The sequence below is a fragment of the Thalassospira profundimaris WP0211 genome, assembly GCF_000300275.1.
GTDB lineage: Bacteria > Pseudomonadota > Alphaproteobacteria > Rhodospirillales > Thalassospiraceae > Thalassospira > Thalassospira profundimaris.
Genome location: NZ_AMRN01000011.1, coordinates 57,672 through 162,892, shown reverse-complemented (window position 1 = coordinate 162,892; position 105,221 = coordinate 57,672). Strand labels below are relative to the sequence as shown.

The following is a 105,221-nucleotide window of genomic DNA, read 5'->3' as shown; positions in this document are numbered from 1 at the left end:
GGTCACCGCCGGGCCTTCCAAATACAGCAACTCATATTCCCTATAGTCACACGACTTTGAAAAACCCTCGACCTTAACCGGTCGGGGGTTTTGTCGTTTCAGGCTTTCAGAATTAGGGTGCGTGGCACCTCACAGTACTGTGAGGATATGTGTGGAATGTCTCACGCCTCTTTGACTTGGCGTGTGCGAATGGTGCAGTGACGAATTTGCCCTTCGCCCTTACGGTTAAATCATCACCTGGACTTGAGTGTCCGCATTTAACCGAAGGGAAACGAAGATGAAAAAAGCAATGGTTCTGGGTGCAGCATTGAGTGCTGCTGTTTCAATGGCTGCGATCAACCAGGCAGCGGCCGATGGTGCTAAGGAAAAATGTTTTGGGGTGTCGCTGGCGGGTCAGAATGACTGTGCTGCTGGTCCGGGCACGACCTGTGCCGGTACCTCGACTGTCGATTATCAGGGCAATGCCTGGAAACTGGTTCCGGCTGGTACCTGTGAAGATATGAGCTTCACCACGGCGGATGGCCGCGAAGTCATGGGCAGCCTCGAAGCGCTCGATCGCGATATTCCGCAGGGCTAAGTCCGGCAATCCCCAAACCTAACCCCAAGCCTAATCGCGTCCCAACGGACGGTCAGCACAGATCTGCATATGTCTCCCCCCTGTCCCGATGTGCTGGCCGTCCACCCGCGTAAATGGCGAAAAGACAAGGTTGCCCCGATATGACACCGCTGACACAGCTTCCTGAACGTGCAGGTGTTGGCTTCAAGGCCGAGCACGCCCAAGATATTTTTGGCGCAGCCCACGCTGTAGGCTGGTTTGAAATCCATCCGGAAAACTACATGGTTGCCGGTGGCCCGCGACTTGCCATGCTGGAAGAGCTTTGTGCGCACTATCCGGTCTCGACGCATGGGGTCGGCTTGTCACTTGGCGGCGGGGAGCCGTTAAACAAGAACCATCTGGCAGACCTTAAACGGCTGGTCGACCGGTTCAATCCCGCCATGGTGTCGGAACATATTGCATGGTCCGCCCATGAGGGGCTTTATATGGCTGATCTGCTGCCGACACCGATGACGAAGATGTCGCTTGCGCAGTTGGTGGATGCGATCAATCGTGTGCAGGACTTTATTGGTCGACGGATCCTGATCGAAAATCCGACGTCCTATGTCCCCTTGCCGCAAAACTCGATCCCCGAACTTGAATTTATAGCCGAGGCCGCCGCGCGCAGTGGCTGTGGATTGCTGATTGATGTAAACAATGTTTACATATCGGCGCATAATCTGGGCTTTGATGCCAATGCGTTTATTGATGCGGTGCCCGGTGATCTGGTCGGTGAAATTCATCTGGCCGGGCATGAGGAAGACACCAATCCCGACGACAATGTTCTGATCGATACCCATTCCCGGCCTGTGGCCGATCCTGTTTGGGATCTGTTTGACCGTCTGATCGCCCGGATCGGGAGCAAGCCGACCCTGATTGAATGGGATAATGATGTCCCAAGCTGGGATGTGCTGGCGCGTGAAGCAGCCCTTGCTGACCGTCATCTTGAATATGCCGCTGGCGCGCAGTTTAAGGCCGCGTCATGACGGAGCTTAAGGCATTTTATGACGGCTTTAGCGACGCGTTGCGTTCCCCAGAACCGGATGCGGTGCCAGCGGGTGTTGCGGACGGTTACGCGCACCGTTTCGCGATTTACCGCAACAATGTTCATCGTGGCCTGTATGACGCGTTGGGGGCTGCTTACCCGACGGTGCGCAAACTGGTCGGGGATGGTTTTTTTGATCAATTGGCGAAGGGTTTCGTTCAATCCGAAACCGTGCGTGCCGGATCGCTTGCCCTTTACGGGGCGGGCTTTGCCGAATTTCTGGCAAACCACCCGGTGCGCGATCGTTTGCCGTACCTGCCGGATGTCGCAAGGCTTGAACGTGCCCGGCTGGAGGTTAGCACGTCCGAAGACGCCAAGCCGCTTCTGGCCGAAGAGCTCGGCGGGCTTGAGGACCAGTTGGAGGCCATGACACTGCGTGCGCATCCGGCCTGTCAGGTCGTGGCGTCGGAGTATCCGATCTTTGCCATCTGGAATGCGCAAAACCCGGTCGATGGTGCCGAGATCGGTAAAACCAGCATCGTGCAATGCGCTGAAACCGTTCTGGTCACACGTCCTTATATGCAGGTTGAAATGCGCGTGATTACCCATGGTCAGGCGGCGTTTTTTGCTGCGCAAACGCGCGGGGGGGTGAGCCTTGGCGATGCGTGCGCCAAGGCCCTTGAGGTCGATGCGAATTTTGATGTGATGGCAAGCTTTGGCACGTTTTTAACAATCGGGGCATTTGATGCCCGCCTTACGATCCCGAGAGGAAACGGGCATGATGATGCATAATATAATTGGCGGCTATGCCCGTCTTGAGAGTAAAATGGACGCCCTAGGCCGGCGCGATGTTATTGGCATTGTCGGTCGGGGGCTTTTTGTTCTGTTGCTGCTGCCTTATTACCTTAACAGCGCGATGACCAAGATTGACGGCGTTGGCCTCAGTGCGGGCGCCTTCGCGCAGATCCTGCCGCCAATTGCAGAGCAGTATCTTTATGATACCTCCGCCATTCCGTTCTTCCCGTGGCACCTGATTGTCTGGGCCGGCACCCTTGGCGAATTTGTCTTGCCGATCCTGATTGTTGTCGGCCTGTTCACCCGCCTTGCAGCCCTTGGCATGATTGGCTTTGTCGTGGTTCAGACGGTCGTGGATGTTGTGTTTCACGGTGCCGCACTGGGCGGGCTTGCCAATGGATTGCCGACCGAGCTGATCGATCATCGCCTGCTTTGGATTTCGCTTCTGGTAGCACTGGTTCTTGCCGGTGGTGGCAGGCTTTCGGTGGATCGGTTCCTGTCGCGCCGACGCGCCTGATGGGTGTCAGATCGGCAGCAACATCGGCGCCATTGATGCGACCAAAAGCACGGCCATGATGATGTTAAAGATGCGGGTTCGGTTACCCTGACTGATAAAGGATCGCATGGCCGCGCCAAACAGCGCCCAGCTTGAAATAGATGGGATGTTGACCAATGCGAAGACGGCGATCATTACCAAAAGCCCCTTTATGCCAGCTGACGGCGCCGTGTAGGTGACTGTTACGATCAGGGCGACAGTCCATGCCTTCGGGTTCAGAAGTTGCAGCATTGCGGCCTGAACAAATCCGATCGGCTGTGCTGTCGTCTGATCTTTGGTCTCAAGCGATCTGATCTGCGATATCTTGTAGGCAAGCCAGAGAATATAGCCAAAGCAGATAACACGCAGGGCATCCTGTGCCATTGGAAAACGTTCCAAAATCTCGCCCAAACCTAATCCCACCACAAACACCATCGACAGAAAGCCACTGCTGATGCCAAGGATCAGCGGGATGGTGCGGGCAATGCCAAAATTGGCGCCAGAGGCAAGCAGCAGGAAATTGCCCGGACCGGGCGAAACGGACATGACAAAGGCAAAGCCGATCAGGGCTGTAAGGTTTTCTGGGCTCATGATTTGATCATCCATCTGGGTAAGTGGTCTGGTGATCATTGATCATTTCCGGGGGCGCGTCTTTGCGATAAGCTGCCAATAAATTATCAGATCGTTCCAAATCGCGATGATGGATAAAATGCAGCAAGATGTGCTCAGTGACGTTTGCGCCGGATTACGGTTGCGCAGTGATCTGTATTTCACGGCGGAGCTTGCCGGGGATTTCAGTGTGCATATCCCGGCGGACGGCGCACGTATCCGGTTTCATCTGGTTTTGGCAGGCGGGTGCAAGCTTTTGCTGTCTGAAAATGCACCACCAATTGATGTTTGCGCAGGTGATCTTGTGCTGGTGCCAAATGGCCGTGGGCACATTCTGTGTGATGCGCCGGGTACAAAGGCGGTTGCGCTGTCTGATGCGATGGTGGTCGGGTTTGACCCGGTTGCCGGGGTCTTGCGCAATCAGCCTGAAGGCTCCGGGGATGTGAGATTGCTGTGCGGGTTTTGCGCCTTTGATGACGATGAGCGTCATCCGAGTTTTGGTTTGATTGAGGATCACGTGATCCTGCGCGCAGATGATCCGACAGCACAGGCGCAATCCTCAATCGTGGCGATGATCAAGACCCTTGCGCAAGAAACACAGCCCGGTTGGCGCAGTGCCTTGGCGCGTCTGATGGAGGTCCTTGTGATCGCGCTTATGGCAGCACAAGTAAAGCGCGCCGATCTGCCGCAAGGTTTCCTTGCCGGATTGGCAGATAAGAAGATCGCACGCGCACTTTCAGCCATGCATGCCCAGCCGGAACGTGAGTGGACCGCGGAGCTTTTGGCCAAACAGGCCGGGATGTCGCGGACGCGTTTTGTTGTGCGGTTTGGCGACTGTGTCGGGATTGCGCCAATGCAATATCTGCAAAATTGGCGGATGCGCCGGGCCAAGGCGCTTTTGCGCGATACCAACTTGTCGATGGATGAGGTTGCCTTGCGCTGCGGCTATCTATCGATGCCGGCATTTTCGCGGCGGTTCAAGGCGCAATATGGTGAAGGGCCGGGGGCGTTCCGGCGGGGATTGCGGCAGCCGGTGGCGGGGCAATAGGCCCTGTTTCGAAGCCTATTTTGCCGCGAACCGGTCGTTCTGGGCGCTCGCATCGCGCAGGCTTGCGAGGTATTCCTGGCTGATCTCGTGGACCGCCATGATATGCCCGTAAAGCAAGTCTTCGGCGGCCTTGACGTCACCGCGCAGGATGGCATCGACAATGCCCTGATGTTCTTCGTGTGAGGAGGCAAGGCGCGACAGGCTTTGGAACTGCACTCGGCGGAACGGGGCGACGCGTCGACGCACCGAAAGCGTAACGTCGACCAGCACATCGTTATGCGTGCCGCGATACAGCGTATTGTGGAACGACCGGTTCAGCGTTTCGTAACCGTCGCTATCGCCCAGGCGCACCGTTTCGGCCAATTCATGGTGCAGGCGTTCAAGGTTGTGGCGCTCACCACTTGTCATGCGCTTGGCTGCAAGCCGCCCGCAGGTGCCTTCGAGTTCGGCCATGCTTTCAAACATCGCCGTCAAGCGCTCCGGGGTTGCAAGCGAGACATAAACACCGCGATTGGGAATCTTTTCAGCAAGTTCGGTTGCGGTCAAAAGCTGCAGGGCTTCGCGCACCGGTGTGCGTGAAACGCCAAACCGCTTGGCCAGAAGCGGTTCTTCCAAACGCTGCCCGGGGGGGAGCTTTCCTTTGACGATGTCATCTTCCAGCGCCTGACAAAGCTGTTGGGCGATGCCGACCTGTTCGGTCTGTTCGGACGGGGTGCTGAGCGCTTGGCGAAGCTCGATCATCTGAAGTCGTTACCCTTCTTGCGAGGTTTGGTTGGGCTCCTATTGATCAAATGTATACACCAATTTTCAAGGCAAGGCCAAGTTTCTCAAGGGTTGTAAAATCCGCACATTTTTTCGCGCCAGTTCCTGCATATTTATTGTGCAGCAAAAATGTGCATCGCAATATTTTGACTATTTAATTGGCATTTTGAGCATCAAAGAATAAGAGGAATTTTGTTAAGTCATTGAGAAATATGCAATGGCATGTGTGTTGCAAGATGTATACACAGTGCGGAATGCATTCCGTTGAGATCACGTTTCAGAGAAATAGCTATCTCTATCAGGGAGACATCAATGACAAACATTAAACGGCGCGATTTTCTGACCAAATCGGCAATCGGTGCGGCAGCAACCGGTGCAGGCGTTATCGCCGCACCAAGCATCGTTCGTGCGCAGGAAACCTTTAACTGGAAAATGACCAATGCCTATGGTCCGGGTTCACCTTTTTATGTGACCGGTCCGGGCAGCCCGGAAGATTTCTGCAAGCGCGTGACGGAAATGTCGAATGGTCGTCTGAACATTCAGCATTTCGCCGCAGGCGAGCTGATCCCGGCCCTTGAAGGTTTTGACGCGGTTCAGGCCGGTACGGTCGAAATGAATGCGGCCAATGCCTATTTCTGGGCGGGTAAAATCTTTGCTGCTCAGTATTTCACGACCGTTCCATTCGGTCTGAACTTCCAGGGTGTAAATGCCTGGTTGTATCATGGTGGCGGGCTTGAGCTTTGGCATGAAGTTTATCAGCCATATGGTCTGGTCGCCTTCCCGATGGGCAATACCGGCGTTCAAATGACCGGCTGGTTCCGCGAGCCGATTGAAAGCCTGGATGATTTCAACGGCCTTAAAATGCGTATCCCGGGTCTTGCCGGGAAGGTCTATCAGCAGATCGGTGTTGAAGTGAAGCTGCTTCCGGGCGGGGAAATCTTCCCGGCACTGGAACGTGGCGTGATTGATGCGGCCGAGTTTGTTGGCCCGTATCAGGACCGTCGTCTGGGCCTGCAGAAAGCCGCCAAATACTATTACACCACCGGCTGGCATGAGCCGTCCAACGTCACCGAACTTCTGATCAACCAGAAAGCCTGGGAAAGCCTTCCGGCGGATCTGCAGGCGATCGTCAAGAACGCCGCACAGGCGTGTAACCTTGATAGCCATTCCTGGTGTGAAGCCAACAACGCAGCCGCCCTGCGTGATCTGGTCGAGAACTTTGGCGTTACCGCGCAAACCCTGCCAGATGATGTTGTGACCAAGCTTAAGGACATCACCAAGGATACCCTTGAAGCCGAAGCCGCCAAAGACCCGATCACCAAAAAGGTCCATGACAGCTTCATGGCGTTCCGCGACACGCACCGTGAATGGGCCGCGATCAGTGAAAAGCCCTATCACGGGATCATTTCATCGAAAGGCGGGATGAGCTGATATGAAGTCGACCCGTACTGAGCCGCTACCGGACCGCGTTCTTGGTCTGGTTGTCGATATTGCCGGATGGGGGGCTGCGATCAGCGGTCTTGCCCTTGTTCTGGTGGTCGGTGGCAATGTGTTGCTGCGCTATCTGTTTAATTCCGGAAGTGTGGCGATGCAGGAACTTGAATGGCATCTGGTGTCGCCAATTGCCCTGATGGGGATGGCCTATGGCATGCGCCATGGCGGACATGTGCGGGTCGATTTCCTTTATGAACGTCTGGGCCCACGGGCCCAGGCGATCATCGACCTTTTCTCGGCCGTTTTGATGGTGGTGCTGGGCGCAGCACTGATCTGGTTTTCGATACCCTATGTCGCGCAATCCATCATGATGGGCGAAGGCTCCCCCGATCCGGGTGGCCTGCCATATCGCTTCTTGCTCAAGGCCTTTATTCCGATAGGGTTTGGTCTTTTGCTCATTCAGGCGATTGCCCAGGGCCTTATGAATTATCGTCAAATCGTTGCGGGTAACCGCGGCGAACCTGCCTTTGATGCACCTGATGTGGTCACGCAAACCGGTGCAGGAGACTAATCAGACATGACCGGAAATGAATGGCTGGCCATCGGCATGGTCGGGGGCTTCTTTGGCTTCCTCGTACTTGGTGTGCCAGTGGCGATCTCGCTTGCGATTTCGGGATTTGCCTTTGGAATTATGGGGTTTGGTACCGGTTTGTTTAACCTGTTGCCGGCACGCGTTTATGGGGTTGTGACCAACTATACGCTGCTTGCCTTGCCGCTTTTCATCTTCATGGGGGTGATGCTTGAAAAGTCCAAGCTGGCCGAAGAACTGATTGATGTGATCGGTCACGCCATGGGGCGGCTCAGAGGCGGCATGGGACTTGCCATCGTCATCGTTGGCGTTTTGATGGGCGCGTCTTCGGGCGTGGTCGGCGCGACCGTTGTGACGGTTGGTCTTTTATCCCTGCAGCCCCTGATCAATCGCGGCTATGACAAGGGGGTTGCCAGTGGTGTGATTTGCGCATCGGGCACCCTTGGACAGATCATCCCGCCCAGTCTGGTGTTGATCTTGCTTGCTGATATTCTTGGTGAGTCTGTCGGCACACTGTTTGCCGCCGCCATGGTGCCGGGCTTGATTCTGGCCGGGATGCTTGGGCTTTATCTTGTGTTGTTGGGGATTTTCAAACCCGACATGGTACCCGCCATCCCCAAGGATGAACGCGATGCCATGAGCACGCAGCAACTCCTGATCAAGATTGCCAAGGTGGTCGTGCCGCCTTTGGCGCTGGTCTTTGCCGTGCTGGGCTCCATCGTTGGCGGGATTGCCGCCCCGACAGAGGCCGCATCCATGGGCGCACTTGGTGCGTTGTTGCTCGCCCTGTTTTCCGGGCGTCTGAATTTCGGTGTGATGCGCGATGTCTTGCATGACACGCTGATCACAAGTGCGATGGTATTCTTCATTCTGATCTGTGCGCAGCCTTTTGGCCTGGCCTTTCGTGGTTTGGGTGGCGAGGGGCTTGTTCATGCGATGTTTGAATGGGTGCCGGGCGGGGATATGGGCAACCTTCTGTTCATGATGGCCGTGATCTTTGTGCTTGGCTTCTTCCTTGAATGGATCGAGATTTCCTATATCGCGCTTCCGATGTTCTTGCCGGTCTTTCTCAATAGCGGGATCGACATGGCATGGCTTGCCATTCTGGTGGCGATGAACCTTCAGACCAGCTTCCTGACGCCACCGTTTGGCTGGGCGTTGTTCTTCCTGAAGGGAGTGGCACCGCCATCGGTTTCGACGGTCGATATCTATCGCGGGGTGATACCGTTCATCGGTATTCAGGCGCTTGCCCTGATCCTGTTGTTTATCTTCCCGGAACTGACAAGCTGGTTGCCAAATCTGATCGGCTGGTAGGCCGGTTTGGAAAACAGGTATTCTACAATGTGAAAAGGCGCTGAACGGAAACGCAAAACAGCGCTATGAACAAACCGGGCATGTCGCAAACAACGCGGCATGCCCGCAAGCATAAGGCAGGGAGATCAGCTGATCATGTTACGTTCAAGAACCGCACTCGGTGGCATGGTCACCGCACCCCATCATCTGGCGTCTGAGGCCGGACGTGATATTCTGCGCGAAGGTGGCAACGCGGTCGAGGCGATGATTGCCGCCGCTGCGACCATTGCGGTTGTCTATCCGCATATGAACGCGATTGGTGGTGATGGTTTCTGGCTGATTGCCGAGCCCGGCAAGGATCCGGTTGCCATCCGGGCATGTGGCGGGGCTGCAAACCTTGCATCACCAGACTTTTACCGCGAACAGGGCAAGGCCGCGATCCCGGCCCGTGGTCCGCTTGCGGCCCTGACAGTCGCCGGTGCGATTGGCGGCTGGATCAAGGCGGCCGAGGTCGCGGCATCAATCGGCGGCAAAATCCCGCACAGTCGCCTGATGCGTGATGCGGTCCATCATGGCAAAACCGGGGTGCCGGTTACCAAGTCACAGGTTGCCCTGACCACGACCAAAATGGCAGAGCTTAAAGACTCACCGGGCTATGTTGATACCTATGCCGCAAACGGTATTCCGGCGATTGGCGATGTGCTGAAACAGCCGGCCCTTGCCGCAACGCTAGAGCATCTTGGTCGTGTTGGCTTTGATGATTTTTATCGCGGCGATATTGCGCGGACCAATGCCCGCGGGCTTGAGGCAGTCGGAAGTCCGCTTCGCCTGACCGATTTTGAAGCCTATCAGGCCAAAATCATGACGCCGCTTTCGGTCAAACTTTCGGCCGGGACCGTTTTCAATATGGTGCCGCCGACCCAGGGTGTAGCATCGCTGATGATCCTTGGCCTGTTTGATCGGCTGGGACTTTCCGGCGCGACACTGGACGGGTTTGACCATGTCCATGGATTGATTGAGGCGACCAAACGGGCCTTCCTGAAACGTGATGCCCATGTCGGGGATCCGGACCGGATGAGCATCGATCCGATGTCGTTGCTATCTAATGAAATGCTCGATCATGAAGCCGCCAAAATCGATATGAAAACAGCATTGCCCTGGCCGCATGTCGCCAAGCCGGGCGATACGATCTGGATGGGGGCGGTTGATGCCAATGGTGTTGCGGTCAGCTATATCCAAAGCATCTTCTGGGAATTCGGATCGGGTGTTGTGGTGCCCGAAACCGGCGTTCTGTGGCAAAACCGCGGGGCCAGCTTCACGCTCCATGATGGCCCCAATCAGTTGGGACCGGGCCGCCTGCCGTTCCATACGCTCAATCCTGCCTTGGCAAAGCTTAATGACGGATCGGTGCTGACCTACGGCACCATGGGCGGCGAGGGACAGCCACAAACCCAATCGGCTGTCTTTACCCGCAATGTGATGTATGGGCAGGACCTGCAGGAAGCCGTTAGCGCGCCGCGCTGGTTGCTGGGGAAAACATGGGGCGAAGACACGACAACGCTTAAACTCGAAAACCGCTTTGACCCGGCCCTGATCGAACAGCTGAGATCAGCCGGTCATACGGTCGAGGTTGTTGGTCCCTATGAGGACATGATGGGCCATGCGGGTGGCATTCGATTAAAGCCCAATGGCGTGATGGAAGGGGCCACAGATCCGCGTGCGGATGGTTCTGTTGCAGCACTTTAGGCCAAATCAAAGCCGCCAAATCAAAGCCCCGCAAATGCGGGGCTTTGTTGTTTAGGAAAATTCCCACTCAATCACATGGCGATACGTCTCGCCGGGTTTGAGCCACGGGCTTGGGAAGTCCGGATTGTTGGGGCTGTTGGGGTAGGTTTGCGGTTCAAGCGCAATGCCGCCTGATGTGTGAAGCGGCACGTCGTTTTCGGTTTTCATCGCATCATTGAAATGCTGCGCGAGATAGAATTGCAGACCGGCCTCGGTCGAAAACAGTTTGATCGACCGTTTTCTTGCTGGATCGGAAAGGGTGGCGATCTGGCGCAATTCGCCGCGGGGTCCGGTCAGGCAGAAATTGTGATCAAAGCCCTGCGAAGCATGGGCCAGCATATCGGAAATCCGCGCCGGGCTTCGGAAGTCATAGCCGGTCCCCATAACGTCGCGGATTTCGCCCGTCGGGATCAGTTTGTCATCAACTGGAAGCCATTGATTGGCGTTGATTTGCAGGACGTGATCGCCAGCGGTTTTATCAAACGTTCCCGTCAGGTTCCAATAGGCGTGGCTTGTCATGTTGACCGGGCAGGGCTGATCGCAGGTGGCGGTAATTTCAAGGCGCAGACGATTGTCCGCAACAAGTGAATAGATCGCAGACGTGCTCAAAGTGCCAGGATATCCCTGGTCGCCCGCGGGCGAGGTCAGCTTAAACGTAACACTGCGCTCTGTTTGATCGGAAATGGTCCAGAGCCGCCTGTCAAAGCCATCCGGTCCGCCATGCAGGTGGTGTTCGCCTTCGTTCGCGGCGAGCTCCACGATATCCCCGTTTTCATCCGGGTAGCGCGACTTTTCAATGCGATTGGCATAACGCCCGCACACCGCCCCGATATAGCTATCCTGATCAAGATAGGCGGCATCATCGATGAGATTAACCGCGATATTGGTTTCCGATCCGTCCTTCAGATCACGCAAATATACCCCGCAAAGGCGCGCGCCAAGCGCAGAAACCAATACGCGAATCTGAGAGCTCTCTAATGCAGCACGGGGGGCGTTTTCGCCCTTTTGAAGTGTGTTGGTGTGTGGTTTTGCCATGTCTGGTATCGCGATGGTTTGTGACATTCGATTCTTGCCAAGATATTGATTTTTATTGGTTTAGCCAAGTTTTAATGTCGCTTGGCGCGATCACTCTAAAGGATGATGCACTATATGGTTGAGGGCTTAGAAATCATATTGTAATACTATATGGCTTTTAAGCAATAAGCCACTCTTAGGGAGGAAATCGTGGTAAGTTTTAAGAAGATGGCAGTTTCTACTGCCGCAATGGGTGTTGCACTTGGTCTGTCGTTTGCTGCACATGCAGAAATGATGATCGGTTTCTCGCAGATCGGTTCGGAAAGTGGCTGGCGTACGTCTGAAACGGCGTCGATCAAAGCCGAAGCTGAACGTCGTGGAATTGATCTGAAATTCTCCGATGCACAGCAGAAACAGGAAAACCAGATCAAGGCAGTCCGTTCCTTCATCGCGCAGGGCGTGGATGGCATTCTTCTGGCTCCGGTCGTTGAAACCGGCTGGGATCAGGTTCTCAAAGAAGCAAAAGACGCCGGCATTCCGGTCGTCCTCGTTGACCGTGGTGTTGATGCAAGTGAAGACCTGTATCTGACCAAAGTGGCGTCGGACTTCGTGGTCGAAGGTGCACTGGCCGCTGCATGGCTGGCTGCTGAAACCAATGGCGTTTGCGACGTTGTCGAACTGCAGGGAACTGTTGGTTCGTCTGCCGCCAACGACCGTAAGGAAGGTTTTGAGTCGGTTGTTTCCAACTTCCCGGCCATCAACATCATCCGTTCGCAGTCCGGTGACTTCACCCGTTCCGGCGGCAAGGAAGTCATGGAAAGCTTCCTGAAAGCTGAAAACGGTGGTGCCAACATCTGTGCGGTTTATGCCCACAATGACGACATGGCACTGGGTGCCGTTCAGGCCATCAAGGAAGCCGGTCTGAACCCGGGTGAAGATATGCTCATCGTATCCATCGATGCGGTGCCAGATATCTTCAAGGCGATGGCCGATGGCGACACCAACGCCACCATCGAACTGAACCCGCATCTGGGCGGCCCGTCCTTTGACGCGATCAAGGCGGCAAAGGCTGGTGAAGAAGTTCCGAAATGGATCAAGGCAAATGGCCCGCTCTATCTGCCTGATACCGCTGCGGAAGAATACAAAATGCGTAGCAAATAACCTCTGACTTCCCCCATGGGTTCTGCCCATGGGGACAAGAGGAACGCTTCTCATTGCATCGGACGTGCTCCGGCGATTGCCGGGGTGCGTCCGGCTGTATCCGCAGCAAAAGACTTCAAAGACAGACTAGGGAGAGGGGCAGGATATGTCAGACACAGTGCTTTCAGTGCGCGGTGCGGGGAAGTTCTTTCCCGGCGTCAAGGCGCTGGAGGATGTGGATTTTGACCTTGAACGCGGCGAAATTCACGCCCTTCTGGGCGAAAACGGGGCCGGTAAATCGACCCTGATCAAGGTGATCACCGGGGTGCATCCGCGCGATGCCGGTACGGTGTCACTCGAAGGACAGGAAATCCATCCGCAGCATCCCGGTGATGCGCAGGAACTCGGCATTTCAACCGTTTATCAGGAAGTCAATCTGGTGCCGACACTGTCGGTGGCCGAAAACCTGATGTTGGAACGCCAGACCCGCAAATTCGGGTTGATTTCATGGAAAAAGACCGAGGCCGATGCCAAGACCGCCCTTGAGATTTTGGGGCTTGATATTGATGTCAATCGGCCGCTGGGCTCCTATTCGGTGGCGATCCAGCAATTGGTGGCAATCGCGCGCGCCGTCGCCCTTGATGCCAAGGTTCTTATTCTTGATGAACCGACCGCGTCACTTGACGGCGAAGAAATCAAAACACTGTTCCGGATCATGGGCGAGTTGCGCGACAAGGGGCTGGGGATTGTTTTTGTCACCCACTTCCTTGATCAGGTTTACGCGGTAACCGACCGTATTACCGTGCTGCGCAATGGCCGCCTGGTGGGCACGTTTGTCACCAAGGAACTGGCCCAGATTGATTTGATCAATCACATGCTCGGGCGTGAACTGGCCGAAGTCAGCGCGCATCGCCATCAGGACGAAGGCAGCTATGATGGCCCTGCGCGCCAGATCCAGATCAAGAATTTGGGCAAAAAGCGCGTGCTTGAGCCTGTGTCACTTGATCTGAAAGCTGGCGAGATTGTCGGTCTGGCCGGTCTTTTGGGATCCGGCAGGACGGAGCTTGCCGAACTGGTATTTGGCACCCAAAAAGCCGATAGCGGCCTTGTGTTTCTGGATGGGGAGCCGGTTATGCTGCGTTCCCCGCGTCATGCGATCCGGGCCGGTTTCGGGCTGTGCCCCGAAGACCGCAAACAGGACGGCATTGTTGCCGAACTGAGTGTGCGCGAAAATATCGTGCTTGCCCTTCAGGGGCGGCGTGGTTGGCTGCGCCCGATCCCGCGCGCCGAACAACAGAAATTTGCCGATGACATGATCAAGGCATTGGGTATCGCCACCCCCGACAGTGAAAAGCCCGTCGGGCAGCTCAGCGGTGGCAACCAGCAAAAAGTCATTCTGGCGCGCTGGCTGGTGTCCAAGCCGATCCTGTTGATCCTTGATGAACCGACACGCGGGATTGATGTGGGCGCCCATGCCGACATCATCAAACTGATCAAGGAGCTCTGTGACGAGGGGCTGGCATTGCTGGTCGCCTCATCCGAGCTTGAAGAAATCGTCGCCTTTGCTGACCGCGTGGCTGTGATGCGCGATCGTGAAAAGGTTTCTGAACTGGTGGGTGCGGAAATCACCCAGAACAGCATCATCGAGGCGATTGCACGATGACCAGTTTAAAAGACAAAAAGAAAATACGGGAAAGCAGCACCATGTCTGCATCTTCTTTGTTAAGTCGACCCTGGTTTGGTCCGGTTGCCGCACTGATCTTGATCGTGCTGGGGATCGGGATCATTTCACCGGATTTCTTCAACATCCGCATTGTTGACGGGCACCTTTACGGATCGCTTGTCGATGTTGTCCATCGCGGGGCGTCGACCGCCCTTGTTGCGGTGGGGATGGCGATTGTGATTGGCACGCGCGGCATTGATCTTTCGGTGGGCTCGATCATTGCCATTTCGGGGGCGGTGATGGCGGTTCTGATCCGCGATACCGATCTGCATCCGGCTGTCATTATCCTGGCCGCCCTTGGTGCCGGGATTTTGTGCGGTTTGTGGAACGGCATCCTTGTCGCCTTCCTTGATATTCAGCCGATCATTGCAACGCTGATCCTGATGGTGGCCGGGCGGGGCATTGCCCAGATGATCACCGGTGGTCAGATCGTGACCTTCCACGGCGAATTCTTTGAAGGGATCGGCAGTGGTTATCTGCTGGGTATTCCGTGGCGGGTGATTATTGCGGCCGCCGTGATTGCGGCGATCTATTTCATCATGCGCAAGACCGCCCTGGGTCTGTTTGTTGAATCGGTTGGCGGCAATGCGCGCGCCAGCCGGGTCGCGGGCATCGATGCACGCGGTATCAAGCTGATGGCCTACGCCGCATCTGGCCTGTGCTCGGCCTTTGCCGGGATCATCATTGCCGCGGACATTCGTGGGGCGGACGCCAACAATGCCGGGCTTTGGCTTGAACTGGATGCCATTCTGGCGGTTGTCATTGGCGGTGCATCGCTGATGGGCGGTCGGTTCTTTATTGCCATGACCGTGATTGGCGTTCTGATCATTCAGGCGCTGACCACCGGCATCTTGTTGTCGGGTCTTCCTTCGCAATACACGCTCATCGTCAAGGCGGCGGTGGTGATGGTCGTTTTGCTGGTGCAGGCGCCCAAATCCCGCGAACTTGTGGGGCAGGCAATGGAACGCATGAAGCGGGGGAAATCCGATGAAAATTAATGAACGGTTTTATCCGATCCTTGCCACGCTTGCGGTTCTGGTACTGCTGTATGGCTATGGCATTTTTGAACACCGCGCCTTTTCCGATACCTATGTTCTGGGCGCGCTTCTGACTGATAATGCCTTTTTGATCATTACCGCCGTTGGAATGACGTTTGTCATTCTATCGGGCGGGATTGATCTTTCGGTTGGGTCAATGATTGCCTTTATCGGTGTGCTGATGGCCGAACTTGTTACGGGCTTTGGCATGCATCCGGTGACGGCGGCCGTGATTGCGATGGTTGTCGGATCGGCATTCGGGGCGTTTATGGGTGTGATTATCGCCAAGTTCGATATTCAGCCCTTTATTATCACGCTTGCCGGGATGTTTTTCCTGCGCGGCATGTGCTTCCTGATCAATCTGGATTCCGTTCCGATTGATCATCCGTTTGTCTCGGCCTTTAGCGGGTTTAAAATCCAGCTGCCCGGTCGTGGCTGGTTGACGGCATCAGCGCTTCTGATGTTGGCGACCGTGATTGGCGGGGTGGTGATTGCCCACTTCACGCGGTTCGGACGCAATGTCTATGCGATTGGTGGGGACCGGCATTCGGCAGAATTGCTGGGTGTTCCGGTCCACAGCACCATCATCCGGGTTTACACCCTGTCGGGCTTTTTCAGCGCACTTTCGGGCGTGGTGTTTGCCTTCTATACCGCGTCGGCCTATCCACTGGCCGCGGTCGGGGTGGAGCTTGATGCCATTGCCGCCGTGGTGATTGGCGGAACGCTTCTGACCGGCGGGATGGGCTTTGTGCTCGGCACGTTCTTTGGCGGAATCATCATGGGGGTTATCCAGACCCTGATCGCCTTTGACGGATCGCTTAACAGCTGGTGGACCAAGATCATGATTGGCGCGCTTCTGTTTGGCTTTATCGTCCTGCAGCGCCTGATCACGCGTTCCTTCTCGGGCATGCGTGCCGGGGCGACATAAAGCGTCCGGCGATCAAAATACCTTCCTTCAAAACGCCCTGTTTGAATAAGCAGGGCGTTTTTTCTGTTGCTAGACAGGGTCGGTTTTGATCGTGTAATCAGGTGCCGGAACGGTGCCTGAGATTTGACGGAAAAAATGGTCAATCAGACGCATCATTCATTTTTGGTGAATAATGCGTGGTGTCTGCGCCAAACGCGTGATTGGGCGTCTTGGGGGTAAATTCAAATAGTATGAGGAATGGGGGCGGTGATCGTTTTGATCCGCCCCATCGGCATCGATTACAGGCCGATCTGATCCCAGTCATGTTCAACCGACATGCCGAGTTCCTTGCGCAGTTCGCGCATGGTCCGGCGCAGCAGGCCGTGCATTTTGCTGCGGGCCTCTTCGGGGTCGCGCTGGCTGATGGCGGCATAGACCGCGTGGTGATCGGGCAGCGACTTGACATGTGCCTTGGGCCCGCCAGACGACAGGCGGAAGGAGCCGATCAGGGCGGTTTCGATCAACATGCCAAACGATTTCATGAAATCGTTGCCCGACGCATCCAAAATGCCCTGATGGAACACAAGGTCGGTAATATAAACCGCCTCGGTACCGGGTTCGGCCTTTTCCATTTCGAAATAGGCGGTTTCAAGATGTTTGATCTGTTCCGGCGTGGCGCGGACGGCGGCCATGGCGGCCGTGTTCGGTTCAATGATCAGGCGCGTTTCAAGCAGGCTATAGAGAAAGGCCGGGTCCGGGTCCGGGAAGTGCCAGGACAGAACATCAGGATCAAGCAGGTTCCAGCTTGAGCGCGGTTTGACCCGGGTGCCGGTTTTCGGGCGACTTTCAATCAGTCCCTTGGCCGAAAGGATTTTGATGGCTTCACGAAGGGCTGTGCGTGAAACATCAAGGGATTCACTTAAGGCCGCCTCTGTCGGCAGGACATCGCCAGGCGCAAGCTTGCCCGAAACAATGCGTGCGCCAAGATCGTGGGCAACAATGCTGTGCAGACTGCGTTTGGCGTAAGTTCTCGACATGGTAGACGACATATATTCCCTCCGGCGTGGCCCTGATTGAAAAGCAAATAGGCAAAAGGCCCGCTTTGTCATTATTCATATAATATGAATTAATTTTCAGGGCAACTTATCTGGTGCCGTCAACGCCTTGTGCTGCATAGCATATAATTATTTCAGGGGGGCGTCACGATGGCTGTTACGTATTTGCTTATGTCATGAACTTATAAACAAGCTTTCAGATAATGAAAGAAAAGACTGCATGGTTTGACGCTTGACAGGCCCGGATATCCTGATCATTAATGTTATTGTATGAAGAATAAAAAACAAGATTATCAGGAGGAAGCATCACGCAGCCGCGCACGGGAACGTGCCCGGACCATTCGTCTGGTCTGAAGGGGGCTTGTCGGCGTAGCATGATGTTGGCGTCAGGAATTTTTCTCCTGTTGCGCCGCACATAGCTTGATGGATGCACTTTCTGTCAATTTTGGCCTAGAATCGTGTTTGGCGTCAGGGGAGTCCGACGTCTGACATCTGAAAACAAAACGCACGACGGGAGATGAAACGATCATGTCTGATCGCATGCCGACACACTACACAAGCCTGGAAGACAAATCGGTATTCATCACCGGTGGGGCATCGGGTATTGGCGAGGCGATTGTGACCGCCTTTGTCGAACAGGGGGCAAAAGTCGCTTTTGTCGACATCATGGAAGATGCCGGTAACGCACTTGTCGAAAAGCTTTCGAAAGATGCACGCAATAAACCTGTCTTTATCAAATGCGATCTGACCGATATTGCCGCCTTGCAAGCCGCCGTTGCCAAGGCGGCCGAGATCAATGGCCCAATCACCGGGTTGATGAACAATGCAGCGAACGATACCCGCCATAAATGGCAGGACGTCACCCCGGAATACTGGGATGAGCGTCAGGCAATCAATATTCGCCCGTCCTTCTTTGCCATTCAGGCGGTGGCGCCGATGATGCAGAAGGCCGGCGGCGGTGCGATCATCAATTTCGGATCGGTCAGCTGGATGATGGGGCAGGGCGGTATGCCCGGCTACACGACGGCAAAGGCCGCAACCCATGGTCTGACGCGCGGTATGGCGCGCGATCTTGGCAAGGATCACATCCGCGTCAATACGCTCGTGCCCGGTTGGGTCATGACCCAGCGCCAGCTAGATCTTTGGGTCGATGAAGCCGCCGAACGTGAAATCGATGAGCGCCAGTGCCTGAAAAACAAGGTGATGCCCGATGATATCGCCCGCATGGCGCTTTTCCTGATTTCAGATGAAGCGCGCATGGTGACCGCGCAAAACTTTATCGTCGATGGCGGTTGGGTCTGAGGCCCGTATCGCCACACCGTATAACCACATTGACATCCCCGTATTCCGACATAGACCCAAGATCGTTCAGGACAGAATTCATGAGACTGGTTCAATTCAAGGACACCGCCGGCGCGCAACATGTGGCCGTGGTCGAAGACCAAAACACCCTGATCCCGCTTAAGGGCGTTTCCACCACCCGTGAACTTGCGACCATCGCGCTTGCCAAGGGCATGACGATGATCGAAAAGGCAAAAATTCGTATGGGCGACACCACGGTCGACTATAACGAAGTTGCCCGTGATGGCCGCCTTTTGCCGCCGATCACCCATGTTGATCCGGCGCATTTCCTGGTGACGGGCACGGGCCTGACCCATCTTGGCTCCGCATCGGCGCGTGCGAACATGCACAAGGCCGATAACAAGGACGCCAACGAAACCGATTCCATGAAGATGTTCCGCATGGGGGTTGAGGGCGGCAAGCCCAAGGCTGGCGAACATGGCGTGCAGCCCGAATGGTTCTATAAGGGCGATGGCTCCATCGTTGCCAATCCGGGGGCGGACATTCCAAGCCCGTCCTTCGCCCTTGATGGCAGTGAGGAACCGGAAATTGCCGCGGTTTATGTCATTGATCATGACGGCACCCCGGTGCGCATCGGCTTTGCCATCGGTAACGAGTTTTCCGACCATGTGATGGAACGCCAGAACTACCTTTATCTCGCACACTCAAAGCTGCGCCATTGTGCGATGGGCCCGGAATTGCTGCTGGGCGATCTGCCAAGCCATGTCGAGGGCACCTCGCGCCTCTATCGTGATGGCAAGGTGATCTGGGAAAAGCAGTTCGTCAGCGGCGAAGACAATATGTCGCACTCCATCGCCAACCTTGAATATCACCATTTCAAATATGACCTGTTCCGCCGTCCGGGTGATGTGCATGCGCATTTCTTCGGGACCGCGACGCTCAGCTTTGCCGATGGTGTCACCACCAAGGACGGTGATGAGTTCGAAATTGAATCGCCGCTATTTGGTCGTCCGATCCGCAACCGCCTGATGGTTCAGGCAGAGCGCCCGGTGACCGTCAAGGCGATCTGATGTCTCTCTGAGACTCCCAAGGGCCAAAAACCCTGTCTACCTCCAAACGACACGACTTGCCCCGGTACTGAAATGTGCCGGGGTTTTCTTTTGGGGGGGGAGGGTGATCTAACGATACCCATCATTTCAGTCGGAGCAAAGAGGGGCCTGAAAGTCATATAAATTTTGTTGATCGGTTAAGTTCCCATCGTTGTTTGTGCGTAAATGCCTTTGAGCAGTCTTGAGTGAGAATAGGTATTCATCTTTGGATTGATTATCTCAATGGGTTGAGTCGAATTTTGATTGATCGCAATCACGAGAAATTTCTTCTGATACAGACTTATGAATGCTACTTTAGATGGTTCTCATGTCGTTAACTACGATTGCCGTTGTATGACCGAAGAAATACAAAAAGATGAAGATTCGGGCGATGTTTTCAACCTGCTATCCGGCACAATACGGAAGGGCAAAAAAGTCACGGACGTCCATTTAAGAGAGTTCGGGGTGCCGACGGGAATCAAGGATACTAAAACGAGGCTACACTGCTACCGTCTACAAATCGATGCGAACGGAAAAGTTAGATATAAGCCTCTTGCGGAGTTTCTTAGAGATAGGGTTGTAGATTATGCAATTCCGCGAAAGCGTATCGATGAAGCTAAGAAGTATCTTGAAGAGACGAATTCTACTGCTCTTCTGTCCAAGCTTGAGAGAGAAGCGAGGGGACTATTCACTAGTTTAGCCAAAAGTGGAGAAGGTGGCGAATTACTGCTTTTTGCATTCGCAGAGGCTGTTTTTGGCCTTAGTCAGATCATATGCAAGATGAGTCTGAAAACGTCTACTGAGATGCATTATCATGGCGCTGATGGAGTGTACGCGCAAGGAATTGATGGTGTAGGACTTGGTATATATTGGGGGGAGTCCAAGCTATACGGAGATTCTTCTGCTGCAGTTCGTGACTGTCTAAAATCATTAGCACCGTTCCTTCTTGAGCCAGATGGAAGTGATGCCGCACGGTCTCAGGATGTTTTTCTAATCAACGAGTTTTCGAGCTTCGATGATCCGAAGATAACCGAAGGCTTAAAGAAATACTTTGATCTTGATGATAATCATTCCCTGCAAGTGAAGCACTGCGGGATTGCTCTTATTGGCTTCGACTCAGCAGCATATTTGGAGGACGGTAAGAATACCGACAACGAGAAGCTTGAAGCAGAACTCAAAGCGCAGCTTCCCAATTGGATGAAGCAAATCAAGAAACGAATAGGTGAAGAAAATATCGCCTCTTATGAACTTATTTTTATCTGTGTTCCGATGCGTACTGTCGAGGAATTTCGAACATATTTTTTGAATCTCTTGGAGAGTTAGTGTGAGTCTCGATGAAATTCAGAAATGGTTGATCGGACCAGATGGAATCAAAGAAAGCTTTGGCGATCTTAGACTATGGTCAGCGGCTCTAAGCTTCGGAGAAGATACAATCCGATGTGAAAATCTTTCGTGTTCTCATGACTGGAGGAGGCTTCTTTTTGCGGCAAGTATTCTCGCAGAAAGTGCAGATAGAGAGCCGCAAGAGTACGCTTTGATGGTGGCCGAAGCTGCAGTTTGTTTTTCGGGTGAACCGATTTATCAAGATGCTGGCGGTTTAATCCTTGCTAGGCTATCCAACCACAGGGCGGTTCAGTTAGCCCAAGATCGCGAGTTATTGCGGCCTGAACTTGAGCATAGAATTGGCAAAATGGAGCAGCTACTCCTTACTAGGAGACGGTTGCACTCAGAGATTTTTCTTAACGAAAAAAAATCAATTCTAGGCAATAGATTTCAGACGGAGTTATGGGCAAAACTCGCCTCATCACGCTGGCTTTCCGCGACCGCTCCAACTGCCGCTGGTAAAACGTATGCAGTCTTGAACTGGTTGTTGCTCCAGCATGCATCTGGCAATGCAAAGTCTTCAGTATTCATTGCGCCTACTCGTGCTCTCGTTTCGGAGGTTGAGCGGCAACTGAATCAACTCAAATTAAACCACGGTTTGAACTCTCTCAAAGTTACCTCATTGCCAATCAATGATGAGGGGTTTCACTCAGAACCGTTCATTGCGGTATTCACCCAAGAGCGACTTCATATATTTTTGAATGCAGGAAAAGAGCCACATTCTTTTGATTACGCAATAGTCGATGAGGCGCAAAAATTATCGGATGAGCGCCGGGGAGTAATTCTTCAAGACAGTATTGAAAGAGTTGTTCGTGCAAATAGCACATGCAGGTTAGTATTTTTAAGTCCTCATAGTGATAACCCGGAAGTTTTGCTGGAGGAAGCACCTGACGGAGTTGCCACATCGGTCGTTCCAAGTAACACAGCCACCGTAATGCAGAATCTTTTGGTAGCGGAGCAAGTAAGTGGAAAAACCAAGGAGTGGACGCTTTCACTTGCTACCGAAGAGGGGAAGAGGCCATTAGGTTCGTTTTCGCTGTATGACAGGCCCACTTGTGTAAGGAAGCGCATTGCGTTCGTTGCTCTTGCGTTGGGTAAGAAGACAGTAGGGACACTTGTTTATGTCAATACGGCAGATTCAGCAGAGCGTGTTGCAGCGTTAATCTATGACGGGCTTTCCAACGACGTGTTTGAAGAGGACCAAGAACTCGCTGATCTTTCTGAGTTCTGCGAAAAAGTAATTCATCCGAAGTTCCAGTTGGTTCATCTAGTCAAGCGCGGCGTGGCTTTCCATTATGGGAATATGCCTTCTCTTCTTAGGGAGGAAATAGAGCGTCTTTTTACTTCCGGCAAGATTCGCTTTCTCGTGTCAACTTCAACTTTGATAGAGGGGGTTAATCTCGCATGCCGAACGATCATAATAAGAGGCCCAAAGAAAGGTCTGCGGCAAGATATGTCGCCACAGGATTTTTGGAATCTAGCTGGCAGAGCCGGTCGTTGGGGAGCAGATTTTTATGGAAATATCGTATGCGTGGATGTGAGTAAGCGGGAAGTATGGCCGCGAGGTCTTCCGAAAAAGACTGCTTATCCTATAAAACGTGAGACTGATCAGGTACTCGAACAGTTTAATGACCTCTCTGAATATCTCTCTAAACGTGTGGACATGGAAACCGCGTCTGTAAACGGAAAGCTTGAGCATGTTGCTGCGTATCTTATGAGTTGGCAGTATCGGGAAGGTTCGTTGAGGGATGCTCCACCCATAAAAAAGTTAACTAAGAAAATGGCGGGCGAACTCGAAGAGTTAATCAAGCCGTCTCTAGAAGCGATCGACGTTTCGCAAGCTATTGTCGACGCAAATCCAGGCATTTCTATTGTTGCTCTCCAAAGGTTGATGAATTTCTTTCGAAACGATGGAAGAGATGCAACTTTATTTCTCCCAATCCCACCGGAAGATAGTGATTCGGTCGATCGGTTTGTTGTCATATTTGACATAATCAACCTTTGCTTGGCCCCAGTATTTGCTCCGGAGAAACGTGTTCTCCCGTGCGCCTTGACTACATGGGATTGGATGCGCGGAAGAACTCTTGGGCAGATGATTGCCGCGAGGTTAAAGCGAGAACGAGCTAAACCGAAATATCAGTCTGATGAGGAGCTCCCGTATGCAAGGTTCATTCGAGAAACGATGGCTTCTGTGGAAGAGATAGCAAGATTTCTCGCTCCTAAGTATCTTGGGGCATATTTATCTGTATTGAGGCAACATTTTCAAGAAAAGGGTATTTCAAAAGAATTCCCGGATGAATTTCCTTACGATCTATTTTTGGAATTTGGCGTAAGTACGAGAACTTTGATTAGTTTAATTGGTATGGGTCTTTCTCGAACTAGTTCAATTGAGCTGAGTAATTATATAGTCCGTAGTGATTTGGGGGAGATGGAGGTTCTAAATATACTTGTTGGCGGGGAATGGGAGGGATTGGACCTTCCTGCACTTGTAAAACGTGAAATTCGTAGGGTAACTGAGCAGAAAAGACTGGAGAATTCATTCGACTTAAATGCGGAGAATAGTTGATGGCTAAAGCGACGCCAGTAAAAATCGGTGAAGTGGATTTTGCAAAAAAAGGTGATGCTCTTGAATACCTAAGAGTTATGCTTAACAGCTATGCTTTGGAAGAGCGTGTGTCGAGAGACGATGAGAATTTTCTCAGGGATGCCTTGAAGAACCATCCTGACGCCAATGACAAGTTTGGGGACGGTGTTGACCATTTTTTTGTGCGTCGGGCTGACTATGGAACTCGATGCTTTTGGGTGAGGCGCTTGGACGGTACTGAGGAGCGTTTCTCCTATAAAAGCTGCGTATAGTGAGGGAGCATGGTTTCGCTAAAGAGCGCACTATCGTCACAAGAAAAACCAGCTTTGCTGATTGGAAACGGAATTAATATTCACGGTGGAAATGGCACATCGAACTGGGATGGTCTTCTTGATAAACTAGCAAGAAGGCAAGGCTTAGAGTTTACAAGTTCAGAGCGCGAGGAGATGTCGAATACGGAGTTCTTCGACATTCTCGATTTGGCAAAGCCTTACGAAGATCGTGAGACGCTTCAAAGTGAATTCTGCGATCTAATGAAAACATGGCAACCGACGCGGCACCACGAGCGTATTGCTAATTGGGCCTTGCGAAATAAACGACCCATAGTGACTGTAAATTTTGACGAAAATTTTTCTCGATCCATAAATGCCGACTTCTATCGTTCGTCCAAGGGGTTTACAGACTTCTACCCTTGGAGTTCTTACTTTTCAGATAGAAGAATTTTGCGCCCACGTGAGGAGTTCGCGATATGGCATGCACATGGCATGATGCGATACAGGCGGAGCATTCGGCTTGGACTCACGCACTATATGGGAGCTGTGCAGCGCGCTCGAGCTTGGGTTTACAGTGTTGAAAATAGTCTGCGTGCGCGAAAAAAGCTCGGTGCTATTGATTGGCAAGGTTCAGATACATGGCTCGACATATTGTTTTTTTCCCCTGTACTAATCTTTGGGTTTAGCTTTGGGAAAGACGAGAACTTTATGCGTTGGCTTTTCTTAGAGCGTGCTAAATTACAAAAGATTGCTTCGATACAAAGCGGTGAAACATGGTTCGTTGAGAAGAAAAGCCAGAATAGCCTTAATAGAAAGGCGTTCTTCGAGCGATTGGGAATGAGATTTATTACAGTAGAATCCTATGCGGAAATTTACGAAGACCCGGCATGGATGTTGTAAAATATCAATGCGCTATAGGTTTTCGAAATTGGATGGCTTTTAGGTCAATGCTAGTGGAGTGCTTGTAAGGAAAACAGCTGAGGCTGAGGAAGTGGCAGCGCCTAGGACGATCGCGTTTTATTTGGTTATAGCTGTTTTATAGGGTGCATGACGTGAGGGTTTGAACCGCCCGGCTCAGGAAATTGGCCTAGGTTTTGGTTTTGACCGCACTCTTTGGTGCATGGATTCCCACCTGCGTGGGAATGACGGGGTTGAGGGCGTTCGTTGTGGCAGATGGATGTCGGTAGAACGCGATAAGGGCAGCGGTGGTTCGCTGCCCTTTGGTGTGTCCGGGGGTAATTTTGGTGGTGATGCGATGGGGGTAAGAAATGCCCCGGCAGTCGTTCAACTGCCGGGGCGGGCTGGGCCGATGCGGCATCGGTGGGGGTTGGGGCGATGCTGTTATCCCTGTTTTGCGGGAACAGGGGCGGTTCGCAGGCCCAGGGTTACGATGATCGATGCGGCGAGAAGCAGGAAGCCGGCGATGGTAAAGACGCCAAGCGCGCCGCTGGTGTCAAAGACAAGGCCGCCGACTGCGGCACCGGTGGCAATGGCAAGCTGGAAACCGGCGACCAGAAGTCCGCCGCCGCTTTCGGCCTCATCGGGCACGGTGCGCGTGATCCAGGTCGACCATGCGACCGGCACACCGCCAAAGGCCATGCCCCAGATCGCAACAAGCACGGTGGTCGGGGCAACCGCACCATCAATGGCGACCATGCCGACCCCGGCCAGCCCCATGATCATCGGCATCAGCGCAATGGTCATGCGCAGCGAGCGGGCAATCAGCGCGCCACCAACATAGGTGCCGATAAAGTTGGCGACACCAAAGCCCAGCAAAATGCCCGAGACACCCGCCGTCGTCACACCCGAGACATTTTCAAGGAACGGGCGGACATAGGTAAATAACGCGAAATGGCCGGTAATGATCAGGACCAGTGAAAACAGCCCGAATTTCATGCGTGGGCGGTTGATGACCTCTATCAAGGTGCGCAGGGTCGCACGCCCGCGCGGTGGCATTTTGGGCAGCGTTGCGAATTGAACGACAAGGGCCAGAACACCCAGCAGGGACGCCAGCATAAAGACATTGCGCCAGCCAATGACATCGCCAAGATAGCTGCCGAGCGGGGCGGCAAAGACGGTGGCGGCGGAAACGCCGCTAAACAGGATGGCAAGGGCGCGCGGGACGTTCTTTTCCGGCACAAGGCGCATGATGATGGCCGCCGACATCGTCCAGAAACCACCAAGGGCAACGCCCAGCAAGACCCGGCCAGCCAGAAGGATGGCATAGTTCGGGGCCTGTGCGATCATGATGTTCGCGGCAATCAGAAGAACCGAAAAGCCAAGCAGAACATAGCGGCGGTCGATCTTGCGGGTAACGGTCGCGGTCAGAAGGCTGGTGATCAGGGCCATAACGGCGGTGGCCGACATGGCCTGACCGGCCATGCCTTCGGTAATGCGCAGATCATCTGCCATTGGGGTGAGCAGGCTGACCGGCAAAAATTCGGCCGTGACCAGCCCGAATACCCCAAGCGTCATGGAAATCACAGCGGCCCATGCAGCAGGTGCGGGCGCAGTGGTTTGATCCACGGCTTGGTCGGGGCGGGATTGCGGTTCACTCATGGGAAGTCCTTCGAGTTGATGTTTTGCATTGCACCCAAAATAGTCTGGACCGTTCGGACGATCTATGACAGTTTGTCTTTATTCATTGATCAATCGTCCGGAATGTCATGTCGCTTATTGCAAATGCAGATCTAAACAGCCCGTCCGATCATATCGAAGGCCAGTTCAATCCCGCCGGTCATGACATGGTAAATGAACTGCTTTCCGGTGTGCGGTTACGCGGCCTTGATTATCGTCGCATCGAAATATCCGCCCCGTTCGGTTTGCGGTTTGGCGAGGATGTTGACGATGGCCGCGCCTGGTTTCATTTCATCGGGCAGGGCACGGTCCATTTGCGGACCAAAAGTGGTGCGACCCATGTTCTGGGCTGCGGGGATGCGGTGTTGTTGCCCTGTGCGGGCATTCACGATCTTTATAGCCAGGACGGCGTTGCGATGCGCAGCATTGATGCGTTTGAAAAGGCGCCGCTATGTGATGCGGCATCTGAAATCCGCGCCTGCGAAGCCGATGTGTGCCGATCAAAGGACAATCTGATTTTCAGCTGTGCGATGGAATTTGATCTTGGCTGGCTGCATCCGTTGGCCCACCTCAAGCCGGAAATCATGCATATCGAAACGGTGCCGGATCATGATCCGCAAATCCCGGCGATCCTTGATGTGATGACCGCAGAACTTCGCGCCAAGCGGCCGGGATATGGCGTGATCCTGACCCGGCTTGCCGATGTGGTGGCCGCCGCAATCCTTCGGCGCTGGGTCGAGACGGGGTGTGATGTATGCGGCTGGGTGGAAGCGATCCGTGATCCCAAGCTGGCGCGTGTTCTGGCAGCCCTGCATAAGGAGCCGGGGCGGAGCTGGTCGGTTGCGGATATGGCGTCCGAAATGGGGGTGTCGCGGTCTGTCTTTGCCGAGCGATTTGTCGAGCTGACGAAATCAACGCCGCAGCAATATCTGACCAACTTGCGCATGCGTCTGGCCAGCCAATGGATCGGGCGTGAAAACCTTTCCTTGGATGACGTGGCCGATCGTCTTGGTTATGCCTCGGTCGCGGCATTCAGCCGGGCGTTTAAACGCACCACGGGGAAATCCCCCGGTGCCGTGCGTGCCACCTAACGGCCGATCCCGCCAAATTGCGTTGCATGCGATTACGGCGTGCTGCGCACGACCGCGACCAGATATCGGCAGTTCTCACCGCCTTGGTTGTGGAAAATGCAGTCCTGTGGTGGGCCCAGTTCGAGGCAATCCCCCTGATCAAGCTGGTGTACACGGTCGCCTTCGTGAAACAGCAAGGTTCCCTCCAGAACCCAGATGGCCTGCTGGATGAAGGTGAAGGCCGCGGCGGGCATGGAGACCTGTTGACCGGCGGGCAGATTGACTTCGACCAATTCCAGCGGGATTTTCTGACCCGAAAGGACCTGACGGCGATCATAGCCGGTTTCAGGATCGGACCATAATGGCTGCGTGGCGTATCGGCGTACACCATGGTGGACAGATGCGGTCCGTGAAAGCAGAGCCGATACGGTCAGCGATAATGCCCCGGATAGCCGACCAAGAACCGTCGCCGTCGGGCTGGCTTCGCCGCGTTCGATCTTGCTGATCATCGCCTTGGAGACGCCGGATTTCTCGGCAAACTGGCTGAGTGACCAGCCGCGATTTTCCCGTTCGTGGCGAATGCGTGCTGGTAACCATGCTGTGGTGTCGTCTTCCATATTGGTCAAAATTCCATATTTTTCGTTAAAGATAGGCATTGACCGTCTACTATAATGGATTAATGTCTGCAACAGGTAACTGACATCGTGAAGTGGAGACGAGCATGCATTTACGTGATGCGACCAAGGGCGATATTCCGGAAATTCTTGAAATCTACAACCAAGTGCTGCGCGACAGCACAGCGATCTATGATGATACGCCATCCACCCTGGAGGAACGCCATGCGTGGTTTGCGGACCGTCAGGAAAAGGGCTTTCCGGTGTTTGTCGTTGAGGATGATGGACGGGTTTTGGGATTTGGGTCCTATGGCCCTTGGCGTACGCGGTGGGGATATCGTTTCACGGTCGAACATTCGGTGCATGTACATGCCGACCATCGTGGGACGGGTGTTGGCGGGGTTTTGGTGCGCGCACTGATTGACCATGCCAAACAGGATGGCATGCATGTCATGGTTGGCGGGATTGATGCCGAGAACGTCAATTCAATCCGCTTTCATGAGCGACTTGGCTTTGTCGAGGTCGGGCGGGCGCGGCAGGTTGCGCGGAAGTTTGATCGCTGGCTGGATCTGGTGACGATGCAGCTTTTTTTGGAGGATGCGTCGGTTTCGCCGTGATGTGCGGTTCGGCTGTAAGTGTTGGCCGCTGCCGTCACGGGGACTGGAACAGCGCGTCCTGAGCGCTGTGTGCCGCGTATTTCAGGTGTTTTAGTGTGTCGCTGCTGGTTTCAAGCAGGGCGGGTGATGCGCCAAACACCGAAAAGGCCGAGATCATATTGCCATGTTTGGTCAGGATCGGCACGGCGATGGCATAGATGTCTTTTTCGCGCTCGCCATTATTGGTGGAAAAGCCCTGATCACGGATGGTGGCAAGTTCGGCCCTTAGATCATCAAGGTCGGTGATGGTGTGATCCGTCATGCCCGTTAGCCTAGCGTTTTTGAAATAGCGGTGCTGATCATCGGGGCTCAGATGTGCCAGCCACAGCTTGCCATGTGCTGTGCAAAAGGCATCAAGGCGCGACCCAATCCGGATATCGACATAAAGCGCCCGGTCGGGCAGGGCCTTGGCAATGCAGACCGCTGCGTCGCGATCAAATTCGGTCGCCATGCAGGCTTCGCCTGTTTCGCGCGCCAACTGATCAAGGATCGGCTGCAGGATGGTCGGCAAGTTGCCATCATGTAAAACACGATCACCCAGATCGGCAAACATGTATCCCAACCGAAAGACACCGCGTGATGTCACCCGCAATGCCCCGGCATGAACCAGCGTGTGCAAGAACCGGTGCGCGGTGATCATGTTGATGCCCAGCGCATCGGCCGTTTCCTTGGCGGTCAGTTCGCTTTGCCCCGCCGCAAACAGATCAAGAATTTTAAAGGCCTTAAGCACGGAACCATTGAGTTGGCTGGTCATCGGGTCGCTTTTCTCCACGCAAACAGATCGGGCGCCGCTGTGCCGTCTTGACGACCACCGGATTTCAATCATAAACTATATTATAAATCGTATTTCAAATATAGAAATAACGGGCATGGTCCCGGAAAGCAAGAGGCGTCTGATGAAAAGCGATAAGCAGGAAAATCCCGGCCAACTCACCCTGACCGCCGGTGGGGCGGTCCTGGCCCGCATGAAGGCCATCGGGATTGACTATATCTTTGCCAATTCAGGGACCGATTTCCCGCCGATCATCGAAGGCCTGGCCGAGGCCGCGGCAAAGGATATTGACCTGCCACATGCACTGATCATGCCGCACGAAAATGCGGCGATGGGGATGGCGCACGGCTATTATCTTGCGACCGGCAAGACGCAGGCGGTGATGGCGCACACCAATGTCGGCCTTGCCAATTGCGCGATCGGGGCGATCAATGCTGCGACCGAACATGTGCCAGTCGTCTTGATGTCGGGCCGAACGCCGGTAATGGAAAAGGGGCGTCTTGGGGCGCGCACCGTGCCGATTGGCTGGGGCCAGGAAATGCGCGATCAGGCAGCCTTGGTGCGTGAAAGCACGAAATGGGAGTACGAACTTAAATTCCCCGAACAGGTGCCGGATGTTGTCGACCGTGCCTATGCCATCGCGTCATCGGTGCCCAAGGGCCCGACCTATGTCAGCCTGCCGCGTGAAGTTTTGTGTGAACCGTGTCCGAGTGATCAGATTGAAGGGCCGCTTCGCATGCAGCCGGTCCCGGTCGCCCCGCCACAGGCCGTGGTGGAACAGGCAGCCGACATTCTGGCCAAGGCCAAGAACCCGGTGATCATTGCCCAGCGCGGCACCGGTACGGCCGAGGCGTTTGGGCGTTTTAGCGATCTGGTCGATCAGTGGGGCATCCCGGTTGTGCAATACTGGGCGATCCAGCTTGCCATTGGCACCGAACATCCAATGTTTGCCGGGATGGATCCGGCACCGTGGCTTAAGGATGCCGATGCGGTGGTGGTGATTGATTGCCTGGCCCCCTGGTCGCCCGATATCCATGATTTGCGCGCTGACTGCAAAGTCATTCAGGTCGGCCAGAACCCGCTTTATTCGCGCTTTCCGGGGCGGAACTTTGCTGCTGATATCTCGCTGGTCGGCGAGACCGGTGATGTAATCATGATGCTGGCAGATGCCATGGACCGCCGCCATGAAGACCACAAATCGGTTTGTGCCGATCGCCGAGACAAAGTCGCAGAGACCAACGCCGAGACCCGCAAAAAGGCGCTTGCAATGGCAGATGCCGGCGCGGTGGATCCGATGACCAAGGCTTATGTGTCACGCTGTCTTTCGGATGCGATTGCCGGGCGCTCTGCCACGGTATTTTCCGAACTGGGCTGCCCGCTGGAGCCGCTTTCGCTTTCGGAACACAGCAGCTGGTATCAGGAACCGCATTCCGGCGGGCTTGGTTGGTCCTTCCCGGCGGCGATGGGCTATCAGTTGGCGGATAAGGACAAGTTGGTTGTCGCGACCATGGGCGATGGATCCTATATGTTTGCCAACCCGACGGCGTGTCATCAGATTGCCGAGGCGTTGGAGCTTCCGATCCTGATCCTTGTGCTCAACAACAATGAATGGGGGGCGGTGCGCCAGTCTGTCACAGGCATGTATCCCGATGGTTATGCGGCCAAAACCAACGAAATGCCGCTGACCGCCCTTAAGCCCAGCCCCGACTTCACCAAGGTCGCCGAGGCCAGCCGCGCCTGGGTTGCCAAGGCCAAGCGCGCCGAAGATTTGCCCGGTATCCTACGCGATGCGATCAAGCATATCGACACCAACCGCACCCATGCGTTTGTTGAGGTAACGATTGCGCCTTAAGCGACTGCTTATGTCATTAATGATCGGCGCCCGGCATATTGTCGGGCGTCATCGTTTTGATCAGATGCACTGTATTGTGGCATCGCAAAATGCCTGCTTGCATCGCAGGCAAATTCATTATTTCATAACGCTAATCATTTGAATTGCCTACCCGGAAGGAACCATTATGGATCGTGTCGTTGGAACATCGGGACGTATCGCGTTTGCAAGCGCGATGCGCAACCTCCTTGCGGATGTGTATCCTGGGCACGATCAAGCGGAATTGGTGCGTCGGGTTTTTGAAGTTCTTGGCTTGCCAATTGAGGGCGACGGGCCGGAGCCCTGCGAGGAATATTTGCGCAAATGGGATCAGCGCGATGCGTTTCTGATCACCTATGGCGACAGCATCCAGCAGGACGGTAAAAAGGGGCTGCAAAGCCTTGGCGAATTTCATCGCAAATGGCTGAAAGACTGGCTGACGGGTATTCATATCCTGCCGTTCCACCCGTTCACATCCGATGACGGCTTTTCGGTTAGTGATTTTGACATGCTCCGTCCGGAACTCGGCGACTGGAGCGATGTCGAGGAATTGTCAAAGCATGCAACCGTGATGGCCGATCTGGTGGCCAACCATATTTCGGCATCCCACCCGTGGTATCAGCAGTTTCTGGCAGGCGAAAAGCCCGGCATTGATTACATCAAGACCGCAAATCTTGAAGATGATCTTTCTGATGTCGTCCGCCCGCGCAGTCATGCGTTGCTCAATCACGTGGTGACCAAGCAGGGCGAGAAGCAGGTCTGGTGTACCTTTAGCTATGACCAGGTTGATCTGGATTACGGCAATCCGGAAGTATTCTTTGAGATGCTCAGGGTCGTTCTGAACTACCTCAAACATGGCGTGCGCGTGGTTCGGTTGGATGCCATCGGCTTTATCTGGAAGGAAGTCGGCACGACCTCGATCAACCTTGATCAGACCCACAAACTGATCAAGGCGATGCGTCTGGCGTGTAATGCGGTGCATCCCGATGTGTTATTCATTACCGAAACCAACCTGCCGCTGCTTGAAAACCTGTCCTATTTTGGCAATCAGGATGAAGCGCACCTGATTTATAACTTCTCGTTGCCGCCGGTGATCATTCATGCGTTGCTGAGTGGACGAAGCGATTTTATCCGCAAATGCATCATGGCAATGCCACCAGCACCTGCGGGCTGTACTTTCTTTAACTTTACCGCCAGCCACGATGGCATCGGCCTGCGCCCGGCTGAGAACCTGATCCCCGATGAGGATATTGAAGGCCTGCGCGATCACGCGGTCAAGATGGGCGGGCAGGTCAGTTACCGTGCGCTCAAGGGCGGTGGGCAAAAGCCCTACGAGCTTAATGTCACGCTGTTTAGCATGCTGGCACAAAACTTCGCCGGCGAGGCCACCATGGGGCTTGAGCGCTTTGTGATGAGCCAGGCGATAGCCATGTCGCTCGAAGGCATTCCGGCGATCTATATCCAGACCATTCTGGCGACCGAAAACGATCAGAAGGCCTATGAGGAAACCGGTATTCCAAGGCGTCTGAACCGGAAAATCTGGAAGCTTGATGATGCCGAGGAAACGCTGTCACGCGAAGGTGTGGCGCGATCGGCCTTTGATCAGTTGCGCGCGCTGATGTCAATCCGTCAGGGACAGCCGGCCTTCCACCCGAATGCCACGCAATATACCCTTAATCTCGGCTCGGAACTTCTGGGCGTCTGGCGGCAATCGCATCTGAATGAACAAAGCATCTTCTGCGTCTTTAACCTGACTGAAAAGCCCCAAGACCTTGATCTATCCAAGATCAACTTGATCATGACCGAAGGTTGGCAGGACCTGATTACACAACAGGTCGTGGAAGACTATAACGGCGTGATGAAACTGGCACCGTACCAGATCGTCTGGATTTCCAACATGGACGGCCGCAACCGCACCGAAAGCCGCCTGCTGCAACGCTATCGGGATGCGATGCCGGTTTAGGGGCTTGCGTTCAAAATAGCGGACGTTTTTTCAGGGATTTTTCCGACGCCAAGTAGTGAAACTCTCTAGGTTTTCCGTACCTTGTGGTGCGGCTTATAATCATTTGATTTTTAGTTTAGCGTGGCGTGATGAATCGCTATTGCAGAGCAGTATGTCTTTCCTGTATTCGTGGCCCGGATTGAGAGAGATCAAGGGGCATGGCGCGCAATGGCTTATGCGCAGGAAGTTCGGATTCCGCACTTGCCCGATGATACGGATTACCGCGTTCGGGCATATGTGGAAATCTGGTGGGATGCGGCACGTAACGGGCAAATTCCTGACCGCAAGCGTCTGAATGCAGATGTTCTGTCGCAATGGATCGATGACATCTGCATATATGAATTCCTTCCCGAAAAACGCGACTTCGTGATCCGCATTGATGCACCCAATATTATTGCTGCCAGTGGCGAATGTTATCAGGGGTGCTCGCCGCGCCAGATTGATCTCGATTTCGGCACCACCGTGTATCCAACGCTTCTGGAAGTGATTGAAACCGGAAAGCCCGCCTTTCATCGTGTCGGCCATGAACGCATGGTTTGGGAGGAATGGCTGCGCATAATGTTGCCGGTCCAGACCACCGACCGGGCAGGCAAGGTGATCCAGCAGGTCTTTGTCACTCATTTTCTCTATCGCGGGCAAAGCGAGCCGGATTAACGCCGCGCTTGTTTCGCATGGTGTCACGCCCCACGTGGATAAGGAAAGGGGCGATGGGTCCAATGCATGTCTGGATGCATGCATGCGATGTCAGTGTGACTGGGAATGGTATGGCAAAGCTTGGTGGTGAACGGGATAGGGAAATCCCGTTAACATATCTCGATGACGATGCGCCGCCTGCTGCGCAGGCTCTTCTGGATTTCTGGAACGCGCATGCGTCAGAGGGCAATCTTCCCACACGATCAGATTTCCAGCCTGATAACCTAATCCCTTGGATCGACGATATTTCTATCTATGAATATGTCCCGGAAAAGGATGACTTTCAGATACGGCTTGAAGGGGAGAATATTATCGCACTGACCGGTGAAAACTGGCGCGGTGCGTTTGCCCGCGAAGTCGATTGCCGCTTTTCAGGCGGACTGCATGCAGCGATGACCGAGGTCAGAATCACGGGCCGACCACAGATCCATCATTTGCGAATTTTTCAAAGGGAATGGCAAAGCGGCATCCGGTTGCTTTTGCCGGTTCTGCTGCAAAAACCGGGCAAGGAAGATGTTATCCAAATCTTCCTTGCGATTTTTCCGGTCGATGATTAGGCGCGATCAATTGCGCGCGCTATGCCTTGCCAATATCCATATCGTTGAGGTCATCTTCAACCGCAGCTGAAAGCTGTTCGAAGATGTCGCCCATGGCACTTTCAACACGCTGCCAACTTGGAATGAACGGGCTTTCCAGCGGGTTTTCAAGATAGTGCTGACCGGCACTAATGATCACTTCGGACAGGACTTCGACACAGTTTTCTTCCTCGTCACGATTGATCTTGAGCCCGTTAAACAGCGCATCGGCACGGTATTGTTCAATCAGGTCAAGGGCAGCCCGGTAATAGGTTGCCTTGAGTGTTCTGAAGGTTTCCGGGGTGAAGACCGTGCCCTGAGTTGCCAGTTTGCGGAACAGCGATTTGGCGATGTCACTTGCCATGCGTGACAGGCCGTCATCCTTTTGCGCCGGATCAAACTCGCGGTGCTTGTGGTCATAGATATCGGCGATATCGACCTGGGCGAGACGATGGACCGTGTGATTACGATACATCTCCGAGAGCATGGAAACTTCAAGGCCCCAGTCAGATGCCACGCGCAGGCCATAGGCCACATCGGTTCTGATCGCCATTTCGCCTGACAGCGCATAGCGGAAGCAATCAAGATAGTTGAGGAAATCGGTCTTGCCGACAACCTGCTTAAGCGCACGGATCAACGGTGTGACAAACAGGCGGCAAACGCGGCCTTTTAGCGTGCCATTGGCAACACGCGCATAATAGCCCTTGGCAAAGGCAAAGTTGAAGGCCGGGTTGGCAATCGGATACATCAGCTTTGCCGGAAGATCGGGCGTATAGGTCGCGATGTCACAGTCATGAATGCCGATAACGGAACTGCGCCCGGAGGCCAGCGTATAGCCAAGGCAGTACCAGACGTTACGACCCTTGCCCGGTTCATAGCGGGCCAGATTGTTTTCATTCAGGCGATCATGAACGCTGCGCAAGCGCGGCCCGTCATTCCACAGAATGCGGACATGTTGCGGCAGATCCTTGAAGAACTCACGCGCATGCAGGTATTGCTGCGCATCGGCGCGATCGAGCCCGACAACGATCTGGTCGATATAGGTTGCCTGTTTCAGTCCCTCGACAATTGTTGTCATCGCCGGTGTTTCCAATTCGGAATACAGGCAGGGCAGAATAAGGGTCTGACGCCGTTGGCGGGCAAAGGCGTTCATTTCATAGGCGAGTTCTTCCGGGTTTCGGTCAAGAATGCGATGAAGGGTTGTGATCGGGCCACCCTGATGGAAATCAGCCATGAAGTACCTCGCTGTTTTTATTGGTATTAGGGTCAGGACCTATTATCTGATCCAGAATGTCGTTAATCGCTTCGTTCCATCCCGCCGGTCCCGGTTTGGGTGCCACGCGCAAGTTGGGATGGTCAAGCAACGGCATATTGCGTTTGCCATGCTTTGATGGGATTTGAACGGCATAGTCTGCCTCGGCCAGCATGGGGATATCGTTCGGGGAATCTCCGAGCGCAATCGTCGTAAAGCGTTGCCGGCGTTTGTTTTCAGACGCATCTTCAAGCCAGGTGACGCTCAGGCGTTCAACCATGCGTCGCATGGCTTGTCCCTTGCTTGATGGGCCGCACAAAGTGTGGAACCGTCCACCTTTCACCAGCGTCAAATCATGCTTTTCGGCGATCTTGCGGGCAAGTGCGATGTCCTTGGCAGCAGGCTGCCAGATCAGCGGGTCTGAGCAATGACGCTGACCGGCGCGAATGGCGTCTTCAAGCGGCAAACCGGTTTCTGTTGCGATGATTTCCGGGCTTACGGTGCGAAAGCTTTCGACCGGGACCGTGACGGCCGACTTGATTTCTTCGCGGGTGCGATCAACGGTTTCGCTGGCCGGGCCATATTGTTCGACATTGCCATTCAGCGCGATAACGCCGCCGTTCTCGCCGATAAGTCCGTCAAACAGACCGGATGTCTGATTGATATGTTCCAGTTCGGCGAGTGTTTTTGAAGATACCGCGATCAGGGGGATGGAAAGCTGTTTCAGCCGATCCAGTGCGGGGCGGGCATCCGTCCAGCTATAGGTGTCATGATCAAGCAATGTGCCGTCAAGATCTGTGAAAATGGCGATGGCGCGGCTTTGAGGCATCTTCCCGTTCTGTCGCGGTTTTAAGGGATTTTTGGCCATTGTGCAGGGCCGAAAGAAACAACTTAGCATAGTGCTGACAAAGGATCGACAGTTCACAGGATGAATTTTTCATCACGACGACAAATGCGATGAATTTTCCGGCACTATTGCACCTGTTCCCAGACAAGGATCGGCCATTGGCGACACGGCGTCCGTCGGATGGTTAGAACCAGATTGCGCGCAAGGTATAACCAAAACCAAATACATGTTCGATTTGTCCAATCATTATCCCGGTTTGTCCATTCTGTCCTTACAGTAACAAGCGTATTCTTTCCGCAATGGAACGGTTCTTGTTCCAATTCAAAAACAGAACCAAAAACCGTGATCTTGTGAGGAAATCGTCATGCATGTCCCTGTCGTTATCGTTGGTTCGGGCCCGGCTGGTCTGCTGTTGTCACATCTGCTGCATGTGCAGGGGATTGATTCCGTCATTCTGGAACGCAAAAGCCGCGACTATGTCGAGGGTCGCATTCGTGCAGGCGTTCTTGAAATGGGAACGGTCGATCTGATGAAACGTGTGGGCGTCGATGCCCGCATGAACAAGGAAGGCATCATCCATGGCGGCATCTATATCAGCGTCAATGGCAAGCGCACGCATGTGAATATCGAAGAACTTACCGGTGGTTCGACCGTCATGGTGTATGGCCAGACAGAGGTCACCAAGGATCTGATTCAGGCGCGCCTTGATCACGGTGGAGAAATCATCTTCGAGGCCGAAGATGTCAGTCTGCATGATATCAATGGCGACACGCCAAGTGTTCGATATGTCAAGGATGGCAACGCGCTTGAACTGACGTGCGACTATATTGCGGCGTGTGATGGTTTCCACGGCGTCGGTCGCAAGACCCTGCCGGGCGTCAAGGAGTTCGAGAAGGTCTATCCGTTCGGTTGGCTGGGCGTTCTGGCCCATGCAAAGCCGGTTGCCGAAGAACTGATTTACGCCAAACATGACCGCGGCTTTGCTTTGTGTTCGATGCGCTCGGACAAGGTTGTGCGTCACTATGTCCAGGTGCCGATGACGGACAAGATCGAAGACTGGTCTGATGACCGGTTCTGGAACGAGCTTCGCACCCGTCTTGGTGAAGAGGACGCCGAACTGGTCAATGAAGGCGAAGTGTTTGAAAAAAGCATCGCGCCGCTGCGCAGTTTTGTGGCGGAACCGATGCAACATGGCCGTCTGTTCCTTGCCGGTGATGCCGCCCATATCGTGCCGCCGACCGGTGCCAAGGGCCTGAACCTTGCGGCGAGTGACGTTCACTACCTGTCCGAGGCCTTGATCGCAAAATACAAATCCAACCGCGAAGATCTGCTGGCAAGCTATTCCGATACGGCACTGGCCCGCGTCTGGAAGGCAGAGCGGTTCTCGTGGTGGATGACTTCCATGCTGCATACGTTTGATGACCAGAATGAATTTGATGGTCGCATTCGCAATGCAGAGCTTGAATATATCCTGTCGTCAAAAGCAGGTCTGAAAACCCTGTCGGAAAATTACGTCGGTCTGCCTTACTGATCAACGTAACGGGGATACCCACCCCCGACGGAGAAGTCCCGCTCTCCATTTCCGCCCAGAAGTCCGACAGGTCATGAAACGGTCCGCAACCCACGCGGACCGTTTCTTTTTGGCATCGGTTGCAGGGTTTTTATGTATGGTCAAACCGTTATGCCCCGAAATCATCACAATTGGTTGGGGAACCTTATGCCATGTCCGCACGTTTCCTGTGTGTTGCTGTTTTCAAAACAATAGGAGAAAACCATGGCGACCAAGACCGAGACGACTGCTGATAATGCAAAACTGCAGGCGGATGTCGATGCCCTGCGCAGCGATCTGGCCGAAATCACCAAAACCCTGAAGACGATGGGTGGCCAGGCGGCAGAGACCAGAACGCAGGCAGCTGCGGAGCGCATTCGTGAAGTGACCGGTCAGGCGCGCGATCAGTTTGATCATGCACGCGGTGTGGCTGTGGATCAGGTTCGTGATAAGCCGCTGGCATCTGTAGCTGTGACCTTTGGTATCGGCCTGCTTGTCGGCCGTTTGCTGCACAAATGATTGATCAGCTGACCGACATACTTGTCGATCAGGCAAAGGCCGCGGTCCGAAAGGGCGCGGCTTTTGCCGTGATCGCAATTGTAATGTTGATCGGGGCAGGGTTCTTGCTGGCCGCCATCTATATGGCGATTGCCGCATCCTTTGGCGCGATTGCGGCTGCCATGGCGATTGGCGGCACGCTGGTGACGCTTGGGTTGGTTGCCCTTGCCATCATGTTGCAGCGTGATCCCGGCGATGCGGTTGATCCCGCAGCCGTGCATGACGATGCTGCGCGCAGGCAAAAAACCGAAGATGACATGTTGTTTGACCTTTTGGTGCATTCGGCCATGACCGGTTATGCCACAGGCCAGGGCAACAAACCGCGCATGCAATCGGGGTTTGATAAAATGGTCACCGACCTTGCAGCTCTTGGTATTTTCGATCCCCCGAAGGGACAGATGGAAACCCAAGAAGCGCACCATGATCCGAATACAAAAAAGGCGGGATAGCTGATCAAGCTGCCCGCCTTTTTTAATGCTGTTTTCGCCCGGCTTATTCGCCGTGGAAATGGACCGTGCCGATAAAGGGCAGATTGCGGTTGTTCTGGGCATAATCGATGCCATAACCGACCACAAATTCGTCAGGGATATCAAAGCCGCAGAAATCAATCGGGATTTCAACTTCGCGGCGCGACGGCTTGTTCAGAAGCGTGCAGATTTCCAGACGGTTCGGATCGCGGGTTTTCAGAAGTCGAACCACTTCTGACAGGGTGTAGCCGGTATCAATGATGTCTTCGACCAGCACGACATCCTTGCCACGGATCTGACCATCAAGGTCCTTGACGATGCGCACATTGCGCGAACTTTCCGTGGAATCGCCATAGCTTGATGCGACCATGAAGTCGACTTCGACCGGTACGGTCAGTTTGCGTACCAGATCGGCGATGAAAACAAAGGAGCCGCGCAGCAGGCCGACAACTATCAGCTTTTCGGTATCCTTGAAGCTTTCATTGATCTCGGCGGCAAGCGCATCGATCTTGGTGGCAATCTCGTCCGCCGTTATCAGCGGCTTGACATCATAATCGGCCATAAATTCCGGTCCTGAAGCGTTATGGTGTGATGCTTCGCTTGCTAGCACAAGCCGGTCACGATGACCAGCCTGTGAATGGTAACAGAAGTATAATCCTTCCAAGCTTGGAGATGTTATCGCGTATGGGGGGAATTAAGCTGTGGATTTGTCCGCAAAGAGTGCACAGTGCCGTTTTTTGCCAGCCAAGTGAAAGATGTGCAAATTGGCCACTAAGCCACTTCGTTTTCAGTGGCCAGATGTGCGACCAGTGATTTGAGGTTGCGGCTTCGGACCAGATGCAAAAAAGCCTGTGCCGCGGGTGGCAAGGTACGCCCCGATCGCCAGATCAGACCGATGTGACGCAGCAAAACCGGGCTTTCCAGTTGTCTGAAAACCAGCGGCGCGCGCCCAAGAACCGGAAGCGTCAAGGACGGCAGGGCCGTAATACAGAGCCCTTGGGACACAAGTGCGCCTGCGGTTGCCAGATGGGCCACCTCAAAGCGGGGGTGGAAGGCAAAGCCGTGCTGGGTGCAAGCGGCATCAATGATCGAGCGCACACTTGTTTCACGCGACATTGCCACCATTGGCTGCGACAGGATTTCTTCCCATTTGTACGTCCGGTTTTCGTCAAGAAACCCGCCCGGTGCCCCGACGGCGATGAACCGGTCGCTCAGCAATCGTTGGAAGGACAGGTTATCGGTGTCCTCGACCACATCGGCGGTGAAGCCGATATCGGCACGCCCCATTTCGACTTCGCGCAAGACCCCCTCGGACAGCATGTCATTCAGCTGAACATCAACATTCGGGTGGGCCTGCATGAATTCGGCAATCAGCGGTGGCAGCAGTCCGGCCGTTACCGACGGCAGGCCGGCGATGGTCAGTTTCCCGCGTTTGGTGTTGAGGTAGGTGTCAAATTCGTCGAGGGCGGAATCAGTGGTATTCAGGATCCTTTCCGCCAGTCTGAGAAACATCTTGCCCTGTTCGGTCAGTGCAACGTTTCGTGTGTCACGGTCAAAAAGCCGCGCCTGCGTGCGGTCTTCGATCCGGCTGATTTGCCGACTGAGCGTCGATCCCGAGATGCCAAGTCGTTGAGCCGTCTTGCGAAAACTGCCCGTTTCGGCAAGAAGACAGAAGGATCTTATTTCTTCGGTATCAAGATTGATGCGTTTCATGCATCAATTATCTCATTATTTGATCTTCCTGCAACAAAGAAACTGGTCGACACTTTCGGTCCGTCCAAAAACAACCAAGCACAAGACTTGCCGACGGAACGTTAAACATGCCGATGACGGCATAGGGAGGAATACATTATGAAACTTTCAAAACTCGCCCTGGCGGGCGTGCTCGCCTTTGGTTTGTCGGTACCGGCTTTCGCACAGGAAAAGCTGCTGATCGGCTCGACGTCTGCATCATCTTCGCATTACGGCTACTTTGTTTCTGTGGCCAAGCTGATCAACGATGCCGACAACGGTATCGAGGCATCCGTTGTTGAAACCGGTGCGACGATGGACAACCTGCGTCGTATTGAACGCGATCAGATCGACCTTGGTCTGGTCACGACCAACGTCGCCCAACACGCCCATGCCGGGACCAAGGCCTTTGACGGTCGCGCGATGGACGGGCTTGGTCTGTTGTGGGTTTATACCGGCGCACCGCAGAACGTGATCGTGCGTGAAGATTCCGGTATCGCGACGCTTTCCGATCTTGCAGACAAGCGCTTTAATCCCGGTATCAAGGGATCGGCAACCGAAAGCACGACAGAGGCCGTGTTCGAGGCCCTTGGCCTTTCGGCTGAATATGTACGCGGGTCGACCACCGATGTTGTCGACATGATCAAGGACAACCGTGTCACCGGGTATGTTAAATCCGGTGCCGGTCTTAAACTTGATAGCTCCACGCTTGATATCGCAACATTTACACCGATCAAGGTCCTCAGCCTGACCGATGATCAGAAACAGGCCCTGATTGAAAAGATGCCTGATATCTCGGTCGTTGATATCCCCGAAGGTGCCGCAGACGGTGTTGATGCCTATTCCACCTGGAGCTTTGGTGTCGGTGTTGGCGCAGGTGCAAGCCTGTCCGAAGATGCCGCCTACAAGATTGTCGACGCAATCATGTCGGATACGGAAGTGCAGGGCACCGCAATGGCAAGTGTCAAAGGGGTTAATCTGGCCGAGCTGACCTTGCAGTATGCGACAATCCCGCTGCATCCCGGGGCTGCGAAATGGTTCCGCGAGAACGGCTACGATATCCCGGCCAAACTCGATCCGTCCAAATAACAAGAAACCGGAACTCTTAGAGGAAAACCGTCATGTCTGTGCGCATCCGCGACGGGTTTGCGTTGCTTGTGGGTATATTCGTCTTCTATACCGCCGCAACCGGCCCATTTGAGAGCCTTATTCAAAGGGCGGTTTTCCTCGCACTTGTGACGTGCCTTGGACTAAGTCTTTATCCGTTGGGTAAGGGAACCGGTTGGCGAACAATCGGTTTGATCGTTGATCTGTTGCTGGCCGCGGTGACAATCAGCGCATGTGGCTATATCGTCGTGAACTACGATGAAATCATGACCACTTTGCCATGGGCGACGCAACTGGACATGGCTTTGACCGTTGGTCTGGTTGTGACGGTTCTTGAAATTGGCCGCCGTGCTGTGGGGGCTATTTTCCCGGTCCTTGTGATTGTCGGCCTGCTTTATGCGCTGCTTGGCGAATATCTTCCGGGCAGTCTTGGCCATCGCGGTTTTGATATAGAGTTTGTCACCGAAACCATTTTCCTTGGCGATCTTGGAATTTGGGGCATGTTGACCGGCGTTGCGGCCACCGTGATTGCAGCCTTCGTGCTGTTTGGTGCCTTGTTGCTTCATACCGGCGGCGGGCAAAGCTTTATGGATCTGGCGATGCGTCTTGGTGGTCGCCAAAAGGGCGGTGCCGCCAAGATCGCAATTATTTCCAGCGGTCTGTTCGGAATGATTTCCGGATCGGCGGTTGCCAACGTCGCCACCACCGGCAATTTCACCATCCCGATGATGCGTCGTCTTGGCTATCCCGGGCCACTGGCCGCGGCCGTTGAGGCCGTTGCCTCCACCGGTGGGCAAATTGCCCCGCCAATTATGGGGGCAGCCGCCTTTGTGATGGCCGAAATCCTTGGCATTGCCTATGTCGATGTCATGGTCGCGGCGATCATTCCCGCCGTTTTGTTTTATCTGTCGGTGTTTGTGACGGTCCACATCGTGGCAACCAGAAGAAACCTTAAACTGGTGCCCGAGGATGAGCTTCCGGCCTGGTCAGAAATTCTTGCCTTGCGCAAGGTGCTGCCGATCATCGCAGCCCTTGGGGGACTTGCTGTTGGCATCTTTATGGGGCGCTCAGTTGCGACCTCGGCCTTTTACGGGATGATCGCACTTCTGATTGCCTTTGTGGCGACGTCTGCCGGGCGCCTGTCGGTTGGCGAAATGTTCAAGCGGGTTCTGGCCGGTGTCACCGATGCCGGCAAGGGCATGGTGATTATCGGGGTGTTGCTTGCCGGGGCACAGATCCTTGTTTCCATGATCAACATGACTGGCATCGGCGTGACGTTGAGTTCCATGATTGTTGCCATTGCCGGGGATTCAACCGTTCTTGTGGCGATCATTGTCGGGCTGGTGTGCCTGATTATGGGCATGGGATTGCCGACAACCGCGGCCTATGTGCTGGTGGCGGCCGTTCTTGCCCCGGCGATGACCGCGGTCGGTGTCGAGCCGCTTACAGCCCATCTCTTTGTATTTTACTTTGCGACCATATCGGTGATTACGCCGCCGGTTTGCGTGGCGGTGTTTGTCGCGGCCGGAATTGCGCAGACCAACTGGCTGCCTGCCGCGTTCGAGGCGGTGCGCCTTGGGGCGATGACCTATATCGTGCCGTTCATGTTGTTGCTGTATCCGGGCATGACAGCCGGGGGCGGCGGTTTGGCCATTATCAATGCGGTCCTGTCCGGTCTTGTTCTTGTGGTTGCCATTCCGGCATTGCTTGGTGGGCAGACATTCACCGGAAGGCTGTGGCTTGACCGCGCGATGCTTGTGATTGTCATCGGGGTCGCGCTTTGGCCTGCATTCCTGACGCCGATGATCGCGGCAATGTTGCTTGGCGGTGCCTTTTTCGTTGGGCGCAACATGCGCCGCGCGGCCATGGAGGGTGGCCAATGAAAACCATCCGTATTGGCACAGGTGCCGGCTTTTCCGGCGATCGGATTGAACCGGCTGTTGATCTGGCTGCGAAAGGCAATCTTGATTATCTGGTTTTCGAATGTCTGGCGGAACGCACCATTGCACTTGCCCAGCAGGCCAAAATGCACGATCCGAATGCCGGGTTTGACCCGTTGCTTGAACGTCGCATGCGCGCGGTTTTACCGATCTGTCGCGAAAAGGGTGTTCGGGTGATTTCAAATATGGGGGCGGCAAATCCGGTGGCCGCCGCCAAACACACCATCAATATTGCACGTGAGTTGGGCCTTTCGGGCCTGCGGGTTGCCGCCGTGCAAGGAGACAATGTTCTTGATGTTCTGTCGCCCGATGCATTTGTGATCGACGAGGCCAATTGCACGCTTGGCGAATTCCAAAAAGAAGTGATTTCGGCAAATGCCTATTTGGGGGCAGGTGGCATTGTTGATGCGCTTAAGGCCGGTGCGGATGTTGTCCTGACCGGGCGGGCCGCCGATCCCGCGATGTTTCTGGCACCGCAGATATTTGAATTTGGGTGGCAGATGGATGACTGGACGCGCTTGGGGCGCGGTACGCTTGTTGGGCATCTTCTGGAATGCGGCGGGCAGGTTACTGGCGGCTATTTTGCCGATCCGGGGTTAAAGGATGTGCCCGATCTGGCCAATCTTGGCTTCCCGATTGCCGAGGTTGATGAAGATGGCAACGCCGTCATTACAAAATTGCCGGGCACCGGGGGCTTTGTGAATGCCGCAACGTGCAAGGAACAGTTGCTATACGAAGTCCATGATCCGAAACGCTATATCCAGCCAGATGTCATTGCCGATTTTTCCGCCGTTGAAATCACCGAAGTGGGACCGGATCGTGTGGCGGTATCGAATGGGGATGGTTTACCCAAAACCGGTACCCTTAAGGTTTCGATCGGCTATATCGATAGCTGCGTCGGGGAGGGGCAGATATCCTATGCCGGGCCCGGTGCGGTAGAGCGCGGGCAACTGGCACTTGATATCCTTGATCAACGCATCGAGCAGATCGGGATTGCCTGTGATGAAGTGCGCGGTGAACTGATTGGCGTCAATTCGATTTTCAAGGATGTTGCGGCATCCGAATGTGCGCCGTCAGAAGTGCGCGTGCGCTTTGTGGTCAGGACACGCGATCTGCAAACGGCGGCCCGAATTGGCGAGGAAGTCGAAAGCCTGTATCTGAATGGCCCTGCCGGGGGTGGTGGCGTAACCAAGTCAACGCGTGAAATCGTTGCCATTGTTTCAGGGCTCCTGCCCGAAGACAGGCTGGTAACGCGGTTCGAGATGATGGAGGCGTGAGCATGCAGCTTCGCGATATTGCGCATTCGCGCACCGGCGATAAGGGGAATATCTCAAACGTTTCAGTGATTGCCTATCGCCCGGAAGACTGGCCTGTTTTGCTTGAACAGGTGACCGCAGAACGGGTTCGAGATCATTTCGGCTCTTTGATTGCGGGCGATGTCGTGCGTTATGAATTGCCGCAGATCGGGGCGCTTAACTTTGTGATGTATGAGGCGCTGGGCGGCGGGGTTACGCGGTCCCTTGCACTCGATCCGCATGGCAAATGCCTGAGTTCGCGGCTGCTGACCTTGCCGATTGAGGTGCAACGCTAACCGGACAAGCCAGCGACTTACGCCGCCTTGAAAATCACCGGCGTGTCGCCTTCGTGCCATTGGTCATATTTGGTCATGGCGCGTTCAAAAAGCTCGGAGGCCAGGAAATCATCAAGCCAGCGCTGCACATGAACGAACGGCATGGCGTCAAACGCCTCTTTGTCGGTATTGGCAAACTGGCGGATGAAGGGGGCAATGGCGAAATCGGCCAAGGCCGGGCGGGACCCGAACAGGTATTTGCCAACCGCCAACCGGCCATCAAGGCGGTTAAGGATCTTTTCCGCATCCCGACGATGTTCGAGCGGGTCTACGTCTTCATAGCGGTTGGGATATTTGTAACGATCAAGGTGATGCTTGAACGGGCCATCATTTTGCGAAATCAGGGCCAGCATGTCGTCAAGCGTGCCGCTTTCGGGTGTCAGCCATTCAAGCGGATCATTTTCCGCAAGTGCCCAGACCATGATTTCAAGGCTTTCATCGACCACCGTGCCATCGGGAAGGACCAGAACCGGGACGGTTGCCTTGGGCGATACATCGATCATGCTTTGCGGTTTGTCGCGCAGGACAACTTCACGCAGTTCGACGTCAATTTCGGCGGCCAGCAAGGCAATACGTGCGCGCATGGCATAGGGGCAGCGACGGAAACTGTAAAGGATGGGCCGGGATTGCGCAGCAGCGTCTGCTATGGCCTTCGCAGGGGGAAGGTCGGTGGTTTCGGTTTTGGCAGATGCGGTGCTGGTTTCAGCCTTGGGCATAACTTCGATTTCGGTCATATATTTGGCTTAAACGGTGCCCGCGGGCAATGCAATAGACAATCGCGTGACAACCGGAATGCGCAAACATCCGGCTCCTTAACGCGTATGCTGCAAAAAATGGCCGGTTTTACGACTTTTTTGGCCCGATGGGCTTGATTTTACTGTCCGGTTTGTGAAAGGACAGTGCACCAGATTTAACAAAAGACTTTAGGATAGAGGGCAGACGCCAAAGTGCGTATGAGATATCCTGTGGTCTTGCAGACCAAAGCCGTTGGAAAGAACAAGGGGCAAGTCCTATGACACCGACAGAGATCGCACGCGTCGAAGATTATCTGCGTCGCACGTTTGATAACCCGAAAATCGCCATTGATGCGCCCAAGAAAAAAGGCCATCCGATTGAAATGCGTGTTGGCGACGAGTTCGTCGGTGTTGTCCATCGTGACGAGGATGAAGGCGAAGTCAGCTACTCGCTGAACCTTGTCATCCTTGAAGAAGATCTGCCGCCGGCACCCTGATCTCTGATCTGACTTGATCTGACTGATCGAATTTAAAACGCCCCGTCGCCAGTTTTGGCCGGGGCGTTTTGCGTTTGCTACGACAGCATCTGACGGATTTCGTCCGGGGTGGCGACCTTGCCTTCGACCAGGATGTCGTCATCGGCCATCAGGGCCGGGGTCCGCATGATGCCGGCATCAATGATCTTGTTGGTGTCGGTGACCTTTTCGATCTCGTAATCAAGATCAAGCGCCTGTGCGGCTGCTTCGGCGTTTTTGGCCAATGCCTGACACTTTGCGCAACCACTGCCATAAATGCTGAGTTTCATCTTTGATCTCCTGTGATCAGAATGATTGAATGTTGCCGTAAACAAAGCCCGAAATCGTCGCCATGACGACGACCAGCGCACAGTAAACCAGCGTTTTCTGCGTGCCGATCACGGTGCGGATAACCAACATGTTGGGCAGCGACAAAGCAGGCCCGGCCAAAAGCAACGCCAGAGCCGGTCCCTTGCCCATGCCTGCGCCCATCAGGGCTTCGACAATCGGGATTTCCGTTAAGGTCGAAAAATACATGAACGCGCCCAGAACCGATGCCAGCGCGGTCGAGGTCAGGGAATTGTCGCCAACAGCTGCCTGCACCCACTCGTTGGGGATTAGACCTTCATGCCCCGGTCGGCCCAGCAGCAGGCCAGCGATGAACACCCCCATCACCAGAAGCGGCAAAATCTGTTTGGTGAAATCCCAGCTTTGATCGACCCATTCACGGTCCTGGTCGCGCGTCAGCGCAATCATCATCAGGCCGATCACGCCAATGGCAAAGGCCAGTTGCGGATATTGCGGAAATATCACGGCAGCAAGGATGACAATTGCCGCAAGCCCTGAGACCTGTTTAACCGGCCAATTCCATTGCCAGATCAGAAGTCCGGCAAAGCCCGCCGCCAGAAGGGCGGTGGTGGTCCATTTAACATCATAAACCGCCATCCAGACTGGGCTTCCGGGGACGGAAGCCCAGTTGGCAAAGACCAGAATGCCAACCATCAGACCAAAAAACGCAATGGTGATCGAAAGCGGTTTGCCATCATCGTCGCCGCCAAAGCCGCGTTTGGATTTCTGGGCGCGATCATGTTCCTCGTGACGATAGATCAGATGCATGATCAGGCCGATGACAATGGCAAAGACAATCGCGCCAACCCCGCGCGCAAGGCCGATTTCAGCCCCCAATACCTTGGCCGTGACGACAATCGCCATGATATTGATCGCGGGCCCGGAATACAGAAACGCAATCGCCGGACCAAGCCCGGCACCGCGTTTGTAAATCCCGCCAAACAACGGCAATACCGTGCAGGAACAAACCGCCAGCAACGTGCCCGAGATTGATGCCACGCCAAGTGCAACAGGGCGCGATGCATCCGGGCCGAGATAGCGCATCACCGATCCCTGACTGATGTAAACCGCCATCGCCCCGGCAATCACAAAGGCCGGAAGCAAACACAAAATCACATGTTCGCGGGCATACCAGTTGGTCAGATAGACGGCCTCAAGCACCGCATTGTCAAACCGCCCCGTGCCAGCCGGGATGAAATAGATCGCAAGGAAGCCCAGCGAAATGGCGGCAAACAGCCGTCCTTCGCGGGGGTTTTCACGATAAAGCGCGATCAGGCGATGAAGCATCGGACGGTCTCCATATGACCACGACGGGCGTTGTTGTTTTTAATCTATCCAGATTGGCCGACTATTACTTTGATACATCGCAACGTTGTGCACTGCCGCGACGCGGGGCAGGGCATCCCGCCATTTTCCGGATGGTCGCGCTGAACACGGATCGGGCTCGGAAACATTCGAAGGCCGATTTCAACCAATCGTCGCAAATCTTCTCAGCACAAGAGGAAGTTTAGGGGGCGCAGCCCAGTTCGTTTGACAGTGGCGCGAACGCGGGCCTACCGTTTTGGTTGCACTGCGAATATCAAAAAACGCGCGGTGGGTTCGGTTCGGGCAGGGGTGCGGCGCAAGATCGCATGGACCCGGACATCAACAACAATCCTGACACTCCAAATCAGGGAAGAGGAAACAGAATATGAGCAGTCCATCAAATCGTGGCGTTGTATTCAAAGGTCCGGGAAAAGTCGCAATTGAAAACATCGCGTTTCCGGAATTGGCGCTGGGCAATCGCAAATGCCACCATGGCGTCATCCTGAAAGTTATCACCACCAATATCTGTGGCAGTGACCAGCACATGGTGCGCGGCCGTACAACCGCGCCCGAGGGGCTGGTTCTTGGCCATGAAATCACCGGCGTGATTGTCGAAACCGGCCGGGATGTCGAGTTCCTTAAGGTCGGTGATGTGTGTTCCGTGCCGTTCAACATTGCGTGCGGGCGTTGCCGCAATTGCAAATCCGGCCTGACGGGCATTTGCCTGAATGTAAACCCGGCACGTCCGGGTGCGGCTTATGGCTATGTCGATATGGGCGGCTGGGTCGGCGGACAGGCCGAATATGTCATGGTGCCCTATGCCGACTTCAACCTGTTGAAGTTCCCTGATGCCGATCAGGCGATGGAGAAAATCCGCGATCTGACGCTTCTGTCCGACATCTTCCCGACCGGCTTCCATGGCTGTGTCACGGCCGGTGTTGGTCCGGGCAGCACAGTTTATATCGCCGGCGCCGGTCCGGTTGGCCTTGCGGCGGCGGCATCGGCGCATCTTTTGGGGGCGGCCTGCGTGATTGTTGGCGACATGATTGATGATCGTCTGGCACAGGCACGCAGCTTTGGCTGTGAAACCATCGATCTTAAAAAAGACATGCCGATGGAAGACCAGCTTGAAGCGATCCTGAATGATCGCGAAGTGGATTGCTTTGTCGATTGTGTGGGCTTTGAAGCCCATGGCTGTGGCTGCAACCACAATCACGAAGCCCCGGCAACGGTTCTGAACTCTGCCATGCAGGTGACCCGTGCCGGTGGTTCGATCGGCATTCCGGGCTTGTACGTGACCGAGGATCCCGGTGCGGTCGATGATGCCGCCAAGGTGGGCGCACTTAGCATGCGGTTCGGTCTGGGCTGGGCAAAGTCCCATTCCTTCCATACCGGTCAGTGCCCGGTGATGAAGTATCATCGCAACCTGATGCAGGCGATCCTGTTTGAAAAGATCGATATCGCCAAGGCGGTCAATGTGCAGATGATCAACCTTGATCAGGCACCAAAAGGCTATGCCGACTTTGACGGCGGGGCGGCGAAGAAATTCGTCATCGACCCGCATGGCAGTGTCGCTGCCTGACCAAGCATTCACCAAAACGCATCTCTGGCACCCCGGTCTTTGGCCGGGGTGTTTTGCATCCCCCTGAAACAAAACCGCTGGCGGCACGTTGCGTTGATGGTGCCGGATCAACGTTGAGTTCGGCCCGTAAAGTCGATTTTGATTTCAGGGGGTCCCGATGGGTTCATGGATTGAACAACACGCGACCTTGCTTCAGGTCGGGGTCAGCATCGCAACATTGATGGTGTGGATTTTCTATGCGCAATTGCTGTTTCAAAGCTATCGCCGTGTCAGACGTCCGAAAATCGTCATCAACCAGATGCTTGGCAATTCGGACAAGGCGCGCTTTCTGATCAGCAATATGAGCCAGGAAGCCATCCATATCGACAAGGTGCTTGTCTGTATTGGCGATGAAACGCATCAGGTGTGTGAGCAGGTCACAGACAGCGATCCGGAAGTGGATTTCCAGACCGATCAGGGCAGTAAATCGGCCCATGCCGCCCGTCTTGAGGAACTGACAGTGCAAGGCCCGCTTGAATCCGGCAGATGCATCGAACTGGGCGCGCTGCAAAACCTGATGCGGCGGATTACGCATCAGGCCCGCGCCAGCGATAAAGACACAGGTAATGATCCTGATACTGCAGTCGGCGAAGGCAAGTGCCGCATCGAAATCATCGTCATTGCGGTCTATAGCTCGGAAAAGGGCGTGATCGGTGCCAGCCGGGCCTTTGTCTGTGACGAGGATGGACAGTTGCACCCGGAAATGGTTCAGACAACCCAGCATGCCGGATTTTTCGCGCGCAGACGCATGGCGCGCCTGCATGCGCAATATGCCTGATCAGCTCGATCAATCGCCAAACGCAAACGGGCCCCGCAAAGGGGCCCGAAATGTTTGTTCGATTGCGTCGTGTGCCGATCAGGCCGCCGTTTTGGCATCCTCGGACTTGATGACCTTGTGGGTGTCTTCATTCATGCCAAGCTTCCAATAGCTTGAAATATAAAGATCATCCTTGCCAAGGCCGCGTTCATCGCGGAAGTAGCTGCGCAGTTCGCGCATGGAGGTAAATTCGCACGCCGCCCAGACCGAAAGCCGACCATCGGTGTGCCAGGGGATGCGTTTGACCACATCACTCAGCACCGTGTTTTGTTCGCCCGGACGCGGATTGATCACCCATTCGATTGTGATGTTGTCGGGCTTTTTCAAATCCTGCATGTCGGCCTCGGACCGGACTTCGATCACGGCATAGCCGCGTGCGTTATCGGGCAGGGTTTCCAGATTGACCGATACGGCGGGCAAGGCCGTCATATCGCCAACAATCAGGAACCAGTCAGCCGTCGGATCAACAAGCTTTTTCGGGCCGGGGCCACCGATGGTAATCACATCGCCGGGCTGGCAATTGACCGCCCAGTTCGAGGCGGGGCCACCATGGTCATGACTGTCTGCGCCATCATCATCATCATCATCATCACCAGCACCATGCATGACGAAATCGATATCGATCTCGCGGCCCTGATCGGTCATGCGGTCGTGGCGCACGGTATAGGTCCGGCGCAAAACGCGGCCCTTGTCGTCGCCTTCAATCGGAAACATCAGTTTGACATAGGCACTTTCCTGATCCTCTGGAAAGTCCTTCATGCCGTCACCGCCAAGGGTGACACGCAGCATATTGGGGGTGACGTATCCCTTTCTGATCACGGTCAGATCGCGTTGGGAAGGTTTGCTCATTTCTTCACTCCTTGGTCCCAAGTCCTTGGTCATTTGGGCTGTCGCCCGCAAAGTCCAGTTTCTTGCATTTGTGGGTTTCCAGATTGTCGGACATCAGATTGGCGATCTCGACAAAATCATGGATCTGCTGTGGCGTAAGGCCGCTGGTCATGCGTGATCTGACTTCTTTTTCAACAGCGCGGAAATCTTCCATTTTTGCGCTGCCGGCGGCCGTCAAATGCAGGGTTTGGCTTCGTCGATCTTCGGGGTGCGGGCGGCGTTCAATCAGCCCGTCATTTTCAAGTTCTTTCAACAGCCGCGTGATCCGGCCTTTGTCCTGACCGGATTTTTCGGCCATTTGTTGGGCGGTGATGCCGGGGATTTTGACAATCCATTTCATCACCCGCTTGTGCGAGATCGGCATCGGCATGTCGGCTGCCTGCATCGCATGCATCAGTCTGCGTTTATAGGCATGCACCAACCGATGCAGGGTTTCACCCGGGACGTGGACCTGATCTTCTTCGGTCATGACAATCGTATCTTCCTCACACGCCAGCCGGGCTGGCAATCAAGCCGGAACGAAGGGCATGGCGGCGTCCTTCGCAAATGATGGCGGAAATAACGGCCGAGCCACTGGCAACCAGCATGATGGTCGCAAGGTCAAAGCCGCCACCGGTACCAATCAGAATGGCGGCAAGGGCCGCACCAACCGACTGGCCGGTCAGGCGCGCAGTCGACAAAAGCCCGCTGGCCCCGCCAGAACGTTCACGCGGCGCACTGGTCAGCATCAGGCGGTTATTGGGCGCCTGAAACAGACCAAATCCGGCACCACAAAGCGCAAGGGCGGCAATGATCGGCGCCAAGCCACCGGCATCGGCGGCAAGCGTTGTGCCATAAAGCCCGATGGCAAAGACCGCCATGCCAATCCCGGTCAGGCGGATCGGCGAAAACCTGTCGGCCAACCGCCCGGCAATCGGGGCGATGATCGCGGTCGCCACCGGCCATGGCGTCATCAAAAGACCGGTCATGGTGGCACTTTGTCCCAACACATCGTGGAAATAGAACGGCAGGGTGACGAACGCAATCATCTGCGCACAAAAACCGGTGACAGAGGACCCGATAGAGCAGGCAAAGACCGGAATTTTCAACAGATCAAGCGGCAGCATCGGACGCGTGCGCGACAATTGGCGATGCACCAGAAAGACACCGGCAACAAACGATACGGCAAATTGTGCACCGATCAGGGTCGGGTTGCTTTCAATGCCCATATTGCCAAGCGCCGCGACAAGCCCGCCAAAGGTAAGAACGTTCAAAAACGCACTGATGAAATCAAACCGGGCCCGGCTTGGTGCATTGAAAGGCAGGCTGAAATAGCCGATCACAACCGCCAGAACCGACATCGGCAGATTGATCAAAAACAGCCAGTGCCAGCTGGCAACCGCCATGATAGCCGATGCAATACTGGGCCCGGCGGCGGCCGAAACCGACACCGTCATTGCGATCCAGCCAATCGCCTGGCCGAGTTTCGCATGCGGGAAAACATGTCGCATGATGGCGGCATTGATGCTCATGATCGCAGCCGCGCCAAGGCCCTGTAACACGCGGGCTGCCGTCAGAAGCTCGATCGTCGGGGCCATCGCACACAGGGCGGATGCCACCCCGAACAGGGCAACCCCACTCAGGTAAACCTTGCGAAACCCGATGGCTTCGCCAAGGGCTGCAAACGGCAACAGGGCCACCACGATGGCCAACTGATACGCCGTAATCACCCAGATCGCGTGGGCCGGTGTTGCGCCCTGATCATGGGCGATGGCGGGCAGGGCGACATTCATGATCGTGCCATCAAGCACCGCCATCATGATTGTGATCAAAAGCGCCAGTGCCGCATAAATGCGCCGTGGTCCCGGCAGCCCATCGGGATGCACTTCGGGTGATATCTTAAGTCGGGGGATATGAGGGATCGGCATGGGGCAGTCTCTTTATCAAATGGTGTGCGCGAAGGAGCCTTGGTTTCAGGCACGGCATGTCGCCTTGGTGTCGCGTCGGCAAAGCGTGGGGCGCTTATGGGGTGCAGACGCGATCCTTAAATGGTTGACAGTATCAACTATATGAAAATGGTTGATACTGTCAACTATGTTTTTAACCTGCCCTTAAAGCTAGTATTTCTGCCGCGTGAGGATGCTATGATCACGGGATAAACAGGGAGGATAACGATGAAAACAGTTCTGATGATTGCCGCAGTCATGCCGTTTGCACTCGGCCTGGCGGTTATGCCAGAACCGACAAACGCACAGCCGGTGACTGTGGACCAGTCGATTGAGCATGGCGGTGGCTGTCGCAAAAGCTCCCCACCCGGTCAGTGCTGCCACATGGATCGCAAGGCGGGCACGGTTCATTGCCACTAGGTGGGCAGGCGTAAAACCCCAATCGCAGGGTTACTTCACCCGGTACACATCATAGAAAATGTGCTTCTTGTCGGCGAAATCTTCGTGGTTGGGCAGGTAGGGCATTGGCTCTGAATGGGAAATCAGCTCCCACTTCTTGGCCTTGGCGGTCGCCTGAATGGCCTTGGTGAAGGCATCGTCATACAGATCGCTGCGCTGGGTAAAGCAGACAATCCCGCCGCGTTTAACCACACGGCAGAACTCGGAAAACAGCTGCTTGATTTCACGCACATAGGTCAGTGTGCCAATGCACTGGACAGCCGCAAAACCATTGTCGCCAAAGGCCAGCGTCTTGTTCATGTCGCGTTTTTTAAGGTGGCGGTAAACGTCTTTGGCCTCGGCCGCCTGTAGGGATTCCAGCGACAGATCGATGCCGGTAATATCGGTATATCCAGCCTTTGCAAGCTCAAGCCCGGCCAACCCGGTGCCACATCCGGCATCAAGGATCGGCGCATCAAACGGCACCCCTTGTTCAACCATGATGGCCGCCGCCCGCTTGGGCGCTTCATAGCCCATCTTGGGCAAGTCTGCATCATAGCTGCCAGCCCAATTGTCGTAATAGGCGGCAAGGGCGTCCGGCCCGGCATCGGTCATACGCGTCAGGTCAGATGCGCTGTCAGAATATCCGACACTGCTGGAATTGCCATCACTGGCACCCGTCATGGCTCACCTCGCTGTTTTTATTCTTGGATTTTTTAAATCTAGAAGATGGCTATTAAGGCACAGACCATGCTGCATTGCAAATGCGGCCAAAGCAAAACACCCCTGCTGAGAGCTCAGCAGGGGTGTTTGTGTCGATCAGCAGATTAAGTCGATTGCTGCGTTATTGCTGCAGGCACTGCGGATGGCCGCAGGCACTTTGGCAGTTTTGAATAACGCGATCCTGATCGGTCTTGTTGCACGAAAAGGTCTTGGCGAAATCAAGGGCCGCGACCCGGCAAGCCTCCGTGCGATAGGGGATGGTGATATCGCTGGTAACACCGGTATCTGGGCAGGTGATTGTGGTATCAAACTCGTTGAGTTTTTCACCTGCAGCGGCGCTGGTGCCGCCGGAACTGCCGTCAGTGCCGCCGCTTCCGGTGCCGGAAGACTGTATATTTGCCAGTCGGGAGTTATAGGCACTTTGCAGGCTTTGCATATTGCTACCACCCGTATCACCAAGGACGTCTGCTGCAAACGCACCGCCGATTTCCGCCATGGATGTCGCATCAATATCGGCGGAGCCGATGGCAACAGCACCCGCCGTCAGGGCAATCATTTGGCCGAAGTCGAAATCGCCGCTTTCGTCATAAACGCGTGAACCATGGTCGTAATGCAAAACGACTTCACCTTCGCCGAACATGCCGTGTTCCGTGGTTTTGAACGGGCCATGAGCATCGCCATCAACATAGTTCCCGACATCAAACCGATGCGAGCCATCATTATAGTTGGTGTCAGATGCATAACCGATCCCGTTTAGCGATCCGTCCTTCCAAAGGCCAACCGTTGACGCGTTATATGTATTGGTCCACGCGCCCCAGCCGTTAAGCGTGTCATCGCTATAAAAGCCGATCCAGACGTGCCAGGCTGATCCATCGCCGTAATCACGTTCTACCTGGCGCGCACCAAAGCCGTTCAGTTTATCGGTGACGAACTGTCCGGCCTCATAGACGTGCAAAAGGTTGGTGTAGCCCCAGATATTGATAGCAAAGCCATCAAACTGGCCTTTGTTATTGAAGTCACCATAAAGGTGCCATTGATACCCATTCGGGTGCGTTTGGGTGGTCAGGAACCGCGCAGTATGGGTTTCACCCGGAACACCACCGATCTGTGTTACCGAGCGGCCATCTTCACGCTTCATGGTGAACAGCCCATCGATCATCACGCCACGATCAAACTCGCCAACAAAACGGGCATCCGATTGCGCTGCACGCAGTTCGCCAATGCCGTGCGCCAGCCCGTCCTCACAGGTCCCACGAACAAACTCCCAGTCAAAGGAGGTCGGCTCGTCGTCATTGTTATAGAAATAGGCGTCCTTGTTTGCGACCTCGCACCCGGTTTCGCTGCCAATTACCGGATAGGTGCTGGCAACCGCAGTATCAAACTCGATGCGGGTCAGTGCCATGTTGGCGACAAGTTCCGCATGATTGTAACTGTCCCTGAAGTTATCAAGGATGGCCTTGTTGCGCGGATCAAACTTGGTCTGAAACTCCGGGCCAATAATCCGTTCGGCCAGGGTAACGTTCCGGATGCGTTGCTCAAGATCCTTGACGTGCGGTGCTTCGATATAGGGATTGCTGCCATAAAGCTGCAGGTTTTCAGTGAATTCCTGACGCTCGGTAACGCACCCGGACAATAGTCCCAGGCCAGCGAGCGCAAAACCCGCCCGCAAGATCGCTTTTTTCATTGTGGTTCCCCAACCGTTCTCGACCCGAATATATTTACGGCACTTGGCTACATCATTGCGGTGCAACGATTTTCTGCAGTGCTTTTGGAAAAGTTAAAACCTAACCGATTGTATGGTCAATTAGATTTCGTCTTTTTCAACCTAGGAAGGTATCGATGGGGGGATAGTATCTGCGAAAATACAATCAGAGGTATTTTAGGCTAGGCAGGCGCTTAGAAGGTATCCACCCGTCGGTGCTTCCCAATCAACCATCTCGCCGAGGCAGTAGGTGCCGGGCCGGTTGATGAGTTGGAAGTTCTCGTCGAGTTCTTCCCATGCGACACCGCCTGCGGTGCTGATGGCCTCGTCCAGTGGACGGGGCTTTTTGATTTTAAGTGGCAGGTTTTTGATGGTGGTGGCGAGGGCTGCGGGGTCGTTCAAGGTTTCGCGCGGGATGACTTCGAAAATGAGGGCTGTTTTGGTGGCATCAAGGCCAAGTGTTTTGCGCAAATGATTGCCCAGCGAGTTTTTACCGCGTGGCTTGGCGAGGCGCTTGGTGGCGTCATCAAGTGTGCGGTCGGGGCAAAGATCAAGCTTGAGCGTGCCGACACCGGTTTCAAGCCACTGATCGCGGAGTGTCGCGGAGATCGCATAAACCGCACTGCCTTCAATCCCGGTTTTGGAAATCACGAACTCGCCGCGTACCGTTTGGTCGCCACATGTCAGTGTCACGGCCTTGACCGGCGATCCGGCGCATTTGTCGATCAGATGGTCGGTCCAGTCGATCTCAAAGCCGCAATTGGCCGGTTTGAACGGGTTGCACTTGATCCCGGCATTACGCAGGATTTCCATCCATTTGCCATCTGATCCCAAGCGTTTCCAACTGCCGCCGCCAAGGGCCAGAATGGTGATGTCGGCGGTTGCGGTGACTTCGCCATCGGGCGTTTTGAAAACAGCCTGATTTGCGTCGTTCCAACCGGTCCAGTAATGGCGGTAATGGATGGTGCAGCCGAGACCCTCAAGTCGCCTAAGCCAGGCGCGCAAAAGCGGGCTTGCCTTCATCGCGGTCGGGAAAACCCGGCCCGACGAGCCGACAAAGGTTTCAACACCCAGCCCGGCACACCATTCGCGGATCTGATCGGGCCCGAATTTGCGCAAATGTGGTTCAAGCCGCGCGCGCGACGTGCCGTAGCGCGACAGAAAGGTTTCAAGGTCTTCGCTATGCGTGATGTTAAGCCCCGATTTCCCGGCCATCAGGAACTTGCGCCCGGCACTTGGCATGCCCTCATAGATCGTCACCGCGTAGCCGTCACCCGCCAGCCGTTCGGCCGCCATCAGGCCAGCCGGACCGGCACCGATTACCATGGCGGTTTTGCCATTCGGGGCAGGGCGGGTTGCCGGAGTGCTGGGGGTGTGGTCGGGCATGTGCGGCCTTTTGAAATGCGGTGCTATCGGCTGGTTTTAGCGGCTTTGGCCGGCAATGGCAATTTGTCCGAAGGCATGCAGGGCGTGTCGTGGTGCTTGACCGAACCAGACGGGCTGTTTACCACTGCCATCTTCTAACGCCACCACACGCCATTCAGGACAAGACGCATGATTACCGGTACTTGGCAAACGCCAACTGAAGACGAGCTGCTGCGCATTCGCGAGATGATGGAAGATGTGCAGTTTTATGATGCGATCGCGCGCGTGCCTGATGAGGCGCTGAGTGCGGCACTTGCCGGATCAAAGGACACTGCCCTTTGGGTGTTTCGCATTGATCAGAAGGCTGTGGCCTATGTCTATATGACCGAAATGGCGACGACTTTGCCCAAGGTCGATGAGTTTGGCGTGTTTGAACGCGGGCAGGGCTTTGGCAAGGCGGCACTATCGAGCTTAGCGGCCAAAATTGCCGAAACGCCGGAATATGAAAAGCTGTGGCTGAATGTTGTTGATGGCAATGACAATGCGCTTAACCTCTATCGCAAGGTCGGGTTTGGCGAGGAGAAGTTCATTGCCAAGGGCTGGAAAACCCGGTCTGGCCGCGTGGTCGATCAGGTGCGCATGTGGCTGACGCTTGAAACGTTGCGAAGCGCCGCAAACTAGCGGTTATCAAGCCTGAACCGGGCCGGGGAAACCCCGGCTTTTTTGGTGAAGAAGCGTGAAAAATACCCGGCATCGCGAAAGCCCAGTTCATCTGCGATTTGCTGAATGGCGATGTCGGTATAAATCAGCGTGCGCTTGGCTTCGAGCATCAGGCGGTTTTGCACCACCTCGCTTGCGGTCATGCCATAGATGTCCTTGGCAATGCGGTTAAGCTGGGTTGTGGTCACGCCAATCTCGCGGGCATAGAAATCAAGCGACTTGTGCTGCTTGTAAAAGGTTTCGACCAGCGTCTGAAACTTGCGGAATTTCTCGGTCTTTTGTTCTTGTCGCGACAGGCGCGCGGAATGGTCCTGTGGCACGGTGCGCCCGATCCCCAAAAGCAAAAGACCCAGGATATGACGCAGGGCAAACAGCCGGCCGGTATTGTGGCTGTAGTATTCTGTGACCAGTTGCGATATCAGGAAATCCGCCGGGCCGTTGGTGTCTCCCGATGTTGAGCGCGTATCAACACAGACCGCCTGATCGAGACGGGCGAGGAGTTTCGGCGCGGGGCTCAGGATTTCCTGCAGGTGATAGTCGGTCAGCGAGATCACCCAACCATCAATATCATCACTGAATTTAAAGCCGTGCACGGTGCCGGGCGGAACCGTAATCAACTGGCCAGCCTGCATGGTCAGGTGCTGGTCATCAAAGCTGATTTCGGCCTGCCCACGGGTGATGTACAGCAACTGAAACAGGTTGGTATGGCGGTGCGGTTTGATATGCAGATCATGCAGGCGCGATCGTTCCGGGATGCTTTCAAGGTGAAAGAATTCCGGCTCCGTAATTGGTTGCGGATCAGACGTGCTGGTAGGGTCCAGATCATAGCCATCGTGCGTGCCCGGCTTTGCTGCCGCGTCACGTTCGCCATAAAGCTTGTAGATCGGGATGTTGTTGCGCATGGATGCTCTGAGCTGCGGTGGCATGTTAAGGCGTTGTGTCTCGGAGCAGTTTAGCCGGTTTTGGGGCCGACAAAAAGAAAAGCCCGCCACGATATCGGGCGGGCTTTTGCAAGACATTTGATCGTCGCTAATTGCCAAGGATGGTTGGCACAAACAACGTCAATATCGGGGCAAAGATCAGCAGCAGAATTCGGATGATCTCGGCGCCAAAGAACGGCATCACACCGCGGAAGGTCTGGCTCATCGGGACACCCTTGGCGAGTGCGTTAATGATGAACACGTTCAGTCCCACCGGTGGCGTAATCAGCCCCAGCTCCACGACAATGAGTGCGAGGATCCCAAACCAGATCTTCAGATCCTCGGTCCCCATGCCATAGGCCGCGGTTGCCGCCGTCGCCCAGTCGCCGCCATTGATGTCAACAAGGGCCGGCCAGAAGAACGGGATGACCACGACAATCATCGACAGGCTTTCCATGAAGCAGCCCAGCAGGATCAGGGCAAGCAGCATGAGAACCATGACAAGCCACGGATCAAAGCCGCTCGTCGCGGCGGCCTCTGCCATATAGGCCGGAAGGTTGGCACGGCTAAAGAAGCCCTTGAGGATTTCAGCACCCAGCAGGATGAAGAAAATCATCGAGGATGTGATGGCGGTGTCTTTAAGCGACTGGCGCAGACCTTTCCAGGTCAGGCCACCTTTGCCGCGAATGCGCATATAGACGCCGTACACCAGAATGGCGAACACGCCCACGCCGGCGGCCGGTGTCGGGGTGAACAGACCGGCACCAAGCCCCAGAATGATCGAGCCAAAGATCACCATCACCGGGATCAGGCGCAGCAGGGCTTCCTTGCGCTCGGCTGCTGGCATCGGTTCCGGTTTCGGGGCCAGTGAGGGGTTCAGGCGCACCTGAATGGCAATCACCGCCATAAAGAACAGAACCGCAATCAGCCCCGGAATGATGGCCGCCTGAAACATCTGAATGATCGATGCCTCAACCGTGACGGCGTAAATCACCAGCGCCACCGATGGCGGGATCAGAATGCCAAGCGTACCACCCGCAGCCAACGTACCGGTTGCCAGACGTGGCGAGTATTTCAGGCGGTCAAGCTCGGGCAGGGCGACCTTGCCCATGGTCGATGCGGTCGCAAGTGATGATCCGCACACCGCGCCAAAACCGGCACACGCCCCGATGGCAGCCATGGCAACGCCACCGCGGAAACGACCAAGGATAGCGTTTACGCCCTGAAACAGATCGCGCGAAAGATTAGCCTGACTTGCGAGGTATCCCATCAGAACAAACAGCGGCACGACGGACAGTTCGTAGTTCGAAACAATCCCGTACAGCAGGGATTTGAACTGCTGCAGATAGGGATCAAAGCGCAGGAACGGGAAAAACAGGCTGAGCACATAGTTGCCGCCAATGCCGACACCCACCATGGCAAGGCCGACGGGCACGCGCAGTGCCAGGATCACAAAGAGAAGGGCAAGGCCACCAAGGCCGATCAATTCACGTTCAGACATCGGCCTCTCTCTCGAAAATCTGGTTTCCGGCAATTGCCGCCCACAGGAACATCGCAATGATGCCCGGGACATAGAACGGCCAGATCGGCCAGCCCAAAATTGCCGAAAGGGTATTGTCGCTGCGCACTTCGATCAGGCCATTGACCATCATATACCCCAGGAACAGGGCGAGTGCGGTCATCAGAACGGACGACAGGGTATCGACCATCCGCGCAAACCAGTCGGGAAACATCTTGATGAAAACATCCACCGCGACATGGCCGCGATGTGCCTGACAATAGGGGAAAAACATCAACGCCGCCGAACTGACGATCATGCTGACAAAGTCCTCATAGCCGATAATGGCCGGGACGTTGGCATCAAACAGCCGGGCGATCTTGTCGAGACCAAAGGCGGTCACGTTTACGATCGTAACAATCGAGATCAGCAGGGCAAGCATGCCACCGGCAACAGCAAGCCACGAAGCGGCCTTGTAGAGCACGTTTTTCATATCTCTAACATTCTTGCGGGAACAGAGGGTCACGTATCGCCATGATACGTGACCCCACAAGATTTACCAGCAACGTCGGGATGTTACTTGGTGTGGCTCTGAACAGCGGCCTTGGCATCTTCGACAAGTTTCGCGCCATCGATGCCGTTGGAATTGGCTTCTTCGATCCAGCGATCCACGACCGATGCAGACGCATCGTCAAAGGTTGCCTTTTCAGCAGCGGTGATCTCAACGACCTGACCTTTGCCTTCGTTGACCATGCGCTTGCCGACTTCTTCAACGCCGTTAAACACGTCACCGATTTCAGCGGCAAAATCACGGCCGGAGTTACGGTCGATGATTTCTTTCAGGTCATCTGGCAGGCTCTCATACCGGTCCTTGTTCATTGCAAACAGGAAGGTCGAGGTGCCAAAGCGTGAATTTACGCCTTCGCCTTCAACAGAATAGGAAATCAGTTCAGCCAGCTTCAGCGGCGGCACAACTTCGAACGGCACCAGGCCGCCATCAACCACGCCAAGCGACATGGCCTGCGGCAGGGCCGGAACCGGCATGCCAACGGGCTCTGCGCCCCATGATTCAATTACCCAGGAACCGGTACGGGTCGGGGTACGCAGCTTCAGACCCTTGACGTCATCAACCGTGCGGACTTCCTTGCTGGTCAGATGGATGGCCTGACCGGCATGCACGTGAACGGCAAGCGGGTGAATGTCGGTAAGGTCTTCGGCATATTCATCGCGAAGATCCCACATCGCAAGGTTGGTTGCGCGTGCATCGCCAAGGTGAACACCCGGAAGTTCAAATACTTCAAGGCGCGGGAAGACGCCCGGGGTATAACCCGGAAGGGTCCAGACGATGTCGGCAACACCGTCGCGGACCTGACGATACAGCTCCGGAGGATTGCCGCCCAGCGACATGGACGGGAAGATTTCAAACTTGATACGGCCGTTTGATTCTTCTTCGATTTTCTTGGCCCACGGTTCAATCATTTTCGACTGGGCCGGTGCTTTCGGACCCAGGAAATGGTGGACGGTCAGGGTGACTTCCTGTGCGTGTGCGCCGAACGACACCATCGTCGCGACAGCTGCACCGGCAAGCAATTTGGTGATCTGTTTCATTCTCTTCCTCCTTTGAACGTCTTGTCGCGTTCATTGCGCTGACAAACGTTCAGCCACGATGCGCATCTAGCGTGCGAAGTTTTCCAAGAGTTCTTTTTGTTATTGTTTTTGTTCTTCTTTTTATCACATGACTTGCGTTTGGCGCATTTCAGCCATGTCGAATTAAAGGCAATCTAATCGGTACGTGATGGTTATGTATAATGATATGTAAGCACATATCCATAACCAAATGATTATCCTTTCGCCCCTGCCTGTGCGCTGTGATGACGTTGTGCTTCTTCGCGCACAGCATTGATCAGCATTTCAACCGGCGGCGAAATTGGCGAATCAATTCTGGTCGTCAGGCCAACGGGACCAAAGGTATCGCTGGTATCAATCGGCAGTTCGACCAGATGCCCTTCGGCAATGTCGGATGCCACAGCCCCGTTCGAAATGATCCAGATCGCATCGGTTTCGCGCGTAAAAGCACGTCCGAAAGATGTCGAAACGGTTTCGATACGGTCGGGGATGGCGCCAATGCCATGCGCAATCAGCATCTTGTCGACCGTGGGGTGAATAATCGCGTGTTTGGGGGGCACCAGAACGGTGAATTCGCGAATGCGGGTAATGTCCGGGTTCTTGTCGGCCAGCAACGGATGGCCCGGCCTGGCGACCAGCGAGATATGTTCAGAATATAAATGTATGAACGACAATCCCGACATCTGATCGGGTTCGGCCAGTCGTCCGACCACCAGATCAAGTTCACCCACGCGTAATTGCCCCATCAACATCACGTTCGGACCGGCCACGACCTTGACCGTCGTATCGGGGCTAAGTGTTTTGAAATGGCGGATGGCATTGGGCATCACGCTTGCCGCCACCGTTGGCAGAACCCCGAGATTGATCGAAAGCCCGCCTTGCATGCGCACCTGGCTGATGCTGTCGACACCCTGACGCAGCGCCGTAACACTTGCCCCGGCATAGCGCAGGAAAACCTTGCCGAAATCGGTCAGGGTGACACCGCGCTTTGATCGGTCAAACAGCCGCGCGTCAAGATGTTCTTCCAACTCGCGAATGGTTTTGGAAACAGCGGGTTGGGTGATGGACAGCGTATCGGCGGCCTTGACGACACTGCGTTGGCGCGCGACCTCAAGAAAGCAGGTCAGATGGCGGAATTTAATGCGTTGATCAAGCATGGGTGCCCTATACATCAACAGTTTAGAATGTTCTTATGGCTGGTTCATGCATAATTATATAGTTATGCAAATTACGCAATTCCTCATTTTACATAACCAAAACCATCTGCGAATGTGAGGGCAAACAAGCAGGGTGGAAACGATAATGAGTCTGCAAGTCGCCCCGGTCAACGGGACACACATTCATTACAGCCAGTCAGGCCCGAAAAACGGCCCGGCACTGGTCTTTGCAAATTCTCTGGGGACGGATCTTCGCATCTGGGATGATGTCGTTGATGCGCTTTCCTCAACGTTCAACATCGTTACCTATGACAAACGCGGGCATGGCCTGTCGGGGATTGGTGATGCGCCTTATGACGTCGCGCTGCATGCCAATGATCTGATCGGGTTGCTTGATTACCTTGGCCTTGATCAGGTGATCATTTGCGGTCTGTCTGTTGGTGGTCTGATCGCCCAGAAAGTCACCGAACTGGTGCCAAACCGTGTGCGGGGTCTGATCCTGTGTGATACCGCCGCCAAGCTTGGCGATTATAACAGCTGGAACACCCGGATCGAGGCGATCAAGGCGGACGGGATTGCGTCCATGGGCGATGCGATCATGGAACGCTGGCTGTCGCCGACCTTCCGCAAGGAACGGGTGCTTGAAACCGCGATGTATCGTGACATGCTGGTGCGCACCACGGTTGAGGGTTACGTCGGGACCTGTATTGCGCTGCGCGATGGTGATCTGCGCGATGCGGCGGGAAAAATTGCTGTACCGACATTATGTATCGGTGGATCGGAAGATCTGGCAACGCCGCCCGATGTGGTGCGCGCCATGGCATCAATGATCCCCAATGCCGAATTCGAATTGATTGACGGGGTCGGGCATCTGCCATGTATCGAAACCCCGGAATTGCTGACCCGGTTGATCGACCGATTTACCAAGGAGAAGAACCTTGTCTGAGAGCCGGTATGACGTTGGCATGAAAACCCGCCGTTCCGTTCTGGGCGATGCACATGTGGATCGCGCCACCCAAAAAATTACGGAAATCGACGAAGGTTTTCAGCGCTATATCACCGAGAATGTCTGGAACGGTGTCTGGACAAGCGACGCCTTCACCAAGCGTGAACGCTCCATCGTGACCATCGCGCTGCTTGCAGGGCTTGGCCACGAAGAAGAACTCGCCATGCATATTCGCGCCACACTCAATACCGGGGCAACGCGCGATGATATCCGTGAAACCCTGATGCATGTTGCGGTTTATGCCGGCGTTCCCGCCGCCAATACGGCCTTCCGCATCGCCAAACAAACCTATGCCGAGATCGACGCGGCATCAGACGCGTCACCCAAGGGAGAGTAAGCCTCATGTCCACCTTCAAACCGCGTGACTGGGGCTCCCACGCCCCCTATATCGCACCCGGTTACAAATCGACCCTGTTGCGTGGTCCGACCCAGGCACCGCTTGCCATCAAATCGGGACTGACCGAGGGCACCGGTCCGCGCTTTGCGCCCGCATCTGTGCGTGAGCTTGATTTCGATCTGACCAAGAACGGTGTCGTCAATGGCGAGCCGCTTGGCGAACGCATTGTTGTGCATGGTCGGGTGATGGATACCGATGGTCGTCCGCAGCCCAATATCCTGGTCGAAGTCTGGCAGGCGAACGCAGCAGGCCGTTACGTGCACAAGGTTGATCAGCATGACGCACCGCTGGACCCGAACTTCCGCGGGTCGGGGCGTTGCTTTACCGATGATCAGGGCAATTACAAATTCTATACCATCAAGCCGGGCGCCTATCCGTGGGGCAACCACTTCAATGCCTGGCGTCCGAACCATATCCATCTGTCGTTGTTTGGTCCGGGTTTCGCCACCCGTCTTGTGACCCAGATGTATTTCCCGGGTGATCCGCTGCTTGACCTTGACCCGATTTTCCTTGGCACCGAGGACGCAGCGGCCCGTGAACGGCTGATTGCCAAATTCTCGATCGACAAGACCGAGGAGGGCTTCGCCCTTGGTTATCAGTTCGACATTGTCCTGCGTGGACGCAACGGCACCCCGATGGAGAATTAAGTCATGGCTTATGGTGAAACCCCCTCACAGACGGTTGGTCCGTATTTCGCCTATGGCTTGACCGCAGGCCAGTACGCATACGACTTTACCGACATCGCCGATCCGACCGTTGCCGGCCCGGATGCCAAGGGCGAACATATTCGCATCACCGGTACCGTCTTTGATGGCGATGGCAACCCGGTCAACGATGCGATGATCGAAATCTGGCAGGCCGATGCCGACGGTCATTACAACGAAAAGCCGATTGACGTGGCTGATACCGGTTTCCGCGGGCTTGGCCGTTGCGGTACCGGCACGGATGCCAAGCTGCGCTTTTGGTTTGATACGGTAAAGCCAGGTGTTGTCGCCGATGCCGAGGCGCCGTTTGTTAACGTCATCGTCTTTATGCGCGGCATGCTGGTTCACGCCTTTACCCGTTTTTACTTCGACGATGAGGCGGATCTGAATGCCAAGGACCCTGTTTTGCAGTCGGTGCCAGCAGATCGTCGCGACACCCTGATTGCCAAGCGTGTCGAAACCCCGACGGGGATTGAATACCGGATCGATATTCACATGCAGGGGAATGCTGAAACCGTGTTCTTCGACGTGTAAGTCGATCTGGCCCGATGGCTGCGTCCGCTGCTTTGGGGAAAGCCGGCGGTCGCAGCCATCGACCTTAATTTCCTGCACTACCGGGGCAATTGCCCCGCGTTTCTAATGTTTTGGATTGATGCCACAGGAGTTTTGCCGTGGTTGCACGTTTCATGTCGCTTAAAGAGGCCGTCGCATCCTGCGTTAAGGATGGCGACACCATCTCGATGGAAGGCTTTACCCATCTGATCCCGCACGCCGCAGGGCACGAGATTATCCGTCAGGGCATCAAGAACCTGACCTTGGTCCGCATGACGCCTGATGTGATCTATGATCAGTTGATCGGGGCCGGTTGTGCCAAGAAACTGATCTTTTCCTGGGGCGGTAACCCCGGTGTTGGCTCGTTGCACCGTCTGCGCGATGCCTATGAAAAAAGCTGGCCGACCAAGCTTGAGATTGAAGAACACAGCCACGCGGCGATGGCCAATGCCTATGACGCGGGTGCTGCTGGCCTGCCTTGTGCGGTATTCAAGGGCTATCGCGGGGCGGAACTGCCGCGCGTAAACCCGAACATCAAATTCATCGAGTGCCCGTTCACTGGCGAAAGCCTGGCCGCTGTTCCGGCGATCCGCCCGGATGTCACCGTGGTGCATGCCCAGAAAGCCAACAAAAAGGGCGACGTCCTGTTTGAAGGCATTGTCGGTGTTCAGAAAGAAGCCGTTCTGGCCGCGAAGAAATCCATCATCACTGTCGAAGAGATTGTTGATGATTTCGGCGATATTTCGCCCAATGCCGTGATGCTGCCGAACTGGGCGGTGACTGCTATTGTTGAAGTGCCGGGTGGGGCGCATCCGTCCTACGCCCAAGGATATTATAAGCGCGACAACGCGTTCTATAAGGCATGGGATCCGATTGCACGTGATCGCGAAACGTTCCAGGCCTGGCTCGAAGAGCATGTCATTAATGGCGGTCCCGAAGATTTCGCGGCCAAGCGTGAAGCAAACAAAGGCTAAGCGGAGGAAAAATCATGGTTGAATATACCCCGACTGAAATGATGACGGTATCCGCCGCACGCGCGCTTAAGAATGACGATGTGTGCTTTGTTGGCATCGGGATGCCGTCGGCCGCGTGCAACTTGGCACGTCTGACCCATGCGCCGGACATTACCCTTATTTATGAAAGTGGCACGATCGGGACCAAACCCGATGTTCTGCCGCTGTCGATTGGTGATGGCGAGCTGTGCGAAACCGCTGTGAACACCGTCGCCGTGCCGGAAATGTTCCGTTACTGGCTTCAGGGTGGCAAGATTTCGGTTGGCTTCCTTGGTGCGGCCCAGCTTGACAAGTATGGCAACATCAACACCACCGTGATCGGTGATTACGACAACCCCAAAGTCCGCCTGCCGGGCGGCGGCGGTGCGCCGGAAATCGCGACCAGCTGTGGCGAAGTCTTTTTGGTGATGAAGCAAAGCAAACGTGGCTTTGTTGAAAAGATCGATTTCGTGACATCGCTTGGTCACGGCAAGGGTGGCAATGATCGTGCATCTTATGGCGTTGATACCAAAGGTCCTTCGCGTCTGATCACGGATCTTTGCATCATGGAACCGCATCCGGTGGGCAAGCAATTCGTTGTGACCTCGATCCATCCGGGCGTAACCCGTGAAGAAATCATCGAAAATACCGGTTGGGATGTTGAGTTTGCCGACGAAGTCGCCGAAACTGCGATCCCGTCCGAGAAAGAATTACAGGTTCTGCGTGAACTGCATGCTCGTACCGCCAAGGCCCACGGGGACCAGCAGTAAGAGCAATAATAAGGATCTTAGAAATGGCTGACGCATATATTTGCGATTATATCCGCACCCCGATTGGCCGCTTTGGCGGCAGCCTGTCGCAGGTGCGCGCCGATGATCTTGGCGCTGTTCCGCTCAAGGCGCTGATCGACCGTAATCCGGATCTGGATTTTGCCGCTGTTGATGATGTCATCTTTGGCTGTGCCAACCAGGCTGGTGAAGATAACCGTAACGTTGCGCGTATGTCTTCGCTTCTGGCAGGGCTTCCGGAAACAGTGACCGGAACCACGGTCAACCGTCTGTGCGGTTCGGGCATGGATGCGATCATTATGGCCGCGCGTGCGATCAAATCGGGCGAAGCCGATCTGATGATTGCTGGTGGCGTTGAAAGCATGTCACGTGCGCCGTTTGTCATGCCAAAGGCGACGTCGGCATTTTCGCGCAATGCGGAAATTTATGACACCACCATCGGCTGGCGGTTCGTAAACCCGGTGATGAAGAAACAGTACGGCGTGGATTCCATGCCCGAAACCGGCGAAAACGTTGCCGAGGACTTCAATATTTCCCGCGAAGATCAGGATACCTTTGCCGCCCGGTCGCAGGACAAGGCGGTCGCCGCACAGGAAAATGGTAATCTGGGCGAGGAAATTACCCCGGTCACCATCCCGCAGCGTAAAGGCGATGCCATTGTCGTGGACAAGGATGAACATCCGCGTCCGGGCACCACGGCCGAAAAGCTTGCCAAATTGCCGACCCCTTTCCGCGAAGGCGGCTCGGTTACGGCTGGCAACGCATCGGGTGTCAATGACGGGGCTGCGGCCTTGATCATCGCGTCCGAGGCAGCGGTCAAGAAATACGGCCTGACCCCGATTGCACGGGTGGTTGGTGGTGCGACTGCGGGTGTTGCACCGCGCATCATGGGCTTTGGCCCGGCACCGGCATCGAAAAAACTTCTCGCACGTCTTGGCTGGTCGACAGAGCAGCTTGACGTGATCGAACTCAACGAAGCCTTTGCATCCCAGGGGCTTGCAACGCTTCGTGATCTTGGCATTGCCGATGACGATGCGCGTGTGAACCCGAATGGTGGTGCGATTGCCCTTGGTCATCCGTTGGGTATGTCGGGTGCACGTATCACGGGCACGGCTGCGCTTCAGATGAAACGTTCTGGTGGCAAGCGTGCACTGGCGACCATGTGCATTGGTGTCGGTCAGGGTATCGCGATTGCGCTTGAAGCTGTTTAAGGCTGATGGCTGATTGATCTTGAAAAAGGTGCCCCTGTGCCGGTTGACGGGCAGGGGCTTCTTTTTGCGTTATTGACCAATATGGTTGCTGGCGCGACACTATCGACTTGATTTCACACCTGTTTGAACGGTGGATGAACCCTGATGAGCGTTTCGCCCTTTGACTCTGCCCTGCTTGGAAATCTGTTTTCCGATCCGGAGATCGCGGCCCTGTTTGATGACCGGGCACAGATTGCATCCATGCTGCTTTTTGAATCGGCCCTTGCCGCGGCCGAGGCGCGCGCAGGTGTGATCCCCGAAAAAAGTGCCACCCGCATTGCCGAAGTCTGCCGTGATTTTACGCCCGATCCGGCAAGCCTTGCATCAGGAACGGCCAGTGCCGGTGTGCCTGTACCGGCCCTTGTTAAGGCGCTCAAGGCGGAAATTGGCGGTGAAGATGCGCGCTATGTCCATTTTGGCGCCACCAGCCAGGATGTGGTTGATAGCGCACTTGTCCTGCAGCTGCGTGATGCGGTTGCGATTATCCGTCGCCGCATTCGTAAACTGGCCAAGGCGCTGTCGGCCCATGCCGACACCCATCGCACAACGGTAATGATTGGGCGGACGCGATCCCAACAGGCTGTACCCACCACCTTTGGTCTTAAGGCTGCCGGATGGCTCGCACCGCTTGTGCGGATTGATCACCGGATTGACAGCCTGTCATCAGATTTGTTGCGGATTTCGTTTGGCGGGGCTGCAGGTACATTGGCCTCGATCGGGGTGAAGGCCGCAGACGTCGAAAGCAATCTTTCCGAAGAACTTGATCTTCCGCTTGCCGATATGCCCTGGCATGCGCAGCGTGACGTTCTTGTTGATTTCGCAAGCCAGTTAACAGCGTTAACCGGCGCACTTGGCAAGATGGGGCAGGACTTGGTTCTGCTGGCCCAGTCCGAAATTGCCGAGGTTCAACCGGGCAAGGGCGGCGGGTCATCGACCATGCCGCACAAATCCAATCCGGTGCAGGCGGAAATGCTGGTGACACTGGCACGTTTCAATGCCGGGCTGCTGGGTACCTTTGCCCAGGCGCAGCTGCACGATCATGAACGAAGCGGGGCAAGCTGGCTTCTGGAATGGTTGACGCTACCACAGATCATTACCGCAACCGGTGCGGCACTTGCGCAGGCGGTTGATATGGTGCCGGATCTTAAAATCAATGCAGACCGCATGGCCGAAAACCTTGAACTGTCACGCGGGGCGATGTTGGCAGAGGCCGCAACATTTGCGCTGGCCGATCACCTTGGCCGCGATGCCGCGGAAAAACTGGTCAAAGATGCCATCGCCAAGTCGGCAGAAAACGCATCGAACCTGTTTGATGAATTGCCAAAACTGACTGACGCCCCGGTGGATTGGGCACATATCCGTAACCCGGCAAACTATATCGGGCAGTCGGATGTGTTTATCGATCGTGTTTTGGGGGCCGCCAAGCGTGGCTTGCGCGACTAGGAAAAAGGCTGCCGGATGGCAGCCTTTTTTGTGTTTGATGCGGTGATTTGGTTCAGCGCGGCGCCCGCAGGCGCTTTTCAACCGCGTAATTGTGGATGGGTACGCCGGCCACTTCAAAATCGCGACGCTCCACAACGCTAAAGCCCTGTTTAAGCAGGAAGGATTTGGCAAATTCACTCGCCTCGGAATAAAGCTTGCCGATATCCTGTTTGCGCGCGTGCGCTTCAAGTGCGTCGTACAGCTTTGTCACAATGCCTTTGCCCGCAAAATCGGGCAGGGCATACAGAAACCCGATATGGCCATCTGCCTCGACATCGCCAAATGCGACAACCTGATCATTGTTATCAACCGCGACCAGACTGAACCGTCCATCTGTCATGATTTCGATAAACCGTTCCGGCGTCGGCAGAAGCTTTGCCCACACGGCAACCTGTTCGGGATTATAGGCATTGGGGCCGATTTCCGTAACGGAGTGGCGGTAAATCTCGACCAGGGCCTTGGCATCACTGTCCGCAAACGGACGAATTGTGATCATTCTTGTGGTCCCCATGCCGTATCAAAGAACTGACATTCAAGATCGGTTGCACGTTTGAAATAGGACAGGCATTCGGCGCGGTCTTCATCTGACAGTGAAGGTCCAACCTGATCCAGTTGGCTATTCAGATAGGCAACCACACTTTCAAAATACACCCCGATATGCAGATCAATCCATTCGGCGTACCAGAAATCATCGGGGCGTTTGGCGATGGCCTTGTTGACCCGATCCGCCCAGCCAAGATAGGTGCCCTCGGCAACGGCCAGAACGGCCAGCATATTGGCGTAACTGTTGCTGTCCGTGGCGTCTTTCATAAGCTGCTTGAACGCTGCTGTTGCTGGCCAGTCCGGCATGTTTTCACGTGCATCATCGGATACGCCAAGGGCGGCAAAGGATCGTTCGAAATAGGTGTTTTCTTCGCCCGTGACCAGGGCAAGGAACTGACACCCCGGAATGCGATCCTTCAGGCTTGGTGCACGCGATACGGCTGCGGCCAGCAGGGCAACAAACCGATCAATAAACCGGTGATCCTGAATAAGATAATTTTCAAGATTGGCCTTGGGAAGCGCGGCATCACCCCAGGCATCGGTAAAGACATGGTGGGTTACCGCACGCCATTGATCCGCACAGGCTGCCTTCAGCCAATCTGAAAACACACCATTCGGATTGGTTTGACGCCATGACGGAAAATCCGGAACGGCTTTTGCGGTGTTGCTCATATCTGCGCGTTTCCTGAGGAGCTTGATATCATTTGGATTTTGAACTTTTGGCATGCTCGCAACCATTGGGCAAGCCACGAAATAGGGCATCCGCCAAAGTACCGATCTGCATGCAGACGATTGATAAGTATCAAAGTAATCGATTGGATTATAATGTTATAAATCATTCCATCAGAGCTTTTCCCAAGGAGGAAGTTATGGCGAATGTTGGAACCCTGGACCGTGTTGTCCGTGCGATTGCCGGTGTTGTCTTGCTGGCCATTCCGTTTGTTTCGGCCGCGCCCGAAGGTGGTGGCATGGCGTTTGGCATTTATGGCTGGGTGATGATTGCTGCCGGTGTTGTCATGTTGGCGACTGCGGCACTGCGTTTCTGCCCGCTTTACATGTTGTTTGGCCTGCGGACCTGTCCGCTTTCCAAATAAGGTAATAAACGGCGTTTGAAACCGGAATATTCCGTTCGATCTGTTGTTGTTTGAACGTTATGCTGGCGTCCGTAGATCTCTGCGGTATGTTGGATAGACGTGCTGTTGATGCCCACACGTGGGCACGGCGACCAGCAACGACGAACGGAATATAAAAATGAAACGCCTGAGTGATGAACTGACTGTATCCCCGCAAATGCCGCTTGCTGCGATTGACGAAATCGCTGCGGCCGGTTTCAAAACCATCATTTGCAACCGCCCGGATGGCGAAGATCCCGGGCAGCCGTCATTTTCCGAAGTCGCCGCCAAGGCCGAGGCTGCCGGTATGAAGGCGATCTTCCAGCCTGTTGCAAGTGGCAATGTGTCGGACGCGGATGCGGATGCCTTTGCAGCCAATTTGGCCGCCGCCGAAAAGCCCATCTTTGCCTATTGCCGCAGTGGTACACGCTGCACCATCCTGTGGTCGTTGGCCAATGCCGGGCAGATGCAGGTTGGCGATATCGTCAAGGCCGCGGCGGAGGCCGGCTATGATATGGCACCGCTGGCACCACGGATTGCAGCACGCGGCTAAGCCGTTTGAATTTGCACGTTATGCGGTGCGTTGCTGTGCAAAAAACGCAGTGAGCATCGCATAAATTGCACTATTCCTTTTGTGCGTTTCATGACGATATGTCCGCGCATGCTGTATCTGGCATGGTTTTATCAAGTGGCACCGGTATGACGTCAAACGCAGACCAACTTTCCAACATCAGATTTCGACTGGCAAAGAGCGATGATCTCGACGCCCTGTGCGAGATTGAAAACCGGTCCTTTGAAGTCGACCGACTGACCCGGCGTGCCTTCAAACGTTTCGTCGGCAGTGAAACCGCGCGTCTGACTGTGGCGGAAACCACCAAGGACGGGGGCGTTGTTGTTGGCTACGCGCTGGTGATTTTTCGCAGCAACGTCGCACTCGCACGCCTGTATTCGATGGCGGTGTCACCTGATCAGCGCGGGCAGGGGATTGGCCATGCCCTGATTGAACGGGCCGAAGAACTCAGCCTTGATTTTGGCACACCGATCCTGCGCCTTGAAGTCAGCCAGAAAAACAAGGATGCGATCCGGCTTTTCAAGGCAGTCGGATATCGCGAATTTGCACTTTATCCGGACTATTATCCCGATCATTCCAATGCGCTACGCATGGAAAAGGTATTGGTTCCCAATGCCATGCATTTGCCATCGCCCATCCATTTCTATCACCAGACCCTGCCATTTACCTGTGGTCCGGCGGCCCTGATGATGGCGATGAATGCGCTGGACGATGATATCGAACTTGATCGTAATCTTGAGATCGCGCTGTGGCGCGAAGCCACCACGATTTTCATGACATCTGGCCATGGCGGCTGTGGCCCGCTGGGTTTGGCGTTGGCGGCGCACAAGCGCGGCTTTGATGTCGAAGTGCTGAGCAGCCGGGACGGGCCGCTATTCGTTGATACCGTGCGCAAACCGAAAAACCGCGAAGTGGTCGAACTGGTCCATTACGACTTTGCCCGTCAGGCACTCGATGCCGGTATTTCGGTCACGACCGGCCCGTTTGGCATTGCCGAGATCGAAGAACGCACCAAACAGGGCAAAATGGCACTGGTCCTGATCAGCCAATACCGCATTTATGGCGATAAAATCCCCCATTGGGTGGTGGTTTCGGGCTTTGATGTCCGGTTTGTCTATGTCAGCGATCCCGATATTGGCGAAGACCATGAACCCTATACCGGCAGCGACTGTCTGTCTGTGCCGATCCTGCGTCACGAGTTTGATCTGATGGCGCGTTATGGCCGTGATAAACTGCAAGCCGCCGTCTTCATTGACAAAAAGGCCGGGTAAAAACCCGGCCTTTTGCTTTTATGGAATGCTGCTGAGGCCTTTATGGGCGTGCGATCTTGCCCAGCAAGTGCGCAATGATCCGGCGATACAAATCCATGCCCAGAACCACATCCTCAACCCCGGCATCGATATTCGGGTTGTCATTCACCTCGATCACCATCGGGCCATGTGGCGTTTCCTTAACGTCCACGCCATAAAGGCCATCGCCCATCAAACGTGCAGAGGCAAGGGCAGTCGCAACGATGTCAGCAGGGGCATCTTCGACCGCAAGGGTTTCAAACCCGCCTTCCTCATAGCTTTTACCATCATCTTCGTGTTTGACGATCTGCCAGTGGCCCGGTGCCATGAAATAGCGGCTGGCAAAGATGGCTTCACCACCCAAAACGCCAATCCGCCAGTCAAAGGTGGTTTCGACATATTCCTGGATGACGAGAAGTTCGGAGTTCTTGAACATCTCGGTTGCGACTTCATTCAGGTGCTCTGGTGACTTCACCTTGCGCACTCCGCGCGAGAAGCAGCCATCGGGCACCTTCAGAACCGACGGGAAGCTGAATTGCTTTGCGATGTCGGGAATGCGGCGCTTATCGAAAATCGCACTTTTGGGTGCCGGGATACGGTGTGTGCGCAGCAATTCGGCCAAATAGACCTTGTTGGTACAGCGCAGCATCGAGTCCGGATCATCAATCACCGGAATGCCTTCCTTTACCGCCCGCTTGGCAAAGCGATAGGTATGGTGATCAAGGGCGGTGGTTTCGCGGATCAAAAGGGCATCAAATTCCGAAAGATGATGGAAATCCTTGGCTGTAATCAGTTCGGCCTTGGCCCCCAGATCGGATGTGGCCTGCACGAAATTGGCCAGCGCCTCCTTGTCCGAGGGCGGCAGGACTTCATCCGGATCATGCAGGATCGCGACAAGGGCGGTCGGCGGGGTGACGTTGCCCTGTTTACGCACACGCCCGCGTAAATAGGCACGGAGTGCTGCCTCGAACTCGACAAGTTTGTCGTCATCAAGCTGGCTGATCGACGGGGCTTCGATTTCGCGCAAAATTCTGCGGTCCTGCTTGTTCAGATGCAGGCGCAGGATCGGGCAGCGGAACTGATCAAAGGCGCGTTCACCAATCTGACGAAACTTCTTGTTGGCGGTCCGCCCGAAATAGACATCGATATGGTCCGGGGCCTGATCAGGTGTCTGGCCGGATTTTTCCAGTGCTTCGATGATTTGCGGGCTGAGTTCCGCGCGTGCAGTTTTCTGAAGCCGCTTCCAGTTCAGATCCAAAAGAACATCGGCCTCGGGAATGACGCGCTCTGCCCGGGCGGCCGCAAGAAGGCTGCAATAATAACCGCGCGACAGATATTCATAGGACTGGCACAGGTTGATCACACGCCGGTTACGCACACCGTGATCAAGTGCCAGATAATCGCGGACCCGCATCACGCGTGCCCCCGATACGGCAAAGCGTTGATCCGACAGACGGTCGACCAAAATCAGCGGCGCACCGGTGGCAACCGCCGGGCTGACAGCGCTTTCGCCCTCATAAAGCGCATGTTCAAGGCGGATGCCATCACCGCCATCCTCGTAATATTCCGGAAGATCAGCAATCCGGACATAGCCATGGCGTTCATAAAGATTGCGCGCGGTTTCGTTGGTGACACGCACTTCAAGGCGCATGCGCGTGCATCCCGCATCCATCGCCAGATTTTCAAGGCCAGCCAAAAGCTGTGTGCCCAAACCCTTGCCGCGCCAGTCTTTGGCAATCGCCAGCGAGTAAATCCGCGCTGTAACCGTATTGGTGCGCAGCAACAGCAAACCATACCCGACAATTTCAGGATGATCGGCATCACCAGCATCGGCGACAAGAAGGCGCGCGCTGGCCTGACGCAGGAACCGCGAGAAGGAGGCACGTGAAATCAGATCGCTTTCGAAATTGCCGCTTTCAAGGGTGCAAAGACCATCAAGGTCGTCGCGCACGGCTGCACGGATGATGACAGTATTGGTCTGGGGCAAAGTCACTGTGCAGCTCTCCTACGATGAGGGTAAATATGTTGCGCTCAACTTCCGGTACGCCCAAAGATCGTTCGTCGCAAGCGCATTTATTGTTCATAGCCATGCCTTTTTTTCATGGATCATGGCACAGGTCACACTCGACCAGCAGGTCTAGGCTCAGGACCTATTAATTTGATTGGAATGGCAGAGGTTATATTTGTGAAATCCAAGAAAAAGCCCGCAGGTCGGGTTGGTATCCCGGCCAAGGGATTTGACGCAGGAGTTTGCAAATATAACCTCTGTCCTTCGGATTAACCGAATTTGCACGGGCTACTTTGTCGTAAAACCTTGAAAGATGTTTATCTTCCTGCGGTTTTGCTTCGCGTATCCGCACAAATTCGGTTAACCATTCGAACCAAATTAATAGGTCCTGAGCCTAACGAAAATAAGGTGTTTTCATTGGGCCTGCTGTGAAACATTTAATCATCCTGATCGTTTGCACTTATATAAACAAGAGATCAGAAGCAAACAGGTTGGCGTACGTTGCACTGCGTCCGCAAAGCTTTCAAGGGCAAGATGGTTTGAATAAACGCATCCTAGACACATCTCCGATCCTCAGGCGCAGGTTTGCAATCGTTCCGCTTTTACTGGCAGGGTCGATGCTTTCGGCGTGCACCTCGGACGAGGGCTTAAGTGGTGTGCTTGGCTTTGGCGACGGTGCTGATAGCGAGATTGCGCAAAATGATCTGCAAACAACCATCCCCTATGAAGTCGAAATTGCCGGTATCGATCCCCAGGAAGAAAATCTGATTGCGGCGTTGGATGGGGTTAGTACGGCGCGCCGTTTGCAGTCGCGCCCGACCGCTTCGCGCGCGGGCCTGCAACGCCGTGCAGAAGATGACGTCGAACGGTTTCAGGCTGTGCTGCGATCCAAGGGGTTTTATGACGGGCAGATCACCTTTGAAATTAATGAAAAGGCCGCCGCAGATATATCGAGCGCGCCAGCCCAAGACGCACCTGATGCTGGTTCTGAACAAGACCCGGCGGATGGCCAGTCCGGGGATGATGCATTGGCATCAACATCCGAACAGCCGACACCACTGGTTCTGACCTATAATATCGATGTCGGAACGCCTTATCTGATTTCGGCGGTGAACCTTGTGATCACATACCCCGATCGCGTGGTGGAACGCCATGCGACGGATAAGGAACTTGAAAAGACCCGCCTTGAAATCGGGCAGCGCGCAACCGCGGAGCCGATCATTCTGGGCGAACAATACAGTGTCGATATCCTGCGCGAACAGGGTTACCCGCTTGTCGAGGCTGGCAAGCGAACCGTATTGGCCGACACCGCGCAAAAAACCATTACGATCAATTATGCCTTTGAAACCGGGCCGCAGGCCGATTTTGGCAAGATTACCGTCAATGGGGCCGAGGACGTCGATGCGGACTTTATCGCAGGATACCGCAGCTGGCGGTCGGGCGAGCAATATCATCCCGATCAGGTGCGCACCACGCGCCGCGATCTGGCGCAAACCAACCTGTTTGACAGTGTGATTGTCAAGGTTGCCGGTCCGGTAAACGACAATGGCGAAATCCCGGTTGAGATCGAAGTGGTTGAACGCAAAATGCGTTCGATCGGCGGAGGGGTGAATTTTTCGACCGCCGACGGCCCGGGAGCCAACGCGTTCTGGGAACATCGCAATCTGTTTGGTGCGGGTGAACGCCTGCGGCTGGGGATTGATGTTTCAAGCCTTGAACAAGGTCTGTCGGCAGAATTCAAAAAGCCGCAGTTTCTGGAACGGCGTCAATCCTTTGTGGCTGAGGCCAACGCCAAGAACAACGATACTGACGCCTATACGGGCTCAACGCTTGATAGCTTTGCCGGTATCGAACGTCCACTTTGGGAAAACTGGACAACGACATTTGGTGTAACCGCTGAATATTCCGACCTGACCGGTTCAGACTCCCCGAACGAGGAATTCTATCTTGCCGGTTTGCGGGGCATCTTGCGCCATGACAACACCGACAATCCCCTTGATCCGAGCCGGGGGAACCGTTTTGAAATCAACGTATCGCCCTATATGGGCCTGACCGACAAGGATACCGGTTTCACCACCGTATCGGTCGTCGGGTCGCAATACCTATCGATTGACGATGAGGGCGACTATGTTCTGGCGACCCGTGCACGCACCGGTACCATTATCGGCGAGGATCGCGGCAATCTGCCGTCAAACAAACGCTATTATTCCGGTGGTGGTGGCTCCATCCGGGGCTACGAATACCAGAAAGTCGGCCCTCTTGACGCCGATAATGATCCGCTGGGCGGGCGTTCCGTACTGGAAGTCGGTGCCGAATTCCGCGCCCGTGTGACCGAAAGCTTTGGCATCGTGCCATTCATCGAAGGTGGTAACGTTTATGCCAGATCCGAACCCGAAGACATCAGTCTTCTATGGGCTGCCGGTCTTGGTTTCCGTTATTACACCGCTGTCGGGCCGCTGCGTTTTGATGTCGCAGTTCCACTTGATAAACGCGACAACGTTGATGACGATTTTCAATTCTATATCAGTCTGGGGCAGGCATTTTGACCGGGTCTGACACGTCACCACCGAATAATCCCAAACGTTCCGCATCGCGCCGTTCTTCGATAAAGTGGCTGCGCTATGGTGCCTATGGTCTGGGCGGGGCTGTGGTTGGACTTGTTGGCCTGATTGCCGTTGCCGGGACCGGTCCGGTATTGCGGATGGCAACCCCGATGATCAACGAGGCCGTCTCCGCCGCAACCGATAGCGAATTTGCGCTTGGCCGGGTCGAAGGCAGTTTGTGGACTAAATTGACCCTTGATCAGGTGACCATGGATCGCGCCACAGATGGGTTGCATCTTGATATCAATGATATCGAATTTGACTGGTCGCCGACCGCACTTTTGGCTGGTCGGTTGCAAATCAATCAGATCAGTCTGGCAACGACCAATGTCATTTTGCCCGACGGCACCGCACCGGAAACGGTCGAGGAAGAGGACGAAGACGGCGGTGGCTTTGCCATGCCGCTGGCGGTTTCGCTTGACGCGCTTGAGCTTGGCGAAATTGCCATTGTTGATCAACTCACCGGTAACAGTTTCCTCTATACCCTGAACGGGCGGGCAAAGGTTGGCACAAACCTGTCTGCGACAGCCTTTCTGGATTTGCAGCCACGTGATGGCGGTACCGACCGGATAAAACTTGATCTGGATTTTGACGGCCCCGGGCAACAGCTTGCAGCCGAGATTGATGGCGCCTTGGGGCGCGAAGGGCTTGTCATGACCCTGGCTGGCGTTGATCCGGCCAGCGCAACCGATATCAAGATTGCGCTTAATGGCGATGGTCCGGCCAATGACTGGAAAGGCACGATTGATCTGTCGGCGGCGGGGTATGCGTCACTTGCAAGCGACATTGGCGTTCAACTGTCGTCGGATGTTGTGGCATTTACCCTCGACGGTGCGCTGTCACCGCAGGAACGCATAAGCGAACAATTGCCTGCAAGCATGGATAAAGAAGTCGCGCTGGGCATTGGCGGGGCATTTGATCAATCAGAACAAATCCTTTCGTTTGATCGCATTTCGATTGCGATGGCAGATGTGCTGGCGCTGTCTGGCACAACGCAAATTGACCTTGAAGACAGCCTGATTGCGGCCGATTTAACGGCCGATATTGATCCTGCAATGTCGGCACTTATTGACGGTGCGGTTTCATGGGCGGAACTTGGGCTTTCCGTTCAGGCCAATGGCAATCTTTCGATGCCCGGTGTGTCACTGCGGGTAAATGGTCGCGATGTGAAAACGCCTGTGTCGCGTATCGGCGACATCGCCTTGCAGGCCGATATGGCGGCCCCCGATGACGCGGATGAGCCACTTGACGCAACCGTCGCATTTTCTGCGACCGGCACGGATTGGGATGACCCGGATCTCGGCGCGTTTCTGGGGGCGGCGCAGGACCTGTCATTTGATGCGCGGATGTCGCCGGACTTTGCCGATATTTCGATCCGCAATCTGGCATCGAACACGCCTGATATGACCCTGCGCGGGCAGGCGGACGTCAACGAAGATCTGGTCGTCACGACATCGAACATCGTGGCCGATGTCCGCGATCTCGCGATTTTTGCCCCGATTTCGGGGCTTGATCTGCGCGGGCAGGGGCAAGTTGCCTTGCCCGGCCTGACCTGGTCGGAGGCCAGTGGTCTGGAAACCGGGATCGAGGTTTCAGCCAGTCAGGCCGGTTTCGGGATTGCCGATCTTGATCGTATCGTCGGCTCCGAGCCGCGGATTACCGGCGATGTGACACTTGCACCCGATCTTGATCTCAGCGTTGATGTCAGCGCACTTGATACCGCAATGATCGACGGTCCGCTGATGCTTCGCATTACAGAGGCATTCGAAAAACTGTCGCTTGAAAGCACGCTTGATATTGCATCTGGTGCCGTGCCGCCGGATCTCGGCATTGAAATGGCCCCGGCAAAGCTGACAGCCAATCTCGAAGGTGACTTGGCGGCACCCCCGGGGACGTTTGAATTGAGTGTTCCAAGCCTTGCTGTTTCGGGTCAGGAATTCTCCGATATCGTACTGAAAAGCCGCATGACGTGGTCAGATCAGGCTGTTTTGTCGCTTGCCAATAAGGGCAACTTCACCTTTGCCAACCGTCCTTACGAAGTGGCTGCAAATCTTGTCCTGCCCGAAGATGCGCTCCGTGTTGAGCAGATATCGCTTAAAGGCGAACATGTCGCGTTGAGTGGCAATATCGCCTTGCCCGACTACAGCATTCCAATGCGCGGTGATGTTACGCTGTCAAATCTCGATGCCGAATTTCTCGATCAGTTTGGCGTCAGTCTGGTGAACGGTACCGTGACGGCCGATATAGCCCTTCGTCCGGATGGACAACGCCAAAGCATTACGGCAAACGCATCGGCCAAGGGCCTGCGGATGGCAAGCACAGATGGCACCAATCCGACAATGATTGAGGATGTCGAACTGACCGCGACGATTGGCAATGCGTTTGACGTACCTGAAATTTCAGCGGAGCTGGATGGCCGTGACATTATTGCCGGATCAATTGCCGTTAACGAGCTTGCCCTTGATCTTGACGGTGGCATGGATGCCCTTGCCATCACGCTGACCAGTTCGGGTCTTTATCAGGGCAATGTACCGATTTCGACCGACCTGGCTGCTGATCTGTCGCTTGGCAATGATATCGCTGTGACGTCCAATCGGCTTGAAGCGATCATTGGCGATCAGACGATTGAGCTTCGAAAACCACTGGAACTTGTTTTGCGTGAAAACGGGCGGCAACAACTCGACGCCGACCTGACCGTTGGCACCGGCCATCTTGTCGCAAGCCTTGATCAGGAAGCCGGGCAAAAATCGATTTCGGGTGAGCTGCACCTTAATGATTTTGATCTTGGTCCGTGGGGGCGTATTTCCGGCTTTGACGGGCTGAGCGGCACCGCAAATCTTGATGCGTCATTGCGTGAAACACGTGGGAACTTGCCAAGTGCACAGGTCAATGGCCGCATTTCCGGCATCACGTCAAAGGCAGTCGCGGGGCTGAAGCCCTTTGAAATGCGGCTTGATATCACGCTTGAGGATGGAAAACTTGCCGGGCAGGCGTCGCTTGGTAATGGCGATGTCGAAGCACTGACAGCCGAAGGTAATGTTCCGCTTGCGATTTCTGTGCTTGAACAGGAATTCAGCCCGGATCTTGCTGCGCCGGTTTCTGCCCGCGTGCGTGTGAATGGTCAAATTGCCGAATTCTGGCCTTATGTCCCGGCACCCGATCATCAGATGTCGGGCAAGATCAAACTTGCGCTTGATGTCGCTGGAACGCTTGATGACATCCGCTGGAACGGGGATGTCGCGCTTGCCAATGGACGATATGAAAACCTTGAGTACGGCACACTCCTTGATCAGATAACGCTTGAGGGCACCTTTGATCAGGCCGGTCTTTCCATTCCGTCCATTACGGCCACGGATGGCGGCAAAGGCACTGTTGATGCGTCGGTTGATCTTGATCTGCTAGACGGTGGCGAGATGCGCTATGACGTTTCGGCTGATCTGCGCAATGTTGCCGTATCGCGTAAGGATGAACTGCAATTCTGGGCGGATGTAAAAGCCAGCGTGACCGGATCCCAGTCGGAGGCCGATATCCAAAGTACGGTGTCGGTCCAGCGCGGGGAGGTCGATCTGACCCTGGCCTTGCCGGAATCGGTTCCGACCATCGAGATTGAAAATCTGCCGGACGCCGCGCAGGTCGAAAAGGCCGAGGATACAAAGGAAGCTGATGATGCCTTTACCGGTAATCTTGACGTGACCGTTGATATCCCGGGGCGCCTGTTTGTGCGCGGCAAGGGACTTGATTCCGAGTGGGGTGGCCGCCTTGAAATTTCCGGCACCACCGATGATCCACGCATCACCGGGCAGCTATCGGCCCTGCGCGGGCAGCTTGATGTCATTGGCAAAACATTTGTGATCCGGGATTCTCAGATTACCTTTGCCGGTGCGTCGCCCCCTGATCCGATGCTTGATATCGAAGGGGTCTATACCACCGAAGATCTGGTCGTGACCGCAGGCTTCCAGGGGCCGTCAAGCGATCCGGAACTGGTGTTGTCGTCCAATCCGTCCTTGCCGGAAGACGAAATCCTGTCTCAAGTCCTGTTTGGCAAATCCCAAGGCAGCCTGTCGGCAGTCGAGGCCGTGCAACTGGCAAGTGCCCTGAACGAACTTTCTGGCGGTGGTAGTGGCCTTGATGTGGTTGGCAGCATCCGACGCTTTATCGGTGCAGATGTCCTGCGCGTTGGTGGCGGCGAAGACGGGCCGGAGGTCAAGGTTGGCAAATACCTGACAGAGGGGGTCTATGTCGGCACCAAGGCCGGTTCAACGCCGGGGTCAAGCGGGGTCGAAGTCGAGATTGAAGTCACACCAAATATCAGTGTGACCAGCGAAAGCACCGAAATCGATAGCAAGGCTGGCGTTCAGTTCAGGCTTGATTACTAAGACCGCACAAACCTTAGCTTAGTCACCGATGGGTTGGTGCCCGGTTGGGGGATTAACCGTCAGCAGCGACGAACGAATGCGTCGCAGCTTTTCCTTGGCCTGATCGGGCATGCGTCTTGCCACGGCCGTCGCGATGACATCAATCGTTGCCAGAAACGCATGGCGTGTGGCGGTTGGTTTATAGATGTCGGGGTTTTCCGGCATATTGATTGATATTACCAAGTCACTTTCAGCGGCAAGCGGACTGTCAGGGTTGGTCAATGAGATGACCTTGGCACCATATTGGCGCGCAATGGCAGCGGAATGGATGATTTCCGTCGGGCGACCGCTTGTGGAAATCGCGAATATTACGTCCTCTGCGCCGAAGGTCGAGGCCAGCATCCGCTGCAAATAGCCGTCACTTTGCGATTGCGCCGGTATTCCCAGTCGGAAAAAGCGGTTTGCGGCATCAAACGCCACAGTGGTCGATCCACCCCCAACCCCGAAAAACGCCACCTGACGTGCCTTGACCAGAATGTCGGCAGCCTGATCAATTTGATCAGACGATAACTGATCGCGCAGCAGGCGCAGGTTATCAATGATCACACCCAGCACATGGTTTGACAGAACATCTGCGGCGGTTGTGTCGTCTGAAATGTCTTCGGATGTCAGATACTGAATGCTGACGGCAAGGTTTTGCGCCAATCGGATTTTAAAATCGCGGAACCCGTCGCACCCCAATGTGCGGCAAAACCGAATGACGGTGGGTTCGCTGACCCCGACATTTTTCGCCAGATCGGACAGGGCGATGGTTGTGACATCTTCCAGATGTGCGCTGACATAGTCCGCGACCAGTTGTTCGCGGTTCGGAAATTTGCCGGACTGGCTGCGCAGCAGGCTGATGATGTCGGCGGTTTGTTGCATGGAATCGACCTGATCCGTCTATCTGGTTTGGTGTGTCAAAACCGACACATTATTGGGAACTAACATTATTTCCGTTTGCAGGCGATAGCCACAATTTCAATTTAAGCGTCATCTCAGTACCCCGCATGCGTGTTTTCTCACATCAAATATCCTCGTTTTGCCCGACATTAACCCGGTCGAAATCGACCATGTAGTTATTCAATGCACGAGACGGCGAAGTTGCTGTTTCGGGCTTTGGTTTGTCGGGATCTTGGACGTCTTAATCCTTGATCCAATTGGCGAATTTCCTGCTTGAAAGTCTGGACGAAACAGGGGCACTGCGAAATCCTATAATGTAGTTAAGCTACTTATAGCAGTTTAAAAGTCAGTTTAAGAGCAAAAATGTGAAGATTTGGAGATAAATAATGTAGACAAACTACAAAATGGACCTCAGTATGTAGAAAAATTACATAACATTTGATCAGTGGAGAGTTTGGCGGAGATGGCTTTACGCCGTATTGAAACCACAGCCGCAACCGCAAGCCGGTGCCTGAATTGGGTGGTTGAACGCATCATAGCGGTTCTGATGCTTGTTCTTGTTCTGGACGTCTGGCTGGGTGTCGTTGACCGATACTTATTTCATTGGCAACTGCCATGGCCGGAAGAACTGGCGCGCTATCTGATGATCTGGGCGGCACTTCTGGCGATCTCGGCCGGGATTGCGCGGCGCGAACATATCGGGATTGGCATGTTTGTTCTAAGCCTGCCGATGCCGATCCAGCGCACAATCCTGTTTCTGGTGGATCTGATTGCGTTGGCAGCCTTCCTTTACCTTGCGATCTATGGATTTGATTTCGCCCAAGGCGGTATGCGCCGTCAGGCAATGATTTTCGGCATGTCACTGGCACTGCCTTATGCGGCCGTGCCGGTTTCGGCATTGCTTGCCGCCATTCAGCTCCTCCTCGTTGCCTTGCGTGATCAGGGCCGTTTTGTCCCGGTTGATCTTGCGGAGGGCGCAGAATGATCGTCGCCATTATCTTTGTCGTTCTGATGGTTCTGGGCATGCCGATTGGCTTTGCCCTGGGTGTCGCAGGCGTTGTTGGCCTGTTTGACATGGGCGGGGGGATGTTTTTGTCCCAGGGTCCAAGCAAGGTCTTTAACGGGCTGAATGTCTTCCCGTTCCTTGCCATGCCGTTCTTTATTCTGGCCGGCGAAATTATGAACCATATCGGCATTACCAGCCGGTTGGTGAAATTCGCCCAGGCACTCGTCGGACATATGCGGGGCGGGTTGGCGCATACCAACATGCTGGCATCTGTTTTCTTTGCCGGTTTGACCGGGGCGGCAACGGCTGATGCCGCGGCCTTTGGCAAGACGTTGGTACCTGCCATGGTCGAACGCGGATATCGCCGCGATTATGCCTGCGCGGTGACTGCCGCCGGATCGATCATTGGCCCGACCATTCCGCCATCGGGTTTGATGGTTGTCTATGGATCACTGATGGGCGTCTCGATCGGTGGTCTGTTTGCCGCCGGTATCCTGCCGGGACTTATGATCTGTCTGATCTGCATGACGGTGATTGCGGTCACCGCACGGTCCAAGAACCTGCCAAAGAATGAACGCCGTGCGTCGCTTCTGGAAGTCTGGAAGATTTTCAAATCATCGATCACCGCACTGATCATGCCATTGATCATTCTGGGCGGTATCCTTGGCGGGATCGTCACCCCGACAGAAGCCGCTTCGGTTGCCGTGGCCTATGCCCTGTTCATTGGTGTGTTTGTTTACCGCGCGCTCAGTTTTGCTGATTTCTTCAGGATGCTGGTGCGCACGGCACGTGTGACCGGGGTGATCTTTGTCATCATTGCCTTTGCATCGATCCTTGGCTGGTGGCTGAGCTTCAACCGCATCCCGCAAGAAGTCGCCAGCATGGTTCTGGGTGTTTCAGAAAATCCCTACATCGTGATTTTCATGATTGTCGGTCTGCTTTTGATGATCGGCATGGTGATGGATATCAACGCCATCCTGATCATTCTGGCCCCGGTTCTGGTGCCGCTGACCGTTCAGATCGGCATGGACCCGATCCATGCTGGGATCATCTTTATCCTGGCGCTTAACATCTCGCTGATGACGCCGCCTGTCGGGGCCTGTCTGTTTGTTCTGTCATCCGTCACTGGTGAAAAGCTTGAAAAGATTGCCGCACAACTTTGGCCGTTCCTTTTGGCCGAACTGGGCGTGCTGTTCCTGTTTGCCTTCTGGTCGGACCTTGCCCTCGTGATACCGCGATTGCTGGGTTTCCGCTAGGTCATCGGGATGAATATAGCCCCGGTCAGGTCCGGGCCGGGGCGCACACCACAATAACGCCGGACACATAAAGTCGTTAAATCAAGGAGAGGTAGAAATGAAAACCGTAAAGCGTTTGGGCGCAGCCGCCCTTGCAACCGCGATGCTGATGGGCAGCACCTCGATGGCATTCGCCGAGCCGAAGGTTCTTAAATTCGCGCACGACAACAAGACCGATCCGTTTGAAAACCCGGCACATGCCTGCACGGCTGTTTTCGCCAACATCGTCGAAGCCGACACCAACGGTGAAATCGAAGTCGAAGTTTATCCGTCAAACCAGCTTGGTTCGGCTGCCGAACATGTTCAGATGGTCCGTGATGGCCTGATCCAGGGTACGCTGACCTCGACCGGTGCGCTGGCATCTTACTATCCGCGCATCGACGTTCTGAACCTTGCCTTTGCGTTTGATAGCAACGCATCGACCTATGATGTGTTTGATGGTCCGTTTGGCGAGACCCTTGCAAGCGATATCGAGGATACGCTTGGTGATGTGAAGGTTCTTGGCTTCCCGGATACTGGCGGGTTCTTTGCTGTGACCAACTCGCAGCATTCGATTGCAACGCTTGAAGATTTCAAGGGTATCCGCATTCGTACCATGTCGCTGCCATCCCATCAGAAAATCATGCAGGCCCTTGGTGCTGAAGCATATCCGATGGCCTGGGGCGAAGTTTACGCCGGTCTTCAGACCGGTGTGATCGATGGCCAGATGAACCCGGTTCCGACCGTGACCTTTGCCAAGTTCAACGAAGTTCAGGGGTATTTGACCCTGACCAACCACCTGTTCTCGCCTTACACCATGATGCTGTCGAAGGCATTCTGGGATGACCTGACCGCCGATCAGCAGAAAATCATCCGTTACGCTGCACAGTCTTGCGTCGTTGCAAGCCGTGGTGTTTCGCGTGTGATCGAGGCATCTGATCGTGGTCTTGCCGGTCTAAAGGACAAAATGGAAATCACCGCGCTGTCGGCTGAAGACCGTGAAAAGTTCAAAGAGGCAACCCAGCCGGTCGTGGTCAAACACGTTCAGGAAAGCCTTGGCGATGAAGGCGTCAAACTTCTGAACCTGTTCAAGGAAGAAGTCGAGAAGGCCAACGCCAACCGCTACATGGAATAACCCATTCCAATTGCCGAAGGGGCGGGGTTCTCGCCCCTTCGGAATTCTTTAGCTGATATCAAAAGACCAATAACAAAGGCACGGGCCATGCGGATTTTTTGCGCCTCGATTGCAACCGAGACCAATACATTTTCACCTTTGCGCACTGATTTTTCCGATTTTCAGGAAAGCTTTTATGCCCCGCCGGGCCAGCATCCGGTCACCCCGACACTGTGCAGTGCCGTCTTTACCGAAGGCCGCCTGCGTGCCGCCAAGGAAGGCTGGGATCTGGTTGAAGGCACCGCCACCTGGGCCGAACCGGGCGGGTTGGTCAACCGTCAAACTTATGAACAGTTGCGCGACGAGGTGCTTGGCCAATTGCGTGCGGCCATGCCGGTCGATGGCGTGATCCTTGGTCTGCATGGGGCGATGGTGGCCCAGGATTACCTTGATTGCGAAGGTGATCTGATTGCGCGCATTCGTGCGCTTGTCGGCCCTGATGTCGTGATCGGCACAAGCTTCGATCCGCACAGTCATTTGACTGCGAAACGCATTGATAACGCTGACATTATTGTCGCCTTCAAGGAATTCCCGCATACCGATTTTGTTGAAACCGGGCGGGCTGTTGTTGATCTTGTATTGCGCACATTGCGCGGCGAAATCAAACCGACCAAGGAAGTTTTTGACTGCCATATGATCGAGGTCCTGCCGACCTCGCGCGAACCGATGCGATCGTTCATTGACCGGGCAAAGGCAATGGAAGGAACAGGCAATATCCTGTCAGTATCTTTCATTCACGGATTTATGGCCGGTGACGTGCCCGACCTTGGGGCCAAGGTGATTGTCACCACCAACGATAACCCTGCGGAAGCCAGGCAGATAGCACGAAACCTGGGGGTTGAGTTGTTTGGTTTCCGTGGGGCCACCCGGCCTGATTTTGCCAAACCCGAAGATGCGCTTGATCAGGCGCTGGCATCCGATGCCAAACCGATTGTCCTGACCGATGTCTGGGATAATCCGGGCGGTGGTGTTCCGGGCGATAGCACCATTTTGCTGCGTGCCGTGATCGAACGCGGGCTTAACGATTATGCCTTTGGCACCCTTTGGGATCCGATGGCCGTACGGACCTGTTTTTCGGCGGGCGAAGGTGCGGTTTTACCCCTGCGTTTTGGCGGGAAAACCGGTGCGCATGCCGGTGCACCGATTGATGCCGAGGTCCGGGTCAAAACCTTGAAACGCGATGCCTGGCAGTATTTCGGTGAAAGCATCGTTCCGCTTGGTGATTGCGCCGTGATCATCCTGCCCGACGGGGGGGAGGTGATCCTCAATACCAACCGGTCGCAAAGCTTTGATCCCAGCCTGTTTTCCAACATGGGTATCGACCCGGTATCGAAGAAATACCTGTTCATCAAATCGACGAACCATTTTTATGACTCGTTTGCCAAGATCGCGGGCGAGATCATTTATGTCGATGTGCACGGACCATACCCGTCCGACCCGAAAACGAACGGATATCGCCATTTGACCCGCGCCCTGTGGCCGATTGTCGAAGATCCGTTCGAAAAGAAGGCCGGTTAGAAAGTTTACCTTGTGCCAGTCGCAAGCGGTTCAAAAGCCACACATTCGAGCCGTTAAAAGTCTCCCTGCGAAAGACTGGTCAAGGATTGGGGCCATGATTGGGTTTAACGCCCGGTCATGGCTCTTTTTTATGCGGCAGCGATCGGTACGCGTTGGTGAGTTCGGTTAAAAGCACCATCTATTTTGCGAAGTGTTTGCAAACAATCCGAAATTAAAGAAAGATTGAACCGGGCGAGATCGTTTTCACCGAAAATAATGAGGTTCCGATGGCTTGGGGCGGTTTCACAGCAGCAGAGCTTGAATGGCAATATAATCCGCGCGAAACCGTGCCGGACTTCATGACCCATTTTGAACGGTTCGTGAAGCTGTCCGACGAAACCCGTGCCCAGCTTGGCGGCAAGATTGATGTGCGCTATGGCGACGGGCCCAAGGAAACCATGGATATCTTCATGGCATCCGATCCCGGCGCACCGGTGCATGTGTTTTTCCATGGTGGTTATTGGCGCAGTCAGGACAAGAAGGATTATGCCTTTGTCGCGCGTGATCTGGTGGCGGCCGGGTTTACGGTCATCTGCCCGAATTATGACCTGTGCCCGGATGTAACCGTGGCCGACATCACCGAAGAAGCCGTGCGCGCGATTGCCTATATCTATCAGCATATCGAAGAATTTAACGGCGACCGAGACCGGATTTCGATTTCGGGCCATTCGGCGGGTGGTCAGATCGTCGCCCGCCTTGCCACTCATGATTGGGCCGAAACGCTTGGCGATGCGATGCCGTTTGAGGCCATTGTGCCGATTTCCGGTGTTTTTGATCTTGAACCGATCCGGCACACGACGATCAATGATGATGTCCGCCTTGACGAAGCATCAGCTGCCGACAATTCACCAATGCTTGATGGCGTGCCGCTTGATGCGCGTTTGATGGTGGTCGTCGGCGGCAATGAAAGCCCCGAATTTGTCCGCCAAAGCGATGCCTATGGTGCTTATTGCGGCAGTGCCGGGCTTAAGGTTTCTGTCTACAAGGCATGGGGTGCCAACCACTTTACCGTGCTTGAAGAAGTGTTCCTTGGCACCGGATCCCTGTTTGGCACGCTCAAACGGTTTTTGTTGCCGTAAATCGCGCTGAAATTCCTTCAAAACAGCATAAAAAACTGCTGGTCTTCCTGTGACGTGCGGGCTGCGACGTGGTATAAAATATGACCGCTACCGCACTGAAAACAAAAATGCTTATACAGGAAGGCCCATGCGTTTCATTACTGCCGAAGATATCGAAAAATTCGTCTCGCCCCGTGATCTGGTCGAAGCCCTTCGCGACGGGTTCGAACAAGGCTGCGAAGCACCCCTGCGCAGTCATTTCAACATGGAACGCAGTAACGAGGATGACGCAACCTTCCTGATCATGCCAGCCTGGCAAAAGGATGGTGCAGCCGGTGTTAAAATCGCCGCCGTCGTGCCGGGCAATTCGGCGCGCAATCTTCCGGCTGTTTCGGGCACCTATGTTTTGCTAGATGCCGTTACCGGCCAGCCATCCGCCGTCATTGATGGCACCAAACTGACCACGCGCCGTACAGCTGCCGCATCCGCATTGGCATGTGACTATCTGGCGCGCAAGGATACCAGCGACATGGTCATGGTCGGGTCGGGGGCGATGGCCCCACAATTGATCAAGGCACATGCATCAGTTCGCCCGATCAAGAATGTCACGATCTGGAACCGCAATCCTGAAAAGGCCGCAAAACTCGCGACCGAGATTGCCGAGCTCGGCTTTAATGCCAAGGGCACCGATGATCTGGAAGCGGCGTGCAAGACGGCCGATCTGATTTCATGCGCGACGCTTTCGACCGAGCCGCTGGTGCATGGCGACTGGTTGCGTGAAGGGACGCACGTCGATCTGGTCGGCGCGTTCAAACCGACCATGCGTGAAACCGATGATGAGGTCATGCAAAAGTGCCGCATCTATGTCGATAGCTTCGAAGGGGCCAGCGCCGAAGGCGGCGACGTCGTTCAGGCCATCAACAGCGGGGCGATTGCGAAATCCGACATCATCGGCGATCTGTTCGGCCTGACCCGCGGGCAGGTCAAGGGCCGCGAGACGGATAGCGAATGCACGGTATTCAAATCAGTTGGCCATTCGCTTGAAGACTTCGTCGCAGCGGTCGCGGTCGTAAAGGCCGTCGAAAAATGATCAGCACCGATCTGTTTGCGTCTGAGCCACTTGAAGCCTTTCGCGGGCATATCAAACCCGAATGGATTGATTTCAACGGCCATATGAATGTCGGCTATTACGTGGTGGCGTTTGATCTGGGATCGATGGCGTTTCTTGATGCGGTGGGGATGGGATATACCTATCCCGAACGGCGCGGCGGATCGACCTTCGGCCTTGAAATGCACGTGACCTATGATCGCGAAATTCATCAGGATGATCCATACGTGATCCATACCCGTGTTCTGGATTGCGATCAGAAACGCATTCACATGTATCATGAAATGCGCCATGGCACTGAAGGCTGGCTGGCCGCGACCAATGAAATCATCACCATGCATATCAACATGAAGGGACGGCGTTCGGCCCCGTTCCCCGATGACATCATGGAAACACTAAACAAGATCAAGGACGCGCATGCCAATTTACCCATCCCGTCCGGGGTTGGTCGCAAGATCGGCATTCGTCGCAAATAATCAAAAACCCCGCATCATCAGATCGCGGGGTTTTGTTTTGGTGTGCTGAATCTGGATTAGGGTCGGGTTGCTATATAAAGCCTGCACATTTCGCCAGACTGATTGACATCCTGATCACGCAGATAAGTCAGGCCAAGCTTTTCAAGCATCCGAACAGACGCGACATTGTCAGGCAGGCAATAGCCATAAATCTTGTCAAACCCGTAATGATGCCAGCCATGATTGATTAGTGCCGAACTGACTTCATAGGCATAACCCTTGCCCTGATGGGCCTCGGTCACGGCATAGCCGATATCAGGTGCATCAAGCGTGTCACGCTTTACAAAGCCGATCAGGCCAATCGGGCTTTGGCCTTGTTTTTCCAGTGCAACGCACATCCCAAAGCCAAGCTTGTCATGGTTTTCGCGAAAACGCAGATCGATATAATCCCGCGCCGCCTGAAGGTCATGAATGTTACGATCGCCGATAAACCGAAGCCATCCGGGCTCATTCAGCAGCTGAAGAATGAACGGGGCGTCGTCATGCGTGGCTTCTCGCAAAATTGTGCGTTCGGTTTGAACGATCATCACTGAACTGTCCGTGTTACGGTGGCATCAAGAAGGATATTATCGGGGACTATCTGAAATAGCAGTTTGATTTCACCCCTCAAAGGTCAGGAGAATGACAATGCCCGGAAAACCGATCAAGGTGACATTTGAAGGGGCCCATGGTGCCGAACTGGCCGCACGGCTGGACCTGCCAACCGGGCCGGTCAAGGCCTATGCGCTGTTTGCCCATTGTTTTACCTGTACCAAGGATCTGATTGCCGCCCGCAAAATTGCCGAGGCGCTGACGATTGAGGGCATCGGTGTCCTGCGGTTTGATTTTACCGGGCTGGGTGGATCGGGCGGTGATTTCGCCTCGACCAACTTTACATCCAACCTTGATGATCTTGAACGTGCGGTCGATTTCCTGCGTGACGCGTTTGAGGCCCCCAAACTTCTGATCGGACATTCACTTGGCGGAGCAGCGGTTCTGGCGGTGGCCGATCGCATCAAGGAGGCAACGGCGGTTGCAACCATCGGCGCACCGGCAGATGTCCATCACGTGACCCATAACTTTGCCGATCATCTTGATGAAATCCGCGAAAAGGGCGAGGCCGAAGTTTGCCTTGGCGGGCGGCCTTTTGTCATTCGCAAGCAGTTCGTTGATGACCTTGGTGGATATGATCTGCCAACGCAGGTGGCAAAGATGAAAAAGGCGCTTCTGGTCTTGCATGCGCCGCTTGATCAGACTGTCGGGATTGAAAATGCCGGCAAGATTTTTGATGCGGCCAAGCATCCCAAAAGCTTTGTCTCGCTTGATCAAGCCGACCATTTGCTGAGCGATCCTGATGATGCGCAGTACGCCGCATCCGTAATTGCCGCATGGGCAAAGCGATATCTGCCGGCAGGCAAATCGGCAAAACCGGATATCGGCGAAGGTGTGATTGTTCGTGAAACCGGTCTTGGCAAGTTCCAGTCGATGGTCATGGCGGGCAAGCATCGCTTGCTGGCCGACGAGCCGGAAAAGGTTGGCGGGCTCGATAGTGGACCGTCGCCCTATGATTATCTTTCAACCGCCCTTGGCAGTTGTACGGTGATGACGATCCGGATGTATGCCGATCACAAGGGCATCCCGATTGATTCCATCCGTGCTGAAGTCCTGCATCAAAAAGTCCATGCCGATGATTGCGCGGAATGCGGCGAACAGCATTCGGCAAAAGGCGGCAAGATCGACCGTTTCGAACGCATCATCCGGTTCACCGGCGATCTGGATGATGCCACCCGGAAACGTTTGATCGAGATTGCCGATAAGTGCCCGGTGCACAGAACGCTTGAGGCGACATCATTGATCGTCACGCGCGAAGATCGGGTTTAGTCCGCCAGATTTCTGCACAAACAAAAAAACGCCTGACCGGTTTTCCGTGTCAGGCGTTTTTTTGTTCGTGTCAAAGTGACTTACGGCTTGGCCGCAATCACAATGAACTCAACCAGGTAATCCGGGGTGGCAAGCTTTGCTTCGCCGCAGGCACGACCCGGGGTGTGACCCTGCGGGACCCATGCATCCCAAACGGCGTTCATTGCCGCAAAGTCTTTCATGTCGGCAAGCCAGACAGTGGTCGACAGGATGTTTTCTTTGCTCGAACCGCATTCGGCCAGAAGCGCATCAACCTTTTCAAGGCATTCCTTGGTCTGGTTGGTGATGTCGCTATCGGGGTTACCAACCTGGCCAGCCAGATAGATGGTGTTGCCATGGACAACGGCCTGGCTCATACGCGGGCCGGTGTGAAGACGCTGGATGCTCATGAAACGCTCCTTGTTAAAGCATTGGATATATTATTCGAATTGAGATGTAGGGTCGAAACTCGTTCACATAATCGTTCCGGTCGCCCGGATTTGTGCGGATATGCGAAGCAAAACCGCAGGAAGATATACATCTTTCAAGGTTTTGCGACAAAATAGCCCGTGCAAATCCGGGTGATCCAAAGGCCACCTGATATGAGAGAAAGCCTCTGCGTCAAATCCCTTGACCTGGGATCACCCCGATCTGCGGCATTTTCCTAGCTTTTTCTCTCATATCAGTTGCCGGATCGGTCATGTGAACGAGTTTCGACCCTAGCTAGCACGCTTTTGTACGCCGCACCAGTCGGCAATGAACAGGGCAAGAACCTCGGTGACTTCCATCATCGACGCAATCGAAACCCGTTCATCAATCCCGTGAATACGTTCGGCCTTCGGGCCATAACAGGTGGCCGGGATATTGCCATAAATCTGGAAAAAGCGCGCATCGGTTGTCGCGGTCGAGGCCAGGTTTCTGATCTCCTTGCCGGTGACTTCCTGATGAATGTCGCCAATCATCGACATCATCGGATGATTGATATCCATCTCGCAACCTTCGGCCTGAAAACCGCGATAGGTGATCTCGATCTTGGCCCCTTTGCAAGCCGGGTGGTTATCAAGCGCGCTTTGCTTCACGGCCTCAATGGTTTCGCGCACCTTTTCAAGCTCCATGCCCGGATAGAAACCAACACGGATATCAGCGGTGCAAACCGGCGGCACGGTGGACGCCCATTCACCGCCTTCAATCTTGCCCAGATTGAAGTTCACCGGATGGACATGCGCACCAAAGGCCGCATGACGATGGGTCGGGTGGTTCCAGATTTCCTCAACTTCCTTTAACGTTTCAAAGAACCCAAAGGCCGCCTCAATCGCGTTACTGCCCGCCGAGGTATCAAGAACATGCGCCGGACTTCCCGAGACATGGATCTGGAACCACATGACACCAAGCTGGGCCGTCATCAGGGTCTGGTTAAACGGTTCGGGAATGATGGCGCAATCGGCCTTGTATCCTGCATGCAGGCAGGCCAGCGCCCCGTTGCCGGTACATTCTTCCTCGATCACTGATTGCAGGGTGACGGCGGCAGCCGGTTCAAGGCCGATATCGTGTAGCGCCTGAAGTGCCTGGCAATAGGCAATGATCCCGGCCTTCATATCGCCCGCACCACGCCCGTAAATCCAGTCATCCTCGACATGCGGGGTAAAGGGCCCAAACCGCCATTGTTCGGCCGGTCCGGTCGGTACGACATCCATATGACCATTGAGGATCAGGCTGCGTCCCGTCGGGTTTTGCGGGCGATGCAGGCCAACAACGTTTTCACGCCCGTCATAGCCGTCAATCACCGGCGGTGAAAAGCCCGGCTGATCGCGTAAGGCGCTGATGTCAATCTTGACCCGCTCGACATCGAGCCCCATCGCGGCAAACTTGTCGGCAATCCAACCTTGTGCAGATGCCTCGTTGCCAAGCAGGCTGTCATGGCGCACCAGCGCGCACAAATCATCAATCGCACTTTGGGTGCGCTTTGAAACAGCTTCGCGCAAGGCTGCACGATCAAAATGGCTCATTGGTCTTTCTCCTGCTCGGTCGAGGCCGATGATTACTTGCCGCTAACAAGGGTGGGGCGGGTGGCCGAAAGCGCATCGGTGGTAATGCCAAGCTTTTCCATCTGTGGCGGGACGCCCATGCCCGTGATGATGCTTGCCGCATATTCACCCATCGCCGGTGCGGTCTGGATGCCGTAACCCCCTTGACCGGCCAGCCAATAGAAACTGTCATCTGCCGGATCAAAGCTTGATACCGGATCGCCATCGGCAAAGAAGCTGCGCAACCCGGCCCAGCTTTCACCCGGACGGCGGACCTCGATGCTGGTGGCCGTCATCAGGCGATCAATGGTAATCGCGATATCAAGTTCTTCGGGCTGCACGTCATGGGGTTCGGTCGGTGTGGTGTCGGCCGGCGACACCAGCAAGCGACCCGCGTCTTCCTTGAAATAAAGCGTTTCGTCGAGGCATGCGACCAACGGCCAGCCATGTGGCTTTACGTCAGTTGGGACATCCACCATCACCGCCGTGCGGCGTTTGGGCACGATGCCAAGCGGCTTGATCCCGGCCTTGGTCGCGATCTCGTCCGCCCAAGCCCCCGCCGCATTGACGACGATATCGCCGGTATAAACATCGCCCTTGGCCAGCGTGACCTGCCACTTGCCGTCTGCCTTGCCAATCGCGCTGACATCGGCCTTGGTAACAACCGAACCGCCAAGCGCCTTGAATTGACGGATAAAGCCCCAGTGAAGCGCATGCACGTCAATATCCATGGCATCCGGCTCATAGGCCGCCTTGGCTACCCGGTCGGTATGAATGACTGGCACAATTTCCTTAAGTTCATCGGGCGTCAGTTCAACAAAGTTCGCACCATTCGCGCGCCCCTCGGTCAGGATGGCATCAAGTTTGGCCTCTTCGCCGGGGGCGGCGGTCATGATGATGCCGCGCGGGGTCAGGATCGGGTTTTCGGTAAACCCGTCTGGCGGGGTGATGAAGAAAGCCCGGCTGGCGGTCGACATCTTGCGGATGATCTTCGGGCCATATGTTTCGCTATAAAGCGCTGCGGACCGGCCGGTGCTGTGATAGCCCGGCTGGTCTTCGCGTTCGAGAACCGTGACGGATTTACCCGCCTTGGCCAAAAAGAATGCAGCTGACATTCCGGCAATGCCGCCGCCGATGATCAGGATGTCCGAATGTGTCATGTGGGGCCTTCTTAAATCGGGTTTGTTTTGGTGGTCGCGCCAAAGCCGCTGATAAATTGATAAAGGTTTTCTGCAAGTGTTTCACTAACATAACCACCTTCCTGCACCAGAACGGTCGGGCAGGAAAGGGTGCCAATTTTTTCGCCGATCCGGGCAAAACCATCGGGGCTGACCGTCAATCCGCCAAACGGATCATCGCGTGATGCATCAAGGCCAAGCGCAATGACAACCGCATCCGCAGCGAAATCGTCGATCCTTGCCAATGCCCGGTCAAGCGCATCAAGGAATACGTTATCGCCGCTGCCAAGGGGCAGGGGCTGATTATGGTTAAAGCCAAGCCCGTCCTGTGCGCCAGCTTCCCCGGCATGGCCCCAATAGAACGGATAAAAATCCATCGGATCAGCATGGATCGACAGGGTCATGACATCAGACCGGTCATAGAAAATATGCTGGGTGCCGTTGCCGTGATGCAGATCGACGTCAAGGATCGCGACCCGATCATATTTGCGGCGGAGCTCCTCGGCGGCAATCGCACTGTTGTTCAGGTAACAAAAGCCGCCAGCAATATTGCTACTGGCATGATGGCCCGGCGGACGGCACAGGGCATAGGCGGTCTTGGCCCCCTGATCACGCACATGGCGGGCGGCGGCAATTGCGGTTTGCGCACTGGCATAGGCTGAATGCCATGTGGTGGTCGAGACCGGGCAGGACGTGTCGCCAAGATGAAAGCCCGCCTTGCCGGCAGGATGACGCGGGTAGGGACCGTTGCGATCAAACGGGTGGATGTTTGGAATAACCTGTTCCGCCCCCCCGACATCCTGCCATTCATCGTGAATGGTCTGCAGGAAGTTCAGATATTGCGCATCGTGAATGGCGGCGATCGGGGCCAGTCCGGCGTCACTGGGGGCATGAAGATCAAGACCCAGACGCCCGACCGCACCGCGCAGGATTTCTGCGCGTTCGGGGACTTCGGGGATCGGCTTTTTCTCGCCCGCGACAATGAAGGTCTTGCCATGATGGCGGAGCTGATCGTCTGAGAAATAGGCATGCATCATCTCTGCCGCCTTTCACATGAAGTGGTCAAACGGTGGTGGTTTTGTCGGGTCTGCTGTCAGAAGGCGACCTTGTCGCCGCCTTTCAGACCCAGGATTGCGCGCGCCTCGTCCGGAGTTGCGATTTCAAGCGACAACCCGTCAAGCACCTCGCGGATTTTGCGCACTTGCGATGCGTTGTCCGGCGCAAGCTCGCCCTTCTTGATATAAAGGTTGTCTTCAAGCCCGACCCGCACATTACCGCCCATTGCGGCCGACATGCTGCCAAGCGGCATCTGATGGCGTCCCGCACCCAGAACAGAAAACTGATATTGATCACCAAACAGCTTGTCGGCCGTGCGTTTCAGATGCGCCAGATTATCAGGATCGGCGCCAATGCCGCCCAGAACACCCAACACGAACTGAATGAAGATCGGCCCCTTGATCAGGCCGCGATCAACGAAATGCGCCAGGGTATAAAGATGGCCGACATCATAGCATTCAAACTCGAACCGGGTGCCATTGGCCTCACCCAGTTCGGCCAGAATGGTTTCGATGTCTGAAAACGTGTTCTTGAAAACAAAGTCACGGCTGCTTTCAAGAAATTCCGGTTCCCAGTCATGTTTCCAGTCACTGCGCCCGGCAAGGGCCGGGAACAGGCCGAAATTCATCGTGCCCATGTTAAGCGACGCCATTTCCGGTGCGGCTTCGCGTGCGGCCCGGATGCGGTCACGGACATTCATGTTCATGCCGCCACCGGTCGAAATATTGATCACCGCATTGGTCGCTGCCTTGATCTTTGGCAGGAACTGCATGAACACATCCGGGTCCGGGCTTGGATAACCGGTTTTGGGATCACGTGCATGAAGGTGCAGGATCGATGCCCCGGCATCGGCAGCATCAATCGCCTGCCTTGCGATTTCATCGGGTGTGACCGGCAAATGCGGGCTCATGGACGGGGTATGAACCGATCCGGTAATCGCACAGGTGATGATGACTTTGCGGCTCATGCGAAGGCTCCTGCGACTTCGAGTTCGTCTTGCAGTTCGCTCAATGCCTTGCGCAGCGGCACAAGGATATCGGCAAACTGTTCCTTGGTAATCGTCATGGGCGGGCAGACCATGACATGATCGCCGCGATACCCGCCGCGTGTGCGGCGCCAGTAAATGATCAGGCCCATGTCATAGGCGATATCGACCAGACGCGCTGCTGCCATATGTTTGGGATCAATCGGCTCCATGCTGTCGCGGTCCTTGACCAATTCGATCGCCAGCAACAAACCCTTGCCGCGCACATCGCCGATCATTGCGAAATCATCGGCCATTTTGGTCAATTCATCCTTGAGTGCCGCGCCATTGGTCGAGGCATTTTCAAGCAGATTGTCTTCTTCAATCACATCAAGCACGCCATTACCCGCGGCGCACGCCAACGGGTTCCCGGCATAGGTGTAGCCATGAATAAACCCGCCGTGATCAAGAACCGGACCGACAATGCGGTCCGGTGCGATCATCGCACCAAGCGGCGCATAACCGGCGGCCAATCCCTTGGATACGGCAAGGATATCGGGCACGATGCCCCAATGCTCGGCGGCGAAATACTTGCCGGTTCGGCCGGCACCCGTCATGACCTCGTCATAGATCAGAAGAATGCCGTATTGATCGCAAATCTCGCGGATACGGCCATAGTAACTGTCCGGGGCAACCAGTGCGCCAGTGGCAGCCCCGCCGACTGGTTCCATAATGAAGCCAAGGACTGTTTCCGGGCCCTGTTTGATGATTTCGGCTTCCAGCATGTTGGCATATTTGATGCCACGGTCATGATCGCTCAGATCATCACGATCCAGATAACATGTTGGGGCTGGAATTTTCGGCTGATCGACCATCATCGGGGCAAAGGGCGCATGCATCGGCGTATAGCCGGTGATGGCAAGCGCACCCAGTGTCGCGCCATGATAGCTCGGAAAGCGTGAAATGATCTTTGTGCGCTGTGCCTGGCCCTTGGCCAGTGCATATTGCCGGGCAAGCTTGATGCAGCTTTCAACCGCCTCCGACCCGCCGGAAACAAAGAATACGCGCTCAAGATCGCCCGGTGCACGGTCGGCAAGGCGGATCGCAAGGTCTTCGGCGGCGTCATTTTCGAAATGCAGGCGATAGGCGAAGCTGGCCTTTTCAAGCTGCTTGGTCATCGCGGCGATCACGCGCGGGTCGCTATGGCCGATATTGCTGACCATGGCGCCACTCGACGCATCGATATAACGTTTGCCATCGACATCCCACATATAAACGCCTTCTGATCGTTCGATCAGCGGGCGGCGGGACCGGCTTTGATAAAACAGACGGGATTCCCGGTTATGTCCGACGGGGCTTTTGGGATCATGCGTCATTCTGGTGGCTCTCCTGAACCGGCGGAGGATTAATCCTGATGGCCGGGTAACAACACACAATTACGGGCCGCGATATGCATGAAGATATCGGCCCCTTCCTTATGGGGGTGGGCATCAATCGGGTTGATGACCTGCCAGTCGCGGCCATTGGCCTCGACAAAGTAACGGGCCTGTTGGCCCAGATAGTCAACGGTTTTGACCTTGCCGGGGATTGAAATCACGCCATCGGTGGCGCGGTTTTCTTCAGACAGATCAATTTTCTCGGCCCGGATTACGGCGCGAACGTCTTTTGAATTCTTTGCCTTGGCGGTCTGCTCGTCCGTGGTCAGCAATGTCTCGCCACTTTCAAGGGCCACTTGGGTAAAGGCGGCATCGGGGCTTCCAAGGTTGGCTTGGATGATATTGGAATGACCAAGGAAGTCGGCAACAAAGGCCGATGCCGGATTGTTATAAACTTCTTCGGGCGCGCCTTCCTGTTCGACAAAGCCATTATTCATGACAACCAGCTTGTCGGACATGGCAAGGGCCTCGGACTGGTCATGGGTGACGAATACTGTGGCAACACCAAGCTCGCGCTGGATGCGTTTGAGCTCCACCCGCATTTCTTCGCGCAGATTGGCATCAAGGGCTGAAAGCGGTTCATCAAGCAGCAATACATCCGGCTCAATCACAATCGCACGCGCCAGCGCAATGCGCTGCTGCTGGCCACCGGAAAGCTGATTGGGATAACGGTCGGCGACATGCGGCAATTGCACAAGATCAAGCGCCTTGTTGACCTTATCAGCAATGTTGGCCTTGGAAACTTTGCGGTATTTCAGGCCAAAGGCGATGTTGTCAAAAATCGTCTTGTGCGGGAACAGGGCATAGTTCTGAAACACAAGGCCAAGATTGCGCTTGTGGATCGGCAGGCTGTTAACCCGTTTACCGCGGATCAGAAGATCCCCCTCGGTAATATCGGTCAGACCCGCAATCATGCGCAGCGTTGTCGTTTTGCCGCAACCTGACGGACCCAGGAAAGTTACAAAGCTGTTGTCCGGGACGGTCAAATCAATGCGTTTTACGGCAGTGAATTCCCCAAACCGTTTAACGACATTGTGCAGTTCAACAGCGTTTTGTCTGTCTGCCATTGTTAAATACCCTGTCTGAATTGCGCCGCACCCGACATAAGGCGGCAAGTCTGTCCTGGCCGGTTGTGCACGGCCAGGACACAGTTTCAGGCAAGCAGGCGGGGCTTAGTAGCCGCGCTGCACACGCGAGAACGTTTTCGACCAGTCAGCTTCGTTTTCATTCCAGTAAGCCGGATCGAAGAAGCTAAGCGACGAAAGTGTTCCACTCGGATCAAATGCCGGAAGGGTCGGGATGACCTCGCCCAGTTCGATCTTCTGCGGATCAAGTGCCGGCGGATAGCTCTGACCTTCGGCAACGGCAATCGCCACTTCCGGCTCCAGCATGAAGTTCAGAAGTTCTTCACAGGCCGCCATCGGGCTGCCACGCAGCACAAACAGGCATTCCTGCCAACCAAGGCCACCGGCCGGATCAAGATAGCCAATGTCATGGCCCTGATCCTGCAGCGCCTTGATGCGGCCAGACCAACCCTCGGTGACATAGATTTCTTCTTCGGCCAAAAGGCTCATCAGTTCCGCCCCCGAAGACCAGTATTTCAGCGCAAGGTCGCGGTGCGCACGGACCATGTCCCAAACGGCTTCGATATCCTGAATGTTGTTCGGGTCCTGATCGGACTGCATTGCGCCGTACCAGATACGGGTTTTCCATTCGCCCCAGCCGCCGATTTTGCCTTTATAGGCTTCATCGACCATCAGCTTGGCGCCCTTGGCCTTGGCTTCGTCATCGCTGATATATTTGCGGTTATAGGCAATGCCGGTGGTGCCATAGTCATACGGAACGGCTGAAATCGTGCCGCCGGTGATCTTGCGCAGGGGCTCGACCAGTGTCGGAATGACGTTTTTAAGGTTGGGAATGTTATCTTCATTGAGTTCGGACGTCAGTTCCAGACCATGATACCGCGCATAGTCAAACACGCCCGACAGGTGGGCAAGGTTGAATTCGCCCGGCTGGCTGGCCTTGACGCGGGCAATATATTCGTCCGCACCACCAAAGGTGCCCGACACGACTTCAATGCCGGTTTTCTTGGTATAGGGCGCGAAGGCATATTTTTCGAATGCCTCGGAAACAACGCCGCCCCAACCGTCAAAGCGAACCTGTTCCGGGGTTGCGGCCATCGCCTTGCGGGCCAGCATGCCCATCGGGCCGCCGGTGACCCCGGCAACAACGCCGGCCGCACCCAGTGCGGTCAGGAAAGTACGGCGATTGATGTCCCTGTCGCGATAGCGATTAAGTAGGCGTTCATAACGTTTGGTATCGTCCATTTAAGGCCTCCTGATAAAACGATATATCCGTTGATCGGTCTTGTTGTTGGTCGTTGTATTTTTGGTGTTGTTCTTGGTTTTGGCGGTTGTCCGCATTGTGCAAAAAGTTATTTCGATGCGCCCACCTTGCGCATGGCCATGACCCGCGCAATCGATGCCGCCACCAGCGGCAGGGCAATGGTGAAGATCACCATCACAGCACCAAGGGCGTTGATTTCCGGGCTGATCGAGTTGCGCAGCATGGCAAATATCTGGGTCGGGACGGTTTCAACACCGCCCGGCTTCCAGAACAGGGTTCCGGTGATGTCATCAAACGAAATGGTAAAGGCAAACAGCATCCCGGCCATGACGGCAGGCAACATCAGGGGCAGGGTTACTTCGAAGAAGGTCTGCACAGGTGTCGCGCCAAGGCTCATGGCGGCTTCTTCAACGTCGCGGCGGATGGAAACCAGACGCGCCTGAACCACCAGCACCACAAACGGCAGGGTAAAGACCACATGGCCCATCAACAGAAGTCCAAAGCTTTTTGGCATCGACAGGAACTGCAAAAATAGCAGGAGCGCCACAGCCAGAACGACTTCCGGGATCAGGATTGGGGCAACCAGAAGGGTCGAAATGGTCCGTTTCCCGGGGAAATCGTATCTGACCATGGCAAGTGCGGCGAGGGTGCCAAGTGTTGTCGAAATGGCGGCTGTCAGCACACCAAGCAGAAGCGACGTCTTGAACGCCCGCACAATCGCATCATTGTTCCAAAGCGCTTCAAACCAGCGGAATGAAAAGCCTTCGATCGGGAAACTGCCGAACTGATTGGCGTTGAACGCCAGCAGAATGACAACCGCCACCGGCGCAAACAGGAACAGATAGACAAGGATCGTGGCAATTCGGATTACGGACCAACCGGACATCATTTGCTGCTCCGTTACTTAAAGCTCTTGGCGATCTGATCGATGCCGAGATAGCGGGTGTAAATGACGACCAGTGCGCCCAGAAGCGCCAGCAGCACGAGCGAGAGTGCCGAGCCAAGCGGCCAGTTGAGCTGTGTCACGATGGCTTCGAACACAAGGTTGGCAAACATCGCATCACGCGGCCCGCCAAGAACAATCGGGGTGATATAGGTGCCCGCTGCCAGCACAAAGCACAGCAACGATCCCGCCGCCAAACCGGGCATGGACAGCGGCAATGTCACTTCGCGGAAGGCTTGGAAACCGGTGCAGCCAAGGCTTTGGGCGGCTTCGGTCAGGTTCTTGTCGATGCCATCAAGGCTGACATAGACATTCAAAATCATGAAGGGCAGCAGATAGTGCACAAGGCCCAGAACCACGGTCTGCTGGTTATACAACATCTGGATCGGGTCATCGATGATGCCGATTGATATCAAAAGGGTATTAAGCGCGCCGGATGTGCCAAGGATATTGATCCATGACATCGTTCTGATGATGTAGCTGATCCAGAATGGCAGCATCAGCAATAGCAACAGGAACGCCTTGGATTTCATGCGCGTATTGGCAACGAAATAGGCCGGGATATACCCGACAAACGCGCAAATAACCGTGGTGTAAAAGGCAATCAAAAGGGTCTGGAACAGGATGTCGCGATAAAACCGGTCACCCAGAACTTCAATCCAGTTATCGAGATAAAAGCCGACCTGATCCGCACCGGTCGCGGTGCGCAACCAGAATGAATAAACGACAATGAACAGCATTGGCACAATCAGCAGCAGGCTGATGGTTGCCAGTGATGGTGATAGCAGTACCCACGGAGTCCTGCGGGCTCCGGCGACATCTGCGGCCATTTGTGCCTCCCGTTATTATCTGCGGTCAGTGCCGCACCCGGTTATTTGGCCGTGAAGAAATTTGTTGGAGGCATTCCAACCCAGACTTGCACATAGCGCAAATAGATAAGTAGAATAGATCCCATAGCCATTA

98 protein-coding genes are annotated in these 105,221 nt (G+C 54.9%); 58 read left to right on the top strand and 40 right to left on the bottom strand.

Features of this window, described 5'->3' with window-relative positions; translation table 11 throughout:
• Window positions 1-277 precede the first annotated feature (277 nt).
• From TH2_RS18430 to TH2_RS18415, 4 genes are all read left to right on the top strand, one after another.
• Window positions 278-577: a BufA1 family periplasmic bufferin-type metallophore gene (locus TH2_RS18430; RefSeq protein WP_008891960.1), complete on the top strand. Its 300-nt coding sequence runs from the start codon at window positions 278-280 to the stop codon at window positions 575-577.
• A 140-nt stretch (window positions 578-717) separates the two neighbouring features.
• Window positions 718-1,581 (top strand): MNIO family bufferin maturase, encoded by an 864-nt coding sequence (gene bufB, locus TH2_RS18425; RefSeq protein ID WP_008891959.1) that lies wholly within the window; start codon window positions 718-720, stop codon window positions 1,579-1,581.
• Window positions 1,578-2,372, top strand: coding sequence for an HvfC/BufC N-terminal domain-containing protein (locus tag TH2_RS18420; protein WP_008891958.1), 795 nt, complete (start codon window positions 1,578-1,580; stop codon window positions 2,370-2,372). Before bufB ends, TH2_RS18420 begins: the two co-directional genes overlap by 4 nt.
• Window positions 2,359-2,892 carry a DoxX family protein gene (locus tag TH2_RS18415; RefSeq protein WP_008891957.1) on the top strand — a complete coding sequence of 178 codons (534 nt, stop codon included), beginning with the start codon at window positions 2,359-2,361 and terminating at the stop codon, window positions 2,890-2,892. Before TH2_RS18420 ends, TH2_RS18415 begins: the two co-directional genes overlap by 14 nt.
• A gap of 6 nt (window positions 2,893-2,898) precedes the next feature.
• On the opposite strand, the gene TH2_RS18410 is transcribed toward TH2_RS18415, so the two are convergent.
• Window positions 2,899-3,540: a LysE family translocator gene (locus tag TH2_RS18410; RefSeq protein ID WP_008891956.1), complete on the bottom strand. Its 642-nt coding sequence runs from the start codon at window positions 3,538-3,540 to the stop codon at window positions 2,899-2,901.
• A 79-nt stretch (window positions 3,541-3,619) separates the two neighbouring features.
• On the opposite strand from TH2_RS18410, the gene TH2_RS18405 reads away from it, so the two are divergent.
• Window positions 3,620-4,567 (top strand): AraC family transcriptional regulator, encoded by a 948-nt coding sequence (locus TH2_RS18405; protein WP_167549080.1) that lies wholly within the window; start codon window positions 3,620-3,622, stop codon window positions 4,565-4,567.
• 15 nt (window positions 4,568-4,582) lie between these two features.
• On the opposite strand, the gene TH2_RS18400 is transcribed toward TH2_RS18405, so the two are convergent.
• Window positions 4,583-5,308 (bottom strand): GntR family transcriptional regulator, encoded by a 726-nt coding sequence (locus TH2_RS18400; RefSeq protein ID WP_008891954.1) that lies wholly within the window; start codon window positions 5,306-5,308, stop codon window positions 4,583-4,585.
• Between the two features lie 333 nt (window positions 5,309-5,641).
• Between TH2_RS18400 and TH2_RS18395 the strand changes: the two genes are divergently transcribed.
• The 4 genes from TH2_RS18395 (at window position 5,642) to TH2_RS18380 (ending at window position 10,391) form a co-directional block, all read left to right on the top strand.
• Entirely contained in the window at window positions 5,642-6,760 is a 1,119-nt protein-coding gene (locus TH2_RS18395; RefSeq protein WP_008891953.1) for a TRAP transporter substrate-binding protein, read from the top strand.
• Window position 6,761: 1 nt separating this feature from the next.
• On the top strand, window positions 6,762-7,334 hold the full coding sequence (locus tag TH2_RS18390; RefSeq protein WP_008891952.1) for a TRAP transporter small permease subunit: 573 nt from the start codon (window positions 6,762-6,764) through the stop codon (window positions 7,332-7,334).
• Window positions 7,335-7,340: 6 nt separating this feature from the next.
• Window positions 7,341-8,666 (top strand): TRAP transporter large permease, encoded by a 1,326-nt coding sequence (locus tag TH2_RS18385; RefSeq protein WP_008891951.1) that lies wholly within the window; start codon window positions 7,341-7,343, stop codon window positions 8,664-8,666.
• 135 nt (window positions 8,667-8,801) lie between these two features.
• Window positions 8,802-10,391, top strand: coding sequence for a gamma-glutamyltransferase family protein (locus tag TH2_RS18380; RefSeq protein ID WP_040824632.1), 1,590 nt, complete (start codon window positions 8,802-8,804; stop codon window positions 10,389-10,391).
• Window positions 10,392-10,442: 51 nt separating this feature from the next.
• Here the strand turns inward: TH2_RS18380 and TH2_RS18375 are convergent, their stop codons facing one another.
• Complete coding sequence (locus tag TH2_RS18375) at window positions 10,443-11,465, bottom strand: aldose epimerase family protein (RefSeq protein WP_081579323.1); 1,023 nt, start codon at window positions 11,463-11,465, stop codon at window positions 10,443-10,445.
• A 189-nt stretch (window positions 11,466-11,654) separates the two neighbouring features.
• On the opposite strand from TH2_RS18375, the gene TH2_RS18370 reads away from it, so the two are divergent.
• The 4 genes from TH2_RS18370 (at window position 11,655) to yjfF (ending at window position 16,272) form a co-directional block, all read left to right on the top strand.
• Entirely contained in the window at window positions 11,655-12,605 is a 951-nt protein-coding gene (locus tag TH2_RS18370) for an ABC transporter substrate-binding protein (protein ID WP_274517104.1), read from the top strand.
• A gap of 145 nt (window positions 12,606-12,750) precedes the next feature.
• A complete protein-coding gene (locus tag TH2_RS18365) occupies window positions 12,751-14,247 on the top strand; it encodes a sugar ABC transporter ATP-binding protein (protein ID WP_008891947.1) in 1,497 nt (498 codons plus the stop codon).
• Window positions 14,248-14,288: 41 nt separating this feature from the next.
• Complete coding sequence (locus TH2_RS18360; RefSeq protein WP_040824631.1) at window positions 14,289-15,305, top strand: ABC transporter permease; 1,017 nt, start codon at window positions 14,289-14,291, stop codon at window positions 15,303-15,305.
• Complete coding sequence (gene yjfF / locus TH2_RS18355; RefSeq protein ID WP_008891945.1) at window positions 15,295-16,272, top strand: galactofuranose ABC transporter, permease protein YjfF; 978 nt, start codon at window positions 15,295-15,297, stop codon at window positions 16,270-16,272. The genes TH2_RS18360 and yjfF overlap by 11 nt, the downstream gene beginning before the upstream one ends.
• Before the next feature lie 278 nt (window positions 16,273-16,550).
• On the opposite strand, the gene TH2_RS18350 is transcribed toward yjfF, so the two are convergent.
• Entirely contained in the window at window positions 16,551-17,300 is a 750-nt protein-coding gene (locus tag TH2_RS18350; RefSeq protein WP_120225880.1) for a FadR/GntR family transcriptional regulator, read from the bottom strand.
• Between the two features lie 534 nt (window positions 17,301-17,834).
• On the opposite strand from TH2_RS18350, the gene TH2_RS18345 reads away from it, so the two are divergent.
• The 6 genes from TH2_RS18345 (at window position 17,835) to TH2_RS18320 (ending at window position 24,835) form a co-directional block, all read left to right on the top strand.
• On the top strand, window positions 17,835-18,608 hold the full coding sequence (locus tag TH2_RS18345; protein ID WP_008891943.1) for an SDR family NAD(P)-dependent oxidoreductase: 774 nt from the start codon (window positions 17,835-17,837) through the stop codon (window positions 18,606-18,608).
• An 80-nt stretch (window positions 18,609-18,688) separates the two neighbouring features.
• Complete coding sequence (gene araD1, locus TH2_RS18340) at window positions 18,689-19,678, top strand: AraD1 family protein (protein WP_008891942.1); 990 nt, start codon at window positions 18,689-18,691, stop codon at window positions 19,676-19,678.
• Window positions 19,679-20,050: 372 nt separating this feature from the next.
• Window positions 20,051-21,019 (top strand): HamA C-terminal domain-containing protein, encoded by a 969-nt coding sequence (locus tag TH2_RS18335; protein WP_008891941.1) that lies wholly within the window; start codon window positions 20,051-20,053, stop codon window positions 21,017-21,019.
• Window position 21,020: 1 nt separating this feature from the next.
• Window positions 21,021-23,645 carry a DEAD/DEAH box helicase gene (locus TH2_RS18330; RefSeq protein ID WP_051007666.1) on the top strand — a complete coding sequence of 875 codons (2,625 nt, stop codon included), beginning with the start codon at window positions 21,021-21,023 and terminating at the stop codon, window positions 23,643-23,645.
• Window positions 23,645-23,935, top strand: coding sequence for a DCL family protein (locus TH2_RS18325; RefSeq protein ID WP_008891939.1), 291 nt, complete (start codon window positions 23,645-23,647; stop codon window positions 23,933-23,935). Before TH2_RS18330 ends, TH2_RS18325 begins: the two co-directional genes overlap by 1 nt.
• Before the next feature lie 9 nt (window positions 23,936-23,944).
• The gene (locus tag TH2_RS18320) at window positions 23,945-24,835 is read left to right on the top strand and encodes an SIR2 family protein (RefSeq protein WP_008891938.1); all 891 of its coding nucleotides are present in this window, start codon (window positions 23,945-23,947) and stop codon (window positions 24,833-24,835) included.
• A 441-nt stretch (window positions 24,836-25,276) separates the two neighbouring features.
• Here TH2_RS18320 and TH2_RS18315 read toward each other — a convergent pair whose 3' ends face one another.
• Complete coding sequence (locus TH2_RS18315; RefSeq protein ID WP_008891937.1) at window positions 25,277-26,494, bottom strand: MFS transporter; 1,218 nt, start codon at window positions 26,492-26,494, stop codon at window positions 25,277-25,279.
• A 107-nt stretch (window positions 26,495-26,601) separates the two neighbouring features.
• On the opposite strand from TH2_RS18315, the gene TH2_RS18310 reads away from it, so the two are divergent.
• Window positions 26,602-27,603 carry an AraC family transcriptional regulator gene (locus TH2_RS18310; protein WP_008891936.1) on the top strand — a complete coding sequence of 334 codons (1,002 nt, stop codon included), beginning with the start codon at window positions 26,602-26,604 and terminating at the stop codon, window positions 27,601-27,603.
• A gap of 32 nt (window positions 27,604-27,635) precedes the next feature.
• Here the strand turns inward: TH2_RS18310 and TH2_RS18305 are convergent, their stop codons facing one another.
• Complete coding sequence (locus TH2_RS18305; RefSeq protein WP_238538732.1) at window positions 27,636-28,238, bottom strand: helix-turn-helix domain-containing protein; 603 nt, start codon at window positions 28,236-28,238, stop codon at window positions 27,636-27,638.
• A 65-nt stretch (window positions 28,239-28,303) separates the two neighbouring features.
• Here TH2_RS18305 and TH2_RS18300 point away from each other — a divergent pair, with 65 nt between their 5' ends.
• Window positions 28,304-28,813: a GNAT family N-acetyltransferase gene (locus TH2_RS18300; protein WP_008891934.1), complete on the top strand. Its 510-nt coding sequence runs from the start codon at window positions 28,304-28,306 to the stop codon at window positions 28,811-28,813.
• A gap of 34 nt (window positions 28,814-28,847) precedes the next feature.
• Here the strand turns inward: TH2_RS18300 and TH2_RS18295 are convergent, their stop codons facing one another.
• Window positions 28,848-29,606, bottom strand: a complete 759-nt coding sequence (locus TH2_RS18295) for an IclR family transcriptional regulator (protein ID WP_008891933.1) — start codon at window positions 29,604-29,606, stop codon at window positions 28,848-28,850.
• Window positions 29,607-29,748: 142 nt separating this feature from the next.
• Here TH2_RS18295 and TH2_RS18290 point away from each other — a divergent pair, with 142 nt between their 5' ends.
• From TH2_RS18290 to TH2_RS18275, 4 genes are all read left to right on the top strand, one after another.
• Window positions 29,749-31,476 carry a thiamine pyrophosphate-requiring protein gene (locus tag TH2_RS18290; RefSeq protein WP_008891932.1) on the top strand — a complete coding sequence of 576 codons (1,728 nt, stop codon included), beginning with the start codon at window positions 29,749-29,751 and terminating at the stop codon, window positions 31,474-31,476.
• A gap of 166 nt (window positions 31,477-31,642) precedes the next feature.
• The gene (locus TH2_RS18285; protein WP_008891931.1) at window positions 31,643-33,457 is read left to right on the top strand and encodes an alpha-amylase family glycosyl hydrolase; all 1,815 of its coding nucleotides are present in this window, start codon (window positions 31,643-31,645) and stop codon (window positions 33,455-33,457) included.
• A gap of 207 nt (window positions 33,458-33,664) precedes the next feature.
• A complete protein-coding gene (locus TH2_RS18280) occupies window positions 33,665-34,150 on the top strand; it encodes a hypothetical protein (RefSeq protein WP_008891930.1) in 486 nt (161 codons plus the stop codon).
• 53 nt (window positions 34,151-34,203) lie between these two features.
• Window positions 34,204-34,746, top strand: coding sequence for a PAS domain-containing protein (locus TH2_RS18275; protein WP_008891929.1), 543 nt, complete (start codon window positions 34,204-34,206; stop codon window positions 34,744-34,746).
• A 19-nt stretch (window positions 34,747-34,765) separates the two neighbouring features.
• On the opposite strand, the gene TH2_RS18270 is transcribed toward TH2_RS18275, so the two are convergent.
• Together TH2_RS18270 and TH2_RS18265 are read right to left on the bottom strand one after the other, a co-directional pair.
• Window positions 34,766-35,998, bottom strand: a complete 1,233-nt coding sequence (locus tag TH2_RS18270) for a glycosyltransferase family protein (RefSeq protein ID WP_008891928.1) — start codon at window positions 35,996-35,998, stop codon at window positions 34,766-34,768.
• Entirely contained in the window at window positions 35,991-36,845 is an 855-nt protein-coding gene (locus tag TH2_RS18265) for an HAD-IIB family hydrolase (RefSeq protein ID WP_008891927.1), read from the bottom strand. The genes TH2_RS18270 and TH2_RS18265 overlap by 8 nt, the downstream gene beginning before the upstream one ends.
• A gap of 382 nt (window positions 36,846-37,227) precedes the next feature.
• Here TH2_RS18265 and pobA point away from each other — a divergent pair, with 382 nt between their 5' ends.
• From pobA to TH2_RS18250, 3 genes are all read left to right on the top strand, one after another.
• A complete protein-coding gene (gene pobA, locus TH2_RS18260) occupies window positions 37,228-38,394 on the top strand; it encodes a 4-hydroxybenzoate 3-monooxygenase (protein WP_008891926.1) in 1,167 nt (388 codons plus the stop codon).
• A 243-nt stretch (window positions 38,395-38,637) separates the two neighbouring features.
• Window positions 38,638-38,931 carry an ElaB/YgaM/YqjD family protein gene (locus TH2_RS18255; RefSeq protein WP_008891925.1) on the top strand — a complete coding sequence of 98 codons (294 nt, stop codon included), beginning with the start codon at window positions 38,638-38,640 and terminating at the stop codon, window positions 38,929-38,931.
• Window positions 38,928-39,419 (top strand): hypothetical protein, encoded by a 492-nt coding sequence (locus TH2_RS18250; RefSeq protein WP_008891924.1) that lies wholly within the window; start codon window positions 38,928-38,930, stop codon window positions 39,417-39,419. The genes TH2_RS18255 and TH2_RS18250 overlap by 4 nt, the downstream gene beginning before the upstream one ends.
• Window positions 39,420-39,462: 43 nt before the next feature.
• On the opposite strand, the gene hpt is transcribed toward TH2_RS18250, so the two are convergent.
• Both hpt and TH2_RS18240 read right to left on the bottom strand, forming a co-directional pair.
• Window positions 39,463-39,999 (bottom strand): hypoxanthine phosphoribosyltransferase, encoded by a 537-nt coding sequence (hpt, locus tag TH2_RS18245; protein WP_008891923.1) that lies wholly within the window; start codon window positions 39,997-39,999, stop codon window positions 39,463-39,465.
• A 209-nt stretch (window positions 40,000-40,208) separates the two neighbouring features.
• Complete coding sequence (locus TH2_RS18240) at window positions 40,209-41,150, bottom strand: LysR family transcriptional regulator (protein ID WP_008891922.1); 942 nt, start codon at window positions 41,148-41,150, stop codon at window positions 40,209-40,211.
• Window positions 41,151-41,288: 138 nt separating this feature from the next.
• On the opposite strand from TH2_RS18240, the gene TH2_RS18235 reads away from it, so the two are divergent.
• From TH2_RS18235 to TH2_RS18220, 4 genes are read left to right on the top strand one after another with little or no spacing between them, the layout of a single operon-like run.
• Complete coding sequence (locus tag TH2_RS18235) at window positions 41,289-42,257, top strand: TAXI family TRAP transporter solute-binding subunit (RefSeq protein WP_008891921.1); 969 nt, start codon at window positions 41,289-41,291, stop codon at window positions 42,255-42,257.
• Window positions 42,258-42,289: 32 nt separating this feature from the next.
• The gene (locus tag TH2_RS18230; RefSeq protein ID WP_008891920.1) at window positions 42,290-44,158 is read left to right on the top strand and encodes a TRAP transporter permease; all 1,869 of its coding nucleotides are present in this window, start codon (window positions 42,290-42,292) and stop codon (window positions 44,156-44,158) included.
• Window positions 44,155-45,492 carry an acyclic terpene utilization AtuA family protein gene (locus TH2_RS18225; RefSeq protein WP_008891919.1) on the top strand — a complete coding sequence of 446 codons (1,338 nt, stop codon included), beginning with the start codon at window positions 44,155-44,157 and terminating at the stop codon, window positions 45,490-45,492. The genes TH2_RS18230 and TH2_RS18225 overlap by 4 nt, the downstream gene beginning before the upstream one ends.
• A 2-nt stretch (window positions 45,493-45,494) precedes the next feature.
• Complete coding sequence (locus tag TH2_RS18220) at window positions 45,495-45,806, top strand: AtuA-related protein (RefSeq protein ID WP_008891918.1); 312 nt, start codon at window positions 45,495-45,497, stop codon at window positions 45,804-45,806.
• A gap of 17 nt (window positions 45,807-45,823) precedes the next feature.
• Here TH2_RS18220 and TH2_RS18215 read toward each other — a convergent pair whose 3' ends face one another.
• Entirely contained in the window at window positions 45,824-46,579 is a 756-nt protein-coding gene (locus TH2_RS18215; protein ID WP_008891917.1) for a glutathione S-transferase, read from the bottom strand.
• Window positions 46,580-46,857: 278 nt separating this feature from the next.
• On the opposite strand from TH2_RS18215, the gene TH2_RS18210 reads away from it, so the two are divergent.
• A complete protein-coding gene (locus tag TH2_RS18210; protein WP_008891916.1) occupies window positions 46,858-47,076 on the top strand; it encodes a DUF3126 family protein in 219 nt (72 codons plus the stop codon).
• A gap of 77 nt (window positions 47,077-47,153) precedes the next feature.
• On the opposite strand, the gene TH2_RS18205 is transcribed toward TH2_RS18210, so the two are convergent.
• Together TH2_RS18205 and TH2_RS18200 are read right to left on the bottom strand one after the other, a co-directional pair.
• Window positions 47,154-47,384 (bottom strand): thioredoxin family protein, encoded by a 231-nt coding sequence (locus TH2_RS18205; RefSeq protein WP_008891915.1) that lies wholly within the window; start codon window positions 47,382-47,384, stop codon window positions 47,154-47,156.
• Window positions 47,385-47,400: 16 nt separating this feature from the next.
• The gene (locus TH2_RS18200) at window positions 47,401-48,729 is read right to left on the bottom strand and encodes a permease (RefSeq protein ID WP_008891914.1); all 1,329 of its coding nucleotides are present in this window, start codon (window positions 48,727-48,729) and stop codon (window positions 47,401-47,403) included.
• A gap of 403 nt (window positions 48,730-49,132) precedes the next feature.
• Here TH2_RS18200 and fdhA point away from each other — a divergent pair, with 403 nt between their 5' ends.
• Together fdhA and TH2_RS18190 are read left to right on the top strand one after the other, a co-directional pair.
• Complete coding sequence (gene fdhA / locus TH2_RS18195) at window positions 49,133-50,329, top strand: formaldehyde dehydrogenase, glutathione-independent (protein ID WP_008891913.1); 1,197 nt, start codon at window positions 49,133-49,135, stop codon at window positions 50,327-50,329.
• Window positions 50,330-50,486: 157 nt separating this feature from the next.
• On the top strand, window positions 50,487-51,146 hold the full coding sequence (locus TH2_RS18190) for a hypothetical protein (RefSeq protein ID WP_008891912.1): 660 nt from the start codon (window positions 50,487-50,489) through the stop codon (window positions 51,144-51,146).
• A 78-nt stretch (window positions 51,147-51,224) separates the two neighbouring features.
• Here TH2_RS18190 and TH2_RS18185 read toward each other — a convergent pair whose 3' ends face one another.
• The 3 genes from TH2_RS18185 to TH2_RS18175 are packed head-to-tail and all read right to left on the bottom strand — an operon-like array spanning window position 51,225 to window position 53,980.
• Window positions 51,225-52,034 (bottom strand): siderophore-interacting protein, encoded by an 810-nt coding sequence (locus tag TH2_RS18185; protein ID WP_008891911.1) that lies wholly within the window; start codon window positions 52,032-52,034, stop codon window positions 51,225-51,227.
• 4 nt (window positions 52,035-52,038) lie between these two features.
• Window positions 52,039-52,542: a MarR family winged helix-turn-helix transcriptional regulator gene (locus TH2_RS18180; RefSeq protein WP_008891910.1), complete on the bottom strand. Its 504-nt coding sequence runs from the start codon at window positions 52,540-52,542 to the stop codon at window positions 52,039-52,041.
• A gap of 16 nt (window positions 52,543-52,558) precedes the next feature.
• Window positions 52,559-53,980: an MFS transporter gene (locus tag TH2_RS18175; protein WP_008891909.1), complete on the bottom strand. Its 1,422-nt coding sequence runs from the start codon at window positions 53,978-53,980 to the stop codon at window positions 52,559-52,561.
• 246 nt (window positions 53,981-54,226) lie between these two features.
• Between TH2_RS18175 and TH2_RS18170 the strand changes: the two genes are divergently transcribed.
• Window positions 54,227-54,418: a hypothetical protein gene (locus TH2_RS18170; protein WP_008891908.1), complete on the top strand. Its 192-nt coding sequence runs from the start codon at window positions 54,227-54,229 to the stop codon at window positions 54,416-54,418.
• A 30-nt stretch (window positions 54,419-54,448) separates the two neighbouring features.
• Here TH2_RS18170 and TH2_RS18165 read toward each other — a convergent pair whose 3' ends face one another.
• From TH2_RS18165 to TH2_RS18155, 3 genes are all read right to left on the bottom strand, one after another.
• Window positions 54,449-55,120, bottom strand: a complete 672-nt coding sequence (locus tag TH2_RS18165) for a class I SAM-dependent DNA methyltransferase (RefSeq protein ID WP_008891907.1) — start codon at window positions 55,118-55,120, stop codon at window positions 54,449-54,451.
• Window positions 55,121-55,280: 160 nt separating this feature from the next.
• A complete protein-coding gene (locus tag TH2_RS18160; RefSeq protein ID WP_008891906.1) occupies window positions 55,281-56,843 on the bottom strand; it encodes a hypothetical protein in 1,563 nt (520 codons plus the stop codon).
• 195 nt (window positions 56,844-57,038) lie between these two features.
• The gene (locus TH2_RS18155; RefSeq protein WP_008891905.1) at window positions 57,039-58,247 is read right to left on the bottom strand and encodes a TIGR03862 family flavoprotein; all 1,209 of its coding nucleotides are present in this window, start codon (window positions 58,245-58,247) and stop codon (window positions 57,039-57,041) included.
• A 168-nt stretch (window positions 58,248-58,415) separates the two neighbouring features.
• Here TH2_RS18155 and TH2_RS18150 point away from each other — a divergent pair, with 168 nt between their 5' ends.
• Window positions 58,416-58,907: a GNAT family N-acetyltransferase gene (locus tag TH2_RS18150; RefSeq protein WP_008891904.1), complete on the top strand. Its 492-nt coding sequence runs from the start codon at window positions 58,416-58,418 to the stop codon at window positions 58,905-58,907.
• On the opposite strand, the gene TH2_RS18145 is transcribed toward TH2_RS18150, so the two are convergent.
• The 5 genes from TH2_RS18145 to pcaQ form a co-directional block, all read right to left on the bottom strand.
• Window positions 58,904-59,848: a helix-turn-helix domain-containing protein gene (locus tag TH2_RS18145; RefSeq protein ID WP_008891903.1), complete on the bottom strand. Its 945-nt coding sequence runs from the start codon at window positions 59,846-59,848 to the stop codon at window positions 58,904-58,906. The genes TH2_RS18150 and TH2_RS18145 overlap by 4 nt on opposite strands.
• A gap of 127 nt (window positions 59,849-59,975) precedes the next feature.
• Window positions 59,976-61,367 carry a TRAP transporter large permease gene (locus TH2_RS18140; RefSeq protein ID WP_008891902.1) on the bottom strand — a complete coding sequence of 464 codons (1,392 nt, stop codon included), beginning with the start codon at window positions 61,365-61,367 and terminating at the stop codon, window positions 59,976-59,978.
• Complete coding sequence (locus TH2_RS18135) at window positions 61,360-61,857, bottom strand: TRAP transporter small permease (RefSeq protein WP_008891901.1); 498 nt, start codon at window positions 61,855-61,857, stop codon at window positions 61,360-61,362. The genes TH2_RS18140 and TH2_RS18135 overlap by 8 nt, the downstream gene beginning before the upstream one ends.
• 83 nt (window positions 61,858-61,940) lie before the next feature.
• Window positions 61,941-62,972 (bottom strand): TRAP transporter substrate-binding protein, encoded by a 1,032-nt coding sequence (locus TH2_RS18130; RefSeq protein ID WP_008891900.1) that lies wholly within the window; start codon window positions 62,970-62,972, stop codon window positions 61,941-61,943.
• A gap of 233 nt (window positions 62,973-63,205) precedes the next feature.
• Window positions 63,206-64,147 carry a pca operon transcription factor PcaQ gene (gene pcaQ, locus TH2_RS18125; protein ID WP_008891899.1) on the bottom strand — a complete coding sequence of 314 codons (942 nt, stop codon included), beginning with the start codon at window positions 64,145-64,147 and terminating at the stop codon, window positions 63,206-63,208.
• Window positions 64,148-64,292: 145 nt separating this feature from the next.
• On the opposite strand from pcaQ, the gene pcaD reads away from it, so the two are divergent.
• The 8 genes from pcaD to pcaB all read left to right on the top strand — a co-directional run bounded on the left by pcaD (window position 64,293) and on the right by pcaB (window position 71,279).
• On the top strand, window positions 64,293-65,093 hold the full coding sequence (gene pcaD / locus TH2_RS18120) for a 3-oxoadipate enol-lactonase (RefSeq protein ID WP_008891898.1): 801 nt from the start codon (window positions 64,293-64,295) through the stop codon (window positions 65,091-65,093).
• On the top strand, window positions 65,086-65,490 hold the full coding sequence (gene pcaC, locus TH2_RS18115) for a 4-carboxymuconolactone decarboxylase (protein WP_008891897.1): 405 nt from the start codon (window positions 65,086-65,088) through the stop codon (window positions 65,488-65,490). The genes pcaD and pcaC overlap by 8 nt, the downstream gene beginning before the upstream one ends.
• Before the next feature lie 5 nt (window positions 65,491-65,495).
• Complete coding sequence (gene pcaH / locus TH2_RS18110) at window positions 65,496-66,197, top strand: protocatechuate 3,4-dioxygenase subunit beta (RefSeq protein WP_008891896.1); 702 nt, start codon at window positions 65,496-65,498, stop codon at window positions 66,195-66,197.
• A gap of 3 nt (window positions 66,198-66,200) precedes the next feature.
• Entirely contained in the window at window positions 66,201-66,788 is a 588-nt protein-coding gene (gene pcaG / locus TH2_RS18105) for a protocatechuate 3,4-dioxygenase subunit alpha (protein ID WP_008891895.1), read from the top strand.
• Between the two features lie 137 nt (window positions 66,789-66,925).
• Entirely contained in the window at window positions 66,926-67,780 is an 855-nt protein-coding gene (locus tag TH2_RS18100; RefSeq protein WP_008891894.1) for a CoA transferase subunit A, read from the top strand.
• 14 nt (window positions 67,781-67,794) lie between these two features.
• Window positions 67,795-68,568, top strand: coding sequence for a CoA-transferase subunit beta (locus TH2_RS18095; RefSeq protein ID WP_008891893.1), 774 nt, complete (start codon window positions 67,795-67,797; stop codon window positions 68,566-68,568).
• 23 nt (window positions 68,569-68,591) lie between these two features.
• Entirely contained in the window at window positions 68,592-69,797 is a 1,206-nt protein-coding gene (pcaF, locus tag TH2_RS18090; protein ID WP_008891892.1) for a 3-oxoadipyl-CoA thiolase, read from the top strand.
• 144 nt (window positions 69,798-69,941) lie between these two features.
• Window positions 69,942-71,279: a 3-carboxy-cis,cis-muconate cycloisomerase gene (gene pcaB / locus TH2_RS18085; RefSeq protein ID WP_008891891.1), complete on the top strand. Its 1,338-nt coding sequence runs from the start codon at window positions 69,942-69,944 to the stop codon at window positions 71,277-71,279.
• Window positions 71,280-71,331: 52 nt separating this feature from the next.
• Here the strand turns inward: pcaB and TH2_RS18080 are convergent, their stop codons facing one another.
• Together TH2_RS18080 and TH2_RS18075 are read right to left on the bottom strand one after the other, a co-directional pair.
• Window positions 71,332-71,814 carry a GNAT family N-acetyltransferase gene (locus TH2_RS18080; RefSeq protein ID WP_008891890.1) on the bottom strand — a complete coding sequence of 161 codons (483 nt, stop codon included), beginning with the start codon at window positions 71,812-71,814 and terminating at the stop codon, window positions 71,332-71,334.
• Window positions 71,811-72,533: a TenA family protein gene (locus TH2_RS18075; protein WP_008891889.1), complete on the bottom strand. Its 723-nt coding sequence runs from the start codon at window positions 72,531-72,533 to the stop codon at window positions 71,811-71,813. The genes TH2_RS18080 and TH2_RS18075 overlap by 4 nt, the downstream gene beginning before the upstream one ends.
• 197 nt (window positions 72,534-72,730) lie before the next feature.
• On the opposite strand from TH2_RS18075, the gene TH2_RS18070 reads away from it, so the two are divergent.
• The 3 genes from TH2_RS18070 (at window position 72,731) to TH2_RS18060 (ending at window position 74,815) form a co-directional block, all read left to right on the top strand.
• Entirely contained in the window at window positions 72,731-72,955 is a 225-nt protein-coding gene (locus tag TH2_RS18070) for a YgaP family membrane protein (RefSeq protein WP_008891888.1), read from the top strand.
• Between the two features lie 157 nt (window positions 72,956-73,112).
• Window positions 73,113-73,526 (top strand): protein tyrosine phosphatase family protein, encoded by a 414-nt coding sequence (locus TH2_RS18065; RefSeq protein WP_008891887.1) that lies wholly within the window; start codon window positions 73,113-73,115, stop codon window positions 73,524-73,526.
• Between the two features lie 146 nt (window positions 73,527-73,672).
• The gene (locus TH2_RS18060) at window positions 73,673-74,815 is read left to right on the top strand and encodes a peptidase C39 family protein (RefSeq protein ID WP_040824604.1); all 1,143 of its coding nucleotides are present in this window, start codon (window positions 73,673-73,675) and stop codon (window positions 74,813-74,815) included.
• A 40-nt stretch (window positions 74,816-74,855) separates the two neighbouring features.
• Here the strand turns inward: TH2_RS18060 and TH2_RS18055 are convergent, their stop codons facing one another.
• Window positions 74,856-76,826, bottom strand: coding sequence for a GNAT family N-acetyltransferase (locus tag TH2_RS18055; protein ID WP_008891885.1), 1,971 nt, complete (start codon window positions 76,824-76,826; stop codon window positions 74,856-74,858).
• A 632-nt stretch (window positions 76,827-77,458) separates the two neighbouring features.
• On the opposite strand from TH2_RS18055, the gene TH2_RS18050 reads away from it, so the two are divergent.
• Window positions 77,459-79,387 (top strand): autotransporter assembly complex protein TamA, encoded by a 1,929-nt coding sequence (locus tag TH2_RS18050; RefSeq protein ID WP_008891884.1) that lies wholly within the window; start codon window positions 77,459-77,461, stop codon window positions 79,385-79,387.
• The gene (locus TH2_RS18045; RefSeq protein ID WP_008891883.1) at window positions 79,384-83,820 is read left to right on the top strand and encodes a translocation/assembly module TamB domain-containing protein; all 4,437 of its coding nucleotides are present in this window, start codon (window positions 79,384-79,386) and stop codon (window positions 83,818-83,820) included. Before TH2_RS18050 ends, TH2_RS18045 begins: the two co-directional genes overlap by 4 nt.
• A gap of 18 nt (window positions 83,821-83,838) precedes the next feature.
• Here the strand turns inward: TH2_RS18045 and TH2_RS18040 are convergent, their stop codons facing one another.
• Window positions 83,839-84,723, bottom strand: coding sequence for a MurR/RpiR family transcriptional regulator (locus TH2_RS18040; protein ID WP_008891882.1), 885 nt, complete (start codon window positions 84,721-84,723; stop codon window positions 83,839-83,841).
• Window positions 84,724-85,204: 481 nt separating this feature from the next.
• On the opposite strand from TH2_RS18040, the gene TH2_RS18035 reads away from it, so the two are divergent.
• The 7 genes from TH2_RS18035 (at window position 85,205) to TH2_RS18005 (ending at window position 92,394) form a co-directional block, all read left to right on the top strand.
• Window positions 85,205-85,726 (top strand): TRAP transporter small permease, encoded by a 522-nt coding sequence (locus tag TH2_RS18035; RefSeq protein ID WP_008891881.1) that lies wholly within the window; start codon window positions 85,205-85,207, stop codon window positions 85,724-85,726.
• On the top strand, window positions 85,723-87,003 hold the full coding sequence (locus TH2_RS18030; RefSeq protein WP_008891880.1) for a TRAP transporter large permease: 1,281 nt from the start codon (window positions 85,723-85,725) through the stop codon (window positions 87,001-87,003). Before TH2_RS18035 ends, TH2_RS18030 begins: the two co-directional genes overlap by 4 nt.
• 97 nt (window positions 87,004-87,100) lie before the next feature.
• Complete coding sequence (locus TH2_RS18025) at window positions 87,101-88,156, top strand: TRAP transporter substrate-binding protein (RefSeq protein ID WP_008891879.1); 1,056 nt, start codon at window positions 87,101-87,103, stop codon at window positions 88,154-88,156.
• A gap of 87 nt (window positions 88,157-88,243) precedes the next feature.
• Window positions 88,244-89,713: a M81 family metallopeptidase gene (locus TH2_RS18020; protein ID WP_008891878.1), complete on the top strand. Its 1,470-nt coding sequence runs from the start codon at window positions 88,244-88,246 to the stop codon at window positions 89,711-89,713.
• A 266-nt stretch (window positions 89,714-89,979) separates the two neighbouring features.
• The gene (locus tag TH2_RS18015) at window positions 89,980-90,831 is read left to right on the top strand and encodes an alpha/beta hydrolase (RefSeq protein ID WP_008891877.1); all 852 of its coding nucleotides are present in this window, start codon (window positions 89,980-89,982) and stop codon (window positions 90,829-90,831) included.
• A 127-nt stretch (window positions 90,832-90,958) separates the two neighbouring features.
• Window positions 90,959-91,900, top strand: coding sequence for a bifunctional Delta(1)-pyrroline-2-carboxylate/Delta(1)-piperideine-2-carboxylate reductase (gene lhpI, locus TH2_RS18010; RefSeq protein WP_008891876.1), 942 nt, complete (start codon window positions 90,959-90,961; stop codon window positions 91,898-91,900).
• Window positions 91,897-92,394 (top strand): thioesterase family protein, encoded by a 498-nt coding sequence (locus TH2_RS18005; RefSeq protein WP_008891875.1) that lies wholly within the window; start codon window positions 91,897-91,899, stop codon window positions 92,392-92,394. The genes lhpI and TH2_RS18005 overlap by 4 nt, the downstream gene beginning before the upstream one ends.
• Window positions 92,395-92,450: 56 nt before the next feature.
• On the opposite strand, the gene TH2_RS18000 is transcribed toward TH2_RS18005, so the two are convergent.
• The gene (locus tag TH2_RS18000; protein ID WP_008891874.1) at window positions 92,451-92,960 is read right to left on the bottom strand and encodes a GNAT family N-acetyltransferase; all 510 of its coding nucleotides are present in this window, start codon (window positions 92,958-92,960) and stop codon (window positions 92,451-92,453) included.
• Window positions 92,961-93,060: 100 nt separating this feature from the next.
• On the opposite strand from TH2_RS18000, the gene TH2_RS17995 reads away from it, so the two are divergent.
• Window positions 93,061-94,293 carry a bifunctional alpha/beta hydrolase/OsmC family protein gene (locus TH2_RS17995; RefSeq protein ID WP_008891873.1) on the top strand — a complete coding sequence of 411 codons (1,233 nt, stop codon included), beginning with the start codon at window positions 93,061-93,063 and terminating at the stop codon, window positions 94,291-94,293.
• Window positions 94,294-94,373: 80 nt separating this feature from the next.
• Here TH2_RS17995 and TH2_RS17990 read toward each other — a convergent pair whose 3' ends face one another.
• From TH2_RS17990 to TH2_RS17945, 10 genes are all read right to left on the bottom strand, one after another.
• The gene (locus TH2_RS17990; protein ID WP_008891872.1) at window positions 94,374-94,721 is read right to left on the bottom strand and encodes a RidA family protein; all 348 of its coding nucleotides are present in this window, start codon (window positions 94,719-94,721) and stop codon (window positions 94,374-94,376) included.
• Between the two features lie 309 nt (window positions 94,722-95,030).
• The gene (locus TH2_RS17985; RefSeq protein WP_008891871.1) at window positions 95,031-96,317 is read right to left on the bottom strand and encodes a M20 family metallopeptidase; all 1,287 of its coding nucleotides are present in this window, start codon (window positions 96,315-96,317) and stop codon (window positions 95,031-95,033) included.
• Window positions 96,318-96,349: 32 nt separating this feature from the next.
• Window positions 96,350-97,495 carry an NAD(P)/FAD-dependent oxidoreductase gene (locus TH2_RS17980; protein WP_008891870.1) on the bottom strand — a complete coding sequence of 382 codons (1,146 nt, stop codon included), beginning with the start codon at window positions 97,493-97,495 and terminating at the stop codon, window positions 96,350-96,352.
• Window positions 97,496-97,506: 11 nt separating this feature from the next.
• A complete protein-coding gene (locus TH2_RS17975; RefSeq protein WP_008891869.1) occupies window positions 97,507-98,550 on the bottom strand; it encodes a histone deacetylase family protein in 1,044 nt (347 codons plus the stop codon).
• Window positions 98,551-98,606: 56 nt separating this feature from the next.
• A complete protein-coding gene (kce, locus tag TH2_RS17970) occupies window positions 98,607-99,536 on the bottom strand; it encodes a 3,5-dioxohexanoate:acetyl-CoA acetone transferase (RefSeq protein ID WP_008891868.1) in 930 nt (309 codons plus the stop codon).
• On the bottom strand, window positions 99,533-100,909 hold the full coding sequence (locus TH2_RS17965) for an aminotransferase family protein (protein WP_008891867.1): 1,377 nt from the start codon (window positions 100,907-100,909) through the stop codon (window positions 99,533-99,535). Before TH2_RS17965 ends, kce begins: the two co-directional genes overlap by 4 nt.
• Window positions 100,910-100,938: 29 nt before the next feature.
• Window positions 100,939-102,036, bottom strand: coding sequence for an ABC transporter ATP-binding protein (locus tag TH2_RS17960; protein ID WP_008891866.1), 1,098 nt, complete (start codon window positions 102,034-102,036; stop codon window positions 100,939-100,941).
• Window positions 102,037-102,141: 105 nt separating this feature from the next.
• Window positions 102,142-103,296 carry an extracellular solute-binding protein gene (locus TH2_RS17955; protein WP_008891865.1) on the bottom strand — a complete coding sequence of 385 codons (1,155 nt, stop codon included), beginning with the start codon at window positions 103,294-103,296 and terminating at the stop codon, window positions 102,142-102,144.
• A gap of 107 nt (window positions 103,297-103,403) precedes the next feature.
• Window positions 103,404-104,204 carry an ABC transporter permease gene (locus TH2_RS17950; RefSeq protein ID WP_008891864.1) on the bottom strand — a complete coding sequence of 267 codons (801 nt, stop codon included), beginning with the start codon at window positions 104,202-104,204 and terminating at the stop codon, window positions 103,404-103,406.
• Window positions 104,205-104,215: 11 nt separating this feature from the next.
• Window positions 104,216-105,088 carry an ABC transporter permease gene (locus TH2_RS17945; RefSeq protein WP_008891863.1) on the bottom strand — a complete coding sequence of 291 codons (873 nt, stop codon included), beginning with the start codon at window positions 105,086-105,088 and terminating at the stop codon, window positions 104,216-104,218.
• Window positions 105,089-105,221: the final 133 nt, after the last annotated feature.

Coding starts and splice junctions, on each gene's coding strand:
- TH2_RS18430 (WP_008891960.1), top strand. CDS start 278: ATGAAAAAAGCAATGGTTCTGGGTGCAGCATTGAGTGCTGCTGTTTCA.
- bufB (WP_008891959.1), top strand. CDS start 718: ATGACACCGCTGACACAGCTTCCTGAACGTGCAGGTGTTGGCTTCAAG.
- TH2_RS18420 (WP_008891958.1), top strand. CDS start 1,578: ATGACGGAGCTTAAGGCATTTTATGACGGCTTTAGCGACGCGTTGCGT.
- TH2_RS18415 (WP_008891957.1), top strand. CDS start 2,359: ATGATGATGCATAATATAATTGGCGGCTATGCCCGTCTTGAGAGTAAA.
- TH2_RS18410 (WP_008891956.1), bottom strand. CDS start 3,540: ATGATCACCAGACCACTTACCCAGATGGATGATCAAATCATGAGCCCA.
- TH2_RS18405 (WP_167549080.1), top strand. CDS start 3,620: ATGCAGCAAGATGTGCTCAGTGACGTTTGCGCCGGATTACGGTTGCGC.
- TH2_RS18400 (WP_008891954.1), bottom strand. CDS start 5,308: ATGATCGAGCTTCGCCAAGCGCTCAGCACCCCGTCCGAACAGACCGAA.
- TH2_RS18395 (WP_008891953.1), top strand. CDS start 5,642: ATGACAAACATTAAACGGCGCGATTTTCTGACCAAATCGGCAATCGGT.
- TH2_RS18390 (WP_008891952.1), top strand. CDS start 6,762: ATGAAGTCGACCCGTACTGAGCCGCTACCGGACCGCGTTCTTGGTCTG.
- TH2_RS18385 (WP_008891951.1), top strand. CDS start 7,341: ATGACCGGAAATGAATGGCTGGCCATCGGCATGGTCGGGGGCTTCTTT.
- TH2_RS18380 (WP_040824632.1), top strand. CDS start 8,802: ATGTTACGTTCAAGAACCGCACTCGGTGGCATGGTCACCGCACCCCAT.
- TH2_RS18375 (WP_081579323.1), bottom strand. CDS start 11,465: ATGGCAAAACCACACACCAACACACTTCAAAAGGGCGAAAACGCCCCC.
- TH2_RS18365 (WP_008891947.1), top strand. CDS start 12,751: ATGTCAGACACAGTGCTTTCAGTGCGCGGTGCGGGGAAGTTCTTTCCC.
- TH2_RS18360 (WP_040824631.1), top strand. CDS start 14,289: ATGTCTGCATCTTCTTTGTTAAGTCGACCCTGGTTTGGTCCGGTTGCC.
- yjfF (WP_008891945.1), top strand. CDS start 15,295: ATGAAAATTAATGAACGGTTTTATCCGATCCTTGCCACGCTTGCGGTT.
- TH2_RS18350 (WP_120225880.1), bottom strand. CDS start 17,300: ATGTCGTCTACCATGTCGAGAACTTACGCCAAACGCAGTCTGCACAGC.
- TH2_RS18345 (WP_008891943.1), top strand. CDS start 17,835: ATGTCTGATCGCATGCCGACACACTACACAAGCCTGGAAGACAAATCG.
- araD1 (WP_008891942.1), top strand. CDS start 18,689: ATGAGACTGGTTCAATTCAAGGACACCGCCGGCGCGCAACATGTGGCC.
- TH2_RS18335 (WP_008891941.1), top strand. CDS start 20,051: ATGACCGAAGAAATACAAAAAGATGAAGATTCGGGCGATGTTTTCAAC.
- TH2_RS18325 (WP_008891939.1), top strand. CDS start 23,645: ATGGCTAAAGCGACGCCAGTAAAAATCGGTGAAGTGGATTTTGCAAAA.
- TH2_RS18320 (WP_008891938.1), top strand. CDS start 23,945: ATGGTTTCGCTAAAGAGCGCACTATCGTCACAAGAAAAACCAGCTTTG.
- TH2_RS18315 (WP_008891937.1), bottom strand. CDS start 26,494: ATGAGTGAACCGCAATCCCGCCCCGACCAAGCCGTGGATCAAACCACT.
- TH2_RS18310 (WP_008891936.1), top strand. CDS start 26,602: ATGTCGCTTATTGCAAATGCAGATCTAAACAGCCCGTCCGATCATATC.
- TH2_RS18305 (WP_238538732.1), bottom strand. CDS start 28,238: ATGCCTATCTTTAACGAAAAATATGGAATTTTGACCAATATGGAAGAC.
- TH2_RS18300 (WP_008891934.1), top strand. CDS start 28,304: ATGCATTTACGTGATGCGACCAAGGGCGATATTCCGGAAATTCTTGAA.
- TH2_RS18295 (WP_008891933.1), bottom strand. CDS start 29,606: ATGACCAGCCAACTCAATGGTTCCGTGCTTAAGGCCTTTAAAATTCTT.
- TH2_RS18290 (WP_008891932.1), top strand. CDS start 29,749: ATGAAAAGCGATAAGCAGGAAAATCCCGGCCAACTCACCCTGACCGCC.
- TH2_RS18285 (WP_008891931.1), top strand. CDS start 31,643: ATGGATCGTGTCGTTGGAACATCGGGACGTATCGCGTTTGCAAGCGCG.
- TH2_RS18280 (WP_008891930.1), top strand. CDS start 33,665: ATGGCTTATGCGCAGGAAGTTCGGATTCCGCACTTGCCCGATGATACG.
- TH2_RS18275 (WP_008891929.1), top strand. CDS start 34,204: ATGGGTCCAATGCATGTCTGGATGCATGCATGCGATGTCAGTGTGACT.
- TH2_RS18270 (WP_008891928.1), bottom strand. CDS start 35,998: ATGGCTGATTTCCATCAGGGTGGCCCGATCACAACCCTTCATCGCATT.
- TH2_RS18265 (WP_008891927.1), bottom strand. CDS start 36,845: ATGCCTCAAAGCCGCGCCATCGCCATTTTCACAGATCTTGACGGCACA.
- pobA (WP_008891926.1), top strand. CDS start 37,228: ATGCATGTCCCTGTCGTTATCGTTGGTTCGGGCCCGGCTGGTCTGCTG.
- TH2_RS18255 (WP_008891925.1), top strand. CDS start 38,638: ATGGCGACCAAGACCGAGACGACTGCTGATAATGCAAAACTGCAGGCG.
- TH2_RS18250 (WP_008891924.1), top strand. CDS start 38,928: ATGATTGATCAGCTGACCGACATACTTGTCGATCAGGCAAAGGCCGCG.
- hpt (WP_008891923.1), bottom strand. CDS start 39,999: ATGGCCGATTATGATGTCAAGCCGCTGATAACGGCGGACGAGATTGCC.
- TH2_RS18240 (WP_008891922.1), bottom strand. CDS start 41,150: ATGAAACGCATCAATCTTGATACCGAAGAAATAAGATCCTTCTGTCTT.
- TH2_RS18235 (WP_008891921.1), top strand. CDS start 41,289: ATGAAACTTTCAAAACTCGCCCTGGCGGGCGTGCTCGCCTTTGGTTTG.
- TH2_RS18230 (WP_008891920.1), top strand. CDS start 42,290: ATGTCTGTGCGCATCCGCGACGGGTTTGCGTTGCTTGTGGGTATATTC.
- TH2_RS18225 (WP_008891919.1), top strand. CDS start 44,155: ATGAAAACCATCCGTATTGGCACAGGTGCCGGCTTTTCCGGCGATCGG.
- TH2_RS18220 (WP_008891918.1), top strand. CDS start 45,495: ATGCAGCTTCGCGATATTGCGCATTCGCGCACCGGCGATAAGGGGAAT.
- TH2_RS18215 (WP_008891917.1), bottom strand. CDS start 46,579: ATGACCGAAATCGAAGTTATGCCCAAGGCTGAAACCAGCACCGCATCT.
- TH2_RS18210 (WP_008891916.1), top strand. CDS start 46,858: ATGACACCGACAGAGATCGCACGCGTCGAAGATTATCTGCGTCGCACG.
- TH2_RS18205 (WP_008891915.1), bottom strand. CDS start 47,384: ATGAAACTCAGCATTTATGGCAGTGGTTGCGCAAAGTGTCAGGCATTG.
- TH2_RS18200 (WP_008891914.1), bottom strand. CDS start 48,729: ATGCTTCATCGCCTGATCGCGCTTTATCGTGAAAACCCCCGCGAAGGA.
- fdhA (WP_008891913.1), top strand. CDS start 49,133: ATGAGCAGTCCATCAAATCGTGGCGTTGTATTCAAAGGTCCGGGAAAA.
- TH2_RS18190 (WP_008891912.1), top strand. CDS start 50,487: ATGGGTTCATGGATTGAACAACACGCGACCTTGCTTCAGGTCGGGGTC.
- TH2_RS18185 (WP_008891911.1), bottom strand. CDS start 52,034: ATGAGCAAACCTTCCCAACGCGATCTGACCGTGATCAGAAAGGGATAC.
- TH2_RS18180 (WP_008891910.1), bottom strand. CDS start 52,542: ATGACCGAAGAAGATCAGGTCCACGTCCCGGGTGAAACCCTGCATCGG.
- TH2_RS18175 (WP_008891909.1), bottom strand. CDS start 53,980: ATGCCGATCCCTCATATCCCCCGACTTAAGATATCACCCGAAGTGCAT.
- TH2_RS18170 (WP_008891908.1), top strand. CDS start 54,227: ATGAAAACAGTTCTGATGATTGCCGCAGTCATGCCGTTTGCACTCGGC.
- TH2_RS18165 (WP_008891907.1), bottom strand. CDS start 55,120: ATGACGGGTGCCAGTGATGGCAATTCCAGCAGTGTCGGATATTCTGAC.
- TH2_RS18160 (WP_008891906.1), bottom strand. CDS start 56,843: ATGAAAAAAGCGATCTTGCGGGCGGGTTTTGCGCTCGCTGGCCTGGGA.
- TH2_RS18155 (WP_008891905.1), bottom strand. CDS start 58,247: ATGCCCGACCACACCCCCAGCACTCCGGCAACCCGCCCTGCCCCGAAT.
- TH2_RS18150 (WP_008891904.1), top strand. CDS start 58,416: ATGATTACCGGTACTTGGCAAACGCCAACTGAAGACGAGCTGCTGCGC.
- TH2_RS18145 (WP_008891903.1), bottom strand. CDS start 59,848: ATGCGCAACAACATCCCGATCTACAAGCTTTATGGCGAACGTGACGCG.
- TH2_RS18140 (WP_008891902.1), bottom strand. CDS start 61,367: ATGTCTGAACGTGAATTGATCGGCCTTGGTGGCCTTGCCCTTCTCTTT.
- TH2_RS18135 (WP_008891901.1), bottom strand. CDS start 61,857: ATGAAAAACGTGCTCTACAAGGCCGCTTCGTGGCTTGCTGTTGCCGGT.
- TH2_RS18130 (WP_008891900.1), bottom strand. CDS start 62,972: ATGAAACAGATCACCAAATTGCTTGCCGGTGCAGCTGTCGCGACGATG.
- pcaQ (WP_008891899.1), bottom strand. CDS start 64,147: ATGCTTGATCAACGCATTAAATTCCGCCATCTGACCTGCTTTCTTGAG.
- pcaD (WP_008891898.1), top strand. CDS start 64,293: ATGAGTCTGCAAGTCGCCCCGGTCAACGGGACACACATTCATTACAGC.
- pcaH (WP_008891896.1), top strand. CDS start 65,496: ATGTCCACCTTCAAACCGCGTGACTGGGGCTCCCACGCCCCCTATATC.
- pcaG (WP_008891895.1), top strand. CDS start 66,201: ATGGCTTATGGTGAAACCCCCTCACAGACGGTTGGTCCGTATTTCGCC.
- TH2_RS18095 (WP_008891893.1), top strand. CDS start 67,795: ATGGTTGAATATACCCCGACTGAAATGATGACGGTATCCGCCGCACGC.
- pcaF (WP_008891892.1), top strand. CDS start 68,592: ATGGCTGACGCATATATTTGCGATTATATCCGCACCCCGATTGGCCGC.
- pcaB (WP_008891891.1), top strand. CDS start 69,942: ATGAGCGTTTCGCCCTTTGACTCTGCCCTGCTTGGAAATCTGTTTTCC.
- TH2_RS18080 (WP_008891890.1), bottom strand. CDS start 71,814: ATGATCACAATTCGTCCGTTTGCGGACAGTGATGCCAAGGCCCTGGTC.
- TH2_RS18075 (WP_008891889.1), bottom strand. CDS start 72,533: ATGAGCAACACCGCAAAAGCCGTTCCGGATTTTCCGTCATGGCGTCAA.
- TH2_RS18070 (WP_008891888.1), top strand. CDS start 72,731: ATGGCGAATGTTGGAACCCTGGACCGTGTTGTCCGTGCGATTGCCGGT.
- TH2_RS18065 (WP_008891887.1), top strand. CDS start 73,113: ATGAAACGCCTGAGTGATGAACTGACTGTATCCCCGCAAATGCCGCTT.
- TH2_RS18060 (WP_040824604.1), top strand. CDS start 73,673: ATGACGTCAAACGCAGACCAACTTTCCAACATCAGATTTCGACTGGCA.
- TH2_RS18050 (WP_008891884.1), top strand. CDS start 77,459: ATGCTTTCGGCGTGCACCTCGGACGAGGGCTTAAGTGGTGTGCTTGGC.
- TH2_RS18040 (WP_008891882.1), bottom strand. CDS start 84,723: ATGCAACAAACCGCCGACATCATCAGCCTGCTGCGCAGCCAGTCCGGC.
- TH2_RS18035 (WP_008891881.1), top strand. CDS start 85,205: ATGGCTTTACGCCGTATTGAAACCACAGCCGCAACCGCAAGCCGGTGC.
- TH2_RS18030 (WP_008891880.1), top strand. CDS start 85,723: ATGATCGTCGCCATTATCTTTGTCGTTCTGATGGTTCTGGGCATGCCG.
- TH2_RS18025 (WP_008891879.1), top strand. CDS start 87,101: ATGAAAACCGTAAAGCGTTTGGGCGCAGCCGCCCTTGCAACCGCGATG.
- TH2_RS18020 (WP_008891878.1), top strand. CDS start 88,244: ATGCGGATTTTTTGCGCCTCGATTGCAACCGAGACCAATACATTTTCA.
- TH2_RS18015 (WP_008891877.1), top strand. CDS start 89,980: ATGGCTTGGGGCGGTTTCACAGCAGCAGAGCTTGAATGGCAATATAAT.
- lhpI (WP_008891876.1), top strand. CDS start 90,959: ATGCGTTTCATTACTGCCGAAGATATCGAAAAATTCGTCTCGCCCCGT.
- TH2_RS18005 (WP_008891875.1), top strand. CDS start 91,897: ATGATCAGCACCGATCTGTTTGCGTCTGAGCCACTTGAAGCCTTTCGC.
- TH2_RS18000 (WP_008891874.1), bottom strand. CDS start 92,960: ATGATCGTTCAAACCGAACGCACAATTTTGCGAGAAGCCACGCATGAC.
- TH2_RS17995 (WP_008891873.1), top strand. CDS start 93,061: ATGCCCGGAAAACCGATCAAGGTGACATTTGAAGGGGCCCATGGTGCC.
- TH2_RS17990 (WP_008891872.1), bottom strand. CDS start 94,721: ATGAGCATCCAGCGTCTTCACACCGGCCCGCGTATGAGCCAGGCCGTT.
- TH2_RS17985 (WP_008891871.1), bottom strand. CDS start 96,317: ATGAGCCATTTTGATCGTGCAGCCTTGCGCGAAGCTGTTTCAAAGCGC.
- TH2_RS17980 (WP_008891870.1), bottom strand. CDS start 97,495: ATGACACATTCGGACATCCTGATCATCGGCGGCGGCATTGCCGGAATG.
- TH2_RS17975 (WP_008891869.1), bottom strand. CDS start 98,550: ATGATGCATGCCTATTTCTCAGACGATCAGCTCCGCCATCATGGCAAG.
- kce (WP_008891868.1), bottom strand. CDS start 99,536: ATGAGCCGCAAAGTCATCATCACCTGTGCGATTACCGGATCGGTTCAT.
- TH2_RS17965 (WP_008891867.1), bottom strand. CDS start 100,909: ATGACGCATGATCCCAAAAGCCCCGTCGGACATAACCGGGAATCCCGT.
- TH2_RS17960 (WP_008891866.1), bottom strand. CDS start 102,036: ATGGCAGACAGACAAAACGCTGTTGAACTGCACAATGTCGTTAAACGG.
- TH2_RS17955 (WP_008891865.1), bottom strand. CDS start 103,296: ATGGACGATACCAAACGTTATGAACGCCTACTTAATCGCTATCGCGAC.
- TH2_RS17950 (WP_008891864.1), bottom strand. CDS start 104,204: ATGATGTCCGGTTGGTCCGTAATCCGAATTGCCACGATCCTTGTCTAT.
- TH2_RS17945 (WP_008891863.1), bottom strand. CDS start 105,088: ATGGCCGCAGATGTCGCCGGAGCCCGCAGGACTCCGTGGGTACTGCTA.